Annotated in this window: 94 protein-coding genes and 2 pseudogenes (2 of these 96 cut by a window edge); 40 read left to right on the top strand and 56 right to left on the bottom strand. The window is 54.5% G+C overall.

All coding sequences use genetic code 11. The annotated features are described in order from the left end of the window. A protein-coding gene (locus Y71_RS11705) for a phosphoketolase family protein (RefSeq protein ID WP_007371790.1) crosses the window boundary here: on the top strand, positions 1 to 61 show its 3' portion. The gene continues 2,330 nt to the left of window position 1, outside the view; 61 of the gene's 2,391 nt are visible here — the last part of the coding sequence; its start codon lies off the left edge, out of view; it ends in the stop codon at positions 59 to 61. A gap of 36 nt (positions 62 to 97) precedes the next feature. Here the strand turns inward: Y71_RS11705 and Y71_RS11700 are convergent, their stop codons facing one another. Further along, positions 98 to 424: a four-helix bundle copper-binding protein gene (locus tag Y71_RS11700; RefSeq protein ID WP_035888551.1), complete on the bottom strand. Its 327-nt coding sequence runs from the start codon at positions 422 to 424 to the stop codon at positions 98 to 100. Between the two features lie 784 nt (positions 425 to 1,208). On the opposite strand from Y71_RS11700, the gene Y71_RS11690 reads away from it, so the two are divergent. From Y71_RS11690 to Y71_RS11660, 7 genes are all read left to right on the top strand, one after another. Next, positions 1,209 to 1,391, top strand: coding sequence for a con-10 family general stress protein (locus tag Y71_RS11690; RefSeq protein WP_035888553.1), 183 nt, complete (start codon positions 1,209 to 1,211; stop codon positions 1,389 to 1,391). 98 nt (positions 1,392 to 1,489) lie between these two features. Next, positions 1,490 to 1,984, top strand: a complete 495-nt coding sequence (locus tag Y71_RS11685; RefSeq protein WP_007371786.1) for a YciE/YciF ferroxidase family protein — start codon at positions 1,490 to 1,492, stop codon at positions 1,982 to 1,984. A 78-nt stretch (positions 1,985 to 2,062) separates the two neighbouring features. After that, on the top strand, positions 2,063 to 2,569 hold the full coding sequence (locus tag Y71_RS11680) for a ferritin-like domain-containing protein (RefSeq protein WP_007371785.1): 507 nt from the start codon (positions 2,063 to 2,065) through the stop codon (positions 2,567 to 2,569). Positions 2,570 to 2,590: 21 nt separating this feature from the next. Next, positions 2,591 to 3,466, top strand: a complete 876-nt coding sequence (locus Y71_RS11675; RefSeq protein WP_007371784.1) for a manganese catalase family protein — start codon at positions 2,591 to 2,593, stop codon at positions 3,464 to 3,466. Between the two features lie 68 nt (positions 3,467 to 3,534). Continuing rightward, positions 3,535 to 4,935 (top strand): cytochrome ubiquinol oxidase subunit I, encoded by a 1,401-nt coding sequence (locus tag Y71_RS11670; protein ID WP_007371783.1) that lies wholly within the window; start codon positions 3,535 to 3,537, stop codon positions 4,933 to 4,935. After that, complete coding sequence (cydB, locus tag Y71_RS11665; RefSeq protein ID WP_007371782.1) at positions 4,935 to 5,945, top strand: cytochrome d ubiquinol oxidase subunit II; 1,011 nt, start codon at positions 4,935 to 4,937, stop codon at positions 5,943 to 5,945. Before Y71_RS11670 ends, cydB begins: the two co-directional genes overlap by 1 nt. Beyond that, entirely contained in the window at positions 5,945 to 6,073 is a 129-nt protein-coding gene (locus Y71_RS11660; protein WP_007371781.1) for a DUF2474 family protein, read from the top strand. Before cydB ends, Y71_RS11660 begins: the two co-directional genes overlap by 1 nt. A 16-nt stretch (positions 6,074 to 6,089) precedes the next feature. Here Y71_RS11660 and Y71_RS11655 read toward each other — a convergent pair whose 3' ends face one another. From Y71_RS11655 to Y71_RS11625, 7 genes are all read right to left on the bottom strand, one after another. Then, a complete protein-coding gene (locus Y71_RS11655; protein WP_007371780.1) occupies positions 6,090 to 7,073 on the bottom strand; it encodes a cytochrome d ubiquinol oxidase subunit II in 984 nt (327 codons plus the stop codon). Beyond that, positions 7,070 to 8,461 (bottom strand): cytochrome ubiquinol oxidase subunit I, encoded by a 1,392-nt coding sequence (locus tag Y71_RS11650; protein WP_007371779.1) that lies wholly within the window; start codon positions 8,459 to 8,461, stop codon positions 7,070 to 7,072. Before Y71_RS11650 ends, Y71_RS11655 begins: the two co-directional genes overlap by 4 nt. After that, positions 8,454 to 8,933, bottom strand: coding sequence for a helical membrane plugin domain-containing protein (locus Y71_RS11645; protein WP_007371778.1), 480 nt, complete (start codon positions 8,931 to 8,933; stop codon positions 8,454 to 8,456). The genes Y71_RS11650 and Y71_RS11645 overlap by 8 nt, the downstream gene beginning before the upstream one ends. After that, positions 8,933 to 11,905 (bottom strand): formate dehydrogenase subunit alpha, encoded by a 2,973-nt coding sequence (gene fdhF, locus Y71_RS11640; protein WP_007371777.1) that lies wholly within the window; start codon positions 11,903 to 11,905, stop codon positions 8,933 to 8,935. The genes Y71_RS11645 and fdhF overlap by 1 nt, the downstream gene beginning before the upstream one ends. A 430-nt stretch (positions 11,906 to 12,335) precedes the next feature. Further along, positions 12,336 to 12,830 carry a 2-oxo-tetronate isomerase gene (locus tag Y71_RS11635; protein WP_051644036.1) on the bottom strand — a complete coding sequence of 165 codons (495 nt, stop codon included), beginning with the start codon at positions 12,828 to 12,830 and terminating at the stop codon, positions 12,336 to 12,338. 51 nt (positions 12,831 to 12,881) lie between these two features. After that, complete coding sequence (locus Y71_RS11630) at positions 12,882 to 14,075, bottom strand: zinc-dependent alcohol dehydrogenase (RefSeq protein WP_007371774.1); 1,194 nt, start codon at positions 14,073 to 14,075, stop codon at positions 12,882 to 12,884. 38 nt (positions 14,076 to 14,113) lie between these two features. After that, complete coding sequence (locus Y71_RS11625; protein WP_007371773.1) at positions 14,114 to 15,022, bottom strand: SDR family oxidoreductase; 909 nt, start codon at positions 15,020 to 15,022, stop codon at positions 14,114 to 14,116. Between the two features lie 196 nt (positions 15,023 to 15,218). Here Y71_RS11625 and Y71_RS11620 point away from each other — a divergent pair, with 196 nt between their 5' ends. The 4 genes from Y71_RS11620 (at position 15,219) to Y71_RS11605 (ending at position 21,103) form a co-directional block, all read left to right on the top strand. Continuing rightward, positions 15,219 to 16,544, top strand: a complete 1,326-nt coding sequence (locus Y71_RS11620; RefSeq protein ID WP_007371772.1) for a cation:proton antiporter — start codon at positions 15,219 to 15,221, stop codon at positions 16,542 to 16,544. 176 nt (positions 16,545 to 16,720) lie between these two features. Next, complete coding sequence (locus Y71_RS11615; RefSeq protein WP_007371771.1) at positions 16,721 to 17,797, top strand: alpha/beta fold hydrolase; 1,077 nt, start codon at positions 16,721 to 16,723, stop codon at positions 17,795 to 17,797. A gap of 106 nt (positions 17,798 to 17,903) precedes the next feature. Continuing rightward, on the top strand, positions 17,904 to 19,523 hold the full coding sequence (locus tag Y71_RS11610) for a methyl-accepting chemotaxis protein (protein ID WP_071920925.1): 1,620 nt from the start codon (positions 17,904 to 17,906) through the stop codon (positions 19,521 to 19,523). Positions 19,524 to 19,714: 191 nt separating this feature from the next. Next, positions 19,715 to 21,103, top strand: a complete 1,389-nt coding sequence (locus Y71_RS11605; protein WP_007371768.1) for a diguanylate cyclase — start codon at positions 19,715 to 19,717, stop codon at positions 21,101 to 21,103. Positions 21,104 to 21,128: 25 nt separating this feature from the next. On the opposite strand, the gene Y71_RS11600 is transcribed toward Y71_RS11605, so the two are convergent. Then, on the bottom strand, positions 21,129 to 21,908 hold the full coding sequence (locus Y71_RS11600) for an acetoin reductase (RefSeq protein WP_007371767.1): 780 nt from the start codon (positions 21,906 to 21,908) through the stop codon (positions 21,129 to 21,131). A 175-nt stretch (positions 21,909 to 22,083) separates the two neighbouring features. On the opposite strand from Y71_RS11600, the gene Y71_RS11595 reads away from it, so the two are divergent. Beyond that, on the top strand, positions 22,084 to 24,792 hold the full coding sequence (locus tag Y71_RS11595; protein ID WP_050998896.1) for a winged helix-turn-helix domain-containing protein: 2,709 nt from the start codon (positions 22,084 to 22,086) through the stop codon (positions 24,790 to 24,792). Here Y71_RS11595 and Y71_RS11590 read toward each other — a convergent pair whose 3' ends face one another. The 5 genes from Y71_RS11590 to Y71_RS11570 form a co-directional block, all read right to left on the bottom strand. Next, entirely contained in the window at positions 24,793 to 25,806 is a 1,014-nt protein-coding gene (locus Y71_RS11590) for an alpha/beta fold hydrolase (RefSeq protein WP_071531999.1), read from the bottom strand. Between the two features lie 74 nt (positions 25,807 to 25,880). After that, the gene (locus Y71_RS11585) at positions 25,881 to 27,116 is read right to left on the bottom strand and encodes an MFS transporter (protein WP_007371764.1); all 1,236 of its coding nucleotides are present in this window, start codon (positions 27,114 to 27,116) and stop codon (positions 25,881 to 25,883) included. Between the two features lie 158 nt (positions 27,117 to 27,274). Beyond that, positions 27,275 to 28,813, bottom strand: a complete 1,539-nt coding sequence (locus Y71_RS11580) for a DHA2 family efflux MFS transporter permease subunit (RefSeq protein ID WP_007371763.1) — start codon at positions 28,811 to 28,813, stop codon at positions 27,275 to 27,277. A gap of 10 nt (positions 28,814 to 28,823) precedes the next feature. After that, positions 28,824 to 30,002: an HlyD family secretion protein gene (locus tag Y71_RS11575; protein WP_007371762.1), complete on the bottom strand. Its 1,179-nt coding sequence runs from the start codon at positions 30,000 to 30,002 to the stop codon at positions 28,824 to 28,826. Between the two features lie 22 nt (positions 30,003 to 30,024). Next, positions 30,025 to 30,480 (bottom strand): MarR family transcriptional regulator, encoded by a 456-nt coding sequence (locus tag Y71_RS11570; RefSeq protein ID WP_007371761.1) that lies wholly within the window; start codon positions 30,478 to 30,480, stop codon positions 30,025 to 30,027. A gap of 538 nt (positions 30,481 to 31,018) precedes the next feature. Between Y71_RS11570 and tssB the strand changes: the two genes are divergently transcribed. The 18 genes from tssB (at position 31,019) to katG (ending at position 54,162) form a co-directional block, all read left to right on the top strand. Further along, entirely contained in the window at positions 31,019 to 31,501 is a 483-nt protein-coding gene (gene tssB, locus Y71_RS11565) for a type VI secretion system contractile sheath small subunit (RefSeq protein ID WP_007371760.1), read from the top strand. A 2-nt stretch (positions 31,502 to 31,503) separates the two neighbouring features. After that, complete coding sequence (tssC, locus tag Y71_RS11560; protein WP_007371759.1) at positions 31,504 to 32,985, top strand: type VI secretion system contractile sheath large subunit; 1,482 nt, start codon at positions 31,504 to 31,506, stop codon at positions 32,983 to 32,985. Between the two features lie 41 nt (positions 32,986 to 33,026). Continuing rightward, on the top strand, positions 33,027 to 33,509 hold the full coding sequence (locus Y71_RS11555) for an Hcp family type VI secretion system effector (RefSeq protein ID WP_007371758.1): 483 nt from the start codon (positions 33,027 to 33,029) through the stop codon (positions 33,507 to 33,509). A gap of 49 nt (positions 33,510 to 33,558) precedes the next feature. Then, complete coding sequence (locus tag Y71_RS11550; RefSeq protein ID WP_007371757.1) at positions 33,559 to 33,984, top strand: GPW/gp25 family protein; 426 nt, start codon at positions 33,559 to 33,561, stop codon at positions 33,982 to 33,984. Continuing rightward, on the top strand, positions 33,977 to 35,776 hold the full coding sequence (tssF, locus tag Y71_RS11545; protein WP_007371756.1) for a type VI secretion system baseplate subunit TssF: 1,800 nt from the start codon (positions 33,977 to 33,979) through the stop codon (positions 35,774 to 35,776). The genes Y71_RS11550 and tssF (Y71_RS11545) overlap by 8 nt, the downstream gene beginning before the upstream one ends. After that, positions 35,767 to 36,708, top strand: a complete 942-nt coding sequence (tssG, locus tag Y71_RS11540) for a type VI secretion system baseplate subunit TssG (protein ID WP_007371755.1) — start codon at positions 35,767 to 35,769, stop codon at positions 36,706 to 36,708. The genes tssF (Y71_RS11545) and tssG (Y71_RS11540) overlap by 10 nt, the downstream gene beginning before the upstream one ends. 14 nt (positions 36,709 to 36,722) lie before the next feature. Then, positions 36,723 to 38,861 (top strand): type VI secretion system Vgr family protein, encoded by a 2,139-nt coding sequence (locus Y71_RS11535; RefSeq protein WP_007371754.1) that lies wholly within the window; start codon positions 36,723 to 36,725, stop codon positions 38,859 to 38,861. A 10-nt stretch (positions 38,862 to 38,871) separates the two neighbouring features. Beyond that, positions 38,872 to 39,318, top strand: coding sequence for a DUF6931 family protein (locus tag Y71_RS11530; RefSeq protein ID WP_007371753.1), 447 nt, complete (start codon positions 38,872 to 38,874; stop codon positions 39,316 to 39,318). Continuing rightward, entirely contained in the window at positions 39,318 to 39,617 is a 300-nt protein-coding gene (locus Y71_RS11525; RefSeq protein ID WP_035888596.1) for a PAAR domain-containing protein, read from the top strand. The genes Y71_RS11530 and Y71_RS11525 overlap by 1 nt, the downstream gene beginning before the upstream one ends. A gap of 6 nt (positions 39,618 to 39,623) precedes the next feature. Beyond that, on the top strand, positions 39,624 to 40,676 hold the full coding sequence (gene tssA, locus Y71_RS11520; RefSeq protein ID WP_007371751.1) for a type VI secretion system protein TssA: 1,053 nt from the start codon (positions 39,624 to 39,626) through the stop codon (positions 40,674 to 40,676). After that, positions 40,676 to 41,305, top strand: a complete 630-nt coding sequence (gene tssJ / locus Y71_RS11515; RefSeq protein WP_007371750.1) for a type VI secretion system lipoprotein TssJ — start codon at positions 40,676 to 40,678, stop codon at positions 41,303 to 41,305. Before tssA ends, tssJ begins: the two co-directional genes overlap by 1 nt. Position 41,306: 1 nt before the next feature. Continuing rightward, the gene (tssK, locus tag Y71_RS11510; RefSeq protein WP_007371749.1) at positions 41,307 to 42,668 is read left to right on the top strand and encodes a type VI secretion system baseplate subunit TssK; all 1,362 of its coding nucleotides are present in this window, start codon (positions 41,307 to 41,309) and stop codon (positions 42,666 to 42,668) included. Next, positions 42,665 to 43,285: a DotU family type IV/VI secretion system protein gene (locus Y71_RS11505; protein WP_007371748.1), complete on the top strand. Its 621-nt coding sequence runs from the start codon at positions 42,665 to 42,667 to the stop codon at positions 43,283 to 43,285. The genes tssK and Y71_RS11505 overlap by 4 nt, the downstream gene beginning before the upstream one ends. 6 nt (positions 43,286 to 43,291) lie before the next feature. Continuing rightward, positions 43,292 to 46,720: a type VI secretion protein IcmF/TssM N-terminal domain-containing protein gene (locus Y71_RS11500; protein WP_007371747.1), complete on the top strand. Its 3,429-nt coding sequence runs from the start codon at positions 43,292 to 43,294 to the stop codon at positions 46,718 to 46,720. A gap of 19 nt (positions 46,721 to 46,739) precedes the next feature. Beyond that, positions 46,740 to 49,250 (top strand): type VI secretion system ATPase TssH, encoded by a 2,511-nt coding sequence (gene tssH, locus Y71_RS11495; RefSeq protein ID WP_007371746.1) that lies wholly within the window; start codon positions 46,740 to 46,742, stop codon positions 49,248 to 49,250. Between the two features lie 521 nt (positions 49,251 to 49,771). Continuing rightward, on the top strand, positions 49,772 to 50,326 hold the full coding sequence (locus tag Y71_RS11490) for a winged helix-turn-helix domain-containing protein (RefSeq protein ID WP_007371745.1): 555 nt from the start codon (positions 49,772 to 49,774) through the stop codon (positions 50,324 to 50,326). A 542-nt stretch (positions 50,327 to 50,868) separates the two neighbouring features. Beyond that, positions 50,869 to 51,657, top strand: a complete 789-nt coding sequence (locus Y71_RS30000) for a hypothetical protein (RefSeq protein ID WP_007371744.1) — start codon at positions 50,869 to 50,871, stop codon at positions 51,655 to 51,657. Positions 51,658 to 51,978: 321 nt separating this feature from the next. After that, entirely contained in the window at positions 51,979 to 54,162 is a 2,184-nt protein-coding gene (gene katG / locus Y71_RS11480; RefSeq protein WP_007371743.1) for a catalase/peroxidase HPI, read from the top strand. Positions 54,163 to 54,507: 345 nt separating this feature from the next. Here the strand turns inward: katG and Y71_RS11475 are convergent, their stop codons facing one another. Next, positions 54,508 to 54,717, bottom strand: a complete 210-nt coding sequence (locus Y71_RS11475) for a hypothetical protein (protein ID WP_007371742.1) — start codon at positions 54,715 to 54,717, stop codon at positions 54,508 to 54,510. Between the two features lie 177 nt (positions 54,718 to 54,894). On the opposite strand from Y71_RS11475, the gene Y71_RS11470 reads away from it, so the two are divergent. Next, on the top strand, positions 54,895 to 55,875 hold the full coding sequence (locus Y71_RS11470) for a GlxA family transcriptional regulator (RefSeq protein WP_007371741.1): 981 nt from the start codon (positions 54,895 to 54,897) through the stop codon (positions 55,873 to 55,875). 78 nt (positions 55,876 to 55,953) lie between these two features. Then, positions 55,954 to 56,964, top strand: coding sequence for a type I glyceraldehyde-3-phosphate dehydrogenase (gene gap, locus Y71_RS11465; protein ID WP_007371739.1), 1,011 nt, complete (start codon positions 55,954 to 55,956; stop codon positions 56,962 to 56,964). Positions 56,965 to 57,003: 39 nt separating this feature from the next. On the opposite strand, the gene Y71_RS11460 is transcribed toward gap, so the two are convergent. After that, entirely contained in the window at positions 57,004 to 57,357 is a 354-nt protein-coding gene (locus Y71_RS11460) for a MerR family transcriptional regulator (protein ID WP_007371738.1), read from the bottom strand. 83 nt (positions 57,358 to 57,440) lie between these two features. Here Y71_RS11460 and Y71_RS11455 point away from each other — a divergent pair, with 83 nt between their 5' ends. Further along, a complete protein-coding gene (locus Y71_RS11455; RefSeq protein WP_007371737.1) occupies positions 57,441 to 58,325 on the top strand; it encodes an alpha/beta fold hydrolase in 885 nt (294 codons plus the stop codon). Positions 58,326 to 58,366: 41 nt separating this feature from the next. Here the strand turns inward: Y71_RS11455 and adhP are convergent, their stop codons facing one another. Both adhP and exaC read right to left on the bottom strand, forming a co-directional pair. Then, positions 58,367 to 59,398 carry an alcohol dehydrogenase AdhP gene (gene adhP, locus Y71_RS11450; RefSeq protein ID WP_035942243.1) on the bottom strand — a complete coding sequence of 344 codons (1,032 nt, stop codon included), beginning with the start codon at positions 59,396 to 59,398 and terminating at the stop codon, positions 58,367 to 58,369. 27 nt (positions 59,399 to 59,425) lie between these two features. Next, the gene (gene exaC, locus Y71_RS11445; RefSeq protein WP_007371735.1) at positions 59,426 to 60,946 is read right to left on the bottom strand and encodes an acetaldehyde dehydrogenase ExaC; all 1,521 of its coding nucleotides are present in this window, start codon (positions 60,944 to 60,946) and stop codon (positions 59,426 to 59,428) included. A 273-nt stretch (positions 60,947 to 61,219) separates the two neighbouring features. Between exaC and Y71_RS11440 the strand changes: the two genes are divergently transcribed. Further along, the gene (locus Y71_RS11440; protein WP_007371734.1) at positions 61,220 to 62,956 is read left to right on the top strand and encodes a sigma-54-dependent Fis family transcriptional regulator; all 1,737 of its coding nucleotides are present in this window, start codon (positions 61,220 to 61,222) and stop codon (positions 62,954 to 62,956) included. A gap of 31 nt (positions 62,957 to 62,987) precedes the next feature. Here Y71_RS11440 and Y71_RS11435 read toward each other — a convergent pair whose 3' ends face one another. From Y71_RS11435 to Y71_RS11390, 11 genes are all read right to left on the bottom strand, one after another. Continuing rightward, positions 62,988 to 63,791, bottom strand: a complete 804-nt coding sequence (locus Y71_RS11435) for a S1 family peptidase (protein WP_158262945.1) — start codon at positions 63,789 to 63,791, stop codon at positions 62,988 to 62,990. 496 nt (positions 63,792 to 64,287) lie between these two features. Next, on the bottom strand, positions 64,288 to 64,368 hold the full coding sequence (locus Y71_RS30690; RefSeq protein WP_236946466.1) for a hypothetical protein: 81 nt from the start codon (positions 64,366 to 64,368) through the stop codon (positions 64,288 to 64,290). Then, a complete protein-coding gene (locus tag Y71_RS11430) occupies positions 64,331 to 65,881 on the bottom strand; it encodes a sigma-54 interaction domain-containing protein (RefSeq protein WP_007371732.1) in 1,551 nt (516 codons plus the stop codon). The genes Y71_RS30690 and Y71_RS11430 overlap by 38 nt, the downstream gene beginning before the upstream one ends. Before the next feature lie 180 nt (positions 65,882 to 66,061). Next, positions 66,062 to 66,673: a Fe-only nitrogenase accessory AnfO family protein gene (locus Y71_RS11425; protein WP_007371731.1), complete on the bottom strand. Its 612-nt coding sequence runs from the start codon at positions 66,671 to 66,673 to the stop codon at positions 66,062 to 66,064. A 12-nt stretch (positions 66,674 to 66,685) separates the two neighbouring features. After that, on the bottom strand, positions 66,686 to 67,180 hold the full coding sequence (locus Y71_RS11420; RefSeq protein ID WP_007371730.1) for a pyridoxamine 5'-phosphate oxidase family protein: 495 nt from the start codon (positions 67,178 to 67,180) through the stop codon (positions 66,686 to 66,688). Then, on the bottom strand, positions 67,177 to 67,599 hold the full coding sequence (locus tag Y71_RS11415; protein ID WP_007371729.1) for a hypothetical protein: 423 nt from the start codon (positions 67,597 to 67,599) through the stop codon (positions 67,177 to 67,179). Before Y71_RS11415 ends, Y71_RS11420 begins: the two co-directional genes overlap by 4 nt. Before the next feature lie 43 nt (positions 67,600 to 67,642). Beyond that, positions 67,643 to 69,031 carry a Fe-only nitrogenase subunit beta gene (anfK, locus tag Y71_RS11410; RefSeq protein ID WP_007371728.1) on the bottom strand — a complete coding sequence of 463 codons (1,389 nt, stop codon included), beginning with the start codon at positions 69,029 to 69,031 and terminating at the stop codon, positions 67,643 to 67,645. A gap of 11 nt (positions 69,032 to 69,042) precedes the next feature. Then, positions 69,043 to 69,387 carry a Fe-only nitrogenase subunit delta gene (gene anfG, locus Y71_RS11405; protein WP_007371727.1) on the bottom strand — a complete coding sequence of 115 codons (345 nt, stop codon included), beginning with the start codon at positions 69,385 to 69,387 and terminating at the stop codon, positions 69,043 to 69,045. Beyond that, positions 69,384 to 70,955, bottom strand: coding sequence for a nitrogenase iron-iron protein, alpha chain (anfD, locus tag Y71_RS11400; RefSeq protein ID WP_007371726.1), 1,572 nt, complete (start codon positions 70,953 to 70,955; stop codon positions 69,384 to 69,386). The genes anfG and anfD overlap by 4 nt, the downstream gene beginning before the upstream one ends. A gap of 44 nt (positions 70,956 to 70,999) precedes the next feature. Continuing rightward, complete coding sequence (gene nifH, locus Y71_RS11395; RefSeq protein ID WP_007371725.1) at positions 71,000 to 71,827, bottom strand: nitrogenase iron protein; 828 nt, start codon at positions 71,825 to 71,827, stop codon at positions 71,000 to 71,002. 227 nt (positions 71,828 to 72,054) lie between these two features. Further along, positions 72,055 to 72,753: a glutamine amidotransferase gene (locus Y71_RS11390; protein WP_007371723.1), complete on the bottom strand. Its 699-nt coding sequence runs from the start codon at positions 72,751 to 72,753 to the stop codon at positions 72,055 to 72,057. Positions 72,754 to 73,163: 410 nt separating this feature from the next. Between Y71_RS11390 and Y71_RS11385 the strand changes: the two are divergent. Beyond that, positions 73,164 to 74,513 (top strand): annotated as a pseudogene (locus Y71_RS11385) (MFS transporter). Between the two features lie 40 nt (positions 74,514 to 74,553). On the opposite strand, the gene mqo reads toward Y71_RS11385, so the two are convergent. Both mqo and Y71_RS11375 read right to left on the bottom strand, forming a co-directional pair. Further along, entirely contained in the window at positions 74,554 to 76,206 is a 1,653-nt protein-coding gene (gene mqo, locus Y71_RS11380; RefSeq protein ID WP_007371719.1) for a malate dehydrogenase (quinone), read from the bottom strand. Between the two features lie 281 nt (positions 76,207 to 76,487). After that, the gene (locus Y71_RS11375; protein WP_007371718.1) at positions 76,488 to 77,402 is read right to left on the bottom strand and encodes an N-acetylmuramic acid 6-phosphate etherase; all 915 of its coding nucleotides are present in this window, start codon (positions 77,400 to 77,402) and stop codon (positions 76,488 to 76,490) included. 176 nt (positions 77,403 to 77,578) lie between these two features. On the opposite strand from Y71_RS11375, the gene Y71_RS11370 reads away from it, so the two are divergent. Further along, positions 77,579 to 79,195 carry a sensor histidine kinase gene (locus Y71_RS11370; protein ID WP_035942242.1) on the top strand — a complete coding sequence of 539 codons (1,617 nt, stop codon included), beginning with the start codon at positions 77,579 to 77,581 and terminating at the stop codon, positions 79,193 to 79,195. After that, complete coding sequence (dcuR, locus tag Y71_RS11365) at positions 79,192 to 79,911, top strand: two-component system response regulator DcuR (RefSeq protein ID WP_007371716.1); 720 nt, start codon at positions 79,192 to 79,194, stop codon at positions 79,909 to 79,911. The genes Y71_RS11370 and dcuR overlap by 4 nt, the downstream gene beginning before the upstream one ends. On the opposite strand, the gene Y71_RS11360 is transcribed toward dcuR, so the two are convergent. Then, positions 79,892 to 80,854, bottom strand: a complete 963-nt coding sequence (locus Y71_RS11360) for an FAD:protein FMN transferase (protein WP_007371715.1) — start codon at positions 80,852 to 80,854, stop codon at positions 79,892 to 79,894. The two genes, dcuR and Y71_RS11360, sit on opposite strands and share 20 nt — an antisense overlap. Before the next feature lie 164 nt (positions 80,855 to 81,018). Beyond that, on the bottom strand, positions 81,019 to 83,796 hold the full coding sequence (locus Y71_RS11355; protein ID WP_081120747.1) for a flavocytochrome c: 2,778 nt from the start codon (positions 83,794 to 83,796) through the stop codon (positions 81,019 to 81,021). 637 nt (positions 83,797 to 84,433) lie between these two features. On the opposite strand from Y71_RS11355, the gene Y71_RS11350 reads away from it, so the two are divergent. Both Y71_RS11350 and fumA read left to right on the top strand, forming a co-directional pair. Next, the gene (locus Y71_RS11350; protein ID WP_007371713.1) at positions 84,434 to 85,945 is read left to right on the top strand and encodes an anion permease; all 1,512 of its coding nucleotides are present in this window, start codon (positions 84,434 to 84,436) and stop codon (positions 85,943 to 85,945) included. A gap of 51 nt (positions 85,946 to 85,996) precedes the next feature. After that, a complete protein-coding gene (gene fumA, locus Y71_RS11345; protein ID WP_007371712.1) occupies positions 85,997 to 87,646 on the top strand; it encodes a class I fumarate hydratase FumA in 1,650 nt (549 codons plus the stop codon). Positions 87,647 to 88,286: 640 nt separating this feature from the next. Here fumA and Y71_RS11340 read toward each other — a convergent pair. The 23 genes and pseudogenes from Y71_RS11340 to Y71_RS11230 form a co-directional block, all read right to left on the bottom strand. Beyond that, positions 88,287 to 88,466: a hypothetical protein gene (locus tag Y71_RS11340; RefSeq protein ID WP_007371710.1), complete on the bottom strand. Its 180-nt coding sequence runs from the start codon at positions 88,464 to 88,466 to the stop codon at positions 88,287 to 88,289. Between the two features lie 79 nt (positions 88,467 to 88,545). After that, a complete protein-coding gene (locus Y71_RS11335; RefSeq protein WP_081120744.1) occupies positions 88,546 to 88,848 on the bottom strand; it encodes a hypothetical protein in 303 nt (100 codons plus the stop codon). Positions 88,849 to 89,004: 156 nt separating this feature from the next. After that, positions 89,005 to 89,449 (bottom strand): annotated as a pseudogene (locus Y71_RS11330) (RHS repeat domain-containing protein); the annotation flags it as partial. 63 nt (positions 89,450 to 89,512) lie between these two features. Next, positions 89,513 to 89,851 carry a hypothetical protein gene (locus tag Y71_RS11325; protein ID WP_079517793.1) on the bottom strand — a complete coding sequence of 113 codons (339 nt, stop codon included), beginning with the start codon at positions 89,849 to 89,851 and terminating at the stop codon, positions 89,513 to 89,515. Positions 89,852 to 89,860: 9 nt separating this feature from the next. After that, on the bottom strand, positions 89,861 to 94,288 hold the full coding sequence (locus tag Y71_RS11320; protein ID WP_079517792.1) for an RHS repeat-associated core domain-containing protein: 4,428 nt from the start codon (positions 94,286 to 94,288) through the stop codon (positions 89,861 to 89,863). Positions 94,289 to 94,301: 13 nt separating this feature from the next. Further along, complete coding sequence (locus Y71_RS11315; RefSeq protein ID WP_007371706.1) at positions 94,302 to 94,730, bottom strand: DcrB-related protein; 429 nt, start codon at positions 94,728 to 94,730, stop codon at positions 94,302 to 94,304. Positions 94,731 to 94,840: 110 nt separating this feature from the next. Further along, positions 94,841 to 95,362 carry a hypothetical protein gene (locus tag Y71_RS11310; protein WP_007371705.1) on the bottom strand — a complete coding sequence of 174 codons (522 nt, stop codon included), beginning with the start codon at positions 95,360 to 95,362 and terminating at the stop codon, positions 94,841 to 94,843. Further along, entirely contained in the window at positions 95,352 to 97,931 is a 2,580-nt protein-coding gene (locus tag Y71_RS11305) for a type VI secretion system Vgr family protein (protein ID WP_081120742.1), read from the bottom strand. The genes Y71_RS11310 and Y71_RS11305 overlap by 11 nt, the downstream gene beginning before the upstream one ends. Before the next feature lie 94 nt (positions 97,932 to 98,025). After that, on the bottom strand, positions 98,026 to 98,418 hold the full coding sequence (locus Y71_RS11300) for a DUF4150 domain-containing protein (RefSeq protein WP_007371701.1): 393 nt from the start codon (positions 98,416 to 98,418) through the stop codon (positions 98,026 to 98,028). Positions 98,419 to 98,427: 9 nt separating this feature from the next. Further along, complete coding sequence (locus Y71_RS11295) at positions 98,428 to 99,033, bottom strand: DUF3540 domain-containing protein (protein ID WP_007371700.1); 606 nt, start codon at positions 99,031 to 99,033, stop codon at positions 98,428 to 98,430. After that, positions 99,030 to 100,115, bottom strand: coding sequence for a pentapeptide repeat-containing protein (locus Y71_RS11290; protein ID WP_081120741.1), 1,086 nt, complete (start codon positions 100,113 to 100,115; stop codon positions 99,030 to 99,032). The genes Y71_RS11295 and Y71_RS11290 overlap by 4 nt, the downstream gene beginning before the upstream one ends. Next, the gene (locus tag Y71_RS11285; RefSeq protein WP_081120739.1) at positions 100,112 to 102,652 is read right to left on the bottom strand and encodes a DUF2169 domain-containing protein; all 2,541 of its coding nucleotides are present in this window, start codon (positions 102,650 to 102,652) and stop codon (positions 100,112 to 100,114) included. Before Y71_RS11285 ends, Y71_RS11290 begins: the two co-directional genes overlap by 4 nt. Positions 102,653 to 102,875: 223 nt before the next feature. Further along, positions 102,876 to 103,274 (bottom strand): DUF3592 domain-containing protein, encoded by a 399-nt coding sequence (locus tag Y71_RS11280; RefSeq protein ID WP_236946457.1) that lies wholly within the window; start codon positions 103,272 to 103,274, stop codon positions 102,876 to 102,878. Between the two features lie 77 nt (positions 103,275 to 103,351). Then, positions 103,352 to 103,555 carry a hypothetical protein gene (locus Y71_RS11275; RefSeq protein ID WP_050998894.1) on the bottom strand — a complete coding sequence of 68 codons (204 nt, stop codon included), beginning with the start codon at positions 103,553 to 103,555 and terminating at the stop codon, positions 103,352 to 103,354. 451 nt (positions 103,556 to 104,006) lie between these two features. Beyond that, a complete protein-coding gene (locus tag Y71_RS11270) occupies positions 104,007 to 104,384 on the bottom strand; it encodes a hypothetical protein (RefSeq protein ID WP_007371695.1) in 378 nt (125 codons plus the stop codon). A 15-nt stretch (positions 104,385 to 104,399) separates the two neighbouring features. Further along, positions 104,400 to 106,655: a type VI secretion system Vgr family protein gene (locus Y71_RS11265; protein ID WP_081120738.1), complete on the bottom strand. Its 2,256-nt coding sequence runs from the start codon at positions 106,653 to 106,655 to the stop codon at positions 104,400 to 104,402. Between the two features lie 58 nt (positions 106,656 to 106,713). Next, a complete protein-coding gene (locus tag Y71_RS11260; RefSeq protein WP_035887397.1) occupies positions 106,714 to 107,094 on the bottom strand; it encodes a DcrB-related protein in 381 nt (126 codons plus the stop codon). Between the two features lie 149 nt (positions 107,095 to 107,243). Then, positions 107,244 to 108,680 (bottom strand): serine/threonine protein kinase, encoded by a 1,437-nt coding sequence (locus Y71_RS11255; protein ID WP_007371691.1) that lies wholly within the window; start codon positions 108,678 to 108,680, stop codon positions 107,244 to 107,246. 26 nt (positions 108,681 to 108,706) lie between these two features. Further along, positions 108,707 to 111,319, bottom strand: a complete 2,613-nt coding sequence (tssH, locus tag Y71_RS11250; protein WP_007371690.1) for a type VI secretion system ATPase TssH — start codon at positions 111,317 to 111,319, stop codon at positions 108,707 to 108,709. A 44-nt stretch (positions 111,320 to 111,363) separates the two neighbouring features. Next, the gene (gene tssG, locus Y71_RS11245) at positions 111,364 to 112,407 is read right to left on the bottom strand and encodes a type VI secretion system baseplate subunit TssG (RefSeq protein WP_007371689.1); all 1,044 of its coding nucleotides are present in this window, start codon (positions 112,405 to 112,407) and stop codon (positions 111,364 to 111,366) included. Next, the gene (gene tssF / locus Y71_RS11240) at positions 112,404 to 114,275 is read right to left on the bottom strand and encodes a type VI secretion system baseplate subunit TssF (protein ID WP_007371688.1); all 1,872 of its coding nucleotides are present in this window, start codon (positions 114,273 to 114,275) and stop codon (positions 112,404 to 112,406) included. Before tssF (Y71_RS11240) ends, tssG (Y71_RS11245) begins: the two co-directional genes overlap by 4 nt. 2 nt (positions 114,276 to 114,277) lie before the next feature. Next, positions 114,278 to 114,847: a type VI secretion system baseplate subunit TssE gene (gene tssE / locus Y71_RS11235; protein ID WP_007371687.1), complete on the bottom strand. Its 570-nt coding sequence runs from the start codon at positions 114,845 to 114,847 to the stop codon at positions 114,278 to 114,280. Continuing rightward, positions 114,840 to 115,343, bottom strand: the 3' portion of a protein-coding gene (locus Y71_RS11230; protein ID WP_007371686.1) for a type VI secretion system accessory protein TagJ. It continues 309 nt past the right edge of the window; the window shows 504 of its 813 coding nt (coding positions 310-813); the start codon falls outside the window, past its right edge; it ends in the stop codon at positions 114,840 to 114,842. Before Y71_RS11230 ends, tssE begins: the two co-directional genes overlap by 8 nt.

The raw sequence follows: 115,343 nt of genomic DNA, 5'->3' as shown, positions 1-115,343 counted from the left end.
GCCGGAAGTGCAAAACTGGAAATGGCCGTCACAGCAAGGCAGCGACGCTGCGCCGGAATAGTGATACCGGGGCAACGCCGCCGCGCTTATGCCCGCATCAGGCGGCCATTTGCAGGCAGGCTTGCGCGCAGGTTCGACACGCCTGCGCGCACTGCTGGCAGTGATCATGCGGGTGCTTGCTGCACTCTTCAGCGCAGGATTTGCAGACATCCACGCACACCCGGCACAGCGGCTGCAGGTAAGCATTCTCCAGCGCCATAAACTGCCCCACCAGCCGACAGAGCGCCGCGCACTGGAGATCCAGCTTGATGCAATCGCGCATCATTGCCATGTCCTCTTCATTGAGACAACTCGCGGCGCAATGCTCACAGGCAATGGCACATTGATAGCAGGCATCGCTACAGGTTTTATGTTCGGTTTGCATAAATTCCTCCTTCTGTTGTCGAAGGTATTAAGTGTGAACGAAGGCTGCATTTACGCGAATTATTAATTTATCTGTACAGAAAAATAGCATTCAGCGACAGCGGAAATATTTTCCGTCAGAAACATCAGGCACTAAAAATAAATAAAAAACATTTAAAATCAATTCATTAAAAATTAAACCAAATGATTATTCACGCTATGAAATAGTAACATTCATTGACGATACAACTTAACCAGGACTATTCTGAGGGCGCTTTTCTTAATTGTTAGCAGACTAATCCTGGTAGCGAATATGCATTTGCATGCCTTCAGGATCGGTCCGGATTTCCTGTTCCTGAAGGTTTTTTTATTGCTGCTAAAGGTTCAACTCTTCTTCCCGGCAGCAAAAGAAGTTAACTGCACCACACCTCACCGCTTCCTCTCTCTCCCCTGTAAGATTTGTCTTAAAATGATTAATAAAACTTATGTACCTGCATTTCAGGATAATGCAGATGAGTAAACAAAAGTCAGTATTTCGGCTATTTTTCCGTCATTTCAGGCATTTTGTAACTATGGTTATTATTCAATATCTATAAAAACAAGCTATAACTTCTTTATCTGCAAAGATATATGACCGATACAACAAATCTGGAATATAAACTCAGTGACTAATTTTTCAACAAAGCAATTTTTCCCGCTTCGGTTTGACTAATTATCGATAGCGACTAACTTTAATCACGAACACCGACGACATTGAGATGCAAAATATGTCGTTTTATTTTAACCAACGAAACTGGAGAAATAACATGGCTGAACATCGTGGCGGTTCTGGAAATTTCGCAGAAGATCGTGAAAAAGCATCCGAAGCAGGTCGTAAAGGTGGTCAACATAGCGGCGGTAATTTTAAAAATGATCCGCAGCGTGCATCTGAAGCCGGGAAAAAAGGCGGTCAAAATAGCCATGGCGGCGGCCGTAAATCTGGTGAGTGATTTTTTACCACCTCGCTTCAAGCAATTTAGTTATTAGTATTTTACGGCGAGTCAAAATGGCTCGCCATTATTTTCTCTTGCATGAAAGGTAATTCACTATGCAGATTAATTCCGTTACTGATCTATTTATTCATTCGCTCTCTGATATTTACAGCGCGGAAAAGCAACTGACCCGCGCACTCTCCAAACTGGCGCGCGAATCTTCAAGCAGCGAGCTGTCTGAAGCTTTCAAAAAGCACTATGAAGAAACCCAGGGGCAGATTGAGCGCCTCGATCAGTTGGTAGAAGCTGAGCCAAATATCAAGCTTAAGCGTATGAAATGTCACGCCATGGAAGGGTTGATCGATGAAGCTAATGAAGTCATTGAAGCCACGGAAAAAGGCAGCGTACGCGATGCCGGGCTGATTGCAGCAGCACAAAAAGTCGAACATTACGAAATTGCCTCTTACGGCACGCTTTGTACCCTCGCCAGTCAGTTAGGTCTGAAAAAGGCACAGCAATTACTTGCTGAAACCTTAGAAGAAGAAAAAACCACCGATACATTACTTACCAAAATAGCCACTTCAAATATTAATCAAAAAGCTGGAAGCTAATAACCGCCAGCAGATGTCATCCCTGATAATATTATTCTTCAGGGTCAATGAGACAGCCCCAAAAAAGAGGAATGTACTATGACGCCGCAAGAAAATTATCATGACTGGCTACGCGACGCGCACGCCATGGAAAAACAAGCGGAATCGATGCTTAGCGCAATGAGCAGCCGCATCGATAATTATCCCGACCTGCGTGCAAGAATTGATCAACACTTAACTGAAACTAAAGGGCAAATTAAACTTCTGGAAGAGGTTCTCGATCGCAACAATATTAATCGCTCATTAATGAAAGATGCCACCAGTAAAATGAGCGCGATGGGTCAGGCCGTTGGAGGCATGTTTGCTTCTGATGAAGTTGTCAAAGGCTCAATTAGCAGCTACGTATTCGAGCAATTTGAAATTGCCTGTTATACGTCATTAATTACGGCGGCAGAAAAAGTCGGTGATATTGCCAGCATCGATATTTTCAAACAAATTCTTGCCGAAGAGAAAGCGATGGCTGAATGGGCGTTTAATCATTTACCCGACGTTACCGAACAATTTTTACTTCGCGATACCGCTGCCGGTGTGGAAGCTAAAAAATAAACTAAAGCATCAGGAGAATTTATGTTTCGACACGTAAAACAACTACAGTACACCGTACGCGTCAGCGAGCCAAACCCAGGGCTGGCGAACCTCTTACTGGAACAGTTCGGCGGCCCGCAAGGCGAGCTGGCGGCCGCCTGCCGTTATTTCACTCAGGGTCTGGGTGATGACGATGTGGGCCGCAAAGAGATGTTGATGGATATTGCCACCGAAGAATTAAGCCATCTGGAAATTATTGGAACTCTGGTCGGCATGCTGAATAAAGGCGCGAAAGGCGAACTGGCCGAAGGGACAGAAAAAGAGGCGGAACTTTATCGCTCTTTAACCGCCAATGGCAATGACAGCCATATTACCTCACTGTTATATGGCGGCGGCCCTGCCCTGACGAATTCCGGCGGCGTGCCGTGGACGGCGGCTTATATTGATACCATTGGCGAAGTCACGGCGGATATGCGCTCCAATATTGCGGCGGAAGCACGCGCGAAAATTATTTACGAGCGGCTGATTAATGTCACGGACGATCCGGGTGTTAAAGATGCGCTGAGTTTCCTGATGACGCGAGAAGCGGCGCATCAGCTCTCCTTCGAGAAAGCGCTCTATTCCATCCGTAATAACTTTCCGCCAGGTAAATTGCCGCCCATCGAACAGTACAGCAATGTGTACTACAACATGTCCGAGGGCGACGATCCGCGCGGAAGCTGGAACAGCGACGAGAACTTCGACTACGTGGCCGATCCGCAACCTGCCGTGGATGGTGGCGATGGCCTCGCCACAGTACAACTTAACGATAAACAGCGCGCGCTGGTGAAAGCGATGGCGAAGCGTACGCAATCCGATCCCGGCGTTGATCCGCTGACCGGTGCAGAGCTGGGTAGCGGAGAGCCGCAAGAGAAATAATACTTACTGATAACCTGTCGTATTCACCCCTTAGCTTAGGGGTGTTTTTTTTTGTGGGGTAACCGGGCATGTTCGAATTCGATGCATTCCATCTGGCAAGGCTTCAGTTCGCCTTTACGGTCTCGTTTCACATTATTTTTCCTGCTATCACCATCGGGCTCGCCAGCTATCTGGTGGTGCTTGAAGGGTTATGGCTGAAAACCAAAAATCCCGACTGGCGCGCGATGTATCACTTCTGGTTGAAGATCTTCGCCGTCAACTTCGGCATGGGCGTGGTCTCCGGGCTGGTAATGGCTTATCAGTTTGGTACCAACTGGAGCGGCTTTTCCCAGTTTGCCGGCAGTATTACCGGGCCATTGCTCACCTATGAGGTGCTGACCGCCTTCTTCCTTGAGGCGGGTTTTCTCGGCGTCATGCTGTTTGGCTGGAATAAAGTGGGGCCGGGGCTGCACTTTTTCGCTACCTGCATGGTGGCGCTGGGCACGCTGATGTCCACGTTCTGGATCCTTGCATCTAATAGCTGGATGCATACGCCGCAAGGGTTTGCCATTGAAAATGGTCAGGTGATCCCTGTCGACTGGTTTGCGGTCATTTTTAACCCCTCGTTCCCGTACCGTTTACTGCATATGACCATTGCCGCGTTCCTCAGCACTGCCCTCTTCGTTGGCGCTTCCGCTGCCTGGCACTTGCTGCACCGCAATGACACACCGGCAATCCGCAAAATGTTGTCGATGGCGATGTGGATGGCGCTGGCCGTTGCGCCACTGCAGGCCTTTATTGGCGATATGCATGGCCTGAACACACTGAAGCATCAGCCCGCGAAGATCGCCGCCATTGAGGGGCACTGGGAAAATCCGCCCGGTGAAGCCACGCCGTTGTTGTTGTTTGGCTTGCCGGATATGGAACAAGAGCGCACCCGATACGCGGTAGAAATCCCTTCTCTCGGCAGCCTGATCCTCACCCACTCGCTGCATGAACAAGTGCCTGCGCTGAAAGATTTCCCGAAAGCGGATCGGCCCAACTCCACCATTGTCTTCTGGTCATTTCGTCTGATGGTCGGGATGGGGCTATTGATGATTGCGCTCGGCGTTGCCGCGTTGTGGTTACGTTTTCGCCAGCGGCTGTATGCATCGCGCCCCTTCCTGTACTTCGCGCTGTGCATGGGCCCGGCGGGGTTGATTGCCATTCTTGCCGGTTGGGTGACCACCGAAGTCGGTCGGCAACCCTGGGTCGTCTATGGGCTGCTGCGCACGGCGGATGCGGTTTCCCTGCATAGCACCTTACAGATGAGCCTGAGCCTGCTGGCCTTTATCGTGGTGTACACCTCAGTCTTCGGCGTCGGCTACAGCTATATGGTGCGGTTGATTAAGAAAGGACCGCAGCCCTGGGATGAACACGCAACCGACGGCAGACCGGCGCGCCCGCTCTCTGCGGCGGGTGAAAGTTTGCAGGCGGAGGAGAAAAAATAATGGGCATCGATTTATCGCTTATCTGGTTTGTCATCATCGTCTTTGCCACGCTGATGTATATCGTGATGGACGGCTTCGATCTGGGCATCGGTATTCTTTTCCCGGCGATTCAGGACGGCGGCGAACGGGACGTTATGGTGAACAGCGTCGCGCCGGTGTGGGATGGTAACGAAACCTGGCTGGTGCTCGGCGGCGCCGGGCTTTTTGGCGCGTTTCCTCTTGCTTATGCGGTGATCGCCGATGCGCTGGCTATTCCGCTGACATTAATGTTGATCGGTCTTATTTTTCGCGGCGTGGCGTTTGAGTTTCGTTTTAAAGCCACGCCGAATCACAAACCATTCTGGGATAAGTCCTTTCTCGCCGGATCGCTGCTGGCGACCTTTATGCAGGGCGTGGTGGTCGGCGCGGTGATCAACGGTTTTGCCGTCACCGGCCGCACCTTCAGCGGCAGTTCGCTCGACTGGCTGACGCCCTTTAACCTGTTCTGCGGCATTGGGCTGATCATCACTTATGGCCTGCTGGGCGCCAGCTGGCTGGTAATGAAAAGTGAAGGAAACCTGCAACAGAAAATGCGTGTTGTCGCCAGAACGCTGTTGCTGGCGCTGCTGGTGGCGATGGCCGCGATCAGCCTGTGGACGCCGCTTTCCCATGCGGCGATCGCCGAACGCTGGTTCAGCCAGCCGAATATCTGGTTTTTTGCCCCGGTTCCGCTGCTGGTGATCCTCTTCAGCGTCTGGTTATGGCATACGCTGAGCAACGTGCAATACCATATTTTGCCGTTCGTTTTGACGCTGGGGCTGGTTTTCCTCGGCTTTAGCGGGCTGGGCATCAGTATCTGGCCGCATATTATTCCACCGGATATCACGCTGTGGCAGGCCGCCGCGCCGCCGCAAAGCCAGGGCTTTATGCTGGTTGGTGCCCTGCTGATTATTCCGGTGATCCTGGTTTATACCTTCTGGAGCTACTACGTGTTTCGCGGAAAAATCCAGCATGGCGCGGGGTATCACTGATGTCATTTAAACGTAGCGCACCGAAAATCATGTGGTTTGTTGGGCTGTGGTTTGCCAGCGTGCTGGCCCTGTTTCTCGTCAGCTCTGTGCTCAGGCTGCTGATGTCAATGGCCGGGCTACGCGCGTAAGGCAACGCGGGAAGGTTTACTCAATCTTGCCGCTGAAAACGCGAAATCCCCAGCTGTTATAAAGCAGCGTAATGGGCGCCAGTAACGCAAAACTGATCAACAGAAATTTTTGCGTTTCTGGCGGCGCGGCCGCCTGGTGAATCATCACATTAACCGGAACGATAAACGGAAACAGGGTAAACACCAGCGCGCCCAACGCACAGCTCACCAGCACGAGGATCGCCGCCAGCGGCATAAACGCGTAGCGCCGCGCAAGGCTGAACCCTAACCCGGCGGCGGCGATTACCGCCACGCTGAGCATCGGCAGCCACAGCCACGGGTTCAGCAGATGGCGACGCCAGGTTTCCTGTAAGTGCCCCGTCCAGAAGAGTAATCCCGCCACCAGTAACGCGGCGAGCACGCCAAGCGGCAGGATCGCGCGCCTGCCCCACTGTTGCAATGCTCCAGTGCAGCGCCAGTTCAACCAGCCGGCCCCCATCAGGCAGTAACCGACCACCAGTGCCAGCGCACAATACAGAGGAAACGGGCTGAACCACTCGCCGCCGGTGCCGTTAAACTGCTGGCCGTCATTCGGAATACCCTCGATCAGACAGCCAACAATGGTGCCTTGCGCGAGGCTCGCCAGTAATGAGCCGCCCACCAGCATCGCATCGAACAGGCGCGGGACGTGGTGACGATACTCGATCGCCATCCCACGCACGACCAGCGCCAGCAGCATGGCAAAAACCGGGACATACAGCGCGCTGAGAATAATGGCGTACGCCAGCGGGAACAGCCCGAGCAGCCCGCCTGCCGCCAGCACCAGCCAGGTTTCGTTACCGTCCCACACCGGCAGCAATGAGAGATTAATCGTCTTACGGGAAGCGGCATCGCGCTGCAATCCACACAGCATACCGGTGCCGAGATCGGTGCCATCAAGCAGCACGTAGATCCACACGCTCAGCACCAGCGCCGCCGCCGACAGCGTTTGCAGCCAGGGTAAACCCAACACGTCACTCATTCATCGGTTCCTCTTCCCGTGCGTTGCGCCACTTCTGGCATTGCGCTCTCTTCGTCCGGCTGCGGCGGGTGCGCGAGCAAACGCAGCAGAAACCACAGCCCGAGGCTGAACAGCAGCAGATAAACGGTGACGGTCGTCGCCAGAGAACCCAGCAGTAAACCCGGGGCTATCGGCGATGCGCTTTCGTCGGTGCGCAGCAGGCCATATACCGTCCACGGCTGGCGTCCGGCTTCCGTCACCACCCAGCCCGCCAGCATGGCGATAAACCCGGCGGGTGCCATCAGCACCATCAGTTTATGCAGCCAGCGCGCGCGCCACAGACGGCCGCGCAGGCGCACCACCAGCCCGGCAATACCCGCCGTGGCCATCAACAGACCAAGGCCGACCATCAGGCGAAAAGACCAGAACACCAGCGGTACCCATGGTCGCTCGTCGGCGGGGTATTGATTGAGGCTATGAATGGTACCGCTCAGGTTATGGCGCAGATAGAGCGAACCGATATTGGGGATGGCGACTTCATAACGGTTACGCTGTTCGGCCATATCCGGCAGCGCAAACAGCCGCATCGGCTCGCCTTCGCCCGGCGGCGGCGGGTTCCAGCTCCCTTCCATCGCCGCCAGTTTTACCGGCTGGTGATCGCGGGTGTTTTCGCCATGCAGATCGCCGAGCACGATTTGCAGCGGTGCCATTACCACCAGCATCCACATGCCGAGAGAGAACATTTTGCGCGCCGCCGGATGACGCGCATCGCGCAGTAAATGCCATGCGCCGCTGGCCGCCACCAGGCAGGCGGTGCCGAGCAGCGCGGCCGCCACCATGTGCGCCATCCGCCACGGAAACGACGGGTTAAAAATGACTGCCCACCAGTCCACGGGACGAAAGCGTCCATCCGCGCCGATGGCAAAACCGTCCGGCGTTTGCATCCACGAATTCGCCGCGAGGATCCAGAAAGCACTGAAAAACGATCCCAGCGCCACAATGCAGGTCGCCATAAAATGGACCCACGGCCGCACCTTGCCCATGCCGAACAGCATCACGCCCATAAAACCGGCTTCAAGAAAGAACGCCACCAGCACTTCCATATAGAGCATCGGTCCGAGCACCGCGCCTGTCCGGCTCGCCAGCCCGCTCCAGTTGGTACCAAAAGCAAACTCCATCACCACGCCGGTCACCACGCCGACGGCAACATTAAGGGCGAAGATTTTGCTCCAGTAGCGCCACAGGCTGAGCCAGACCTGCTGCCTGCGCCAAAGCCACATCCCTTCCAGTAGCATCAGAAACTGCGCGAGGCCAATGGTGAACGCCGCCAGCACGATATGAAAGCCGATGGTAAAAGCAAATTGCGTACGCGCCAGCAGCAGGGCCGTTTCCGGGCTGATGTCAGGCATCGCTGGGCTTACCGGTAAAGGCGGATATCGGCTTGTCTACCGACTCCTCCATCCGCCGGGAAAACGCCGCCAGCCCATGGAGCAGCGGCCGTAACGCACGCCACAGATCGTCATCCTGCAACATCTTCCACGCCCCGTGTACGCCGGGCGCTTTTTCCTCATCATCCGCTTTTGGCTGGCTTATCACCTCTGCCAAATCACGCAGGCCAAAGGCCAGTTTATAGACGCGATCCGGCGGCAGTGAAGAGAGCGCCATCAGCATCAGCGAGATATTCTGGATGGCATTCAGCGTACCCTGGCGCTGCAAGCCGTTGACGAGGATCTGCGCGACTTCGTTGTTCGCCGCGACCAGATCGTTCAGTAACCGCAGCACGCCGTGCTGGTGCAGGGTTTCCAGCAGGCGATCCAGTTCTTCGTGGGCGTCCGGCCCGATTTTTGCCGGTTCCGGCTGATACTCAATCGATTTCGCCATTAAAATTTCTCCGGATGAGGTTCATGTTCCGGCGGCTCGCGGTAATCGTCGCGACGCCATTTCGCTTCCACCGGCACCCCGGTGATGGGGGTACGCTTACCGTGGCGGAAGTTATGTTCCGGTAAAGGATTGGGATGGGGCGTTCTGTCGAGCGCGTCGAGGCGGATAGCGATCTCTTTATAGGCTGGCGTATTCACCGCCGGATCGTGATGTTCACCAGTCAACTGATTGATGCCCTCTTTACCCTGGTGAATCGAGATAAACAGCACCTTGCCCTGCACCCGTTCGGTGACCACCACCGGAACCTCCAGCGCGCCACGGCGGGAACTCAGCCTGACCCAGTCGCCGGTGTTCAGGCTGCGGCCAGCCGCCAGTTCGGGGCTGATTTCAACATACCATTCGGGGGAAAGGCTGGTGGTGCGCCCGCCTCTGCCGCTCTGGTTGGTGGACTGAAAGTGCTCCAGCATGCGGCCATTATTCAGCAGCAGATCGTAGTCGGCATCCGCCTCTTCCGCCGGGGGCTGCCAGCTCACCGGATAGAGCGTGGCGCGGCCATCCGCGCTTTTGAATGTGTTGGTATAAAGCAGCGGCGTGCTGCTGCCATCCGCCTTCACCGGCCAGAGTTGCGATTTCCAGCCCTCCAGCCGCTCATAGCTGACACCCGCAAAACTCCCGGCGATGCTTGCCACCTCGGCCATAATTTGCCCTGGATGGGTATAGCCCCAGTCGAAGCCCATCCGCGCGGCAAGCTGAGTCAGGATCAGCCAGTCCGGGCGGCTGTCGCCGAGCGGTGGCATCACCGGGTAGAAACGCTGAATGCGCCGTTCAGTGTTAACAAACGAACCCTCTTTCTCCACGCTGGGACAGCCTGGCAGCACCACGTCAGCGAACTGCGCGGTGCGGCTGAGAAACAGATCCTGCACCACCAGAAAATCCAGCTCGCTAAATCCCTGGTGCACATTGGTGGTATCGGCATCGGAAAAGGCCGTCTCCTCGCCAATCACATACATCGCGCGAAGCTGGTCGCTTCTGGCGAGTTTGACCATCATGAAATTGTCTTCGCCCACCTCCAGCGAAAGCCGCTGCGGGTCTACGCCCCAGGCGCGTGCCCACTTTTCGCGCACTTGCGGATCGCTGACCGATTCATATCCCGGATAGAAATTTTTCAGACAGCCAAAATCGCTGGCTCCCTGCACATTGTTATGCCCGCGCATCGGATAACCGCCGGTGCCCGGCCGCCCGTAGTTGCCGGTCACCAGCAGCAGGTTGGAGAGCGCGGTGCTGGTATCTGCGCCGTGGCTGTGCTGGGTGATGCCCATCGCCCACATGATGCAGACGCTGCCCGCGCGGCCAATCCGCTCCGCCGCTGCGCGCAGATCCGCTTCCTGAATGCCGGTAATTTGCGCGGCATAATCGAGGGTGAAGGGCTCAAGCGAGCGGCGGTACGCCTCGACATTGTTAACGCGCTGCGAGAGAAACGCCTCGTCGGCGTAGCCATGGTCAAACATATAGCGGGACATTGCCGAGGCCCAGACCAGATCGGTACCGGGGTGAATACGCAGATGCTGATCGGCGCGTTCGGCCATTTCATGGCGGCGCGGATCGACCACCAGCCACTGTTGGCCGCGCTGTTTTTTCGCGGCCTTCAGCCGTGAAGCAATCACCGGATGGTTTTCTGCCGTATTGCTGCCGACAATCACCACCAGCTCCGCCTGCGCCAGATCCGCAATGGTGCCCGCATCGCCGCCATAACCCACGGTACGAAACAGCCCTTCGGTGGCCGGGTTCTGGCAGTAGCGCGAGGAGTTATCGACGCTATTGGTGCCGATAATCAGCCGGGCGATTTTTTGCGTCAGGTAGGCTTCTTCATTACTGCCTTTGCTGGAGCCAATAAAACCGATACTGTCCGGCCCGGTTTCATCGCGGATCGCCAGCAGCCGTCTGGCGACCAGATCCAGCGCCTCCTCCCAGGAAGCAGGCCGGAAGTGGTCGTTTTCGCGGATCAGCGGCGTGGTCAGCCGCTCCGGGCTGTTAATAAAATCCCAGGCGAATTTCCCCTTCACGCAGGTGGAGATGCCGTTGACGGGCGCGTCGGTGACGGGCTGGACTTTCAGCAGATGGCGATCGCGCGTCCACATCTCAAAGCTGCATCCCACGCCGCAGTAGGTGCAGACCGTTTTGGTGCGTTTAATCTCCTGCTGGCGCAGTTGGGTATCGATCACAGACACCCCGGAAACGATCTCCGCGCCGATGGTATTTTCCAGCGCCTTCACCACATTAATTAACGGGCGTTTCAGCGACTGGCGCATCGAGGTAAACGGCCCGGCATCAGGCTGCATGGTTTTTTCCAGCAGCGCGTTACAGGGGCAAACCGTGACGCAATGGCCGCAACTGACGCAACTGGAACCCGCAATCCGCGTGCCGCCATCCCACAAAACGCGCGGATGCTCCTGCGTGTAATCAATGCTCAGCGTTTCGTTCACTTCCACATTCTGGCAGGCTTCCACGCAGCGCCCGCACAGGATGCACTGATCGGGATCGTAGGTGTAAAACGGGTTGGATTCGTCCTTCACGTAGGGTTTACGCTGCCACGCATAGCGCTGGATCGGCAGATGCATGTCCACCATGGTGTTGTGCAACGTACAGTCGCCGGTGTTGTGTTCGCAGACCGTGCAGTAGAGCTCATGTTTCGCCAGCAGGCGATCCATTCCCTCTTCGCGGGCAGCGCTGGCGTGCGGGTTGGCGCTGTTGATCACCAGGCCTTCGTGGCTGCGTAGCGTACAGCCGCGCACCAGTTTCCCCGCCTGTTCCACCCAGCACACATCGCAGGTTTGCAGCGGCTCCAGCGCCGGGTGGTAGCAGACATGGGGTAAGGTCCTGTTGCAGGCATCGAGAAAATCGATCAGGGGGATGTCCGCCGGGCCAACAAGGGCCTGGCCGTCGTAAATTACGGTACATTTTTGCAGGCTCATTTTGCTTCCTCAGACCCATCCTCTACGCCCGTTCCCGTCTGCGGGGAAATGTTCACCTTCCGCGTGTGTACGCAGCGAGTTTTTTTACATGACGTATCGATGATGTTTAAAAATAGCCGCTACAACATGGCGGCCAAAATGTCAGGCGGTCATCGCCTTATCCAGAGATATTTAGGTATTTTCTTATGCCGTTAAAAAAGGCCACGCGTGTGGCCCTGTTCACGATTATTTTTTTGGCGGAACGGGTTTTTTATCGCCGGATTCCGGTGCTTCATGGGGATCGTCTTTTTCAACCTGTAACATTGTTACCTCCTCATTATTTACGCAGATTTTTCACTATAGCCAGGTACGGGAAAAAACAGCCAGGCGGCAGCAGGCAGATTATATTTCCCGCTGCGCTTGTTTTATTTCAGTATGCGCTCTTCAGCATTTAGTCCGATTCAGCTAATAAGCGAATTAATCGACCGAGGGCATAATTAGTGGCCTCTTTGATATTCGCTTCGCTGTCGCCGGTAAACTGTTTCACCCGGGTATGCACGCTGTTGTCGGCTAGCTGCCAGGCAAACCAGATCGTGCCCGCTGGCGTGCCATCTTCGCCACCGTCCGGCCCGGCGTAGCCGCTGACCGCAATGCCGATATGCGCCTGCGACTGGCGCACTGCGCCCGCCGCCATCTCGATAACGGCCTGTTCGCTTACCGCCGTGTGCGCGGTAAGGGTTTCGCGACTGACGCCAAGCATGATCATCTTGGCTTCGTCGGTAAAGGTCACAAACCCGCTGCCATAGAACGACGGGGTATTCTCCGCTGCGCACAACGACGAGGCGATCATCCCGCCGGTGCAGGACTCCGCCGTCGCCAGTTGCAGCTTCTTTTCCGTTAACAACCGCCCCAGTTCATTGGCAATAGATAACGAAGGTGTGGTCATCAAATCGCTCTCCAGAGTAAAGGCACAGACGCCGCAGCGCCTGCGCCTGGATCAGACGGTGGCTTTTTCCGCATTCATGCCGGGCACGAGGATCACTTTGCGGCACTCTTCCTGGCGTTTTTCGAAGATTTCATACCCGCGCGCCGCCTCTTCCAGTGGCATGTGGTGGGTAATAATCTCCTCCGGCTTCAGGTGTCCCTGTTCGACAAGCGCCAGCAATTCCGGCAGCCAGGCATGAACATGTGTCTGCCCCATTTTGAAGGTCAGCCCTTTATCGAAAGCGTCGCCGAACATAAAGCCGTGGATAAACCCGGCGTAGACGCCCGGCACGCTGACGACGCCGCCACGCCGCACTGCGGCGATACATTGCCGCAGCGCTTTCCCGCTGCTGCCCTCAATTTTGAGCGTACTCAGCACGGTTTCCGTGATGCTGCCTTTCGCTTCAAAGCCCACAGCATCTATCACCGCATCAACGCCCCGGTTACCCGGTGTATTTTCGATAATCCACGCTGCGGGATCGTCGTTTTTATCGAAATTAATCGGGATCGCGCCATAGCGTTGCCGGGCAAACTCCAGCCGGTAATCGTTGTGATCGACGATAAAAATCTGCTCAGCGCCTTTAAAGCGCGCGCAGGCCGCCGTCAGCAACCCCACCGGCCCGGCACCGTAAATGGCCACCCGCGAGCCCGGTTTCACTTCCGCATTGATCACCGCCTGCCAGGCCGTCGGCAGAATATCGGAGAGGAACAGCACCTTCTCATCCGGCAGAATGTCCGGGACTTTAAAAGGCCCGGTGTTGGCTTTCGGCACGCGGACATACTCCGCCTGCCCGCCCGGAACACCGCCGTACAGGCTGCTGTAGCCAAACAGCGCGGCGGGCGGCGTGATACTCTTGCGATTCAGCGCCGCGCCCTGCCCGCTGTTGGTGCTTTCACAGGCCGAATATTGCTGCAACCGACAGAAAAAACAGTCGCCGCAGGCGATCACAAACGGGATCACCACCCGATCGCCCTTGCTGACGTTTTTCACTTCCGGCCCGGCTTCGACAACCTCGCCCATAAATTCGTGGCCGAAGATATCGCCATGATGCGTACCCGGAATTTTGCCGCGGTACAGATGCAAATCGGAGCCACAAATCGCCGTCGCGGTCACGCGCAGAATGATGTCGTCCGGGGCGGCTAACCCCGGATCGTCGACGTTCTCGACTTTGACGCTATGAGGTCCGTGATACGTTAATGCTTTCACAGGCGATTCTCCTGACGTTGATAAAAGAGAGCTGCGCGTTACACGGTTCCAGTACCACCGTCAGAACACCAGACCTGTCCTGACGCATAGCTGTTTTCAGACGAAGCCAGGGTGACATACAGCGGTGCAATCTCTGCTGGCTGGCCTGGACGGCCGAGCGGCGCGGAGGCACCAAATTGCTCGATTTTTTCCTGCGGCTGCCCGCCGCAACACTGCAGTACCGTCCAGTATGGGCCTGGCGCAACGGCGTTCACGCGGATCCCTTTCGGCCCCAGTTGTTTGGCGAGGGATTTGGTAAACGTCGCAATAGCCGCTTTGGTCTGGGCGTAATCAAGCAGTATTTCGCTCGGTTCGTACGCCTGAACGGAGGTGGTATTAATAATTGCCGCCCCGCGCGACATCTTTTTCAGCGCGGCTTTCGTTATCCAGAACATGGCGTAGACGTTGGTTTTGAACGTGGCGTCAAACGCTTCAGTGGTGAGATCTTCTATCGATTCACAGAACTGCTGACGCCCGGCGTTATTCACCAGCAGATCCAGCCCACCTAACGCTTCGCTGGCCTGCTCCACTAATTGCTGGCAGAACGTTTCGTCGCGGATATCGCCAGGGATCGCCACCGCCTTGCGCCCGGCTTCTTTGATCAGGGCAATCACTTCCCGCGCATCGTCCTCTTCCGCTGGCAGATAGTTGATAGCCACATCGGCCCCTTCGCGGGCAAAGGCAATGGCAACAGCGCGACCAATACCGGAATCCCCGCCGGTGATCAGCGCCTTACGGCCATTCAGCCGACCGCTGCCCTGGTAACTTTTTTCACCGTGATCGGGACGCGGCTCCATTTTCCCGGCCAGGCCAGGGAACGGCTGTTTTTGATGTGGAAATGGCGGAACCGGGTAGTTTTCGGTATTAGTCTGATTTGTGGTGTGCTTCGGGTTATTTATGCTATCCATTCGCTTACCTCTCAATGTTTAATTACCACGAACATAAAGGGTAGAACAAAAATAGCGATGAATGAAAATAACGAAGCTGAAATAATATCTCACCGCTTACGGCACCTAATTTACCGCCTCGCTTTGCAATATTGTGGAATATAGTCTCTGCAGCGTCTATACCCTTTTAAATAGCTAAACGACACAGTGGAGAGATATGGGATATTTGGCGTGGACGGCAGCAACCGGCTGTTTATTATTATTGATGTCACTCTCTTATGGCTGGATAAACCGTGCACCGGTGTCGGTTTTTGGCCTTTATCTTTTGGTGGGTATTGCCTGCGGCCCCTGGGTATTTAATATTCTCAATATTGATATTGCCGCGCACGCCACGCTGACCAGCCGGGTTACGGAAATCGCCATGGCGGCTTCGCTGTTTATTACCGGGCTAAAAATTCGCCTGCCGCTGACGTCACCTTACTGGAAGATGGGGATCAAACTGGCGCTGCCCGGTATGTTGCTCACTATCGGCGGAATGATGCTGGCCGCCCATTTCATGACCGATCTCTCCTGGCCGCTGTCGCTGGCGCTTGCCGCGATCCTCGCCCCAACCGATCCGGTGCTGGCAAGCCTGGTCTCCATCAACGATGCCAGAGATGGCGACCAGCTGCGAATCGCCCTCTCCAGCGAAGCCGGGCTGAATGACGGCACCGCTCTGCCATTTTTGATGCTGGCGCTGATCTGGCATCGGGCAGGCGGCAGTATCAGCACCGATGAGTGGCTTAGCTGGCTGAGCATCGATCTGCTCTGGGCACTGGTGGGCGGGCTGGCTATCGGTTTTTTGCTGGGGCGCAGCATCGGGCTTATCGCCACCCGCTCCCGACATGCTCAGGGTGAAGTGGCCCCCAGCGATTTTGTCGCGCTATCGCTGATCTGTCTCAGTTTTTCCCTTGCCATGGCCGTCAGCGCCTCCGGTTTTCTTGCCGCGTTTGCCGCCGGGGTTGGGCTGCGTAGCGCCGAAGTTAGCGTGCAAAAAAAGCATCCGGATCAGAAAGAGGTTGAGCACGACTTACCGGCAGAAATGCAGGTCAATCCCCACGCGCGTCACGCGCTGGCAGAACATAACCCGATCAAATCGGTGGGGCTGGTGATTGGCGATGCGCTCTCCTTTGGCGATACGGTTGAGCGGATATTTGCGGCGGTGCTGGTGATTATTCTGGGCGTCACGCTGGCACAACACTGGGATATGCCCGCCCTGGTGCTGGCTTTCATGCTGTTCGTCATTATTCGACCGCTGTCGGTGCTGCTGCTGACCTGGCGTTCGGGAGAGTCGCTGTTTCACCGTCTGAGCCTCGGATGGCTGGGGATCCGCGGCATCGGCAGCCTGAATTATATTGCGTATGCGTATATGCACGGGCTGGACAGCGCCCGCGCGGGCGAACTGGCCGATATCGCCATTACGATAGTGACCTTCAGCGTACTGATCCATGGCATATCGGTCACCCCGTTACTGACGCTGCGCCGCAAACGGGAGCAGGATTAAGATATGAACCCGATGCATCTTACATAAGAGAAACTGTATTAAAAACGTCTCGTTAAAACGCAAAAAAGGAGGACAGAATATTATTTTCTGGTGATGTTTTTGATATTAATTGGGATTTATCTGAATTGAAATTACTATCGAATTCCCGGAACCTGCACATACTAAAGAGTTACTTTATGTTCTTTCGCATAATATCAGGAACGACACTCGCCATTCTGTTAGCTTTATCACCTTTATCTCACGCAGCAAATTCAGCACCCACTGTTCAGGAAGGCGACTGGGTCGCCAACGAATTTACCTTTAATAGCGGTGAAAAACTCAACGATCTGCGTATTCATTACTACACGCTCGGCGATCGCAGCAAACCTGCGGTATTACTCCTGCACGGAACGAACCAGCCGATTAAAGCGTTGCTGGCGCCAGGATTTGCCGGTGAGTTATTTGCCCCCGGCGCAGCGCTCGATAGCAGTAAATATTTCATCATCATCCCGGAAAGTATTGGCTCGGGGAAATCCTCCAAACCGTCAGATGGTTTGCGCATGAACTTTCCGCACTACGATTATGACGATATGGTGACCGCACAATATCGCTTAATTAAAGAAGGACTCGGTATTTCGCATTTGCGCCTGGTGATGGGTTATTCAATGGGCGGTATGCAGACCTGGCTGTGGGGAGAAAAATACCCGACGATGATGGATGCGCTGGTGCCGATGGCCTCGCAGCCTAACGAGCTTTCTGGCCGTAACTGGATGATGCGGCGCATGTTAATTGAGTCGATCAAAGCCGATCCGGCCTGGGCGCAGGGCAATTACCAGCAGCAACCGCCTGCGCTGAAGACCGCCAATATTATGTTCAGTATTGCCACCACCGGCGGCACGCTGAATTACCAGCATAAAGCGCCAACCCGCGCCCTGGCCGATAAACTGGTGGATGAGCGTCTGGCCGCACCGGTCACTGCGGATGCCAACGACTTTATTTATATCTGGGGCTCCTCGGCGAACTATAACGCTTTACCAGCGTTAAACCGTATTACCGCGCCGATGCTGATCATTAACTCCGCCGATGACGAGCGTAATCCGGTAGAAACCGGGATCCTCAGTGGCGAACTCCACAAAATAAAACAGGCTGAGCTTTTTCTTATTCCGGCCAGCGTGGAAACCAGCGGCCACGGCACCATGATGTTGGCAAAATTTTACCGCGACAAACTGCGCGCTTTTTTGGCCGCCACACCTCAACGGCAGGATAAAAAGTAATTTCTTTACCCAGGAAGTGACGCACGTTGCTTCCTGATTTTTCGCATAACAACGTTATTTTCACCCCTCTTTTCTTTCTTCATTAATCGGTAACAGGGAAAACGCTATGTTTCGTCGAATAAAGATCCGTACTGCTCTTAGCATGATGATATTTTCACTGACGGCCTTATTACTGTTCGTGGGTATTCTGGGATTGGTGGCGGTACAGTCCGGGAATAAATCCTTTGCCCGCGTCGATACGGAAGTCTTACCCGGTCTGGTTGCCTTAAATGAAAGTTCCGAGCTATTACTGCGTGGTCGTCTGGATTTACGCTTGTATGAATCGCTGGTCGGTAACGGCGAAACCGAGAAAGCCAACGTGGCGCTGGAACGCGCGCGCGGCAAAATTGATAGCGCCAGCGGCAAATGGCAGGAGTACCTGAAATATCCGCAATCGGCTGAAGAGCAAGTTATTGCCAATGAAATGGCCACCACCCGCGCCGCGCTGATGAATGAATTTATCGATCCGGCCTTTGCGGCGCTGAAAGCGGGCAAACTTGACGAATATCGCCAGCGCGCCGGGAAATCAACCGCGCTGTATGCGGCATTTGATAAGGCTTCCAAATCGCTGGTCGCGTTTAAAATTAAAAGCATTGACCACGCCTATGATGACTCCAACAACCGCGTTAAACGCATGGAGTTTGTTCTCTACTTCTCTATTGCCTGTGCGCTGGTACTGGCGGGCCTGGCCTGGTCGGTGATGACCAACCTGATTGTCAAACCGCTCAATAACGTGATTACCGTGTTTGACCGTATTGCCGAGGGCGATTTGCGCGCACGCATTGATGTTGCCGGGAAAAACGAAATCGCCCAACTCTTCGCCGCCGTACGGCGTATGCGTGATGGTCTGGAGAATATGGTACGCATGGTGCGTAACGGTACGGATGCCATCGGCTCCGGCGTGGAAGAGATTACTTCCGGCAATATCGATCTCTCCAGCCGTACCGAGCAACAGGCCGCCTCGCTGGATGAAACCGCCTCCAGCATGGAGCAGATTATGGCGACGGTAAAAAATAACGAAGACAACACGCGTAAAGCGAACGAACTGTCGCAAAAAGCCTCGAACACCGCTTCGCGTGGCGCAACCGTGGTTTCGGAAGTGGTTTCTACCATGAATGCTATCGAAAAAAGCTCTGCGCAAATTGGCGATATTGTCGGTGTGATTGATGGAATTGCCTTCCAGACCAACCTGCTGGCGCTGAACGCCGCCGTCGAAGCAGCCCGTGCCGGGGAAGCCGGACGCGGCTTCGCGGTGGTGGCATCGGAAGTGCGCGTGCTGGCACAGCGCAGCGCCACGGCAGCAAAAGAGATTGGCACGATGATCAGTGATTCGCTCAGCCGCATCGAACAGGGTTCCGGGCTGGTGAAAGAAGCTGGCGCGACAATGAACGAAGTGATGGTCGATGTGAAAAAAGTGGTCGAGATCATGGATGACGTGATGCTGGCTTCCGGCGAGCAGACGCGCGGTATTTCACAGATGAATATCGCCATTCATCAAATGGACGGCGTCACTCAGCAGAACGCCTCGCTGGTTTCCGAAGTCGCGACCGCGGCCAGTTCCCTGCAACAGCAGGTGGTGAATTTGCAGCAGTCTGTCACACGTTTCCTGGTCGATGACGCATCGCAGCAGTCAGGAAATGGCCGCCACGCCGGACCGCAGGGAATGGCGCTGGCTAACGCCAATTAAGGAAGTTTGCACGACAACATCCACGCTACGGCGTGGATGTTTTTCTCCCCGTCACCGCCCCCGCGCAAAAAACACAGCCCTCTTCCGCCAACAATCAGCGCGCCGCCGGACCGCTTTTTGCTTGACCTTGCCCCGGTGCCTGCCCGTACTATCAGCGCCATATATCATCAAAATTAATGGTTGGCGTACACATGGAACAGGTTGAACACGGTGATAATGCGTTGCTGCTGAGCGAGTGGCAGGATTTGCTGAACCAGACTTCGCCGCAGGTTCACGACATTTTGACTGCACTCAGTGATGAGGAAATCCGTCATCTGGTGACCGCTTTTTATGACTACATGCTTTCACATCCTGAAAGTGAACTGTTTTTAAATACCGATCAGGTCAGCTCGCGGCTTAGCCACAGTATGTTCCACTGGTTGCGCAGCGTGCTCGGCAGCGCCAGTGAAGATCTGCCGCAACTGTTAGAGAATCAGCGGGCAATTGGCATTGTGCATGCGCGCATTGGCTTACCGCTGGATCTGGTGGCGCGCGGCGCGCGCAAGCTCAAGAATGAGCTTTATCATCTGCTTCAGGCCAAAGCGACCATTCCCGCCTCGCTGCTCAGCGATACCCTCTGTTTCAGTAGCCTGGCGATGGATACCGCAATCGAAGCGATGACGGTCTCCTGGTCGCCGGGCTATCAAAACTCCATGCAGGCGCAGGAGCAGTATCGCCTGTTATCCATTTATGACGACGTGAACGTTGAGCGCGAACGACAGATTAACGCGCTGACCAGCTGGGAAAATCAGTTTATCTACAATATCGCTACTGGCTTACCGGCGGCGGACATTATCACTCTGTCGGCGTCGGAATTCGGTATGTGGCTGGCGCATAAGGGCCGTTATTTGCTGGGTAATCAGGAGATGCTGGCCAGCATTGATGAGCTGATTAAACAGGCGGACGATCGGCTGGTACGGATGCGGGCCAGCGAAGAGGTACTGACTGCGGAGTCGCGCCTGAGCCTGTTACAGGCCATCCGGCAGCTTACCGGGCAGATCCATCGTCTCCTTGCGGCGATGTTTGACGCACTGGTGGAGCTGGAGAACGGCAAAGATCCGCTGACGCAACTGTTTAACCGCCGCTTTATTCCGACCATTATGCGGCGGGAAATTTCGCTGGCGCTAAATGTGCGTAAACCGTTTGTGCTGGCGATGATCGACATTGATTATTTCAAGAAAATCAATGACAGCTTTGGCCACAATGCGGGCGATATTACGCTGAAAAGCGTGGCGACGGTGATTTTTGACCACTTCCGCAGCAGCGATTATGTGTTCCGCTATGGCGGCGAGGAGTTTATGGTGCTGCTGGTGGAATCGGATCTGTCGCAGGCGCGCATTATGCTGGAAACCTTACGCGCAAAAATCGCCGGGCTGGCGATTGAAGTCGCACCCGGTAAACCCATTTCCGTCACCGTCAGCATCGGCCTTGCGGAATTTGATTATCATCCGGATTACAAACGGTTAATTGAGAAAGCGGACCGCGCGCTGTACGCGGCTAAAAGCCACGGGCGCAACCGGCTGGAAACGAGCCGGAACTAAGTATCACCCGTTCCGGCTCTTTGACTTAACGGTAAACAATACCGCCATCAATCAGAATTGACTGCCCGGTGACATAATCGGAATCCGGGCCAGCCAGATAAGAGACCAGGCTTGCGACATCATCCGGTGTTTCGGCGCGGCCAAGTGCGATACCGCCAACGTATTTGTTCCAGGTTTCGCCAATCGCGGCGCCGGTGATTTCTGAGAAGCGTTTATCGATTTCTGTCCACATGCCCGTGCCGACAATCCCCGGGCAATAAGCATTTACCGTGATCCCACGGCTGGCGTACTCTTTCGCCGCCGTTTGCGTCAGCGCACGCACAGCAAATTTCGTTGCGGAGTAGATGCCGAGCAGGGCAAAGCCATCATGCCCGGCAATAGAACAGGCATTGATAATTTTCCCTTTCTGTTTGCGGTCGATAAATTTTTTCGCCGCCGCCTGGATGCCCCACAGCGTTCCCTGCACGTTGATCCGCATAATGCGATCGACCTCTTCCGGCGTCACATCGGCCAGTGCCTGCACCTGCGCGATACCGGCGTTGTTGACGATAATATCGAAGCCGCCAAGCTGGCTTTCCGCCTGGTTGACGGCCTCATACACCTGCTCGCGATCGGCGATATCAGCCACGAAAGTGGCAACCTGACGTCCCAGTGCTTTTACCTCTGCGGCAACCGCGTCCAGCCCTTCGCGTTTAACATCAACCAGCATCAGCGACGCACCATCCTTTGCCAGACGCAAAGCAATACCCCGGCCAATTCCCTGACCCGCGCCGGTGACCAGAGCAACTTTATTTTCGATAGCCATAATCTCTACTTACCTCATCCTGATTAACGGTTATTCTGCCCGCTGGCGCACAGTCTTTTGGGCAAAACAGCCTGACTATGCACCGACGGTGGATGGTGATTTACTCTATAGACACGAACAGAGATGGCCTACCCCCTCTGATGGGGGGGAAAGCACAGGGCGAGAGAGTGGCGACATGGCGTTTTTATCCTCAATCAGGGATGTACCCGCAGTGCAGACGCACGATGAACCGTTCCGTTTCGCCCGCGCGTTACCGCTGATCCTCACCAAGCTCACGCCGCCGCGCTCGCCGGGCGCATTAGTACACCGTGACCGGCTGTTACAGCAGCTTGACGGCGCCGCATCCCGTAACCTGACGCTGGTGTGCGCCGCCGCCGGGTTTGGCAAAACGACGCTGCTGGCGCAGTGGTATCATCACCGCCAACAACAGGGCGACAGCATCGCCTGGCTGAGCCTTGAAGAGGATGACAACTCGCCGCTGCTGTTTATGCGTTACTTGCAGGAGGCGTTACGCCCGCTCAGCCAGCAGGAAAAAAATCCATCATCGGCATTGTCCAGCGGCGAACTTGCGGGTGATTTTGCTCTCTTCTGCGCCACGCTGATTAACCTGTTGCACACGCACCCGCGCCCGCTGTACCTCATTCTTGATGATTACCAGAATATTCAACACCCGGAGATCCATGCCGGGATAAGCTGGCTGTTGGCGCATGCGCCCGCCTGCCTGCATCTGGTTTTAGGCAGCCGGAGTCCGCCGCCATGGGCGCTCAGCCGCCTGCAAATCGAGGATCAACTGCTGGAGATCGATGATGACGCGCTGCGCTTCACTCACGATGAAGCCCACACCTGGTTTTCCGCGACCACCGCGGCACCGGTAAAAAAAGAGAGGCTTCACCGGTTAATTTCGGTCACTGAAGGCTGGATTGCGGGCATGAAAATGGCCGCCCTTGCCCCGCACGGTCGCACCGATAACGAGGGGAGCCTGCGGGCCAGTTCCCGATCGGTTTCGCGCTATCTGGATGAGGTCGTCTTCGCCCCGCTACCGGCTGATGTGTTTGATTTTCTGCTGCGAACGTCCCTGCTCAATCGTCTCCATCCGGCATTGTGCGATGCCGTAACCGGTCTGCATAACGGCGAGGAGATGCTCGCCTGGATAGCCGGGCGCAACCTGTTTCTCTCCACGCTCGACGACGAAGGATTCTGGTTTCGTTACCACCCGCTGATGCGCGATGCATTATTAACGCGTTTACAGCGTCATGGGCAGGAAGCCGTGAGTTTGCTACATGAACGAGCCAGCACCTGGTTTGCCGCCCAACAGCTGTGGGCTGAAGCCATCCGCCATACGCTCGCCGCCGGTAAACCGATGACCAGCCATGCCGTTGCCGGGGCACAATCGCTGGCTGAAGAGGGCGATATCGATACCATGGTGCGCTGGATGCGCTATCTGCCTGCGGACGTGACGCCCGCGCGTATCGAACTGCAAATCAACCTCGCATGGGCGCTGGCGCACTATTTCCGGTTTGACGATGCGCGTCAACTGCTGGATGAGCTCGACGCGCTGGCGGCAAAAAACCCGGAGCTGGCACGCCCTGCCCGCATCAAACTACGCGTGGTGCGGGCGATTTGCGAAGCCTTCGCCGAAAATATTGCTGCCAGTCTCGCCATTGTGGAGCCGCTGTTGCAGGCGGTGCCCTGCGGCGATATCTGGGTAGATGGCCTGGTGTGCAATATTCTCAGCTACGGCTACCTTGTCGCCTCACGCCCGCAGCAGGCGCTGGCTGTTCATCAGCGTATCGCCATTGCGCAAGCGCCGCTGCGCAACCTGTTTGTGGAGGTTTATCGCGCTTTCGTGATGGCGCAAGCCTGCCTGCGCCAGGGGGATTTAACACAGGCTGAACAGCTGGCTTCCCGCGCGCTGAGTCATGCGGAACAGCATACCGGCGCAAATTCCAGCAGCAGCGCAACGCTGGCACCGGTGCTGGCAGAAATCGCCTGGGAACAGGGAAGCGATGAGCGTATCGAAGCGCTGTTGACCCTGCGGCTGCAAACCATTGATGACGTCTGCCCGCCGGACGGTCTGAGCAGTTGCTACCGTGTACTGGCACATCAAGCGCAGCAAAACAGTCAGCCCCACGAAGCGCAGGCGCTGTTACAGCATGCTGAACAGCTGGCTGAGCGACGCGGCTGGTTGCGCATCCGCGCTTTTTTGCTCGCTGAGCGGCTGGCGCTTTACCTGTTGGCGGGTCAACACGATGCAGCCGACAGTGCGCTGGCGCAGTTGCTGCAGATTCGCGCGGCGGATCCTCATCAACAAACGCTTATCGACAGGTACAGCGCCATCAGCCAGTGCCGGATGCAGATGGCGCGCGGCGAACCGCTGATAGCAGCAAGGTTACTGCACGCGCAGGTAGATGCGCTTGAGGAGTGCGGCGAATGGCTTAGCGCTGTGCGCTTGCGCTTGCTGGAAGCCATTGCCCTGTTCCGCGGCGGAGAAATCGCGCAGGCGGCTACGGTGGGCTTACCGGCACTGCAAAGCGCGGTGGGGAAAAATCTGCGTCGCAGCCTGCAAGACCTCGGCCCGGATCTTGCGCTGTGGCTGGCTCACTTGAATAAGCAGCCCGCGCGGGATGTTGTCATCCATACGCTGCTTAGCCAGTTGAGCGCGATGCTGCCCGCCTCCGCAACCGCAAGCCTGCGGTTAACGGAGCGCGAACAGCAAACGTTGTGCTTAATTGCCGACGGCCATTCCAACAAACAGATCGCCCGCTCGCTGGGGATTTCTGTGGAAACCGTCAAATGGCACCTGAAACAACTATATGAAAAGTTGCAGGTGAAGGGGCGCATTCAGGCGGTCAATCAGGCGCGTAAACAACAACTGTTACGCTGACTACTGGCGAAGGGCTTTCAGCAACGCCTGATTAAAACGCGTCGGTTCTTCCATCTGCGGCGCGTGGCCCAGCCCGGCAAACTCAATCAGCTTCGCGCCAGGAATCGCTTTCGCCGCTGCTTTACCCAGCTGTGCATAGTGGCCCAGCTTCGCTTTCACCGCCGGTGGCGCAATGTCGCTGCCTATTGCCGTGGTATCCGCCGTGCCGATCATTAACGTGGTTGGCGTTTGCAAATCCTTAAACTCGTAGAACACCGGCTGGGTAAAGATCATGTCGTAGATCAGCGCCGAGTTCCATGCCACCCGCTCATGCCCCGGCCCTTTATTCAGCCCTGCCAGCATCGTTACCCAGCGCTCGTATTCCGCTTTCCAGCGCCCGACGTAGTAAGTTTTCAGTTCATATTCGCGGATACTCGCCGCCGAGAGTTTCAGCTCCCGCTGGTACCATTGGTCCACCGTGCGATACGGCACGCCGAGCGCTTTCCAGTCTTCCAGACCGATCGGGTTCACCAGCACCAGTTGTTCAACGGCTTGCGGATACATCAGCGCATAGCGCGTCGCCAGCATTCCCCCGGTAGAATGGCCAACGATCACCGCACGGGAAATACCCAGTCTTTGCAGTAAAGCGTGGGTATTGTCGGCTAATTGCTGAAAAGTGTACTGATAATGCGCGGGTTTGCTGGAGGTGCAAAAACCGACCTGATCCGGCGCGATAACCCGGTAACCCTGCTGGCTCAACGCCGCAATCGTGCTCTCCCAGGTAGCGCCGCAGAAATTTTTGCCATGCAGCAGCACCACCGCCCTGCCGTTGCTTTTGCCGACCGGCGCAACATCCATATAGCCCATTTGCAGGTTCTCGCCCTGTGAGGTAAAAGCGAACGTTTGCTTAGGATACGGATAGGCAAAACCTTCCAGTTGCGCGCCGTACGACGGCGTGTCGTCCGCGCTGGCATACCCGGTATACAGCGCCGCGAGCAGCATCAGCGGCAAACATTTTTTCATTCCAGATGGCATGAGGGTTCCTCCTTGAATAGAGCGCAAAAAGAAAGCATAGCCTGCTTTCGCCCGGCGTGGGCAAATGCGCCCGGCTACGCTGCGTTGCTCTCCAGCCGCTGACGATGCCGCAGGCCGGGGAACATCTTCATCCATAGCGCCACCACCAACAGCGTGCCGATACCGCCCAACGCCGCAGCGGGCACAGCGCCGAGCCACGCGGCGAGCATCCCGGATTCAAATTCGCCAAGCTGGTTCGAGGTGTTGATAAAGATCGAGTTAACCGCATTGACCCGCCCGCGCATCTCATCCGGGGTATCCAGTTGCACCAGCGAACCGCGGATCACCATACTCACCATATCGCAGCCGCCGAGGGCGAACAGCGCCAGCAGCGACAGCCACATCAGGTTTGAAAACGCAAACACCAGCGTCGCCACGCCAAACCCGGCGACGCTCATAAACATGATCATGCCGACGTTGCGCGTAAGCGTTCGGTGGCTGAGCCAGAAGCCCACCAGCAGCGCCCCGACCGCAGGCGCACTGCGCAGCAAACCCAGCCCCAGCGGCCCGGTATGCAGGACATCGTGAGCGAAAATGGGCAGCAGCGCCGTCGCCCCGCCCAATAACACGGCAAACAGATCGAGGGAGATCACGCCCAGCACATCCGGGCGGTTGCGGATAAAATTCACCCCGGCGAACAGCGATGAAAGCGTGGCCGGGGTACGTTTCGGCTGCGCCTGTTCATAGCGCAGCGTGCTCACCAAAAGAAGCGACACCAGATATAGCCCCGCCGTGGCGGTATACACCACATCCGCGCCTGCCGCATAGAGAAAGCCGCCCAGCGCCGGGCCGACAATCTGCGCGGCCTGGCCGGAAACCGCATTGGCGGCGGTGGCGCGGGGTAAAATCGAGGCCGGAACCAGCGCCGGTAGCATCGAAATCATCGACGGTGATTCGACGGTTTTGGCGCAGGAGATAATAAAAATCAGCAGCAGAATCACCCAGACGCTGGCGTCGCCTTGCCACGTCAGCCAGGCCAGCGCCGCAATCGCCAGCCATTCGCAAATCTGCCCGATCAGCACCACGCGGCGCCGGTCAAACTGATCGGCGATATGCCCGGCAGGCAGCGCCAGCGTAACCGAAGGAACAAACTGCACCAGACCAATCATCCCCAGCCAGAAGGCGCTTTGCGTCTGGGAATAGATCTGCCAGCCGACAATGATGGACAACATCTGGAAACCAAAGCTGGAACTGGTTCGCGCCAGCCAGAACGCCACAAACGAACGGTGCTGCAATAAACGACCATCACTGCCGGGTAATACGGGTGCCATAGTTTATCTCATCTTATCCCCGCCATATTTCAAGTTGCATGTGCGTTGGCTTTCCTGTTCGGTGCATCCCTGAGCCTCCCCCCTTTCGGGGCCAGCGCTAGCGCTGTTCAATACGAAAAGCGTTTTGTCCTGCAACTCGAATTATTTTGGGTACTGTATTAATGCCCTGCCGCGGGTGGCGCGCCAGACGCGCCGGAACGCACAAACGGCGGGCGGGCAAACCAAATTAACACCATCAGCACCATGAACCCCCAGCCCAGTAGCCAGAAATAGTCGATGGTTGACATCATATAGGCCTGCTGCTCAATGGTGTTATCCACGGCCGCCAGGTGCTGCTGCGTCACACCGCCCATCTTATTCAGATAGTCCATTGCCGCCGGGTTATAGGTGGTGACACTCTCGGTGAGGTTAGCATGGTGATAAACCTCACGCCGCGACCAAATCCAGGTGGTGAGCGACGAGGCGAAGGAACCGCCGAGCACGCGGAAAAAGGTCGCCAGCCCGGAGCCTTCCGCCACTTCAACGCCGCTCAAATTCGACAGCACAATGGTGGTGATTGGCATAAAGAAAAAGGCCACGCCGATGCCCATAAACATCTGCACTTCGGCAATGGTGCGAAAATCGACGCTGGTATTGAACTGTGCGCGAAGCAAACACGATATGCCCATCGTCAGGAATGACAGCGTGGCGAGGAATCGCAGATCCACTTTGTGCGCATAGCGGCCGATAAATGGCGTCAGCAACAGCGGTAAAAAACCCATTGGCGCTGCGGCCAGCCCGGCCCAGATGGCGGTATAGCCCATCTGGGTTTGCAGCCACTGCGGCAGAATAATGTTGATGGCAAAAAACGCCGCATAGCCAAGCGTCAGCGTTGCCGTACCGATGGCGAAGTTACGATCCTTAAACAGCCGCAGGTTCACAATCGGGTGGCTTTCCCCCAGCTCCCAAATCACAAACGAGACCAGCGCAATCGCGGAGATAACCGACATGACGATGATTTCCGGCGCGTTGAACCAGTCAAGATCGTTGCCTTTGTCGAGCACCACCTGCAACAGCCCAACGCCGAGAACCAGCAACGCAATGCCAATGTAATCAATCGGCGCGGCGGTGGTGTTCTCTTCCCTCGTGCGGAGCTGGCTCCAGACGGTAATAGCGGCGAAAATGCCGATCGGCACGTTGATGTAAAAAATCCACGGCCACGAGTAGTTATCGGTTATCCAGCCACCGGTGATCGGGCCGACAATCGGTGCCACGACGGTCACCATCGACAGCAGCGCCAGCGCCATACTGCGTTTGCTGGTCGGGAAAATGACCAGCAATAGCGTCTGACACATTGGGAACATCGGCCCGGCGAAAAAGCCCTGCAGGGCGCGGAAAATAATCAGCTCGGTCATGCTGTGGGCAAAGCCACAGAGGAACGAGGTCAGAGTAAAGAGCGCCACCGAGCCGACAAACAGCTTAAGCTGGCCGAAGCGTCGGGTGAACCACCCGGTTAGCGGCAGCGCAATCGCGTTGCACACCGCAAACGAGGTGATCACCCAGGTGCCCTGATCCGAACTGACGCCGAGGTTACCGGCGATGGTCGGCAGCGCCACGTTGGCGATGGTGGTGTCCAGCACCTGCATAAACGTTGCCAGCGACAGCGCAATCGTCGCCAGCAGCAGGCTGGGAGGCGTAAACGCCGACTTATCTTGCATAACGTCTCTCTTAGCGGGCGCTGGATGCTACCGCCTGGCTGTTGTCATGAAGAATTTTCGCCACCAGTTGATCGGCATTTTGCAGCGCGTTCTGGTACACGTCGGTGGTAAAGCGCGGCACGGCAACGGTTTGCTGTGGCAACAGATGACCATCCGTATCACGGATATCCACGCGGGCAAACATCGACAACCCCACGCGCAGCGGGTGTTTCTGCATATCGTGCGGATCGAGCGTGATGCGCACCGGCAGACGCTGGACAATTTTGATCCAGTTACCGCTGGCGTTCTGCGCGGGCAACAGCGAGAAGGCGCTGCCAGTCCCAATGCCAAGGCTCTCAATCACACCGTGGTATTCAACGTTATCGCCATAGAGATCGGCGGTCAGCGTCACTTTCTGCCCCAGCCGCATCGTCTCCATCTGGCTCTCTTTAAAGTTGGCATCCACCCAGACCTGATCCAGCGGCACAATCGACATCAACGTGGTGCCGGAATCAACCCGCATGCCAAGCTGCACCGCACGTTTGGCAACAAAACCGCTCACCGGCGCGACAATGGTGCTACGGGCATTATCGAGGTAGCGCTGGCGCAGCGTGGCGACCGCACTTTTGATTTCCGGGTGGCTGTCGACCACCGTGTCATCGACCATCGCCAGATTGGTGGTTAACGCCTGTTGCGCTGCCGCCAAATCGCTTTTCGCGGTGGTCACCGCATCGCGATAATGCGCCAGATCTTCAGCGGCAATCGCTCCGCTGGCGAAGATCTTTTGCCGACGCGCATAGTCATTTTGCGCGGTTTGCAGCGCCACCTGTTTCGCTTCGACCTGTGCGCGATAGTTATCGGCGGTGCTGTAAAGCCCGCGCACCTGACGCACGGTGCTGGCAAGGTTGGCTTCCGCCTGTTGCAGGGCGATTTCCGTATCGCTCGGATCGAGCAGCACCAATGGTTGCCCTTTTTCTACGTAATCGCCTTCATCAACGGCAACTTGCGTGACGGTACCGGCGATTTGTGGCGTCAGCGTCACCAGGTTGGCGTTGACGTAGGCATCGTCGGTCGTTTCGTAATAGCGGGCATACAAAAAGTACCAGGCCAGACATCCTGCGGCGATCGCCAGCAGAATGAGAAACAGAATAGCGAAGTTGCGCTTACGTTTGCCCGGCGCGCGTTCGGCTTGTGCAGATGAAGTTTGCATCGTAAATACCTTGTTGGACAGCTTAGCGATGTGGGCGAGTTGCCTCGTCCGGCAACATTTTTATCAGTAAATCGACCAGCAACCGGGACTCTTCGGCTGTCAGGCGGCAGGTCAGCGAACGGAGAATCGAAGCCAGCGCCTCATTCTGGAAACGTTCGCAGATCTGCTGCCCTTTTTCGGTCAGGGCCAGGATCACCTGGCGTTTATCCTCCGGATTAGTGTTGCGCACGATCAGATCGCGTTTCACCATTCGTTCCAGCATGCGGCTCATTGCCCCGGCATCCATCAGCAAGTTTTTGCTCACTTCAACCGGGCTGTTAAAACCTTTGTAGATACTGATCAGCACCTTGAACTGAGCGGCAGTGATATCTGTCGACGAAAAATACTGACTAATGAGCTGGTCTTTAAACTGGTTCGCCAGATGAATCAGTAAAGCAAGATGCAGTTTGGGAATGGGGGTCTCTGTCGTGTTCGTCATGATATTTGCCTGGTCAGTAATTACAAATGAAACTACTGACCAGGCAACTAACTGTCAATGGATTGTCAAGATAAGCGCACATTTTGTCAGTCCGTCGGCGACGGACAACCTGCTGTGCCGAGGTTTTCACACTCATACCTCTGACATCGGCCAGGCAGTATCAAGCGTAATAACGGTTCAATTGCCAGGATGATTATTTCAACCTGTAATTGGAACGTTTATTTAAAGTTTTTCGCTGAATTACATATATTATGTTTCTCCATAAGCGAAATTAAAAACACTGCCAATCGCTCAATTTGTGATAATGTAATCCGCATGCTGCAAACAATAATAAGCTTCCGTCTCGCTGCATAAAAACATCTCAAATATTATTCAAAAAATGTATTCCTTGAATATTCCCATTCACTCTTAATTAAGAGCATAAATATAGCGGCAAACTACAACCTGAAGTAACTTATAAACGTATGTTTGAGCACAGCACCAGTGACAGCTTAATTGCATGGCCAATTAAGTTATACGTCATTATTTGGAGGACAACATGAGCAACACTCAACACAAATTAGATAAAGCCCGTCCACCACGGGTACAAATAACCTATGATGTCGAGATTGGTGATGCCCAGACGGCAAAAGAATTACCTTTAGTTCTTGGCGTTATGGGCGATTTTACCAATACCGAAACTGAACTGCGCGATCGTAAATTCCTGCACGTTGATAAAGATAATTTCAATGAAATCATGTCATCGATGAAACCGGTCGCTGAATTTTTAGTCGATAGCGCATTACCCGATCAGGAAGGGAAAATGGCCGTATCATTAACCTTCCAGAATATGGATGACTTTTCGCCAGATAATATTGTTCAACAAGTAGAACCGCTGCGCAAATTGATGGAACTGCGTGAACAATTATCAGATTTACGCAATCGCGCCGCCAGTAATGAACGTTTAAAAACACAGCTGGCAGAAATAGCAATGCAGCAGAACAAACAAACAGAGCAGACAGATAACCCGGCAGAGGAATAAAAATGGATAGTGAACTGGCTGTAGGCACTGTTGCTGAAACATCATTCAGTGATGATTTTCTCAATCAGGTAATCGATAATACAAAAGCAATTCGTCGTGAATCAGATCGCGACCGGATGAAAACACAGCTTAATAATTTTCTCGCTGAAGTAACGGCAGGAACAGTAATTGTCTCAAGCGATCTGATTGGCAGTATCGAACAGCGTATTTCAGCCATTGATGAACTGCTTTCCAGTCAGGTAAGTTTAATTATTCATGCCCCTGAATTTCAGAAAAAAGAGTCTTCATGGCGCGGCCTGCATAAACTGGTGCAGACCAGCGTAACGGAAAATACGCAAGTCCGGGTTCTGCAATGTACTAAACAAGAATTGATAAAAGATTTTAAATCGGCCAGCGATTTCGATCAGTCAATGTTGTTTAAATGCGTCTATGAAAGCGAATACGGTACTTTTGGCGGTACGCCATTTTCGTCCTTTATTGGCGATTTCGAATTTGATAACACGCCACAAGATATTAATTTGCTGGAACAGATTTCCCACGTCGCGGCAGCAGCCCACGCCCCTTTCCTGAGCGCTATTGCGCCGGGCATGCTGTCGATGCAGGATTTTTCCGAGCTGCCTCGCCCACGGGATATGGCGAAATTGTTTGAGACCACGGATTATGCGCGCTGGCGTTCATTCCGCCAGAACGATGATAGCCGTTATATTGGCCTCACCTTACCCCGCGTGCTGGGTCGCATGCCCTACGGCAGTAAAACCATCCCGGCGGAAACCTTTTGCTTCGAAGAACAGATCAATGAAAACGAAAGCGGCAGCGATTATCTGTGGATGAATTCCGCCTGGGAGCTGGCAGGCAAGATCGTTGAATCCTTTGAAGAGTATGGCTGGTGCGCCTCCATTCGCGGCGTCGAAGGGGGTGGACTGGTGCAATCATTGCCGGCGTATAACTACACCTCAATCAGCGGTGAAAGGACCATGCAATGCCCTACGCAGGTCGCTATTTCAGATCGCAGGGAAAAAGAGCTTTCCGATCTCGGTTTTATTCCGCTGGTGCATTGCAAAGGAACCGACTACGCGGCGTTTTTCGCCGTTCAGTCAGCCAACAAACCGCGTTTATATAACTCCGACCAGGCGAATGCGAATGCGCGCCTGTCGAGCCAGTTGCCCTATATTCTGGCCACGTCGCGGTTTGCTCATTATTTGAAATCCATCGTTCGCGATAAGGTCGGCAGCTTTATGTCGCGCAGCGAGTGCGAAGAGTATTTACAGAAGTGGATTATGCAATATGTCGTGGCCTCCGATAACGCAGGCCCGGAAACGAAAGCACGCTATCCCCTCCGCGAAGCCCAAATAGACGTTGTTGAAGTTCCTGGTTTCCCCGGGACTTATCGCGCAATTGCATGGTTAAAACCTCATTTTCAACTTGAGGGTTTGAGTATGTCTTTACGCCTTGTAGCCGATTTACCGTCTGCTGCCGGTGCGTAAATTTATTTTTTCATCGTTTCATTATTAATAAAGGATTAGATATGGCTAAACTCCAGGACTGTCAATTCATCGAAATTAAAATTGACAACAAACCCGTTAAAGGCGCATCGACGGAAGCGGCTTATAAAGACTGGATCGAAGGGTATGCTCCGATGGGTATCATCACGTATTCCGGCCCTGACGGTACCTATTTTGATTCAACTCACGTTTCCTTATTAGTGACGAAGGAAAGCAGTAACTTTTTTGAGCAGTATTTAAAACGCGGCTATAAAAATATTACTATCACGGTCGTACATCGTGGCTCCGACGAATACTCAGCGAACTATGAAATTCAGCGTATCACTTACACTGACTGTAAGATTCAGAGTCTTCGTTACGAAATGCGTGACAAGTTATTTATGGATATTACTTTCACCTTTGAAGGCGAAGTTGATCTCACCATTAACGTGCCGAATGCTGCAGAATCCGGCCTGGATAAAATTGGGCCGATCAAATACGACATCCCGACAAAAGCGCTTAAATAACAGCGTCTACCGGCTACCGCAGGTGGCCGGTTTTTTTCCAGGAAGCGCAATGATGATATATTCATTACTCTTAACGCTCAGTGATAATCACCCTCTTCGTGAAGAAGATGATTATCAGTGCGAAGCGCTTTCGCATCACCAATTACTGGCAGAGTTAAACATGTGTTTAAGCTCCCGCACGCGCTATCCCGGTATTGAGGAGATTCCTCTTATTAATACTTCGGTATTGAATTTTGGTATCGATGAGTCATTCCAGAAAACTAACGAACTGACTCCCCGGCGTAATATTATGGAACAGCGGCTGCAAACCACCATTGCCCGTTACGAGCCACGCCTGACGCAGGTTTCCATCATCAGCACCCAGGTCAACCCGGAACATATTAAATTCGAATTACAGGCAAATTATTTAAATAAGCCGTTAACCATCAGGCTTATCTGGAATGACGATACGGGAGTATTTTATTTCGATGAATAGTTTACTTTCTTATTATCAGAAAGAACTGAACTTCTTAAAAAAACATGGCCGAGTTTTCGCTGAACGCTTTCCGAAAATAGCTCGTCGGCTTGGCATGATCGAGGGGGAATCCGCCGATCCGCATGTCAGCCGATTGATTGAATCTTTTGCCTTATTAACGTCGCGCATTCATCAGCGGCTGGATGAAGATATGCCAGAAGTGGTCGAGGCGCTCATTGCTTCGCTGGCTCCCCAGTTCCTGCGTCCGCTGCCCTCAACCTGCATTGTTATGATGGAACCCGATCCCGCGCGCAGTGGCATCAGCGGCAAAAATATTCTTGCGCCGGGAACCGCGCTGTTTACTCGCAACACTGCCCCGCTGCCCTGCCAGTTTCAAACCATCTACCCGGTAACGCTACTGCCGCTCAGCATCGAGACGGCAAGTCTGCATTTTGACAGCGATATCCTGAACTGGAAGTTACGCTTGCAGTTTCGCGTCTGGCCGGGCGGCGCGATCGGTGCCGAAAAGATCCGCCTCTATCTGCACGGCCAGGACAATGCGGTCAACCTGCTTTATACGGTGCTTTGTTCTGAGCTTCAGAGTCTTGGCCTGTCGCAGGGGGATAACAGCATAGCGCTGTCCGCCACGGCGATCTCCCCCGTGGGTTTTGAGGTGGAAGATGCCCTGCTTACGCGCGATCCCAGCATTGCGCCGATCCATATCCTGTTGCTGGATTACTTCTATTTTCCGCAGAAATTCTCTTTTATTGACCTGCAATTGCCGGAAGGTTTTACCGCCAGCGGTAATGAAAGTTTTGAAATTCAGGCCGTTATCAGGCGCAACCGCTTGACGAAAAAACTGGAAAAAATGGCGGATATTGTCGATGCCAGTTTTTTCCGCCTGTTCTGTTCTCCCGCCGTTAATTTGTTTACGCAGCGTGCAGAGCCACTCACGCTCAACGACGCCACCGTCGAGCATCCGGTCATTCCGGACAACCGCTATCCGGGGCTGATTAGCGTCTGGTCAATCGATACCGTTACCGTGCAGCGTAAAACCGAAGGGCGCATTGATCACTGGCCGGTACGTTCACTGCTTGAAAGCCACCTGCACATGGACAAGACGGACAACGCCGGGCTGCGCTGGCAGAGCACTCACCGGGAAGTGCATGGCCCACGCGGCGTGGAGCCAACCTGTTTTATTACTTTCAGTAAAAGCCAGCCTGGTGCGGCTTCGCCGGATGCCGAGGTGGTGACCATTACCATGCGCTGTAGCAACCATACGTTGCCGCATCAGTTGTCGTATGGTCATCCTGACGGTGATTTTGATGCCGACGCCGCAGTTGCCGCGCTGAAGACGATTGCGCTGACCCATCCGACACGCCCGCTTAATCCCCCGGAAAAGAGCGCGCAACACTGGCGCTTTCTGGCACAACTCTCTCTCAATCATCAGTTGCTGACCGGCGAACGCGGCGCACAACAGCTGGCAGAGATGCTGTCGCTGTATAACCGCGACGTGCAGCCGGGGAAAACACCGTTATTCATGTTGATACAGTCGCTGGAGTGCCAGCCGGTTACTCGTCGGCTGGTAAAAAACGATCCGCACTCGCTGGCACGCGGCATCAATGTGCTGCTGACGTTTCGCCATCAGGCGCTGAATGAACCTGATTATTACCTGTTCTGCGCCCTGCTGGATCGCCTGCTGGCGCTGTATGCCCCGGTCAACAGTTTTATCCGGCTCGCCACCTGTATTGAGCAGGAAGCAGAAACGCTGCACCAGTGGCCGGTGCGCGCCGGGAGGCTGTCATGGCTTTGATCCCGCTTATCAGCAAATTCAATTTTTATCAGCAAATTCGCCTGTTGCTTCGCATGCTGCGGGATGGCGAAAAAACCGATGAAACATTACTGGATGAAGCGCTGCATCTGACATCAACCCTTTCGCTTAATGCGCCAGAGGGTGACGTGGAGTCGCTATCCCAGGCAGCGCCCGGTGAGCCGCTTACGGTGACGGCGTTTCACCACGGTCTGACCGGTGCAATGGGCGCGCTGCCTTCGGTGTATACCGAGTGGCTGATTGAGCGCCAGTACCGTTACAGCGACGGCAGCGCCAAAGCATTTTTCGATCTCTTTGGCCACCGGCTCTACTGCCTGGATTATCTCGCCTGGCAAAAAAACCATTTATACGCGCTCGCTGAATCTACAGGTTCCTCGCCGCTCAACATGGCCATCCTCGCGCTTACCGGCCTGACGAATGAAGCGCCCTTCCCGGCGATGGTGAACCACGCCGCGTTATTTGCCGCCCCCGTGCGTTCAATGGTCAACCTGGAGCGCTGGCTGAGTCAGCTGTTTGCTGTCCCGGCACAGGTGATCCCGTTTACCGGCGGCTGGCGCAGCGTGAGCGATGAGGAGCGCTGCCAGCTCGGCAATCCTCAACACAGGCTGGAAACCGCGCCAATGCTGGGTGCCGCACGTCGGGAGGTGCATGCGCATTTTGATGTCTTGCTCGGCCCGATGTCTGCGGAGTCTTCCCGCCGTTTTATTCCGCAGGGCGCAGCCTGGCAGGATCTCTGGGCGCGTATCCGCGATTACGTCGGCCCGGTAATGGACTTCTCCGTTTCCTTACTGATCAGCCGTTCCTCTCCCGGTTCCAGCCCGCTGGGAATGCGCGCTTTAGGGGTGGATTTTTGTCTTGGCAGCAGCGCGGGGACGTATCTGCATAAAGTGCAGAAGCCTGCCCCGGCCTTTTAAACAGGATTATTGGTATGTCGATTATTGAAAAAAGCAAAGAGCAACAACACCATTTTATCGGCTGGAACGGCGATCTCGCCGGTTCGCTGCTGCTCGTCTCACTTCGCGGGCAGGAATCACTCTCCTCGCCATATCAATACGAACTGCGTTCGCTGACAAAAATGAAGGAGGCAGATCTGGCACGCTGGCATGGCGAAGCGGTCTCCTGCCGCATCGGTGACGGCAGTCAGTCGCTGCCGCAGCGCCATCTGCACGGTGTCGTGACCCGCATTCGTTATGCGCAGCGCACCGGGGATGAGGCGGAATGTATTTTCACGCTCGAACCGACACTCTCGCTGCTGCACATGGGGCGCATGATGCGCATCTGGCAAAACACCAGCGTGCCGGATCTGGTCAGTACTCTGCTCAAAAATTACGGCATCAACGATGTCGAGGTGCAGTTGCATGGCACGTACCCGAAGCGAGAGTACTGTGTGCAGTATCGTGAGTCGGCATTGCGTTTTATCGAGCGAATTTTGCAGGAAGAAGGGATCTACTACTTTTTCCGCCACAGCGCAGCGGCTCATACCTTAGTGCTGGCCGATCATCCCGCCAGCCACGCCACCATTGGCGGAGAGAAACTCGCCTGGCACCATCAGGGTGAAATCATCACCGGCGGCACTATCGATAGCTGGGAAGCCAGCATGGCGTTGCTGCCTGCAAGCGTGGCGATTCAGGGCTTCAATATGCCGCAAACCGCCGCGATTGATGATCTGAAAAGCGCCCGCAGTGCTGATAAATCCATCTCATCAGTGACGTTCACCGATATCACGCCGCAGGGCGATCGCGAATTGATCACCCGCAAGGCCCAAACGGTGATGGCGGCGAAAGAAGCCAATATTCGCCACTTTGCCGCGACGGCGAATGCGCACTGGTTGAGTTGCGGCGAAATTTTCACGCTGAGCGGCCATCCTTCCGGTGACAAGGCATACAACATTCAGCGTCTGGATCTGGAAGCGGTTAATAACTTCGACGACAACAGCAGCGTCTGCTTTTGCCAGTTGCAGGCGATAAGTAACGATCAACCCTGGGTACCAGCCGATAGTCATCCACTGCCGGAGATCCCTGGCGTTCTGACGGCAACCGTCGTTGGACCTGCTTCAGAAGAGATCCACGCCGATGAATATGGCCGCATCAAAATCCAGTTTCCGTGGGACAAAGAAAACCCCAATGACGATACCTGCTCCTGCTGGGTGCAGGTGGTCCAGCCGTGGAGCGGTGCGAAGTTCGGCGCGCAATTTCTTCCGCGCGTCGGCTGTGAAGTGTTGGTCAGCTTTGTGCAGGGACATCCCGATTTCCCGGTGGTTATCGGCACGGTGCATAACGGTCAGAATAAGCCGCCATTCGCCCTTCCCGCCGGGAAAAACGAGAGCGGTTTTATGTCACGCAGCACGCCCAAAGGCAGCGTCGATGAGGGCCATCGCCTGAGTTTCAACGATAAAAAAGGCGAAGAGTTGCTGACCATCATTGCGCAAAAGGATCTCGCGCTGACGGTAAAAAATGATGCCACCAGCACCATCGCCGCCAACCGCAGCACCGAGTTGACCAAAGGCAACGATCTGTTGGTGCTGAAAGAAGGCGATATGAGCGTCACGCTGGAAAAAGGCAACTGGCAACAGCGCGTGACGGGCAATGCCAGCGCAGAGGTAAAGGACGGCAATTACACGCTCAGCGTTACCGGCAATGCCACCACTGAAGTGAAAGACGGCGAGTACAAGCTCAACGTCACCGGCAATACCACCACCGAAGTGAAAGACGGCGAGTACAAACTCAGCGTTGCCGGTAATACCACCACCGAAGTGAAAGACGGTAACTACAAGCTCAGCGTGGCGGGCAATAACACCACCGAGCTGAAGAGCGGCAATTACATGCTCAGCGTGAGCGGCGGCAGCGGCGGTATCAAAACGGATAAAGCGCTGACGTTCGAATCCACACAAGGCATCGAACTGAAAGTGGGCAGCAACAAAATCAGCCTTTCGCCCAGCGGCATTACGATTAACGGCACCCTGCTCACCCTTGAAGCGAAAGCTACGGCAGAGCTTAAAGGCGCAATGACCACGGTGTCCGGCAGCGGGATGACGCAGGTTTCAGGCGGCATTATTAACATCGGCTAAGGAGAGCACCATGGCATCCGTTGAATTATCCCACCACCAACAACTTGCCTGCGGCAACTGGGAAGAAGCCCTGCAACAGTGGCGCCAGCAGTATGACTTCAAAACGGTCGTCAGCCAATTGACCGCCCTGCTTCGGCGCTTTGCCAGCACGGATGCGCTGCCGCTGCTGGATGATATCGCCCGCTACGGCCGTCAACCCGACGAAACACTGCGCTGGCGCATCTTTGAACAGGCGAAGGAGCTGGGTTTTAACACGCCAGTTGGTGCCCTTGCTTTGTCGCTGTTCTGGTCGCAGGGAAGTATGAGCCCGCCGGATCTCGAACCGGTTTATCCCGATCCGCAACTGAGCCAGCAAATCCTGAATTGTGCGCTGGTGATGTCGGCCTGTCAGCTCTCTGAGTCTCCGACGGAGGGCGTACGCCTGCTGTTTTCCCACATTGCTGACGGGGGTCTGTGATGGCTCAACCTGCGGCCCGTGTCTCTGATATGCATACCTGCCCGATGGTGACACCCGGCGTTCCGCCAATCCCGCATGTCGGCGGCCCCATCATGCCACCTGGCGTCCCTACGGTGCTAATTGGCGGTCTTCCCGCCGCGACCGTCGGCTCAATGGCGACCTGCGTCGGGCCTGTCGACAGCATCGTAATGGGCAGTTTCAAAGTGCTGATCGGCAAAAAACCGGCCGCACGCATGGGAGATAGCTGCGCACATGGCGGCGTGATTGTCGCCGGATGCCCCAAAGTTCTGATCGGATAAGCGAACATGACCCTTGTTGCCGATATTGCGCCGCTGTTAGCGCCAATCAGCCCGGAAAATCCTGCCGGGGAAAATCTGGAATATGAACTGCTGTTTGACACCATCCGCAGCGCGCGTGAAAGCGATCCGGACTACTTGCCCGAAGGCGACTGGTCGGTGAGCGAACCCCGCAAAGCGGACTGGAATAAAGTGCGGATGCTGAGTGAAAAAGCCCTCATGGAGCAGAGCAAAGATCTGCAACTGGCGTGCTGGCTCGTGGAGTCGCGCTGCCATTTGCAGGGGCTTGCCGGGCTGTGCTCAGGCATCGATTTTCTTTGCGCCTTCCTGCAACAGTTCTGGTTTCAGTGCTGGCCTTCGCTTGAGGAAGATGGCGTTTTAGCGCGCCGTAGCCGACTGTCGCGCCTCGATCGCGACATCAGTATGCAGCTTTTTCGCCAGCCGTTGCTGGCGCAAGAGATGACCTCGCTGGCGACATGGCGGGAGATTCAGGCATTCGAACAAAAAATCACCGCTCACCCGGAAAGCCGCGAGGAGTTGATAGCGCAGAAAGGCGATCTGTCGATGAGCAGTTTCGATCGGCTGGCGACGCAATTTTCTGCCCATGACATCAGCCAGCAGCTTGCGCTTACGGAACAACTGACCGCTGCGCTGCGGCAATGCGAGGCATGTTATGCCTCGTTGAGTGAGGATCAGGAAGGCGATGTCTTTGTTCTGATCCGCCAGACGTTAGCGGAAGTGACCGACTATCTGCAACGCCTGGCGCAACGGGCAATGCCGTTGGCTACAGACGCTCCAGTTGACAGCGCAGAAGGCGCACCGCTCGCCACGACGTCGCCCTTCGCCACCTCACAGATGATGAACCGCGAGCTGGCCATCAGCCAGATGCTGGCTATCGGTGCCTGGTTTCGCCAGACCGAACCCTCAAGCCCGGTGCCCTTTCTGATGGATCGCGCCGCCCGCTGGGCAAACATGACGCTAACCGAATGGCTGGAAGAGATGCTTACCGACGATACCAGCCTGCATGCCATTCATAATGTATTAACAGGACAGAGCCAATAATGCCGGGAAAACATACCTTTATCATTGCTTTTTGCGCTGCGCTGCTCAGCGGGTGCGCGGAGGAAAACACGGCTCCCGCCACGAAACAGCAGGCCATTGACCAGGTTGCCGCGCCCTTTGCCCAGGGCGCCATCACGCTGGCTATTCAAACCGACCCGGATTTGAATGCGGTGCATGGTATTGCCAATAGCTGCACGTTACTGGTTATCCAGGCGCAACAAGCCAATACACTAAGCAAACTGCTCTCTAACCCTTTCGCGTTAAAGAACCTGTTCAGCGCCGCGGGCGCGCAGGATGAGATCTTAAAAGTTGACCGTTACGCCGCCATGCCGGGACAGCACACGACGCTGCATATCGATCGCAGCGAGAATACCCGTTACCTCGCGGTGGTTGCCGGTTATTACCCGTTCCCGCAAAAGCAGCATATGGCGCTCATCCGTATTCCCGTCGCCACTGAAAGCTCCGGCTGGTGGACGCCGCGCTGGCTGGCGCAACTGGCTCCGCTAACGCTTACCCTGCATCTCGGTAGCAACAGCATGACGCAGTTTACCGGCGCTGAACGCGAGCCGCTGCGCCTGCAAAATGCGGCGCCCGCACCGGCGCCATCCCCTGCCAGCCAAGGAAGCTGATATGTATCCGGAACTTCAGCAAATTTACTGGTATTCGGGTGTTTATCTACAGCCGCAACATTTGCAGTCTGTCGATCTGCATCATCACTACATGCTGTCGCGCCATCGCAAACTGGCGCAGCCGTGGAACGTTGGGCTGATTGAGTTGGTGTTTAACCCGGAAACGCTGGTTGATTTCACGCTAAAAATTGAACGCCTGAAGGCGCTGTTACCTTCCGGGGATTATCTGGAGTTTCCCGGCAACTGTAGCCTGCAACCGCGCCAGTTTCGCCAGGTATGGAAACAGCTGGAGAAACCGTTAACCCTGTGGCTGGCGCTGCGCCGTTTCGACCCAGGCCACGTGAATGTCGGCGAGTCGCCAAACAGCCGCTGGTTTAAAGCGCCGGAAGAAGGCGTGATGAAAGATGTCTACTTCGACGGGCCGGAGTGCAGCGTCTCGCGCATTCTTTATAATGTACAGATCCTCACCGACAGCGAGAAAGAGGCGGTGGTGGATTGTGAATTTATTTCCCTTCTGCGGCTGCGCTATGACACCGATCGGGTGATCCCTGACGCCAGTTTTTGTCCTCCGCTGGTCAGCCTTGGCAGCACGCCGGTACTGAAAAATCTGCTGGACGGTCTGTATGCCGAGCTGGCAAACCGCGCCTATAAACTCGAAGAGTACAAACGCCCGGAACAGAGCAATACCGCCCAGCGCGGCGATATGACGCAACTATTAGTGATGCGCTCGCTGAACCGGACGCTGCCGTTGCTGCACCACTACTGTCGCACGCCGGGCATGCATCCGTGGCCCGTCTACGGTCTGCTGGCGCAACTGATTGGTGAACTCTCCTGTTTCAGCGATCGCTGTTCATTTAATGGTGAATGGGCCGGTGAGACGATGCGCCTGTTGCCGTATGACCACGATGACCTTTATGCCTGTTTCGCCAGCGCGAAAACCCTTCTGCTGTCACTGCTGAATAACCTGGCGCTGGAAGATAACGTCTGGATCACCTTCATACCAACCAGCCAGCGCATCTTTATCGGCGATTTATCGTCACTCACCGGACAACAGGGCGACAGCGTGTTGCTGCGACTGCGTTCAGAGCAGCAACTTCCCGGCACAACCGAGAGCAGCAGTTTCAAAGTGGCGCCGGGCTCGGCGATCGGCAAGCTGATTCAACATGCGCTACCGGGGATTGCCGCTACGGCGCTGAACCCTGCGCCGCGTGGCGTGCCACAGAGCAAAAACGCGGTCTATTACCAACTGAACCAGCAGGACGATCTGTGGAAGAAGATCGGCCAGGAGCAGAGCCTGGCTTTTTACTGGGATGACGCGCCCGACGATCTACAAGTCCAGGCCGTCTTTATGGGGGTGTCATGAGCGAGCTTCTTGATGGCTATCTGCCAGTCTTCAGGCTGGTACTGGAGATGATTGCAGAACCAACATCGTTTACCGATTACGCCGAAGCGCGGCAAGAGTGTCTTGTCCGGCTGGAGCAGGCGATGCAGCGAGCCTGCCAACAGGATGCCAGCGAAGAGGAGAAAGCGGCCGCGCAGTTTGCGGTTATCGCCTGGATCGATGAAACGGTGCTCTGTTCATCCTTGCCGTGGCGCGAGCGCTGGCAGAGTGAATTATTGCAGCGTAAGTATCTGAATATCACCGTCGCCGGAGAGCGCTTTTTTACCTGTCTGGCGCAGCTTGAGCCTGCCTGGCATCAGGCGAGAAAGGTCTTTCTCTTCTGTCTGCAAAATGGTTTTCACGGTCAGTACAGCACGCCCGAGGATGACGAGCCATTGCAGGAGATCATTACAGAGCAGCGTGCGCTGTGTCTGCCGGCATCATGGTTAAGCTGGCCAAACGACAGCGCGATCACGCCCGCGACATGCGGACAAACCGTCGCTACACCGCTGTATAAACACCTGCTACTGCGAGCAACCGTGACCCTGTTGCTGCTGTACGGTTTTTTACTTTTGCTTCTTTATCACTACACAAACTGACCCCCTATGTTTAAGAAATTAGCCTGTTTTACTGGCTGGCTGGCGGTACTGTGCCTGTCGCTGATATTCAGTTTTATGCTCGGCCTGTGGCAAGGATGGAGCACCCCGGGGATCCTGTTGCTATGGCTGCTGGTGATGGTGCTTACCGCGCTGTTGTGGCACTCGCTTCCCGAGATATTGCTGCTTGTCAGAGGGAAAAAAGGCCGCCGCTGGTTCACCAAATACCGCTTATCGCGCCGGGAATATGTGCTGTTTAATCACTGGAAAGCGGGTGCCTCGGTCATCAAACGCATTCAACGTCGGCGTACGCATCTTCCGTGGTATTTGCTGGTCGGCGAACGTGGTGGCAAAAGTACGCTGCTTGCCAGCGCAGGGCTGCCCCGTTTTTATGGTGATAACGCCGACGGCACAACCGCCCCGACCCGCACGCTGCAGTGGTGGTTTTTTCGCGATCTGTGCGTGCTCGATCTGTCGAGCAATTTTTTAAACGGTGCTGCCACCTTCCGCCAGGCCTGGAGCAAACTTGCCCGCTGGTGCACGCGCATTCCCGCGCCTGGCGGCATCATTATTGCGTTGCCGATGAGCCAGTTAATGCGTGGCGATCTCAGCCAATTGCATGCGCTGGCCCGCCAGCAACGTAGCCTTGTCGAACCGCTGGTCAGGCACTATGGCGAACGTTTACCCCTCTATGTTTTAGTCACCCAGTGCGATAAGTTCCCCGGTTTTAGTTTGTGGCAGCATCAGCTCTCTGACGCCCAACGCCAGCAGGCATTGGGTTACACATGGAGCGTGCCGCCGCATATTGATGGCCAGGACGACACCACGCTGCAACCGCTATTCGCGCGTCTGCACGAAGGGTTTTCTCTCGTGCGTCTGAGTATGGCGCGCCCGGCCACGCTCAGCGCGCCTGAGTACAATACCCTGTTGGATTTCCCGGAAGCCTTCGCCCGTCTGGAACCCGCCCTGCGCTACACGCTGGCCGCCCTGTGCGAAGCCAACGCCTATTTCAGCCCGGCCACGCTGAAGAGCATCTGGTTTTGTTCCGCCGAACCGCAGGTGGAAAATCAGGGTCGCCGCACCAGCTATTTCATCCAGGATCTGCTGACCCGCCACCTTCCGGCATTGAGTTTAAAAAGAAGCGGACTGCGTTGGTATCAGCGTTCATTCGGCAAAACCTGCTGCTACGCCGCAATCGGTATCTGCGCCCTCTGGCTGGCGATAAGCGCCAGCATGAGCGCCATGCGCTTGCGATCCGGGCTGGCAGAATTAGCGCCGGATAAGCTGGCGGCGTTTGTTGCCGCAGACGAGCAACATGCAACGCTGGCGCTGCCCTGGCTGCCGTTTATGCCTTTATTCAACCAGCAACAACGCGAGGCTGAAACGTTGCTTGCCCGCATTCCAGTGACGGCGCGCCCTGCCCGGCAGACGCTGGAAGCGTATCAGCAACGCGCCCTTAGCGCGTCGCCCGCACAACAGCGACACGACATTCTGCAACTGGCGGCGGCGGTCACGCGCTGGCGACAAATGCAGCACGGCACGCCGCTGGATACGCTCGCCGAAGCCGCGCCGATTAGCGACGAGCTGATACAAAATGTCTATCCGCCGACGCTATCGCCGCTGACCCGGCTGGCGCTGGAGCGTTATTACATTCAGCGTCCCTATGGCGAACGCTGGTTGCAGAACGCACAACGGGTGCTGGAAAATCTGGTCAATCACGATCTGTCACTACGCTGGTTACAGGCTCCGGACGCCGCATTTCCGCCGCTGCACGCGGCAACGTTCTGGCCAGCCTTACCCGATTCACTTGCTCTTGACGGGAAATGGACACAGGCCGGTGAAGCCACCGTTAATCAATGGATGGCAGAGATTGAAGCCGCTGCCGATCGTACTGAACCGATTTTTCAGCCATTGCGTGAAAGCTGGCAGGAGGCGAGGCAGCAGGCATGGCGTCAGTATCTGATCGACGTGACGGCGCACCTTTCACCGGATGAAACCGGCACGGCGTCGCGCCGCCAGTTGATTGCTATCAGCCAGAATCAAAGCCCGGCGATGCGCTTTGCCGCCCGCATCGTTGACGAGCTTGAGGCCATTCCGCCGGAACACGCGCAGCCCTGGCTGACCACGCTGCGTGACGTTCAGACGCTCGCCCGTGCGGGCGATGGCGCCGCGCTGCTGCAACGCACCGAGCGGCTCAACAAACAACTGCGCCTGTCCCTTGCTGACTGGTTTCAGGGCAAAACTCAAACGGCCGCGGCCGCCACGGCGCAATCTGCCCAACAGGCATGGCTCGACTGGCAAAAGTCCCGTAACAGCGCCGTTAATGCGGCCGTAGCACAGGAAAAACCCGGCGATACGTTAACGCGTGGGCTTTTTACCCCCGGGCAACAAAAACCGGACACCAACCCGCTGGGCACTCTCCTGCCGGCACTTGCCACGTTGCAGGAACGCGTCTCGCCCGATGAGATCGATGCGGATGTGGCGGCGGTGTGGCGGCTGTATCAGGATGATGCCCGCGCGCTACTGGCGAACGCGATGGCCAGCAGCGCGTGTTGGTTGAATGCGCAATGGAAAAGCAGCGTGATCTGGCCGCTGGGGAAAAATGCCGAAAAACGCAGCTACGAAGAGCAACAAGAGCTTAGCCAGCAACTGGTGGGCAATTTTCTGCGCGGCCCGGCGAAGCCCATGCTGTCGGTGGACAATAATGGTCTTCGCGCCGCCGGTTTTGCCGGCATGACGTTGCCATTCACGGCGGAATTTAGCCAGTTTCTCCGTAACGCCTTCCCCGCGGATATTCTTCAGGATCTGCCGCAACGCACCACCACCAAAATCCAGGATCAGAAAGCAACGTTGCAGGCCAAAGTCGCGGCGCTTGAGTTGCAACAAAGCAAACTCGAAAAACAGGTTGTGAAAACAACGGTCACCAGCCTGCCAGCAACCATCGCCGAAGGCGCGCAGGTTATCCCAACCGGAACACAGCTATTACTGAACTGCCAGAAAGGCGACCAGCTACTCAGCAGTATGAATTTTGCCGACAAAGCCGATTTCACCTGGCAGCCGGGACAGTGCCACGGCGTCACGCTAAGCGTTATGTTCCCTGATTTTGTCGCCGTTGATCAGATTAATGGCGACGATGCCTGGCCGTGGTTTGTCAGCCTGTTCTCTTCAGGAGAAACGCTGATCGACAGCCATGATTTCGGTGACAGCGCAGAGTTGCTTAAGCGATTAGGCATCCAACAGATCCTCGTTCGTTTTGCCATGTCCAACACCCGCCCCCTTGAGGAGGCGTGGCAAAGCTGGAAAACGAACGCCGATGAAATCAGTTCCCTCACCCAACAAATCAGCGATCTCAACGAGCAGTCAGCGTATCCGCAACCTGACGAGTTAGCGGTGCACGCGCTCTCTGGTTTGCCCGACGAAATCACACAGTGTCAGTAACACCATTGAAGGTACTTTTATGAGCCATCATTTAAAACCAATAATTAATAAGCTTTCCGCTGAGGGACGAGCGGTACTTGACACCGCCGTCAGCCATGCGGTTTCTCTGCAACATACAGAAGTGACGCCAGAACATTTACTGATGGCAATACTGCGCCAGCAAAGCCCATTGATTGAGCAACTGGGATTACAGAGCGGGCTGCCGGTCAGCCGGTTGTTTGATGCATTACAGCAGGAGCTTCAGCACGAGCGGCCGCAACAAAACGCCGCGCCCCACTTTTCCCTCGCGCTGACCGAGTGGTTTATTGCGGGCTGGTTATTAGCAAGTAGCCACTGGGGACAAACCCAACTGACGCCCGCCGCCCTGCTGGGTGCGTTATTTGATGACGGCAATGCGTTACGGTTCGCCATCCCGGTGGAAAAAGCACTGCAATGCGACCGCCCCAAAGCGCTGGCGTTGCTACAAAGCATCTATGCGCCCGCGCCTGCTCGCGACGAACAGCCTGTGACCAGCACGTCTGCGCTGCAAAAATACACGCGCAATCTCAGTGAACTGGCACGTAAAGGCGAACTGGATCCAGTTCTGGGCCGCGAATCCGAGCTGCGCCAGATGGTGGATATTCTGTTACGCCGCCGCCAGAACAACCCAATTCTTACCGGCGAGCCAGGTGTCGGGAAAACGGCGCTTGCCGAAGCGCTGGCGATGCGCATTGTCGCAGGCACCTTTCCACAGATGCTGGAATCGACAGAGATTTTGACGCTGGATCTGGGCTTATTGCAGGCCGGAGCGAGCGTGAAAGGTGAGTTTGAAAACCGGCTTCAGCAGTTACTGAAGGAGGTCGCCCGCGCGCCCACGCCAATTATTTTATTTATTGATGAAGCGCACACGCTGATTGGCGCTGGGGGATCCGCCGGACAAAGCGATGCGGCTAACTTACTTAAACCCGCGCTGGCGCGCGGCGAGTTGCGAATTATTGCCGCCACAACCTGGGCGGAATATAAAAAATACTTCGAGAAAGATGCCGCGCTGGCGCGCCGCTTTCAGCTCATTAAAGTGGCGGAGCCGGATACAGATAAGGCAACGACGATGTTACGCGCGATGGCACCGGCCATGTCCCGACATCACGGGATCCCCATCCTCGAAAGCGCCATCCATGCCGCTATCTCCCTCTCCAGCCGTTACATTGCCGAACGGCAGCTTCCCGACAAATCTGTGAGTTTACTGGATACCGCCTGCGCCCGCGTGGCGATATCACAAACTCAGGAACCGAAAGAGATTGAGGCGATCTGTGTGCAACTGCGCGCCATTGAATGCGAGATAGCAGCACTGAAACGAGAAAACAGTGCGCCTGAGCGGCGGGAAAAACTTCGTCAGCAGGCCACGAACTTGCAGAGCGCTCTCGATTCATTGCGCCAGGAATGGGATCGGCAAACGCTGTTGGTACAACAGTTACAGCAGAGCCAGGATGCCGAAGAAATTACGCGGATGCGTGAAGCGCTGGCTGCATGTCACCAACAGCATGCAATGGTGTTTGAGTGCGTGGATGCCGCCTGCGTGGCGGACGTGGTTGCAGACTGGACCGGTATCCCGCTCGGACACATGCTGGAACAGGAGCACCAGCAACTGGACACCCTGTGCGAACGGCTTGAACAGCGGATTATTGGGCAAAGACATGCCCTCAAGCATATCACGCAACAAATTCGTATCAGCCGTGCCGGGCTTGCCGATCCGCAAAAACCCACCGGCGTTTACATGCTGGCCGGTCCCTCCGGAATCGGCAAAACCGAAACGTCGCTGGCGCTGGCAGAACTGCTGTATGGCGGGGAAAAGAGCATGGTGACCATTAATATGTCCGAGTACCAGGAAGCGCACTCCGTTTCCGGGCTGAAAGGTTCACCGCCGGGCTATGTGGGTTACGGTCAGGGTGGCGTCCTTACCGAAGCCGTCCGCCGTAATCCCTACTGTGTGGTACTGCTGGATGAAGTGGAAAAAGCGCATCCGGACGTCATGGAGCTGTTCTATCAAATTTTCGATAAGGGCATCATCGAAGATGCAGAAGGACAGATGATTAACTTCCGTAACACACTGATTATTATGACGTCGAATCTGGCCAGCGCGGCGCTGATTAGTGCCTGGGAAAAAGGCAAAACGTCGCCGGAGGCGTTGTGCAATATTATTCGCCCTGAGTTTGAGCGCGTTTTCAGCCCGGCGTTGATGGGACGCATGACGTTGATCCCTTACCTGCCCTTGCAGTCGCAGGAACTGGCACAGATCATCGAGTTGAAGCTTCAGCACCTGTGCCGCCGTTATCAAACCGCGACAGAAAGCGACTCACGCCCCGGCTGGACAAATAAAGTGGTTAACTGGGTGGCAAAACGCTGTCAGGTGCAGCAAAGTGGCGCGCGCGATATTGACCAGATATTGACGTCACATTTATTACCGGTTCTGGCTAACCATGCGTTAACCCCAGCGGCAAAAAATGAAGTGAAAATTGATATCCTCAAAGATCAGCTGGTGTTGAAAGTATAAAGACTAAAGTTAAATTTATTTCGCCCTGTAATGAGAGTCCAGCGTCAGGATCGTTTCGCTGAGGTTTTGTCGCTGGCTTTTGATTTATGGTTTATACTGATTCCATTCAGCAACTTTGCGTAACAACTTCATATAATAAAACATAAAAATCGTGAATGGATTGGAATATTATACATTTAATATTTTATCAAAAATAATTTAATTCTTTCAAACTTGGATAAGAAAAAACAAAAAACCAGACAAGGTATCATCATTAAAAACTCAGAATAATAAACAAATCATTCAACCAAAATAATCCAGAGTTAACATTCATACAATTTATATTATTCATACTGACATTGTGAAAAACACCTTACATAATAATACAAGTAATTGATTTATAGAATATTTATTTACACCAACATATAAATATGTGAGATAAGAATCTTATTAAGAGGAAATATTTTTAAATTTATTGCCCTTACAATGTATGCTTATGCTTGTCGAAAGTGAATTCAATAAATAACCAAAAGGGGAATTAAATGAACTCGCATATATATCGCATTAACAATGAAGTGGACTTTAATATAACTGAACGCACTCTGTGCCGATGCGATATGTACTTGCCACCAGCATTATTGACTAAACCTGCATCTAAATGCCTTGAGCTTTTAATAACAAAAAAGCCCGGGGAGATTGTCACGCATAATGAACTTTATGATTATGCGTGGGAAAAGCGCACCAAGGAGACATCACCCAACACCTTATATCAAACCATATTCCAAATCAGACGTATTATTGCCACGACATTTAACACTAAAGAGCAATTCATTCTGACGCTTCCACGAGAAGGATTTTACTTTAATCCAGCGGTGAAAATCGAACCGCTTGAATATAAAGTAACCCACACAGATAAATACATCTCCAGAAATTTGAAATTTGCGTTACATACAGCAAACCACGAATCTGAAATTCATGCTCAGCTTAACACGCTGCATCAGATTCTGCTGGATGTATGCGACAAGGTTAGCTTTATTGAAAAACTCACCCGCACGGAACATGAAAGCAAGGCGCCCACTGGCTACTTTTTAAAATGAACCGAAGGCCATCTGTGGAGATCGTTTAACTTCTTACTACAAAAAGGTTATCTATGAAAAACAGGACATAATTCGATCATTAAAAAAATAACAAACGCATCACTTATTCTAAATTAACTACATCTGTCTCACTTTTGAGTTTTTTCGCATGATGTGTACTCCTTTGTCGGTAATGTTGCGGAGCAGATCTCGCATTGCCGGCCAGTTACAGGTCATCACTGCCATTGAATCGCCTCAACGAGGAAAGCGATTTATCCGCAAAGCAGAGTATATTATTGAATCCTTCGGCTTATGCTAGCCTGTTATTACATTATTAAATCTTCCGCTATCAATTCCTGCCTTATGAATAAACCTTAGCACTTAATTAAGACAGATACTATGGCGTTCGATCATAAATATTCATAAACTACAACTACGATTAATAAACATTATTACGAATCAACTGAAAAACGGTGACTCGAGCAAGACACTGTTCATGCTGTGTTTCGCTTTCAGCGACTTACAGCGTTCTTCCTTTAACTCAAATAATTTTCGAGGCGCACATGCGAATATTAGGGAAAAAGATCAAATCCAATATATTTAATGATTCATATTTTGAGCTTGAAAGCTGGAAAAAGGTTTATCGAAAAACACTTTTAATACCGCAAACATCACCCTCAAGAAAAAATGCTCATCGCGACAATTTAGCTTTAATCCATACAATCCGTGATATAAAGGATGATAATTCACCATTTTTTAACGGCAGAGCAGAAGATATTATTGCCACATGGGATATAGTGAGCAGTTCGCTTATTCGTATGCAATCGTCCTGCTACGATCGTAGCCAATGGGCTGATGTGGGATTTATCCTTGCTGCTCCACCGCAAAATATCATTGGCACATTTCACAAAGATGTCTGGTTTCCCAACCATGCAGGAAATCAAAGTTGGGAAAATAAAAACTCCTACTCGCTCAGTGACAGATATTTTTTGGGCATCAATAAGAGCTACAATAATGCAAAGGTGAGGAAATATATAAAAAGCGCTATGCCTGACCAAACCTATGCCTCCATGATGAGCCCGGAAAGGCTGATTTCCGAATCTGACGGCGTATATCATAACGAAGTGCTGATTGTGGGTAAAAAAGATATCAATACCTATGCTGATTTTCCTCCCACCGACAGGGTGAAAGTTTGCGGTATCTATTTTTACTATGAAAGAGGCCAAAACCATAAACTTCCGCAGTATCAACAAAACAGAGAATTAATTGAAAAATTAAAACAGCACAACCCCGACCTGCCTGTCATCGAACATTCCGTCTGGGGGGGTGAGCTTTCCGCTTTTTCGTGGTAAAGGCGTTTATCCCACCTTTTCTCCTGGCCAGTGGCGGAGTCTCTCCGCCCTTTTCCCTCTCTTTCTCCCCCCGCCAACAGACGAAGATTTGCTCATCCGCCCCGCTTTTATGGGTACGATCAAACAAGGCACAAAAAAACCGGAACAAGCGTAGCGCGATTGCTAAGGTTGATGAGACAGCAATAAATTTATGTGACGTTTGTCGATTTTTTATGCATTAAAAGAAAGGTATTAGCTATCAAATCTGTAGATTTATTCAGGTACCTTTTACTGGAAGCAGTGTATATCGTAACGGCATTACACAAGCAAATGGAGCCAGATATGAGCACGTCAGACGAACAACCCCTCTCTTCAGCCGTCGAGAAATGCCCTTTCCATGATAAAGCCAGCAAGCAGAGCACTGCCGGCGCCACCAGCAACCGCGACTGGTGGCCGAATCAGTTGCGTGTCGATCTGCTGAACCAGCACTCTAACCGCTCCAATCCGCTGGGTGAGTCCTTTAACTACCGCGAAGAGTTTAAAAAACTCGACTACTCCGCACTGAAAGCTGATATCCGTAACGTGTTGACCGATTCACAATCCTGGTGGCCTGCCGACTGGGGCAGTTACATCGGGCTTTTCATTCGTATGGCCTGGCACAGTGCCGGAACGTACCGTACCGTTGATGGCCGTGGCGGTTCCGGACGCGGCCAGCAGCGCTTTGCACCGCTGAACTCCTGGCCAGATAACGTCAGCCTTGATAAAGCGCGCCGCCTGCTGTGGCCGGTAAAACAGAAATATGGCCAGAAAATCTCCTGGGCCGATTTGATCATTCTGGCGGGGAACGTGGCGCTGGAAAATGCCGGTTTCCGCACCTTCGGTTTTGGCGCGGGCCGCGAAGATGTCTGGGAACCGGATTTCGACGTCGACTGGGGTAACGAGAAAGAGTGGCTGAGCCATCGTCATCCGGAAAGCCTGGCGCAGGCAGCGATTGGTGCCACCGAAATGGGGCTGATTTACGTCAACCCGGAAGGCCCGAATGCCAGCGGTGAACCCGTTTCCGCAGCCTCGGCGATTCGCGCCACCTTCGGTAATATGGGGATGAACGATGAAGAGACCGTCGCGCTGATCGCCGGTGGTCATACGCTGGGTAAAACCCACGGTGCCGCAAAACCGGACGACTACGTAGGCCCGGAACCGGAAGCCGCGCCGCTGGAAGCGCAGGGCTTTGGCTGGATGAACAGCTATGGCAGCGGCGCAGGCGCTGATGCAATTACCTCCGGGCTGGAAGTGGCGTGGACACAAACGCCAACCCAGTGGAGCAACTACTTCTTCGAGAACCTGTTCAAATATGAGTGGGTACAGACCCGCAGCCCGGCTGGCGCGATCCAGTTTGAAGCCGTCGATGCGCCGGAAATCATCCCGGACCCGTTTGATCCGGCGAAAAAACGTAAACCCACCATGCTGGTTACCGACCTGACGCTGCGTTTTGATCCGGAATTCGAGAAAATTTCTCGCCGTTTCCTTAACGATCCGCAGGCATTTAACGAAGCCTTTGCCCGCGCATGGTTCAAACTGACGCACCGTGATATGGGGCCAAAATCCCGTTACATCGGACCTGAAGTTCCGCATGAAGATCTGATTTGGCAGGATCCGCTGCCGGCGGCCACTTATCATCCTGACGGCGCAGATATCGCCAACCTGAAAGCGGATATCGCCGCATCAGGCCTGTCGGTCAGCGATCTGGTTTCGGTGGCCTGGGCTTCCGCTTCCACCTTCCGTGGCGGCGATAAACGCGGCGGCGCTAACGGCGCACGTCTTGCGCTTGCCCCGCAAAACAGCTGGGAAGTGAATGCCCGCGCAGTGAAAGCCTTACCGGTACTGCAACGCATTCAGCAGGCGTCGGCAAAAGCCTCGCTGGCCGATATCATTGTGCTGGCCGGTGTGGTTGGCGTTGAGCAGGCGGCAGCATCGGCAGGTGTACAGGTGAATGTGCCGTTTACACCGGGACGCGTTGATGCACGTCAGGATCAAACGGATGTCGACTCCTTCAATCTGATGGAGCCGCTGGCCGATGGTTTCCGTAACTACCGCCGCGTGTGGGATGGTGTGAGCACCGAAACCCTGCTGATTGATAAAGCACAGCAACTGACGCTGACCGCCCCAGAACTGACAGCGCTTGTTGGCGGGCTGCGTGTTCTGGGTGCTAACTACGACGACAGCAAACACGGCGTCTTTACCGATCGCGTCGGGGTGCTGAGCACCGACTTCTTCGTCAACCTGCTGGATATGCGCACCGCGTGGAAAGCAACCGATGAAAAAGCGGAGCTGTTTGAAGGCCGCGATCGTCAGAGCGGAGAAGTACGCTACACGGCGACACGCGCCGATCTGGTCTTCGGCTCCAACTCGGTACTGCGCGCATTGGCAGAAGTCTACGCCAGCAGCGATGCGAAACAGAAATTCGTTATCGATTTCGTTGCCGCGTGGACGAAAGTGATGAATCTGGATCGCTTCGATCTGCAATAAACTGCACTGCGGCAAACAACACACCTGCGGGATCAAACCCGCAGGTTTTTTTATGTCTGTCGCCTATTTAGTGACAGTGTCACATGTGTCTGCAAGCAAAAAAATCCCGACGAGGCTGCCGGGAAACCGTTGATAACGAGTTTTGCTGACCGCGCTCCGCGATCGAAGAGTAACAACTGATGAAGCCAGACACCGCGAGAAGTACGCTTCGGGGCAGGCTTGCGCCATTAAACGGCAGGAATGTAACGCAGAGATGACGGCGGGATTTCAGGAAAAATAAGCACCATGGCGACATCATTATTCCTGTCGCCTGAAAACAGGTCTTCAAAAAATATAGTTTAAAAATCAGTCAGATGCTGAGGCCTCTTCTTGATCGAGCCTGAGCACAAAATGGTTATTATGGCGGGTGATTTTTGCGCCGCTGTCGCCATAATTCGCAGAAAGCATGAAGAAGGCATCGGCATCGACATCAAATGCCAGCTCCACCTCCGTCTGCTTACCAGAGGTAATCATTTGATATGCCTGCTTTAAGTTATACGCTTTTGCAATTGCCATGGATAAATCCTCGCGTGAGATGCGACCGATAAAAATCCTGTACTCTAGTTATAGTAGCGATTTGGAAATTCGTTTGCTTCTCATTAACGGCCTTTCAGATTTGGATCAGGTCAGCCCTTACGCTTAAAATTCTGTTCGCATCTTGACTTATAATGTGACAAGTGTACTTTTCAGGACATGAAGAGATTCCTGATTATCGTTCCCGATGGCGGCATGTTATTCGAAGCCGCCGGAATTGCCGACATTCTGATGCAGGCCAATCGCCTGCATGCTGATGAAACCCAACAGCCCCGTTACCGGGTGAGCATCGCCACCACGCAGCCGCACCAGGTGATCCACGGCCAGTCTGGCCTGAATCTGCTGGCCGATTTCCGTTTGCCGGAACTGGACCCACGCGAGCCATGGGATACCATCATGATCACCGGACGCGGAACCAATGAAGAAGAAGGCACCGCCGTCGTTGACTGGCTGCGTCTTGCCGCCCCCCATGCCGACAGAGTGGCTTCCATCTGCGGCGGCGCGATGCTGCTGGCAGAAACCGGGTTGCTTGATGGTCGGCGTGCCACCACCCACTGGCGGCTGCTCGAAACCATGCAGACGCGCTATCCACTGGTCAAAGTCGAAAGCGGCCCGCTCTATATTCAGGATGGGCCAATATGGACTTCCGGCGGCGTCAGCTCTGGTTTTGACCTGACGCTGGCGCTGGTCGAAGAGGATTATGGTTTCACCCTCGCGCGCGACGTCGCGCAGGATCTGGTGATGTATTTGCGCCGTCCCGGCGGCCAGTTACAGTTTAGCCGCTACCATCTGCAACAGGCAGAGAGTATCGGGCCGGTCAGCGAGTTGCAAAGCTGGATCCTGGAAAACCTGACCGGCGATCTCTCGGTCGAAAAGCTTGCCGAACGCGTGGCGATGAGTCCGCGCAATTTCACCCGCGTCTTTACCCGTGAAACCGGCATCCCTCCGGCGCGTTATGTTGCTGAAGCGCGGCTTGCCGCTGCCAGACACCGCCTGGAGCAAACCCGCGAAACGCTGGAGAGCGTGGCTGCCGCCACAGGTTTCGGCAACAGCATCAACTTACGCCGCATCTTTGAGCGTCAACTGCACCTTACCCCCGGCGAGTATCGCCAGCGCTTCCACTGCCGCAAAATGGCGTAAAGTGATCCTTATCCGTCCTTTACGCCAAAACGCTGCCGCCCTAAAGTGACTTCAGACACGAAAAAGAAGGAGTCAATCATGGTTAAGGTCGGCATTAACGGTTTTGGCAGGATCGGGCGCAATGTACTGCGCGCCGCGCTCGGTAACCCAGAGATTCAGATCGTCGCCATCAACGATCTGACGGACAGCAAAACCCTCGCCCATCTGCTGAAACACGATTCACTGCTCGGCACGTTGCCGGTTCCGGTTGAAGCAGGTGAAGGCCAGTTGTTTGTCGATGGCAACGCGGTGCGCGTTTTCAGTGAACGCGATCCGGCGAACATTCCGTGGCGCGACGTTGGCGTGGAAATTGTGATTGAAGCCACCGGATTCTTTACCGATCGCGAAAAAGCCGCGGTGCATATCAGCCACGGCGGCGCAAAACGGGTGATTATCTCCGCGCCGGGGAAAAATGATGACCTGACTATCGTGCTCGGCGTTAACGACACGCAGTACGATCCGGCGCGCCACTTCGTGGTCAGCAACGGCAGTTGCACCACTAACGGGCTGGCGCCTGCTGCCCAGGTACTGCACCAGAACTTTGGTATTGAACACGGGTTGATGAATACCACCCACGCCTACACCAACAGCCAGGCGCTGCACGACCAGCCGGAAAAAGATCTGCGCGGCGCGCGTGCCGCAGCGCTCTCCATCGTGCCTTACTCAAGCGGCGCGGCGAAAGCGCTCGGCAAAGTGATCCCGGAACTGGACGGACGGCTGACCGGTTATTCGCTACGCGTACCGGTACCGGTGGTGTCGATCGTCGACTTAACGGTAACGCTGAAACGCGATGTGACCGTGGAAGAAGTGAATGACGCTTTCCGCAAAGCCGCCGCAAACGGGCCGCTGAAAGGCATTCTCGGCTACAGCGATGAGCCGCTGGTGTCCAGTGATTATCAGGGCGATCCACGCTCTTCCATTATCGACGGCCTGTCGACGCTGGTGATTGGCGGCAATCTGGTGAAAATCCTCGCCTGGTACGATAACGAGTGGGGCTTCTCCAACCGGCTGGTGGATCTGACGAAACTGATGGCGCAGCGCGGTTTATAATCCGTCGCCCCCCAACAAACCACGCTACGGCGTGGTTTTTTATTGCTCGTCGCTGCCGCTCAGCGCGGCGAGCAGCTGTGCGCGGCGCTGCTCAAGGGTGGCGATTTGCGCTTCAATACGACCGAGGCGTTTACGCTGCAGTTCACGGGTTTGCGGGCAAAATGCGGCCCCTTCCGTGCTGCGCATGCATTCCGGAAAGGTGGCGATTTCCGCCAGACTAAACCCGGTAGCAATCAATTGTTGGATCTGACGCACCTGCCCGACCACCTGTGCAGAAAAATACCGATAGCCGTTACAGGCCCGCGTAGAACATAACAGACCATATCGATCATAGTGACGAATAGAGCGCACGCTGACGCCTGTTTGCCGGGCGAGTTCGCCAATCGATAGCATTTTTTCTCCTCGTTTGCTGCTTGACTGTGACACCAGTGTAAAGGTTGAGGATAGCCACGAATCGTTAACCGGAGGAACATTTTATGCTGTTATCGCGTGGTCGTAATCTTGCCTTCATCCTGCTGCTGTTTTGCGCCTCACTGTACGCGCAGGATAAACACTATACCGTTGTCTCGTCAGACGGGGTACCGCTGGCTGTACAGGAAACCGGCGCTGCGGACGGTCAGCCCATCATCTTTATTCATGGGCTTTTAGGCAGCCATCTTAACTGGGAGAAACAGTGGCAGGATCCCGCCCTGCAGCGCTTTCGCCTGATCAGTTTCGACCTGCGCGGCCATGGCTTATCGGGCAAACCGGAGCAAGCAACAGCTTATACGGAAAGCCGTCGCTGGGCGGATGATGTTGCAGCCGTTATCAAAGGCAGCGGCGCAAACAAGCCGCTTCTGGTGGGCTGGTCGCTGGGTGTCGCCGTAAATAGCCACTATCTGGCGGCCTACGGCGATAAACAGATTGCTGGCGTGTTGTATGTCGATGGCGTGGTCGAACTCACACCAGAGCAAATACCAGCTCACCCGCAGGTTTATCAGGATATGGTGTCAGCGGATCTGAAAACCCATCTGGCAGGTGAGCGTGATTTCCTGCGTCTGTGCTTCCATCAGCAACCCGACACCGCCACGTTTGAGCGTCTGCTGGCTAACGCTGCGCTGGCCTCGTGGACAATGCAACGCGCGGTGCCGCAAATGAAAGTGTCACTCGCGCAGGGGCTGGGCAAAGCAAAAGTACCGGTACTGTTTATTTACGGGGAAAAAGATCAACTGGTGAACCCACAAGCTTCACTGGCGCGGGCCAGAAGCGTAAATCCGCACATACGTACGCTGCTGTACGCCGATTCGGGACACGCGCCCTTTTTAGAAGAACCGCAGCGTTTCAACCGGGATCTGGCGGCATTTGCCGACTCACTCCAGTAACAAAACGGGGCATAGCGCCCCGTTTTTTTATCGCAACACTATCACAACGACATATCCACCACGATGCGGCCGGTGATTTTCCCGGCGCGCATCCGATCAAAGATGCTGTTGATATTCTCCAGCGGTTCAACGGCAATTTCCGCATGCACTTTATTGCGCCCGGCAAAATCCAGCGCCTCTTGCAGATCTTTGCGCGTTCCCACAATGGAGCCGCGCACGGTGATGCCATCCAGCACCATGTCGAAGATCGAGAGGTCGAATTTACCCGGCGGCAGCCCATTTAGCACCATCGTCCCGCCGCGGCGCATCATGGTGGTTGCCTGTTCAAACGCTTTTGGTGACACCGCCGTGACCAGCACGCCGTGCGCGCCGCCAAACTCGGCGTGGAAGCGCTTGCCGGGATCCTCTTCGCGCCCATTGACGACCACCGATGCGCCGAGCCGACGAGCAAATTCGAGCTTGTCGTTGTCAATGTCCACCGCCGCCACATTCATCCCCATCGCCACGGCATACTGGATCGCCAGATGACCCAGACCGCCGATCCCGGAGATCACCACCCATTCACCGGCGCGGGCTTCCGTCATCTTCAGCCCTTTGTAAACCGTTACCCCGGCACAGAGGATTGGCGCAATCGTGTGGAATTCGACGTTATCCGGCAGGATGCCGACATAGTTGGCGTCCGCCAGGCAATATTCGGCAAAAGTACCGTTTACCGAATAACCGGAGTTCTGTTGCCCGTGGCACAAGGTCTCCCAGCCGCTCAGGCAGTGTTCGCAGTGCCCGCAGGCAGAATAAAGCCACGGCACGCCAACCCGATCGCCCTCTTTCACATGCGTCACGCCCGGCCCCACCGCAACCACGTGACCAACGCCTTCGTGGCCGGGAATAAACGGCGGATTCGGTTTCACCGGCCAGTCGCCTTCTGCGGCATGCAAATCGGTATGGCAAACGCCGGTCGCCTCGATCTTGACCAGAATTTTGCCCGGCGCTACCGCAGGCACCATTACCTCTTCAATCACCAGCGGTTGCCCGAATGCTTTAACCACTGCCGCTTTCATCGTTTTCAATTGCATATCATTACCTCATCCTGATGAGATTGATTAATACAGACCCAGTGGCGTTCCGCTGTAGCTGACCAGCAGGTTTTTAATCTGCTGATAATGACTCAGCGCCAGCTTGTGCGTTTCGCGCCCAACGCCCGAATTTTTGTACCCGCCAAAAGCCGCATGTGCCGGATAGAGGTGGTAACAGTTAGTCCACACGCGCCCGGCTTTAATGCCGCGCCCCATGCGCCATGCGCGGTTGATATCCAGCGTCCACACCCCGGCGCCAAGACCGAATTCGGTATCGTTGGCAATACGCAGCGCTTCAGCCTCATCTTTGAAAGTGGTGATCCCGAGCACCGGCCCAAAAATTTCTTCCTGGAAACAGCGCATGCCGTTATGGCCTTTAATCAATGTCGGCTGAATGTAGAAGCCGTTTTGCAGGCTATCCCCGTGCTTGATCAGCTCGCCGCCGGTGATGATTTCGCCCCCTTCTTCACGGGCGATATTGATATAGGAAAGGATTTTGTCGTACTGCTCCTGCGAAGCCTGCGCGCCGATCATTGTCTCGGTGTCAAAGGGGTCGCCTTTGCGGATGTTTTCCATACGCGCCAGCACTTTTTCCACGAACTGCGGATAGATGGACTCCTGCACCAACACGCGGGACGGACAGGTACAGACTTCGCCCTGATTGAAGAAGCCAAGCACAACGCCTTCGACGGCTTTATCGATAAATTCAGCATCGCCATTCAGCACATCTTCAAAGTAAATATTGGGGGATTTACCACCCAGCTCGACGGTGCTGGGAATAATGTTTTCCGCCGCGCAGGAGAGGATGTGGCGACCTATCGGCGTCGAGCCGGTAAAAGCAATTTTCTCAATGCGTTTGCTGCGCGCCAGCGGTTCGCCCGCTTCCGTACCAAAGCCATGAACCACATTGAGCACGCCTTTTGGCAGCAGATCGCCAATCAGCTCCATCAGCACGCAGATACCGAGCGGCGTTTGCTCTGCGGGTTTCAGCACCACGCAGTTACCCGCCGCCAGCGCAGGCGCCAGTTTCCAGGCCGCCATTAAAATCGGGAAGTTCCACGGAATGATCTGCCCGACCACACCGAGCGGTTCATAGATATGATAAGCCACCGTATTGCTGTCGATTTCCGCGGCTGTGCCTTCCTGCGCCCGGATGCAACCGGCAAAGTAGCGGAAGTGATCAACCGCCAGCGGAATATCCGCCCCCATCGTTTCGCGGATAGGTTTCCCGTTGTCCCATGTTTCTGTTAACGCCAGCACTTCCAGATTGGCTTCAATGCGGTCTGCAATCGCCAGCAGCACATTCGAACGTTCCTGCACGCTGGTTTTTCCCCAGGCGTCGGCGGCAGCATGCGCTGCATCCAGAGCCTTCTCTATATCCACCGCGCCCGAACGCGGGAATTCGGCAATCACCTGTCCGGTTACCGGCGAGGTATTGGTAAACCAGCCGCCCTCTACCGGGTCTACAAATTTTCCGTCGATATAGTTGCCATAACGCTGTTTAAAAGAGACTTTTGCGCCATCAAGGCCAGGGTGAGCGTATTTCATCAGATGTTCCTCTTTTATTATCGGTACAGGTGAGGCGTCTCGCGCCAGGGCGGACAAAGGAACATAAGCACTTCTTATGCCAGATTGCTGCTGACATAAGGGTAAATGGATTTTCTCTTTGAGAAACAATGAATAACAGGCGGGTTTAAAGATTAATCGTACAAAACGGCAAAAAATGATGTGCAAGCGAGTACAGGAATTGTGTCGCACGTCGCTACACACGAGACACTCTTATGCTACACAAATGTAACATTGTAATTGCCGGAGAGTAACATGCCGACACGCGTAGACACTTTGCCAACAACCCGTTCCGGTCTGCCTTGCCAGTTGCAGGATTCCTGGCAACGTAGCCTTAACTATGGGCTGACACGGGATGATGACGCCCAGCCCTGGGTGGCTAACGCGATGCTGAAAGATGCGCGTGCGGAAAATGGCTGGGTGAAACACCTGGTTGCTCCTTTACTGGCGCGGCTGCGGCCGGAGCTGAACAAACACCCGTCGATTATGGTGATGTCCGACGCGACCGGGCTAGTGCTGGAAACGCACGGCAACAGCGATTTTCTGCACAAAGCGCAGCGCTATGCGTTGTCGCCCGGCAATCTGTGGGGTGAACATGCGCGCGGCACCAACGCTATCGGCACTGCGCTGGCGCTCCAGCAACATTGTGAAGTGGCTGGCGGCGAACACTATCTGAGCCGTAACGCCGGGTTGTTCTGCTCGGCCGCGCCGGTGTTTCGCCCCGACGGCCAGGTTGCCGGAGTGCTGGATCTCTCCACTCCGGCGATGACGCCGCGCCATGATGCCGCCGCATTGATCCGCCGCACGGTATGCCAGATAGAACACGCCTGGGCCACCAGCGCTCGGGGCGCTAATCGCTGGTTATTAAGCCTGCATCATGATGAAAAAATCCTCGGCACCGCGCAGGAGTTACTGCTGATTTTTGACGATCGCACGCTGCTCGGCGCCAATAAACTGGCGATGGATGCTTTCGCCCTGACCAGCGGTCATTTTGGCGCACTTGAGCTGGATGCGCTATTTCCCGGCCTTGAGCTACGCGCCGGTGAAACAGTGCTGGAAACCGGTAATCATCAACGTTTCTATGCCCGCCAGACGCTGCCAGCCCGCCGTTTTAGCGGACGCGGCAGCGCGCAGCAGACAGAACAGCACGGTATCGAAAAAGAGAAAGCGCTGCGCATTGTGAATGCCGGGATTGCGTTGTGCATTACCGGTGAAACCGGCTCTGGCAAAGAGTATCTGGCACGCGAGTTGTACAGCCGCAGCCAGTGGCATGCGGGCAATTTCGTCGCCATCAACTGTGCCGCGTTACCCGAACATCTGATTGAATCAGAGCTGTTCGGCTATGTTCCCGGCGCTTTTACCGGCGCCAGCCCGAAAGGCTATATCGGCAAATGCCGCGAAGCGGATGGCGGCGTGCTGTTTCTTGATGAAATCGGCGATATGCCGCTGGCGCTGCAAACCCGCCTGCTGCGCGTGTTGCAGGAGAAAAAAGTGACGCCGCTGGGTGCCAATAGCAGTTGGGATGTGAATTTTGCTTTGATCTGCGCAACACATCAGGATCTGGCCGCGCGGGTGCAGGCAGGCACGTTTCGCGAGGATCTGCTGTATCGCATTCAGGAGTTTCACCTGCGAATTCCGCCGCTGCGTGAATGGCAGCATAAAGAGGGGTTTATCCAGAAATTGTGGCGCGAACTGGGTGCCGCCAGCCGTGGGCTGACGTTAAGCGATGAGGTGGTGAACACGCTCGCGCACCGGCCGTGGCCGGGCAATGTGCGTCAGTTGTTGAGCCAGCTACGGGTATTAATGGCGCTGGCAGAAGATGGCGATCAGATTAGGCTTACCGATCTGCCCGGCGAAATCCACGCCGTGCCAGCGCCGCAACGGCCCAACGACGAACAGAGCGCCATTGCGCAAGCGCAGGGAAATATGAGCCTTGCGGCGAAAAAACTCGGTATTTCGCGCAGCACGCTGTATCGACGGCTGGCAAAATAGTATGGCCAAAATAGCCATACTATTCAGTTAGTTATTCTACCGCCGTCGCCTTGATCCACTCGGCAAATTTGCTCACGCGGGTGAACTGCTCAGCCGGGGCAATTAAGCTACGGGAAACCAGGCCCACGACATAGCGGTTGCCGTTGTAATCGGCATACAGCGGGCCGCCGGAATCACCGCCCGCCGTGCCGCTACCTGCGCAGACATGGAAAGCCGGATCCTGGTTGGTCGCCGGGTAGCCCGCCGGAACGTCGGTGCACATCTTATCCGGCAGAGCGACCAGCGTTTTTTTATTCAGCACATTCGGGCGCACGCCATTTGCGTTATCGCCAAAACCCACTGCCGTCAGCGGAATATTGGTCAGTGCAGCAGGCGGATCCTGCTCCGGGTTTAAACCGGCCAGCCTGGCGAAGTTGCTGCTGTTCGCCGCACGGGACAGCTTAATCAGCGCAAGATCGTTTTTCGCCGTACCGCCAAGCGTGGTCGTGTCATAGTCAGGATGAACAATCACTTTCTCGATGGAAACCTGGTCTTTCTTCACCAGCGGGGTGTAGCTTTCCATCCCGACCATGATACTCGCCGTGCTGGTATCAAAATGCGAAACACAGTGCGCCGCCGTAACCGCCCAGCGGGAGTTAACCAGCACGCCGCCGCAGACATGACCCGCTACCGTCGTACCTTTGCTGATGGTAATAAAATCAGGGAATTCACCGGCTATTGCCGTCGATCCGTTGACGATACGCGCAGCAGCCTCGCTGGCGGCAGCCGTTTGCATGGTCGCCATCGGCACGATAAACGCCGCCGCTAATGCAGCGGCAATCAGTTTTGCTTTCACTATTAAATCTCCAGGATAAAAAGCCGCGCCAGCTTCCGTAATTCCATCAGCGCGATCAATTGAAATCATTCAGTGTAAAATGCCTGCTTATTCCCGAATAAAAATAAACAAAGAAAAACACAGTCCGGGGAATATATAAATCAACAATCCTTCTGTAAATACAGACAGTTTTCTTATTTGCGGGAATATTCTCTAGCCAGAATATTTTTAGGCATTGTGCATGATGCACAGCTTAACAGAAAGAGACTTCGGACGTGTGGTTGTCGGCAGGATAAACCGGTATGTAATCAGTGGGATGAAAAGCAAAAAAAAGCCGTACTGACTGGATGAATAACGTCAGTACGGCAAGTTAAAAAATGCAGGTACTAAACTGTGCATATTCTCAAAGAGAAAGAGAAAGACAAAGATAGGCACGGGATGAAATATACTCAGTGACCAGTTAAAAGTAAATAAAGACATTTTTCCTTCTATCCTGGAATATTCCACATAGTTATTCTCAGGACTGTCCACGATAATGTTTATAATTGAGCTGATATTTTTCAAGACGTAATCCCAGCGCGCGCCGTGTCATATTCAGATAGCTGGCTGCGCGCGAGACATTGCCCTGAAATTTCACCAGCGAGATCGTATTCCACCCGCGCCAGGCGCGCTTCCAGCCCTTCCTGCTCCGTCAGATGGTCAATAATCGGTTGCAGATGAATGGGCAGATGATAACTGTGAATAAACCCCTCATCCGCCAGCAATACCGCCCGTTCCATCACATTTTCCAGCTCGCGCACATTGCCCGGCCACGTATAGTTGAGCAGCATATTCAACGCAGGGGTAGCGATGGTCGGCACGTCTACGCCCTGCTCGCTGGCAAAGCGGGCGTTAAAATGATCGGCAAGGATCAAAATGTCGCTGCCCCTTTCGCGCAACGGCGGAATGGTGACGGGAAAGACATTTAAGCGATAGTAGAGATCCTCACGAAAAGTGCCCTGCTCCACCATTTCACTCAAATCCCGGTGCGTTGCCGCAAGAATGCGCACATTGACGCTCAGGGTTTCATTGCTGCCTACCCGCTCGAAACTGCGCTCCTGAATCACCCGCAACAATTTGGATTGCGCAGATAACGATAACTCCCCCACTTCATCAAGAAACAACGTCCCGCCATCCGCTTCTTCAAACCGCCCGGCGCGCCGGGAGATGGCACCGGTAAATGCGCCCTTTTCGTGGCCGAATAGTTCGCTTTCAATCACACTCTCCGGCAGCGACGCGCAGTTAAAACGGATAAATGGCCCGCCCGCGCAGTGGCTGTTCTGGTGAATGGCGGTGGCAACACGTTCTTTACCGACGCCGCTTTCACCGAGGATCAACACGGTGGTGCGCGCATGGCTGACTTTCTCAATCAGCCGGTAAACCTGCTGCATGGTGCGGGAGTTGCCAATAATATTGGCCGGTTTGAATTTTTCTCCGCCGTGCAGCGCCGTATGCGTCTGCACTATTTTCTGCTGCGCGCGCTCAAGCAGATGCAGCTCCACGGCCTGCGCAATAATGGCGGCAATCACCCGTAACACTTCAAGATCGAGAAAACGGAGCTGCGCGTTGTGATAAACCCGCTCAATGCCGATGGTGCCCATCACTTTCAGCCCGCGAATAATTGGCACGCAGATAAAAGAGTGTTGTCCGTCACGCTGGCGATCCCAACTGCCGGTGCGGTTTAAAAACAGCGGATCGTCAGCAATGTGCGGCACGATAATCGGCTGACGTGTTTCAATCACTTTGCCGGTGATCCCCTCGCCCGGCGCATAAACGCCCTTTTCGGCCTCTTCCGGCGACAAACCATAACTTTCATGAATAAAAATTTGATCGCAACTGGCGTCATACAAGGTGATCATCGCCCGTTGCACCTGTAAATGTTTTTGCATCAACTCCAGCACCAGCTTTAGCGTGCTGGCTAAACTGCCGCCTGCGCTGACCACTTTGCTCACTTCAGAGAGCAGCGGCATCAGTTCAGAGCGGCACTCACCCAACCGGCAACTGAATGACAGCGCACCTGTCAGCACCGGCGACAACGTGTTTGCAGCAACAGCGTTTTTTTCATGGCGCATGATGCATCTCCCGGTAACTCCTCCTGAACAGGCCCGCAGGTAAACAGTGCAAAATCAACGCCAGCACAAGATGGTATAGTTCACATGCAATCTATTGATTATTCAGGCCAAAAAAAACACACATACCGCCATGCCGGCAAAAAGTGTTCCCCGGCGAACACTTTTGTCGCGTTACCGACATCAGGACGCCGTTTTTGTCACCACCACCCGTAGGTTGCCATCGTCCAGCGGCGTGCTGTGATACAGAAGGTGGTAGTCCGCAAGGCGAACAAACCATTTCGGCACATGGTCACACCGCAGTTCCAGCCGCGTGAACTCTGCGCGAGCGAGCAACGGTACCAGCAGCAACTTCGCAGTATGCGTGTCATCAGCTCCGGCCTGTCGCGCGGCGATCAGATCGACATAAAATTCGCCGGGTTCAGCGCCAGAACGGACAAACGCCTGCGGCGGCAGCGTCACCGCTTCCGGCTCCATGGGCTGCCGCGCAATGGTGTCCAGCGCCGGTTCCGGCGCGCCCGTACACTGCCACAAAGTCAACCCGAGCCCATCGAACCAGGCGCGCGGCGCACCCTGCACCTCGCGCGTGACGAAATGGCGGCAGGCAGGTAGCTGCGCCAGCATCGCCAGCGTCCGTTCACGAAAAGCTTCAAGCGATGTACAGGACGACAAATCGAACGCAATTTGTTGCGCAATCTGCCAGCGTCCGCAATCACGAGAAAACAGCGTCACTGTGCCAGGCGCGGTGAGCGGCGCCACCTGACCTTGCGGGTCGAGAAAAACCGCAATATTCATCTTTCCTCCGGACTAATAGCCGTGTTGTTTCCCCTTCATCGAAGTAATGTCAATGCGGATAACCTGGGTGGCTTTCAGATTGGCGGCGGAAAAGTGGAACGTTTTATCGCTGAAACGCGCCATCAGGCGGTGCAGCATGGTGACCTTTTCCGTCTCGTCGTCAACAAAATGGGTTTTACCGACGCCTATCACCGTGCGGTGACGCGCCTCAAAGTTGCAGGCCAGGTCATCTTCGATGATGCCGCCGTATTCAGACACCGCAAAGCAGATGTTGGCGTTTTGCCGCATGATGTCGATTTTGCTCCCGGCGCGTGCCGAGTGAAACCACAGCGCCGTGCCATCCCAGACATAAAACACCGGCAGTAGAAATGGCATATCCGCGCTGGCCAGCGCGATATACATCACCCTTCCAGCCTGCAAAATTGCATCCAGCGCCTTAGGTTCAGTCAGTTCACGCTCATCGCGACGCATCTCGCCGTGCGGGTGCATTAGTGTCTGCTGGCTCATGATTTTTCCTCCTGCAGGCGTCGTTGTTCACTGGCAATCAGCGCATCCAGCGACTGGCAAACGCTGAGAATGCGTTCTTTGTCGTGCTCATCCGGTGTCCCGTGGTGATAGTCATCCACCGAGCAGATGCCGAAAATGCTGTCCAGCGACAAAATGCCGTCGCGCAGGGAGTCGCTAAACACGCTCTTTTGCGCGGCGCTCGCCAGCAGACTGCGGTAGTTATGGTTAAAGGGCATATCGCCGTGCAAGGAGCAGAGCGCAATCAGATAGCACTCAACAGCAATGGCCGCGACGTTAAATACCAGGCTGGCGGAACGGTTTTGCGCCGCCAGCAGACTGGCGCGGCGATGGTAACCTTTCGCATAGTCGTAACAGCGGACAAAACGCTGTTTATCGGTCTCAAACAGGAGTTGCGCCATGGTTTTCTCCAGCCGGGGCAAACCCCGGCGTTCAGGTCAGGTATTACCAGACATTGAGGATCCACTCTTTATTTTTCTTGTATTCCATATCGGTAAACAGCGTGTTTGCCATCTGCTCCGCCAGCCAGATAGCACCAGCGTAACCCACCACCGGATGGCGATAGTGCCCGGCGCGGTCGTAGGTGGGAAAGCCCACGCGCACCATCGGAATCTGGTTATCAATGGCGGTAAAACGCCCTTTCGAGTGACCGAGAATCAGATCCAGCTCCAGCTCACCTTCAGTAATGCGTTTTTCCATCTCCCACAGGTCGGCGTTGGTGACAATCTCCATCTTGTACGTCACCTGTTGCTGCAACGCCTGAATGCGCGGGTCATCGGCATAGGTGGCGTTATCATCACCCAGCAACAGCAGCACCGGTTTCATCTCCAGATCGAGGCAAAATTCCGCCAGCCCCACCACCAGATCCGGGTTGCCGTAGATCGCCACCTTTTTATCGGCGAGGAACATATGAACCAGATCGGTCAGCGCATCGAGGGCAATGCCGCGTTCACGCACCAGTGATTCAGGGATAGGTTTACCGGTGAGCGTTTTCAGGTTGTGCAGGAAAGTATCGGTGTTGCGAATACCAATTGGCGTCGGGCCAATCAGCGCCGGGACGTCAAACTTCTCTTCCAGATAACGCGCCGCTTTCGCCCCTTCGTAGCGGTTAAGCGCAATCGTGGCGCTGGCGTTCGCCGTACCGGTAAGATCGGCAATGGTGGTGTTGCCGTGTGAAACGGTATTGCCGGACGGCATCAGCGGCGAGTCAAAGGCTTCGATTTCAAACAGCACCGTGGCATCAATCGACATCTCATCCAGCAGATGTTTTAACGCTGTCACGTCGCCGGGGTTCACCCAGCCGGTGATGAGGTTGATCTTGCCGTTCGGCTCGCTTTTACGGGCGAAATACTTAACGATATCGCGCACCGCCACGTCATAGCCGCTGATCATACTGCCGACAAAACTCGGCGTGTGAATCGGGATCAGATGCACTTCGCGCCCGGCGTATTTCTCTTGCAGCAGGCCATTGTTGAGCTTACGCACCACACCATCGACATCATCACCAATGACCTCTGTCGAACAGGTGGTGATAATCGGGATCACTTTGACATGCGGGTAACGCATCAGCAGCACATCTACCGCCTGTTCCACGCGATCCAGCGCGCCAAATACCGCGCCATCTTCATGCACCGAGGAAGAGGCAATCTCAAAGCTCTCTTTCAGATGCTGGGAGATCAGCAGACGCACGAACATCACGCATCCCTGCCCGCCATGCACAATACCAATACAATCTTTAATGCCGATGCTGACATACTGCGCCCCGGCGGGCTGGCAGGTAAAAATCGGGTTGATTACCCCGGTGCGATCTTTCGCTTTTAATTCACAAGACATGCTCACCCCCTTCAGTAACGCTGGTCGGTCAGTTCGGCATTCAGCGAACCGGTGATGGTCAGATAATCCAGCCGCTGGTGCAGCGCCTCAAGCAATGCGCCGATTTCCGCTGTCTTCATGCTTTGTAGCCAGCTAAAGCGGGTTCGGTACGCATCGGCCAGCACCACGGCGTCGGCCCAGTAACAACGGTCAGCAGGGTTTGCCAGCTCGACCTCCTCGCCACATAACAACTGGCGAGTTTTCCCCAGCACGCCCGCGTTCTGCTTCTCACGATCCCAGGTGCGGGAGTGAAACTGCCACAGACAGTGCTTCATGATGTAATCCACCATCAGCTCTACTTGTTCATCCTGCGTCATACGGCCTCCTGACGGCGGGCGGCATCGGCGGAAAAATCCGGGTATTCGCGCTGGCGCAACTTGCTGACGCTGTCGAAGCCACCGCTGTATTCGCGCAGTTCGCTGTTATTGCGTATCGCATCATCAAGCCCGGCATCCGACAGCATGCGGGCGGTGGCGAAGCCCTGGCCAACCGGAATCGCCTGCTGGCTGATATCGAGCTGCGCCAGTTGATGGATCGGTGAATAGATCGCGTTGTAAATATCGCGGGCGAAACGCACCCAGCCTTCAAAACCTTTGTACGGCCCGTTGTGATACGCATGGGCGTTGAGGTATGGCACGCGGATTTTTTTCGCCACTTCGCCGGGACGTTTACCGGTGAAAATGACATCCGGCTTCAGTTTGTACATCGCCTCCAGCGACTCCAGTTCATTGGGATCGTCAATAGCCAGCGCGCCGGGTTCGCAGCGGGCAATGCCTTTTTCCATGTCGCCCTGATGACCAAACTTGGTGTAGACCGACACCACTTCCACGCCCATCTCAGCGTGGATCACATGCGCCCAGTGCCAGAGTTTCGAGCCACCCGGCCACAGGCACACTTTCTTGCCTTTCAGGCGTTCTTTGTACCAGTCCAGTTCCGGTTTCCAGCGGGCAATCTCTTCATCAATAATCGCCTGCGCCCGATCTTCAATACCGAAAAACAAACCGATTTTGCGCAGTGATTCGGCGAGCGGCCCGAAGCCAAAACCGTCGATGTCGAGACGCGGAATGCCGTAACGCACCCGCAATTCGTTGCAGATGTATTCCGCCGAACGTGCGCACTCCAGCACATTCAGATGGGCTTTATGCATCGCCCGCAGGTCGTCATAGGAGCCGTTGCCGGTAAAAGTCGACAGCACCTGAATCCCCATACGTTTGAAATAATCGACCATCACTTCCTGGTCACCCTGAATGTTATATTCGCCAACATAGTTGATGACATAATCGCTGGTGATCGTCGGTTCGACCGTACCGACTTTTTGGTTTATCCATGCGATATTAATCTTATGGTGCCCGCCCGACTGGCTTGGGCCGGCAAATCCCGGCGAGTTACAGACGAAAATATCCACTTCCGGACGCTCATCCATCACTTCCTGCGCAATGGCGGCAATATCATCACCGATTAATGCCGAAGCGCAGGTTTGATAAATGGTCATCCGTTTAATATCTGGATGAGCGTCAAATGCTTCAATGATATTGTTCTTGAGGACTTTCTCAGCACCAAAAACAATATGCTTCTCTTTCATATCGGTCGCGAAGGTATATTTAAGCTGGAAGTTATCGTTATCGCTGATATAACGTTTTGTCTGCCAGGTGTCGTACGTACAACCGACCGGGCCGTGGCTAATATGAATCACGTCTTTCATCGGCGTGCCGATAACATGTTTGGCACCACAATAGGCGCAACCGCGTTCGGAAATCGTTCCCGGAATGGTATTTAAATACCCCAGCGGCAGTGCGGAGGTGATATCTTCATCCGCCCCTTTAACGACGGCATGCTGTTTACGCTCGGGAATGCATTTACTGCAATCAAACTCATGATACGGCATAGTTAATCCCCCTTCCGGGAATGACTGTAAAATAACCGGACGAATTAATCGCTCAGACCATATTTAACGACCATCTTTTCCAGCTGATCCATGGTCAGCGGATGGGGGATCACCAGGTCGGTATTTTCAATGATCTTGCGTCCCAGTTCGCGATACTCCTGCGCCTGGTTAGCTTCCGGGTCAAATTCGGTGACGGTTTTCTTGTTGAATTCCGCTTTCTGTACGATGTTGTCCCGCGGCACAAAGTGGATCATTTTTGTGCCGATCGCTGCGGTAAACTCTTCGAGAAACTCTTTTTCACCGTCCACATTACGGCTGTTACAGATAATGCCGCCGAGACGGACGCCGCTCTGTTTGGCATATTTCACCAGGCCTTTACAGATATTATTTGCCGCATAAATTGCCATCATTTCCCCGGAAGCAACGATATAAACTTCCTGTGCCTTACCGTCGCGGATGGGCATAGCGAAACCGCCACAAACCACATCGCCGAGTACATCAAAAAAGATAAAATCAAGATCGTCTGCGTAGGCTTTATTATCCTCCATCAGATCGATGGCAGTAATTACCCCACGGCCAGCGCATCCTACGCCTGGCTCCGGGCCACCGGATTCAACGCAGCAGATATTAAAGACGCCAGTTTTTACCACCATATCATTGGTTATTTTCTCGGCCCCCTGATCGCGCAGAACATCCATTAATGTCTCTTGCGGTTTACCGCCAAGAATAAGACGCGTGGAGTCGGCTTTCGGATCGCAGCCATGAATAAATACTTTTTTACCGTGGAACCAGGCCAGAGCCGCCGCCGTATTTTGCGTGGTGGTCGACTTGCCGATCCCGCCCTTGCCATAAATAGCCAGCTTACGTGTCATGATATTTCCTCTTGATGAACAACATTGCGAAAGTGTGTTTGCAAACAGGCAGGAGGAAATTGCAAAGCGGAGGCCAGATTATCGCCAGCGACAAAAAAATCGGGTTATTAACTGAAAGTATTACGCTTATTTATTTTTCGCCCGGGTGACGGGCGAAATATCGGCGGGAGAAAGTGTTCCGCTGTGAACTTTCCCGCCAGTAAAACGTTCGCGGAAGTGAAATTCAGCTAGCCTGCGAGCGGTGTTAACCAGCGGCTAATCACCTGCGAAAGCGCGCGGGCCAGCGCCGGGCTGTATTGCGCGGCTTGCTCGCGAAGCTGGCGCGGATCGATACCGGCATGACTCAGTTCACTGGCGTGCCCCACCAGCCAGCCTTCAAGCCCGATGGCGCTCACCTCCGGATGAAACTGCAACGCCAGCGCATGCGGCGCATAGAGAAAAGCCTGGTTATCGCAGACCGCGCTGCGTGCCAGGTGGCTCGCCCCTTGCGGGATGGCAAACCGGTCGCCGTGCCAGTGCAGTACCGGCAGATCCGCCAGCGGTGCCAGCAAATCGCTGTGCTCCCCGGGGGTGAGGGTCAGCGGCGAATAGCCAATTTCCGTTACGCCCATTGGCGCAACCTCCGCCTCCAGCGCACGCGCCATGAGTTGCGCGCCGAGACAAATACCGAGCACCGGTTTGCCGTGCGCCAGCCGCTCACGAATATGGCGCAGCTCTTCGCTGAGAAATGGATAAATCGCTTGCTGATACGCGCCGATCGGGCCACCCAGCACCACCAGCAGATCGGCGGCCTGGGGATCAAGATGAGCAAATGACTCAACCGGGGTGTCGATATAGCGGCATTCATAACCGAGAGAATGCAGCGTATCGGCCAGCGTGCCTAAATCTTCAAAGGGGACATGACGGAAAGCGACGGCCGTTTTCATTACAACTCCTTGCAGGTTAAAGGCGGGAAGAAAACCATCGTCAGCCGGAAGCACCAGGATTGTCAATGCGGATGGTGTTGCTATTGATGAAGGAAAAACGCAATAGCGGTCGCGTTTTTTATTTTTTATACGCTATTTTTTGTGATCAACTTCAAACAAAAAAACATATAACGTACAGAAACGCAAAAAGAATCGGCTTTGTTATGCAAATGCACATTGTCTGTCCCTGGTGATACTCCTAATCTTTGCCTGATGAATAATGATCGGTAAAAACATTGTCACACTGACGGAGTAAATAAATAGCATAAGACGTTTCTGCAATGTTAATAGTGAATGCACTTCAGTAACACCTGCTGGAATGAATTCATATTGACATTTTTAGATTTCATTTAAGTTTAAGGTGGTTTCTCATGAGTCAAGTTAATAATCTTGAGGGCGTCCTTCACGCCAAAAAAACGAATGTCAGATGGCATATCGTTATTATCCTCTTTATTATTACTGCAGTGAGCGTCGGTGACCGTTCGACGCTGGCGATTGCCGGTAAAGATATGTCTGCCGCGCTTGGCATTAACCCCGGCCAGATGGGTTGGGTATTCTCCGCGTTCGCCTGGGCCTACTGACTGGCGCAGATTCCTGGTGGCTGGCTGCTTGACCGTTTTGGGTCGAAAAAAGTTTATCTTTGCGGCCTTTGCATGTGGTCAATTTTCACGCTACTGCAAGGCTGTGTGGAGATTTTCCACGGCTTCGGCGCAATTATTTGCTTTACCATTTTGCTGTTTCTTGTCGGTTTGTTTGAAGCGCCGGTGATGCCAGGCAACAGCCGTTTTGTTGCGGCCTGGTTCCCGTCAAAGGAGCGCGCCACCGCCGCAGCAATATTTAACTCCGCGCAATATTTCGCCACGGCTATTTTCGCACCAATTATGGGCTGGCTGACGCTCAATTATGGCTGGCAATCTATTTTTATCTTTATGGGTACACTGGGGATCGTTATTACTTTTGCCGCGGCGAAAGTGGTACATAATCCATTAAATCATCCGCGTGCTAATAGCGAAGAAATTGAGTACATTCGCCAGGGCGGCGCGCTGGTGGATATGGATCAGAGCAAAGTTAAAACCGGCCCGACATTTGACTTTAGTGCATTTAAACAATTAATCACCAACCGCATGTTACTCGGCGTCTATCTGGGCCAGTACTGCATTAACGTATTAACCTTCTTCTTTATTACCTGGTTTCCGCTCTATCTGGCGATGGAAAAAGGGCTGGATATCAAAACCGTCGGCTTTATCGCCGCGATCCCGGCTATTTGCGGCTTCCTCGGCGGCCTGACCGGCGGCGTGATCTCTGACCGTATTCTGCGTATCACCAAATCACTGTCGATTGCCCGTAAAACGCCCATCGTGCTCGGCATGCTGCTCTCCATGGTGATGGTGTTCTGTAACTATGTGGACTCGATTTACCTGGTGGTTTTCTTTATGTCACTGGCTTTCCTCGGGAAAGGCATTGGCGCGTTGGGCTGGGCGGTGATGTCTGATACCGCGCCAAAAGAGATGGCTGGCGTGGCGGGCGGTTTCTTTAACCTGTGCGGTAACTTCGCCGGGATTATCTCGCCGGTGGTGATTGGCTACATCGTGAAAGCGACCGGCCATTTTGAGTGGGCGCTGGTGTTCGTGGCCGTCCATGCGCTGATTGCCATTTTTAGCTTCGTGGTGATTGTCGGTCCTATTAAGCGTATCGAACTGAACAACGCGAAAGCGCAGTAAGCTGCGCGAAAAAAAAGCCCCTCGCAAGGGGCTTTTTTATTTACAGCGCCATGTCGTGTTGCGGCGCGTTTTCCGTTTTTGGCGCGGCCGGTTTGGCTTGCGGCGTTGCGCTATCTGGCATCTGAATCACCGGCGGTTTCACCAGTTGCAGCGTTGCGGCAGTGTCATCCCATACTTTCTGCGTCAGCGCCACGTTGCCGTTCATCTCCTGGCCGTAGCTCGGAACGATTTCACGGATTTTGCTCTGCCATTCCGCTGAATTGAACTGCTGCGGGAACATCTTCTTGATGACGTTCAGCGTAATCGGCGCAGCGGTAGAAGCGCCCGGTGACGCGCCCAGCAGTGCAGAAATGGTTTTCTGCTGATCGACCACCACTTCAGTGCCCAGCTTCAGCACGCCGCCCTTCTCTTCATCTTTCTTGATGATCTGTACGCGCTGGCCAGCCTGAATCAGTTTCCAGTCCTCTTTACGCGCCTGCGGATAGTACTCTTTCAGCGCCGCAAAACGGTCGTCATCGCTCAGCATTACCTGACCGACCAGGTATTTCACCAGATCAAAGTTGTCGAGACCTACATGGGTCATCGGCATAAAGTTGCTGGTAGTGGTGGTGCTCAGCAGGTCGAAGAACGAACCGTTTTTCAGGAATTTGGTAGAGAAAGTCGCAAATGGCCCGAACAGCACCACGCGTTTGCCATCGATAAAGCGGGCATCAATATGCGGTACTGACATCGGCGGCGCGCCCACAGAAGCCTGGCCGTACACTTTTTGCAGATGCTGGCTGGTGATCGCCGGGTTTTCGGTCATCAGGAAGGAACCGCCGACCGGGAAACCTGCGTAGTTATCCGCTTCCGGAATACCGGTTTTTTGCAGCAATTTCAGCGCACCGCCGCCAGCACCGATAAAGACATATTTCGCATCAATGGTGTGCTCGTTGCCGCTTTTCACATCTTTGATGGTGACATGCCAGGAGTTGTCGGCATTACGTTTAAAGTCGGTAACCTCAGAGGAGGTTTGCAGGGAGAAATTGCTGCTCTTTTTCAGGCTGCTTACCAGTTGGCGAGTAATTTCGCCGTAGTTCACATCCGTACCCACTGGCGTCCAGGTGGCGGCCACTTTCTGATTCGGATCGCGCCCTTCCATCACCAGCGGTGCCCACTGTTTAATTTGCTGATGGTCGGTGGAGAATTTCATGCCCTGGAATAACGTGGTTTGCTGTAAAGCTGCATAACGTTTTGCCAGATAATCGACGTTATCGCCCCAGACAAAACTCATGTGCGGGGTGGAATTAATAAAGTTATGCGGGTTATTTAATACGCCGCGTTTAATCTGCGCTGACCAGAATTGGCGGGAAATCATAAACTGCTCGTTAATTTCCAGCGCTTTGCTGACATCAATAGAACCGTCCGCACGTTGCGGCGTATAGTTCAGTTCCATATTGGCGGAGTGACCCGTACCGGCGTTATTCCAGCCGTTCGACGACTCCAGTGCGACAGCGTCGAGTTTCTCGACCATCACCTGTTTCCACTCCGGCTGTAATTCCTGCAGCCAGGTTCCCAGAGAAGCGCTCATGATGCCGCCGCCAATCAGCAGGAAGTCAGTTTTCTGATTCTCTTCCGCCCAGGCACTGGTCGCGGAACTGACGAGCAGCGCAACGGCGCTCAGCGATATAATTGTCTTTTTAATTGCAGGCATATTGATTAGGTTACATAGCAAGTGTGATTTGTGAAAACGGATATTAACGCATCTTTACGTTATTTTAAAATATCATTCACAACTTTGTTAAATACCCGCATTAATAGCTAACTGGTTTTTTAAATTAAAAAAAGCAGTGGCATAAAGTGTGTGGAATTAATATTTCGAAGATTTATTTTAAAGCACAGAAATATCAAGCCGATTTTCGCCAGATAATAAATTGTGTTGTGAAAAATAAATGCGGAAAAACCCGCCAGCGCAGCGTCTGGCGGGCAGTAATATCAGGCTTCCGCCAGATGCGGTTTCGCCTCCTGCAGGGCAATGCGCAGGCTCTGGTGATTTTCCGCCAGTAAATCCCGCGCCTTCGCATTGTTCAGGCCGGTCAGTTGCATCAGGATCGCCGTACGGCAGTCATTATTGCAGGCAGCAAGCGCGCTCTTCGCCTGCTCGCGGTTACACTGCGTCGCCGCCATCACCAGCGCGATTTGCCGCTCGATCCAGTGCGTATTGTCGGGTTTAAGGTCAACGCGCAAATTGCTGTAGACTCGCCCGGTACGGATCGCCAGCCCGCTCGCCAGCATATTGAGGATCTGCTGCTGCGCCAGGCGCGCTTTCGGTTCGTTGAAACCGGCAATCACCTCAGCGCCCGTTTCCGGCGCTATCACGATATCCGCCATCTGCGCGGCTTCACTCTCGCGAACGTGGCTGAGCAGCGCAATGCACGCGCCAACCGACCAGGCATGGCGCAGCGCGCCCCACATCCACGGCGTTTTCCCGCTGACCGACAGCGCCACCAGCATATCCTGATGACCAAAGCGGATCGCCTGGAGATCGGCAACGCCCAGCGCGTAGTTCGCCGCCGCTTTTTCCTGATCCTGCCTTTTTGCCTCCGCGCCGCCCGCCATCAGCCCGATGAGCTGCGGGTGCACGTCTGGCGCGAAATCCGCAACCATCTGTAGCGCGGCGCGCCCGGACGCTCCTGCCCCCACAATCACCACCCGACCGCCGCGATTTAGCGTGGCGCTGGCGTTATCCACCAGCCGGGCGATCTCCGGTAAACAGGCCCCTGTTGCGTTGGCGACCGCCAGGTCTTCGCGGTTGATGAGCGCCAGCATATCCTGCGTTGCCAGCCTGTCGATATCGGCTGTCTCTGTGTGACGGCGTTCCATTACTGAACCGTTTGGCTTATTGCTCATACCCTGCTCCTTCTGAATGGTTCCACACACACTATAAGGTTATTTATTTGTTATACCTGCGAATGAGGTCACGCTTCCCGCCCCGGATTGGGTACTTTTCCTTTTTTCACACGGCTTTATGAAATCGTCGCCATCGGTGATAATAGGTTTCTTATTAAGAGAGAATCAGGTCTGGCATGAATGACTTAGCGTCTGCGGCGATAAAACCGCGCAAACGTCCAATGAAGCTCGGCACCACGGTGACATTAATGGTGTGCAGCGTCACCGGCTCCGTGCTGCTGCTGGCGTGTGCCCTGTGGTTTTGGCAAATCAGCAACGCCACGCGCGATGGGGTGAAAGAGACGGCGCTGGCAGTGGCCCGCACGCTGGCGGATGCGCCGGAGATCAAACGCGGTCTGCTGTTGCCGCCGAACAGTAACGTGATTCAGCCGATAGCTGCGGCGGTGACCACGCGCAATGATCTGCTTTACGCCATCGTCACGAATATGCAAGGGATTCGTTATTCGCATCCGAATGCCGCGATCATCGGGCAGAAGTTTATCGGCGATGATCTGCAGCCCGCGCTGCGCGGCAAAGAGAATGTGGCGATAAATCGCGGCACGTTGGGGCTGGCGCTGCGCGTATTTACACCGGTTTATGACAACCGCTATCAGCAAATTGGCGTGGTGGTGGTCGGCATTTCGCTCAGCAAAGTGCAGGATCAGGTAAACCGCAGCCGCTGGGCGGTGATGTGGACGCTGCTATTCAGCGCGCTGATTGGATCGCTCGGCATCTGGCAACTGGTGCGCGTGCTGAAACGCATTCTGCTGGGGCTGGAACCGTACGAAATCTCCGCGCAATTTAAGCAGCGACAGGCGATGTTACAGTCGCTTAAAGAAGGGGTGATTGCGGTAGATGCCGACGGTCGCGTCACGTTGCTTAATCACGCCGCGCGGCAGATGCTGTTGACCAATGCGGCCGATGGCGCTGCCGGGCACGGGCCTCTGCTGGCCGATCTGCTGGAGGTGTTGAAAACCGGAGTGCCGATTCAGGATCGCGAACTGGGCTGTAATGGCCTGCTGTTGCTGTGCAATACCGTGCCAGTGCGCAGCCAGAACACGATTATCGGTGCTATCAGCACGTTCCGTGATAAAACAGAAGTCAGCCAGTTGTTGCAAAGGCTGGATGGGATGGTGAACTATGTTGACGCCCTGCGCACCACTTCCCATGAATTTATGAATAAATTGCATGTGATCCTCGGCCTGCTGAATATGAAGCGTTATGACAAGCTGGAGGGTTATGTGTTGCAAACAGCGCAGAATCATCAGACTGATATTGGCGCCATTCAGCATCGAATAAAATCGCCTGTGGTCGCCGGTTTCCTGTTAGGTAAACTCAACCGGGCGAAAGAGCGCGGCGTGACCCTGACGCTGGCCGATGAAAGCCTGGTTCCTGATAATCCGAACGAAAAGCAGGTGACCGTGCTGGTAACGGTGCTCGGTAACCTGATAGAAAACGCGCTCGATGCGTTAAGCCAGCAAGCGGAGGGCGAAGTCAGCTTGCTGCTGCACTATCAGGATGGCTGGCTTGTCGGCGAGGTCAGCGACGATGGTCCTGGCATTGCGCCGGACAACATTGATGTTATTTTCCGCAAAGGTTTTTCGACCAAAGGCGATAACCGTGGCGTTGGGCTATTTCTTGCCAGTCAGCAGCTTACCGAGCTGGGCGGAACCCTGACCGTTGAATCCGAGCCCGGCGTATTTACCCAATTTTTTGTCCATCTCCCCTGGGATAGTGAAAGGAAGACAGCGTGATAAATGTATTAATTGTTGACGATGATGCCATGGTAGCAGAACTGAACCGCATGTATGTGACGCAGATTGCTGGCTTTCAGTGCTGCGGGACTGCGTCGTCGCTGCATCAGGCTGAGGAGATGATTAAAGATCCGCTGCGCGATATCGATCTGGTACTGCTGGACGTGTATATGCAACAGGATAGCGGGCTGGATCTGCTGCCGATTATTCGCGCCAGCGGGCGCGCTATCGACGTCATTATGATTACGTCGTCTGCCGATGCCGCTACCATTCAGACCTCACTGCACTACGGTGTGGTCGATTACTTAATTAAACCGTTCCAGTTCCCGCGTTTCGAAGAGGCGCTCACTACGTGGCGCGAAAAGCGCAAGCTGATGGATGCGCGTCCTTACTATGAGCAATCGGATGTGGATCGCCTGCTGCACGGCGGCGCACCGGAAGTGACTGACACTCGTCGTCTGCCAAAAGGGCTGACCGCGCAAACCCTGCGTACCATTTGTCAGTGGATTGACGCCCATCCGGGTATTGAATTTTCAACCGATGAACTGGCAAACGCAGTCAACATTTCTCGCGTCTCCTGCCGTAAGTATCTGATTTGGCTGGCGCAGATTAACATTCTCTACACCACCATTCACTATGGCGCCACCGGGCGACCGGTTTACCGCTATCAGTTAATTGCTGAACAGTACAGCCTGCTTAAGCAGTACAGTCAGTAAGCCGGTAGCTGGCATCGAGCGGCGTGAAGCGGAACTGACGCCGGGATGAGAGGGTAATTTCGCGGTTTTTGCTGACAAAAATCGCTTCAATATCCTGCCGCTGGCGCAGCAATGAGCAGCCCTTTTCAACACCCAGCCCAAACAGCAGCGTGGTCCAGATATCACCATCGAGGGAGTCGGTGGAAATCACGGTCACGCTGTCGAGCTCGTTATTCAGCGGATAGCCGCTGCGCGGATCGAGGATATGGTGCCATAGCTTGCCATCCTGCTCGAAATAGCGCTCATAAGTGCCGGATGTCACCACCGATTTGTTCACGACTTCAATCGAGCCCACCAGCGCATCGGCAGCGGCGAAGGGTTTTTTCACGCCGATGGTCCACCCGCCCTGTGGCGATCCCAGCGTTTGTACATTGCCGCCCAGGTTGATCAACCCGTCGCTGACGCCCTGTTGATGCAGGTAGTCGCGCACCCGGTCGGCGATAAATCCTTTAGCGATTGCCCCCAGATCGATCTCCATACCAGGCTGCGCCAGAAACACACTGGCGGCGGCATCATCAAGAATAACATCCTGCGGGCGCGTGATGCGCAGCCGCGCGGCAATCTCATCCGCGGGCGGAACGGAATCACCCTTAAAACCGATGCGCCACAGTTTCACCAGCGGGCCGATCGCCAGATTAAACGCGCTGTCGGGTAGTTGGCTGGCGGCTTTGGCGCATTTGATCAGTTCATACACCGGACGGCTGACGACAACCGGATGATGTCCGGCGGCGTGGTTGATGTCCATTACCTGCGAATCGGCACGGTTAACGGTAAAGAGATCTTCGTACTGTTTGATCAGCGAAAAAACGCGCGACGCGAGCGCTTCGTCGTGGGAGAAGAGTTTCAGCAGTATGGGCGAGCCCATCAGCACCGCAGAGTAGCTCCAGACACGGTTATCAGACATCGCACTCTCCTTCATTGACGGATACCTGCTTAACAGGCTTGCCAGCGGATTGAGTCCGGAAGATTTACGCAATCCATCTGCAACAAAGCCGCCACCCGGCAATAGTACCTGATGACGGCTCTGATTATCAGTGCTGTGAATAGCCGATTGCCCGGCTACAGCGTTTAACTACGTTTGGCGCGAACCGCCGCCTGATGTCCCGCCAGCGAACCGAAGATGATGATATCGGCAACCGCGTTACCGCCGATACGGTTACCGCCGTGGATACCGCCAACCACTTCACCCGCTGCATACGCGCCCGGAATGACCTGATGCGCGGTATTCAGCACTTCCGTTTCAGTGTTGATGGTCACGCCGCCCATGGTGTGGTGTACACCTGGCGCAATCTGAATGGCGTGGAACGGGCCTTCGTTAATCGGAGCACGCAGCGCGGTGGTACGACCGAAATCTTCATCGTGCTGTTTTTCCACAAAGCCATTGTAACGTTCAAGCGTGGCAAGGAACGCATGATAGTCAATGCCCAGTTTGTCCGCCAGTTCGCGCGGAGAGCTGGCGCTGGTCACCAGGCCTTTCGCAATGTACTCGTCAGCCGCTTTGTTTTTCGCTCTGACATGCTCATCAAACACGATGTAAGCGTAATGTTCCGGCAGCGCGATGATTGCCGCTGAGACTTTATCGCGGGTCGACATCTCATTGTAGAAGCGTTTGCCCTGCTGACTGACCAGAATTGCACCGCCGCCACGAATGGACTCAGAAACCAGATAGGAGGTTTTCTGCTCAACGGTCGGGTGGATCTGGATTTCGCCCATATCCACGGTTCCAGCACCCAGACGTTCCAGCAGTGCGATACCGCCGCCGGTTGCGCCTTTATGGTTGGTGGTGACGAAACCTTCCAGATCCGGACGGTATTTCACGACCATCGCGCTGTTGGCGCTGAAGCCGCCGGTCGCCACAATTACGCTTTTCGCCTGAACATTCAGGGTTTCCTGCTCGTCATTCAGCAGACGTACGCCGCGCACTTCACCCTCAGTGAACAGGATCTCTTCGACGGACGTATCCAGCATCACATCGATGCCGCGTTTAGTGACGTTACGCACCAGGCCGCTAATCAGGTAACCGCCGACGGCCGATCCGTCACGCGGACGGTGCGTACGGTCGATGCTCATGCCGCCAGTTGTGGTAATGTCGTTCAGCATGATGCCGCGACGCGCCAGCCATTCGATCGCTTCCGGCGCATTTTCCACAAAGCGGCGCAGCAGTTCCGGGTTGTTTTTGTTACCGCCGCCTTTCAGCGTTTCAGCGAAGAACAGCTCTTTGCTGTCCTGGATGCCTTTTACGCGCTGGAAGCGGGTTTCTGCCGCGTTCATCCCGGCAGAGGCTTTAATGGTGTTACCACCGATGGTCGGCATTTTCTCAACGATCAGCACGCTTGCGCCTTCGTCGTGCGCCTGAATGGCTGCCGCCAGGCCAGCGCCGCCGCTACCCACAACCACGACATCGTAATTTTTCACGGCCAGGACATCACCACCCTCTTCGGCCACGCGCGCTTTGCTGGATTTCAGCATCGCTTTCGACACCGCTTTTTTCACTGCTTCACTCTGGCTGGTTGCGCCGGAGATAGCATCGACATGCGGCGAATTGGCATCCAGGATGCGATCGCGGATCTCTTCAAAGCTGCTGGTGAACTCTACGCTTTGCGGCGCAGAGGCCAGTTCGATACCGGCAATACGGTCGGTTTCCAGGCTAACGTTAATCACCATTTCGCTGGTGTCGTCCTGTACCGTTTCAACGAACAGGCCCGGTTTAAATTTCGCTTCGCCCATGCTCATGTCGCGAATCATCGCTTCCACCAGCGAGAAGCGCCACAGCGGTTCCGGAATATTCAGCACTTCACGCTGGGTGCTGTCGATAAACAAATCGAGGTTTTCACCCTTAGCGATGCGTGCCGCCCAGTCCGGATAAGCGATGCAGGCACGGCCCACGGCGATCAGATCGTAACCGTGATCCAGCCCCTGCTCTGCGTCAGCCGCGTTAACCACGCCGCCCACCCCCATCACCGGAACCTGCGCCAGGACGTCAGAGCGCATTGCGCAATATTTATCAATCAACGGCGTCGGATCGCTGGTGTCATTAATGGAAGGACGCAGCGCCGCGCCAACAGAGAAGTGCAGGTAATCGACACCGCGCGCCGCCAGTTTTTCCAGCAGGAACATGGTGTCATCAAAGCGGATTCCAGGAACTTCCAGCTCTTCCGGCGAGAAGCGGTAACCAATAATAAAGGCATCATCCGCGTACTGACGCGCCATTTTGTGGGTGATATCCAACACCGCCAGCGGGAATTTTGCGCGGTTATCGCGGCTGCCGCCCCACTCGTCATCACGCTGGTTCGAGTTCGGTGAAAAGAATTGCTGGATCAGGTAAGTATTGGCGCCGTGGATTTCCACGCCGTCAAAACCGGCCTGAATGGCGCGGCGTACCGCTTCACCAAATTTCACCACCATCGCTTCAACTTCCGCTGTGGTCATCGCCACCGGCGTGGCTGCACTGTCACGCGGAGCGGCAATCGCGCTTGGCGCAATCGGCGTACGACCGCCAATCAGTTTTGGCTCGACCATGCGGCCGCCGTGGTAAATTTGCAGGATCGCTTTAGAGCCTTCAGCTTTGATGGCTTCGGCGATTTTTGCCAGACCGGCAATTTTTTCGTCGTTATCAATACCAATTGCGCCGGGGAATGCGAGACCCAGATCGTCAACAAAACAACACTCTACGATAATTGTCCCAATGCTACCGGCACGTACACGATAATATTCAACCAGTTCACTGGTGACAGTACCATCGTAATAACCGGTGCAGGTGGTCATCGGAGCCATTAACAAACGGTTTTTCAGTTCTACGCCGTTTGGTAATGTAAAGGGGCTGAGGATGCGCTCGTTGCTGGTCATATTTAACTCCAAATCTAAATTTATAAACTTTGAATTCGGTGACGGATTTATTTTTTATTTTCGTTTGGAAATCCATTTGTCGTGTATTTAATATACCTCTAATTCTATTTACAAAATTAATTACGTTAGTTAAAAAACTATTTAACCACCTTAATAACAGCACTACCTCTACTGTATTATCAATTTTAAATAATATATTCACATCATATTAATTACCGGTAACATTGCGATTACCTGTTCAACGTAGCAAAGGTTTTCCCAAAGCCAAATAAAAACAAAACTATCAATTAGTTAGCGAACAAAAAACGGCAAATGAGATTTATTATCAGCACCAATATTTAACAATTGAGATGTTTCTCACAGAATAACCACATACTGCTATGTGGGTATTAAAAAATATAAAAAAAACCTATAGTGCTTGCGTTTTTTTGATCTCAATCAAGAGCATTAGCGAGTGGAAGCGCAATATATAAAAACAGAAACTTTCTTAATTTAATGCAGATAAAGATGCGTTAGAAAAAACCCGGCAGAATATGAAAAGTCACAATAAAGAACTAAAGTAACTTATGTAAGTAAATAAAGTGACATTGAAATCTGCTACCGACCCCGAATTTTTAACTACTTGTAGATGCTCACTATGAAAGAGAAAACGACAACACCGCCGTCTGCCAGTGCAGCCAGTGCGAAAGGCGGAAATAAAAACCGCCTGATTATGATGGCGCTGCCGATTATCGTCGCAGTGCTCCTGCTATTTGTTCCGGTGCCGGAGGGCTTACCGCCTTTCGCGTGGCACTACTTCGCTATCTTTGTCGGCGTGATCGTAGGTTTGATCTTCGAACCGCTGCCGGGCGCCGTTATCGGTTTGACCGGCGTGGTGGTCATCGCGCTGTGCAGTCAGTGGCTGCTGTTTAGCCCTGAGCAGTTGGCCGATCCGAAATTCAAGCTCGCAGGCCAGTCCTTTAAATGGGCGGTGAGCGGTTTCGGTAACTCAACCGTCTGGCTGATCTTCGGCGCCTTTATGTTCGCCGCTGGTTACGATAAAACGCAGTTCGGTCGCCGCCTGGCGCTGATTCTGGTGAAATACCTTGGCCGCCGCAGCCTGACGCTCGGTTACGCTATCACCTTCGCCGATCTGCTGCTGGCACCGTTCACACCGTCTAACACCGCGCGCAGCGGGGGCACTATCTACCCGATTATTGCCAACCTGCCGCCGCTGTACGGTTCAAAACCGAACGATCCGAGCGCACGCCGCATTGGTTCCTACCTGATGTGGGTTGCCATCACCGCCGCCTGTATCACCAGTTCTATGTTCCTCTCCGCTCTTGCGCCGAACCTGCTGGCGCTGGCGCTGGTGAAAAGCACCGTCGGGATTAACATCTCCTGGGGGACCTGGTTTATCGCCTTCCTGCCGCTCGGCGTGCTGCTGATTCTGACTATGCCGCTGCTGGCTTACCTGTTCTACCCGCCAGAAGTAAAAGTGAATGATGAAGTGCCGCTGTGGGCGAGCCGCGAGCTGGAAAAACTGGGCAAAATGTCCCGTAACGAAATCCTGCTGCTGGTGTTTGTTTGCTGCGCGCTGCTGATGTGGATCTTCGCCGCCAACTTTATTGAACCGGCTCTGGCTGCGCTGTTGGTTGTAGTACTGATGCTGTGGACCGGCGTATTGACCTGGAACGACATTACCAGCAACAAACCGGCCTGGAACACCTTCGTGTGGTTCGCCACCCTGGTTGCGCTGGCCGATGGCCTCTCCTCCACCGGTTTCATTGCCTGGCTGGGTAAAGAAGGCGGCCTGCTGATGGCGGGTATCTCTCCGGGAATGGCAACCATTGCTCTGTTGCTGGCGTTCTACTTACTGCACTATCTGTTTGCCAGCACCACTGCGCACACCACTGCCCTGCTGCCGGCGATGCTGACCATTGCTGCCACGATCCCGGGCATCAATATGGAAGTGGTTGTGCTGGTTCTGTGTACCTCTCTGGGTGTGATGGGCATCATCACTCCGTACGGTACTGGCCCGAGCCCGATTTACTACGGTAGCGGCTACCTGCCGACCAAAGACTACTGGCGTCTGGGCACCATCTTCGGTGCAATCTTCCTCGCCGCCCTGCTGTTGATTGGTTATCCGTGGATTACCATGATGTTCTGATTCACAACCGCCGGGCTTTCCCGGCGGTTTATTTTTATGGAGTAATGAGCTATGTCGAACAAACCTTTTGTATATCAGGATCCGTTCCCGCTGGCGAAAGACAATACGGAATATTATCTGCTGAGCCGTGAACACGTTTCTGTCGCCGACTTTGACGGCCAGGAAGTCTTAAAAGTGGAACCCGAAGCGTTGACGCTGCTGGCACAACAAGCTTTCCACGATGCCTCTTTCCTGCTGCGCACTTCCCACCAGAAACAGGTTGCGGCCATTCTGACTGACCCGGAAGCGAGCGAAAACGACAAATACGTCGCGTTGCAGTTCCTGCGTAACTCCGAAATCGCCGCCAAGGGCGTGCTGCCGACCTGCCAGGACACCGGCACGGCCATCATTATGGGTAAAAAAGGCCAGCGCGTATGGACCGGAGGCGGCGATGAAGCGGCGCTGGCTCGCGGTGTGTATAACACTTACACCGAAGATAACCTGCGCTATTCACAGAACGCGCCGCTGGATATGTACAAAGAAGTGAATACCGGCACCAACCTGCCGGCACAGATCGATCTCTACAGCGTGGATGGCAATGAGTATAAGTTCCTTTGCATCGCCAAAGGCGGCGGCTCAGCGAACAAAACCTATCTCTACCAGGAAACCAAGGCGCTGATCACCCCGGCGAAACTGAAAAACTACCTGGTTGAGAAGATGCGCTCTCTCGGCACGGCAGCCTGCCCGCCGTACCACATTGCGTTTGTTATTGGCGGCACGTCCGCTGAATCCACGCTGAAAACCGTGAAGCTGGCATCGACCCGTTACTATGATGGTCTGCCGACCGAAGGTAACGAGCACGGCCAGGCGTTCCGCGATGTGCAACTGGAACAGGAACTGATGCAGGAAGCGCAGAATCTCGGTCTCGGCGCACAGTTTGGCGGTAAATACTTCGCCCACGACATCCGCGTGATCCGTCTGCCGCGTCACGGCGCATCCTGCCCGATCGGCATGGGTGTCTCCTGCTCCGCGGACCGTAATATCAAAGCGAAGATCAACCGCGAAGGTATCTGGATTGAGAAAATGGAGCACAATCCGGGGCAGTACATTCCGGAAGCGCTGCGCCAGCAGGGCGAAGGCGATGTGGCGAAAATCAATCTGAACCAGCCGATGAAAGATATCCTGGCACAGCTTTCTGCGTTCCCGGTATCGACTCGTCTGTCGCTGAACGGCACCATCATCGTGGCGCGTGACATTGCCCATGCAAAACTGAAAGAGCTGATCGACAACGGCGAAGAGCTGCCGCAGTACGTGAAAGATCACCCGATCTATTATGCAGGCCCGGCAAAAACGCCTGAAGGTTATGCTTCCGGTTCCCTCGGCCCAACCACCGCAGGGCGTATGGATTCCTACGTGGATCTGCTGCAATCCCACGGCGCGAGCATGATCATGCTGGCGAAAGGCAACCGCAGCCAGCAAGTGACCGATGCCTGTGCCAAACACGGCGGTTTCTATCTGGGAAGTATTGGCGGCCCGGCTGCAGTACTGGCGCAGCAGAGCATTAAGAGCCTCGAATGCGTGGCTTACCCGGAACTGGGTATGGAAGCGATCTGGAAGATTGAAGTGGAGAACTTCCCGGCGTTTATTCTGGTGGATGACAAAGGTAACGACTTCTTCCAGCAGATCCAGAACAAACAGTGCGCAGGCTGTAGCCAGCGTTAAGATGTGAAAACACCCGGCCGGGAAACCCGCCGGGTGTTTTTTTAGGAGATCGGCCCAGGGCTTTGCTCCGCATATCAAAAATCGGTGAATATCTCCCGCTCGCGAGATCTGATTTACATCCAGACATGAAAAACCAGCATATAAGCCAGTTTTTTATAAAAATAAGATAGTATAAATAAAAAGAGATATATCAACGCCAGAAACTTAAAGATAATACGTTGTAATTCATCATCAATCCCGGCCATTCTGCTTTTATGGATGGATATAACCTTGATGATGATTATTTGTCTGAAATGGTTAACGCACTATTTTAACGTCCGAAACTTCCCGATTCAAAAATGTACTCCAGTCTTTCCTGATGTTCTCAGCAAGTTTCTTTAAATATTCGACATCCTCTTTATGAGTAACTTCATCATCTGTTAATAAAAAGTCTTTACTAACATCAAAATGTGAATTTGGATAATAATTAGGTATTAATACTGAAAGTATCTATTTGTCAGCCGACCTGAGCAACTCAAAATCACCTCGTCGTGAACTGACAACAGATACTTTCATCTTAAACTTCCTTATTACGCCAGAAAACAATACCAAGTATCAGTTGTAAATATCGCATTGTCATTTAACCAGACGCGAAAAACCATCAGACAAGATCGTCAAATTCTTTTTTGCTTAATTCTCTTGATTGAAAAGAATTATAATTTGCGCGAATATTTTCAGAAATACTTTTAACGTAATCAACATCTAACGGTTTAACTATCTCATCAAACGAAAACAAAAAAAATCTCGCCACATCAACTTTATAGTCACCTTCGGTAAACATTACCTTTAAAATAAATTCGTCATCTTTTTTTTGATAAAGTGTAAAATCCCACGGGTTTACTGATATTTTTTTAGGTTAGTCATAATATTTCTCCTGTAACTATATCTTTAACTATAAAATCCCTACCGTTAATCATGCCTTCTGTATTAACAACAGCCTCTAAATCTCCCTTAGGTAGTTTTCCACCAGGTAACCACTCGCTATTCGCTCCCCACTCTTTTCCTGATGGCACTCGAGGAGAATATAGTTCCGTTGGTTTAAACTCAACCATTACCAGACTATCATTGCTTAATTGTTCCTCTGGTATACCTAGTTTAGAAGCAATAAGTTTTAGATCTCCATTAGCATCTCCGATGATTTTCGTTGCATTATCCTTAGTCAACACAATTTCCCTACGTTTACAGTCAATATAGTATTAATAGCAGAGTTGTCTGTGGTTGACTGTGAGTCAATAACCATTTCAGGAGCCCTCCTGGTAGATGCTGTTCAGGACCTTTAAAGTATTTATTACCTCTTGATGGGCTTCCTGGATTTAGCTCGCGAGGCCTGACGGATCGATCCCGGTAAGCGCATCCGGCGCCTTACTGATGCAGGTTTATCCCGCCCGCCAGCCCTATCGGGTCCTGCTGGGCAAAGCGTCCACAGTCCGGGTCGTAGTAGCGGAAAAGATTGTAGTGCAAGCCGGTTTCGCGATCCAGGTACTGCCCCTGCATGCGCAGGTTCTGGGCATATTCCGGTGTCTGGAGCGGCGTCTCACGCAACAGTTTGCCCCACGCGCTGTTTTGCGCTTCCCAGCGCAACTCCCCTTCGGCATCTGTCAGTCGCTCCGGCAAACCGTTTGGCTGATTGCGGAACCAGTAGATTTCCGGGTCGCTGATGCCATCGATTCGCGCCAGCGGATCGTAACTATCCTGATCGCTGTAGACATACGTCAGCGGTACATCGTCGTGAATTTCCTGCAGCAGACGCAAGCCATCCCAGACAATAGCCATCTTCCAGCAATGACATCACTGCCCGACATGTTTAAAAAGTTACTTCATAGTGATTCATTCGGTTATTTTCAGCCCTAACTTTTCAAAAAGACATACCGGACAAACTACAGCAAGATGATTTGATATTTTTCTAATAATCATTCTGTCATTCATTTTTTTATTTACTCTATCTCTATCATATAAAATAAAACCATCCTCAGTATGATTAATGCCCATTCCCGTTAATAATGCACTATCTATAATAATATGCTGCCTACGCATATTTTCATCGGGATGTACAATAATCAATTCTACGACATCTTTTACGGGCAAATTCTTTTCCAATGCCTCACTTATAGTCTTTGAAACGGTCACATCACGAGCGACTGAATGTATTGGGCAAAGTGAAAACATAACCACCTCTTACTTAAGTAATTTTAAAATATACTTCATTTGCGCCCCAGGCTCAGTAGGGATATCCACGCCCCCACTTCTTAAAACATCGCATACATGTGTAACACAGCTTTGTGTTTTAAGATCATAAAGTGGCCCTTCTTTCTCAAGTTTCCCTCCTAAATATCTAATTGCTTCATCAGCTTTAGGCAATTGCACTTCTTTCAATTTTGCAGCAGGAGGTAGATGTTCAAAACCACGAGAAGTGACCATTGTGATTTCGCCTGGTGCGCCAGCCTGATGGGTATGTAAACTCATTCCATTAATTTTCACTTCAACAGAATAATGTCCAAAAGTATTGGTAGGGGATCGATTATCGTGCCAATGAATTACAGCCGTACCTGGTTGGTTTGATATTTTCGGAGAGCCGTGTCCTTGCTTAGAACTAGTATTTGAGCATTTCCTCTGACTCAACCCCCACGGATCCACCCACCCCAGCGCATTCGGTGCATACTGGTACAGGTTTATCCCGCCCGCCAGACCTATTGGGTCCTGCTGGGTAAAGCGCCCGCAGTCCGGGTCGTAGTAGCGGAAAAGATTGTAGTGCAAGCCGGTTTCCCGATCCAGGTACTGCCCCTGCATGCGCAGGTTCTGGGCATATTCCGGTGCCTGGAGCGGCGTCTCACGCAACAATTTGCCCCAGGCGCTATTTTGCGCTTCCCAGCGCAACTCCCCTTCGGCATCCGTCAGTCGCTCCGGCAAACCGTTTGGCTGATTGTGGAACCAGTAGATTTCCGGATCGCTGATGCCATCGATTCGCGCCAGCGGATCGTAACTATCCTGATCGCTGTAGACATACGTCAGCGGTATATCGTCGTGGATTTCCTGCAATAAGCGCAAGCCATCCCAGACAAAACGCGTGGTAACGGTACGTCCACTGGGTTCGCCTGCGCGCAACTGGCGGCGCGTTTTACTGATGCGTCGTCCCAGCGGATCGTAGCGGAAACTGACCTGAACCTGCGGTTTATTGCGATCCCGCGGCTGGCTAATGACCTCCGTTAAACGATGTTCGCCATCGTAACGGTAATGCCAGCGCGTCTGCCCATTGTCTTTTTCCACGGTGCGGCCGTGGATGTCGTACTGCCAGCGGATACCGTTCAGTTGCGTTACACGGTTGTGGCGCACTGACTGCTGCAACGAATTATCCGTCGGATTCCCTGCCGCATCCCAGCGCCACTGCTCCTGGCCGGGCAACGTCCCGTCCTGCGTCATCAGGCGGCCTGCATCATCATATTTCCAGCGATACCAGTCGAAGGGATTGTCGTTGCGCTCTTCACGGATCAGGTTATTACGGTAGTCATAATCCCAGCGGCGCGACCAGCGGCGAGGCGCCGGACGTTGCGCATTGCCGGTAAAGACATCCCGGCGATGTAAACGCCCGAGCCGATCGTACTCACTGCGGCTGGTGAGCAGCCCCTGAGTGCGGCTCACTTCCCGGTGCAAGGTATCACGGGTGAAATCACTGATCGGCAGATTGTCGAGCGCGATGCTCAACAGATGTCCGCTACCGTAGTAAAGCTGTTTCAGTTCTCGGCCATCGGGCAGTTGCGTGGCTGTGCGGTTACCCAGCGCGTCGTAGCGCCAGCCAAGCGTGCCGTTTTCCCCCTGCTCTCCGGTCACTCTGCCCAGCGCGTCGAAGGTAAAGCAAAGCTCCTGCTCGGCCTCCGTACTCCAGCTATTTTCATCAAGCGGCGGATGCACGCTAATGCGTTCCGGGAAACCTGCCCTTGACCAGTGCCAGCGCGTCTGCCCTTCCGGTGTGATGCGCGCCAGTAGTTGCCCGGTGGTGCTCCAGCTAAAACGGTGGGTGATCGCTTCGGGATGCCCGGCGGCAAAAGTCCGCGATAGCGTACGCCCGCACGCATCGTAGGTGTAACGGCTGACCACACCGTCCAGCCCCTGCTCCTCCAGTAACAGTGAATCAGCGCCCCAGCGGAACTGATAAGCTTCACCGTTTTCATTGTGCAGAGCAATCAGTCGCCCACGGCTGTCCCAGCTTCGGCGTAGCGTTTCGCCCATGCTGTTGCGCGTGGTGACCAGCCGCCCGCTGTTGTCGTAATGGAACTCGCTGCAGCTACCGTCTGACGCTTCATGTTGTGCAGGCAAGCCCCGTTCGTTCCAGACCAGCGTTTCCTGCCAGCCTTCCGCCCGCTCAAGCTGGAGAGGTCGCCCGGCCGCATCGTAGTGATAACGTGTTTCTTCGCCATCCGCCGCCTGTACGGCCAGCAGCCAACCGAGCGGATGATAGTGATAACGCGTTATCTGCCCGGAACAGTCCGTCTCGCGGATCACCTGCCCGGCCTCGTTATACTCCTGACGACGGCTGTTCCCGGCAGCATCCACCTCTTCGATGATCTGACCGAACTCATCGCGTCGCCACAGTGTCGTATTGCCCAGCGCATCAACGGTACGCGCCAGACCAAAGTGTTCGTCGTAATAAAAGCGCGTCGCACTACCGCCAGACTCGGTGATTACCGCAGGCAATGCGCGGTTTTCCAGCCATTGCGTGGCGCGGGAATTGCCTTCGGCGTCGATCTCCTCTACGCGATTGCCCATGTCGTCATAGACAAAGGTCACCGCGTTGCCGAGCGGATCGATGCGGCGGATAAGCTGTTCGTCGTCATTCCATTCATAGCGCCAGTTTTCGCCGCGCTCATCGACGAAGCGGACAATCAGCCCCTGCACATTCCAGTAGTGCTGGCGAGTTTGCCCGTCATAGGTGGTTACGGTGGTCAGCCCGGCCGCAAGATCGTAGCTGAAGAGGCTGCCATCGCCGGTGTTGGTGCGGTTTTCCACAACCCGCCAGTGATCAAACATCGCCCAGCGGTATTCGCTTTCCAGCCCGCTGGCCGCACGGTGCCAGACCATCAGCCCATCGTCGTTGTAACGAAATTCACGCCGCACAAGATCGGTGGCATCGGCAACGCTGGCAAGCTGTCCATGCGCATCGTAAGCCCAGCGAGCCAGCGGCCAGTGACGTTCACCATCGAAATGGCTGGCCGACGTGGCGCGCTGCGGGAACCGGGCATCATCGTACGCCAGCGTCACATCGATGGCGCACGGCGCATCATGAATACGCACCAGTCTTCCCTGCTCATCCCAGCCGGTTTCCAGCGCATTACCATACTCATCACTGAGCGACGCAAGCCGCAATAGGGAAGGGTTAGTGCGAGTTGGCTTAAACAGCCGCCAGACCGCTCCATCATCGTCCGCAATAGCAACATCACCTTCCTCGTTGCGGCGGATAATCACCCCTTCGCTGATGCAGTACAGCGCGTGATCGACCGACGGCAAAGTGAAGCGCAGTTCGCGCCCGGTTTCATCAAACCAGGTGACCTCGTCGCTTTCCAGCGTCAGATAGCTGTCAAAAATCGTGGCCCAGCCGGGGCCGAACAACCCGGCCCGGGTGGTCAGGCTATTGTAACTACGCTGCAATTGCAGGGGAAAACGCCCCGGCAAAGCGAAATCCAGCTCGTTTTCATCGTTGAGCACCTTCACGCCGGTAGCCGCATGCACCGGGTGCGATGACCCGAATACGGCGTTCACCGCCATATCCGCCAGCATCCCGCCACCGGCTGCCGCCAGCGCACAGGGCATATTTTTGAGGATCTTTCCAGGTCGGCCACGGATCAGCGACAGGGCGATCATTGCCACTGCCAGCCCCGGCAACTTGCCGCTTTTAATATCGCGGACGGTCAGCGTCTCGCCGCCAATAATCACGTTTGGCGAAACATCGTCCGAGACAGTACCTTCGCAGGTGGTTTTGTCTTTTGCCCGCACCGCAGGCTGGTTATTGATAAAAACGCTTTTCGAACCCTGAGCGAGATACTGTGGCCCTGAATGTTTATCGCAGAGTACTTTGTCCTCTTCCAGTGGCGAAGTTCCGGCATCAGCCGAGCCGACGGTTGGTTGCCACATCTCGCTGCCAATGTGTTTTGCTCCGGCGAGCAACATGCCCGCATAGTCGGCAAAACTGCCTGGTGATTGAGGTTCTGCTGGCGGGGTATCGCCTGTGGCAATGGTGCCCGCGGCCCTTGCTGCCAGCTTGTCATTGGTCAGCACATTAACCGAACCGGTAACGATCACCCCGGCCGGTGACGGTGGGAAAATCGCATCGCCAAGAGTGTTGGCAGCATTGCTGATGTCGTCGGTAATACCGGCCACATTAGCGAGGATACCGCCGATAATACCGCTCAACAGGCAACTGGAGCCAACGGCCGCGACGCCAGCCGCCGCAGCTCCCACTCCCAGTAGCGGCGCGGCGGCGGTGGCAGCGAAAGCCACCGCCGAACCGATGGCGGCATAAGCAACGCCTTCCGCCACAATGCTGGTAATATCCGCGAAAATGCTGGAATGGATAATTTTGTCGCCCTCACGGGCCGCGTGTTTATCGCTCATGCCACCGGTTCCGTTATGCGTGCAGCGTCAGACTTTGCTTGATGGCGTTCCAGCGTTCTGCGTCTTCATCGTTGAATGCGCGTAAAGCAGAGAGGGTAAAAATCATCACCACCGCCCCGCCCGGGGCCGCTACGGCAAACTGCTTTTGCCATATTTGCTGACCATTGCGCGTAAAAACGGTTTCCACTTCTACCGCCCGGGTTTTCTGTTCTGTGCCGATAAGGATGCGGGAAAACTCACTCTGCGCGATGTCGCCCATTTGCGTGCGCAGCACATCCCACTGACGATAAAACTCTTGTTCGAAGTCGCTGCCGTCCGGGATCGCGCCACGACTGACAATCAGCGAAAGCCCGCTCTCTTCGTCACGTAACATGGTCATGCTGGTATCCTGCCAGTTGGCAGGAAAAAGAGAAAAAGAACCTTCCGGGAGGGTGTATTGCATAATAAAACCCCGATGCCGAGATATAAGAATAAATAGAAATAAAAGAGGAAATAATTAAAGAGTACCTACCGCCAGAAAAATAAACTGGCGGTAAGTACGCGGTGAAAAGATTAAGCGTCGTAGTGGGTCATGGTGATTGTTCTAAGGCATTCCCTGTTCAATGCAGGAAAACCGAATCCCCAGGCAAGCTTTTTTTCATCGAGCGTCGTCAGGTAACCAAACGTTGTTCCCGGCAATTTTGCCCGCGGCACAAAACGCAACGTGATATCAGGAAAATGTTGTTTAACTTCATCAAACGTGATGCATTCTTCGCCAACGGAAAAAGAGATTAATGCGACAGTTCCATCACCATTCGATTTGAGACGAACATCAAGTTCACTGATCGTAACTCCGTCACTCAGCGTAAAAGGCGCGGACGTGAAACGATCTTTCGCGGTAGATGTAAAAGGAACCAGTGGCTGGTCTAAAAAGGTACTGACAGCATCGACTTTTTTGCCCCACACCGTCTTTAATGCTTTTGTCATCTGCCACAGAGAGTCATGGTTCATATTTTTTTGTTCCGCATGCGTAGTGAATGTAAAAAAAGAAGAGAGTAAAAGTACCGACAGACTTTTCGTTATCCTATTGGTCATAATAGCTCCCGTAATAATCGTTATAGTTTTGATTGGTTCCAGAAGCGGTTTCATATTTGCCGATGACCTTACCAATGGATTGCGCGGCACTATTCCTGGAAATTTCGCCATTAATCATTTTGTCATACGTTTGATTATAGACGGCCTCCGTTGCATCACTCCCTGCGGCGATACCAATATCATTACCGCCATTGCCGAGGATTTCTCGCTGAATCTTAATATTATTCAGCGTGGCACCACCTTCATCCATCAACTGGCTATTAATATAATTCTTACGGCTGGAAAGATCTGGCGTAACCGGATACATCGCATGGCCAGCTTCGTGTGCCAACGTTTGTACCGTTTCATTGGCATCAGCCATATGCTCAGGATCAATGACGATAAGTTTATTCTCCCCGCTGGCGTAACTGCCTCCTCCTGCAGAACCCGGTTGGATCGCCCAGTCCTTCTGTTTTAACTCTTTCAGCTGCGCCTGAAGCGTTGGGGATTTATTGATTTGGTTAAGCGTGTTTTCATCGAAAGGCATTATTTGGGATGACGTTGGATCATTCTTATAAACATAATCCCCTTTCAATGGCGGCGGGGCTTGATATTTTGCGGTCGATTTTTGGGTGTATGCCGGTGCTGCCGCCACGGGTGCGGCACGTTTAACGCCGCCTTGTGGAGAAAATTTCGCCTGTACCGCAGCATCAATATCGCCTTTATGACCAGAACCTGGCGCAGTCGTCGGCGCTTTCGTGCCAGCCGCATTGAGATGCAGCTTACCGCCAGTGGTGATATGCCCATCTTCTTCCACGAAGAAATTGAAGGATTTACCGATCAGGTTGATTTTGCCATTGGCATTAAGCTCAATAGCGCTTTCGCCCGAGACCAGCCGCAACTGCGTGCCGGAAGCGAGGATATACTGCTCAACCACCGCATCCAGCTTGCCTTTTCCGGTCAGGATCTCCATTCCTCCTTTCACCGCCTGCGTCTGATTCGCTTCAACGCGATACAGTTCATTTTTGCGCACATAATGGCTGTGATTGCTACCAATCGAGCGCGAGGCATCATTTTTTACCTGCACATCCATATTACGTTCGGCCTGGATCCACACCTGCTCCTCCCCCGCTTTATCCTCAAAGCGCAGGGCGTTGGCATTATCCACTGAGCCATCTTTCGAGCGGCTGAGGAAGCCCATTTGCGTGGCGGCGGCGGGCAACGCCCACGGCGGCATGCTGGCTTCGTTGTAGACGCGACCGGTGATGATTGGCCTGTCCGGATCGCCGTTGATGAAGTCGATCACCACTTCGTCGCCGACGCGCGGGATTTGTACCCCGCCAAAACCCTGGCCCGCCCAGGCGCTGGAGACGCGCACCCAGCAGGAGCTGGTGTCATCCCCTTTTGCCAGACGGTCCCAGTGGAATTTCACCTTCACCCGGCCATATTTGTCCGTCCAGATGCTCTCCCCCTGCGGGCCGACCACTTTCGCCGTCTGCGGGCCGTAGGTGCGCGGCCACGCCGTCACCGCCGCCGGGCGGTACACCACCGACGACGGAATGACCGTAAAGTCGGTGCGGTGCTCCGTTTCCCCGTCGCTGCCGCTGGCGTAGCGGTTCTCTTCAAAAAAGTAGGTCGCGGCGGTGGTCAGGTAGTCGCCGTTATCGCTGAAAAACGGCGCGTTATACAGCGTGAAGGTGCTGCCCGGTGCCACGCCCACTGCCGTGGCCGTGCCCTGTATCTGCTGGTGCTCCACCTGCCAGCGCTCCTGGCGGATACGCGCGTAAAACTCGCCGTGGCCGTGCTCGACAAAACGCCCCGGCCAGTCATACACGTCAATGCTCCCCGGCTGCGGCGATGAAGGGTTCTGCCGCGCCTGGAACAGCCACGCATTCGGCTTGCGGAAATCATAGTCGTCGAGGCTGTAGATACCCGGCGTGACGCTGTCTTCCAGCGCCCACTGGCTGATGCCCTCTTCATCCGTACTGCCGCCGGAGGGCGTCTGGTGATACGGAATGGTTTCGTAGCCAGGGAAAGGGTTAAATCCGGAGGCGTCGTCGGTCAGCACCAGCGTGTGGCTGTCGGCCTCATGCCTGAAGTGGTAGGCAATCCCCTCCAGCTCCATCAGCCGGCTGATGAAGTCGAAGCTGCTCTCCTGGTACTGCACGCAGTAATCCCAGACGCGGTAACTGCCGGTCAGCCGGTCTTCCAGACTGACCTGGTATTCACCGAGCAGCGTTTTCACAATCTGCGGCACCGTCTGCCCCTGGAAGATGCGCAGGTTGCGGTCGCGTTTCATCGGCCACACATCCGGCTCGACGGTAAGCTGGTACACCGCATAGCGCGTGCCCGACAGCTCCGTCGCGCTCACCGCCACGCGGGTCACTTTCCCGTTGAAGTAACGCGTGCCTGTCTGCGTCGGGACCGTCACCGTCACCGGCTGGCCCAGCAATTTGCTGCGGTCGATACGCGCATCCGTCCCCAGGACCGTCAGCGCCAGCGTAAACGGCTCCGACAGCGCCTCGCGCCCGGAGAGTTTCCAGAAAAGCAGCCCCTCCACGGGCAGCCTGACCGATATTCTGTTCACCATAAACAATGAGTCCGTAAAAAGGCTGATACCTTAAATCGCACTTGCTGTGCGTTCGTTTTTTAAGTTGGAAATAGTGCGTGTCGTGCGATGTGCGTTACGGAGCCAACATCAGCACTTTGAACTGGCTGGGAACAATGCGCATACCAATGGCATTGGTCGAGTTTTGCAGACTCACGCTGGTTAAGCGTGTCGCTGGCGTGCCTTTAAGCAGCACGGTGAATGCGCCGGTCAGATGGCGCGATGGCCCCATTACCGTGCCGGACGCAACGCCGGTTGCCACACCGGGATTATCGCCATTCGTCAGCGGCGTTACCGTCGCCATATTGTGCGCGGGCATTCCCATAAACAGAATGTTAAGGGCGTTCGGAATAGCGGTCGGCCCCAGCGCAATATCCGGATAAGGAATCGGTGTGGGCGCAGGCATCGGGGTCAGGCAAACATCCGGGAACGCAAGATCGACCCCCATCAACTGGCAATTGGCAAACATATTCCCTCCTTACCCCATATGGATCTGTTCAGAATCGACTTTGGTGATCGCTTTCGAGGTGATCACGGTATTTTGCGCATGCAGGCGCAGATAATCTTCCGCTTTCATATCGAGTTGCCCGGCGCGGACATGCTCGGTCTGGCGCGTGTGGCGAAAAAGCTGCTGGCTGAGCTGCGTGACGGTCTGCCAGACCGACTCCGCGCGTTTCCCCACAATGCGCGACAGCGATACCCAGGCCGAGATTTTTTCGCCGCTGTAGTTCATCTCGCTGATATGGCAATCGCTTTGTAGCGCATTGATATTCAAGGCTTCGCTGCTCAGACTTAACGCGCCCTGGCTTGTGATATGCAAATCGCCCGGCACGCTAAGTTCAGCACTATTCGGGTTGAGCCGCTCCAGTACAGCAAGCAACCACATCTGGTTTTCGACCGCGCTAATCAGTACGGTATCGCCCGCCTGCGGCGCAATGACGCAGCTAACTGCCCGACGGCAGTGCCAGCCGCGCCCTTCACTTTCGACCATCAGGCTGCCGTCATCGAAGCAGTGGGTCACAAGCGCTGCGAATTGCCCGGCCGGGATCGCCGCCGTAAGCAGTTGATGGTTGATATTGTTCATAGGAGATCTCCGTAGATTTTGCTGTGGCGTTCGGCGCTCCAGGCTTCCGCCGCCAGTAACTCTTCGTCGTATTCGAGGATGCCTTTGCGATCGGCAAAGCGCGCATTGTCCTGCCGGGAGCGATGGAAGCGCGTGCGGGAGAACGCGGCGCCGCGAAAATCGGCTTCACGCACATCGGCAAAAGAAAAATCAGCGTAGGTAAAATCGCACAAGGTAAATTCCGTTCGCCGTGCTGCAATCTGTTGCAGGATGCTCTGGAAAAAGCGGCTCTGTTTAAAACTTGCCTGATTGAGTGTCGCACCGACAAAAATAGCCTGATCAAACACGCTGCTTTGGGCGTTCGCACCGCTCAGGTCAGCTTCCATAAACAGCGCCTGAGTCGCGTTGACACTGCACAGTTGCGCCTGCTTTAGCGATGCGCCTTTAAAGTTACATTGCGTAAGCTGCGCGCCGGTAAAATCCACGCCATCCAGTTGGTTATCGGTAAACTGGCAGCCGATAAACTGCTGCTGCACATAGCGTTTCCCGCGCTGGTCGCAGTTAAAAAAGACCGACCGCTCAAACTGGCTCCCCTGCATATCTGTCTCACGCAGATCGATAGAAAACCAGGTCGTCATCAGATTGCGGCAATTGGCCAGAGCTGCGCCATCAAGCGGGCTTTCATAAAAAGTGGAGCGTTCCAGCGCCGAGCCGGTGAGCAGGCTGTTGATCAGGGAACAGCGCATAAATTGACTGGCGTCACTGGTCGAGCTGGAAAAATCGCTGTTAACAAGATTGCACTCATTAAACACACAGTGCGTTAAGGTCGTACCGCTGGCGTTAATACCCGGCATTGCACACTGGTTAAAGATGGTTTCATCCAGTTTTGCCCCGGCTATGTTCGCACCGCGAAATTCACATTCGGTAAAGATGCTCTCCTTCAGGTTCGCGCCTTGCAGATTCGCACCCTGTAGCGAAACCTCCTGAAAGATACCGCCAGAGAGATCGCATCCCCGCAGGTCTATACCATTGAGGCTAAGTTCGATAATGGCTTCGCCGCCCTTCACTTTCTGCTGTAATTGCGCCGCAGTTAATGTGCTCATATCACCTCTCCATCACGCTTCGGCAGCGTTTTTACCCGTTTGGTATAAGCGCCGTGAAAGTGTGTTGCTTTACTGGTAATGGATTGCGATAAATCAGCACGAAACAGATTCGCATAGCTGAGATCGGCACCTTCAAGGCGGCTCTTTTGCAGCATGGCCCCCATCAGATTGGCCTCGTTAAAGCGCGCCTGGCGAAAATCGGTGCGCATAAACAGGCTGCCAGTGAGCGTCGCACCGCTGAAGTCGGCATTTTCACACTGTGCTTCGCTGAAATCGCTGTTATCCAGCGTTGCCCGCCGAAAATGCGCCCGCGTCAGTAGCGCCTGACGGAAGTTACTCTGTTTCAGATGCGCGCCACTGAAATCCGCCCCCGCCAGCGAGCCGCCCGATGCGACGGCGCAGGTAATCAGCGAGGCATGGGCAAAGTGAGCGTGTTCAAGCTGGCTCTCCACCCAGGAGCAGCTATCAAGCTGGGCATGAGCGAATGTCGCGCTGAGAAGTTCGCATTTGATAAAGCTGGTTTTTGTCATCGCCGCGTGGCTAAAGTCAGGTTGCGGCAGCACCAGTTCCATAAAGACACAGTTATCCAGCATTGCATGCTGAAACAGGCACTGGCTGAATCCCGTCTCTCGCAGCAGCACATTGCTGATGCGGGCATGGCTGAAATCACAGGCCTCGAACAGGGCGCCGCTCATTTCCGTCTCCGTAAATTGCGCCCCGTGAAAATCCGTCTGCTTGCACTGCGCCAGCGCGAGGCAGGCATGATCCAGTTGGCATCCGCGCAGCGATGCGTTTTGCAAATCAGCACGCGCCAGCATCGCCTGAGTCAGGTTCGCGCCCTCAAGCTGGCAACCGCTGAGATTGGCGCACTCGAGCAACGCCTTATGAAAGTTTGCGCCACGGAGATCCATTCCGGAAAAATCCGCCCCGGTCAGATCGAGTCCGCTGAAATCGCCACCCTGCGCCATGGTGCGTTCCGCACGCTGGCGGATAATCATCGCAATGTCGCCCGTCAGTTTGATGGCTGGCGGTTGCTGGGCTGCGGACATCAGATACATCTGGTGCAGCGCTTCCCGGCTTTCGGCCAGCTTCTTCTCACTCAGTTGGGAGGCGTTACGCGCCAGCAACTCCTGCATTCGGTGCATTGATTCCGGCCCGCGAACGGCGTTATTGCCGCCTGCGGCATCCGCGTAGCGTGCTTCCATCTCAGCTTTACGCGCTTCGGCCTGCTGCTGCATGTTGGCAGCTTTTCGCTCCATCTCTTCAATAAACTCAGGCAGTTCATCAAGCTTTGGCAGCGCAGGCTCGTCACTCTCTTTCAGGATGTCACTGACATCACTGCCCTGCGCTTCCATCCTCGCACGGTGCTGCTCGCGCAACTGCAGCGCACGAGCATTCTGGTTTTCACGCATCGGGCTGTGATTTTCCTGCACGTCGTTATCGATCCAGGCACAGATGACCTCTTCTGGCAGCAGATCTTTCTCGCGAAAGGCAAACAGCGCACCTTTTTCTTTGTCGAGGCGCTGATTGAGCACTTTGCGGTAGTGGTTAACAGAGCGTGTTGCGCCGTTTTTCTCCAGCGCGGGCATCAGATGCAGCACGTCAGCGGCATCGTCTTCATTTATTCGCTGATTGCCCTGCCAGATGAGCACCATCTGCTCCAGATGCGGGAAAAACCATACGGTGGTAGCGCGCAGGGCAATCTCTTCAAACAGGATCTCATCACCCCGCTGACGCTGGATAAAGCAGCGCGCCTGCCAGGGCGGTAATGTGCCTTCCTGCACAGGTTTTTGCGGATGCATATTCCAGATGCGCCAGGTGGCCTGCGGCGGCAGCGAATCGCGATCTTCCCACCACTGATCGGGGCTGGCGGCGTTAAATACGCGCCAGTCGATATCGGGAGCAAAACCGGGGAAATCATGCTGCAGCCAGCGAGCATCATAGTTTTTACCCATCCGGCGAAAACGGCGCGGCCACAGCAAATCCAGCGGGCCAAAGCTTGCTGGTTCAGGCTTTTCACGGGGTGAAACCATGCGCTGATGCAACGCTTCAATGTTGGGCAGGCGGCGATACTGCGTGCCGTTGTGCGTCTCCGTCACGGCCCCAACGCCGTGCGGATTTTCGTCATACCCTGCGCCGCCAAAAGCCCGGCTCCAGTCGAGGCGCATCTGTTCAAACGGCTGTGGCTCTGTCGGCCGCGAACCCGCCCAGTAGCGATCGCCGGTAACAGCCAGTGTTTTAACCAGTTTATCGACTTCGATGCGTACCGCGCAGGTCGTTTTGTCCTGATGATGCTGCGTGTAGGCGTATCCCGTGGCGAGGAATTCCGCACGTGCTTTCGGAATGGCCATATCCACTACTCCGCCGCTGGTTTGTAACTCGCTGGCGGCCAGTTGCCACAGTTCAACTTCGGGCCGCACTTGCGGCGAGGCACTCATATCGGCGAGCGCCATAACAGAAACACCCAGGTGATTTTGTCCCTGCAAACGAAATGGCCGATTTAATACGCTCAGTCGTAGCGGTTTAATAATCTTCATAAAACATCCTTTGGAAGATTAAGTATGGTGTTGGAGTGGTAAATTTTTTTATTTAGTACGTCTGGAAGATTGTGTCTGAATGGGGGCTTGCAGTGTTGCCTGTCTCTTAATTAATGTGCGTCGGCGGCGGCTCATGCAAACTGCTGGCGGTGCTATACAGTAAAAATGCCAGAGTGAATTGAGTCACTATTAACCGGCTCTCAATCCATACTGGCATCTTCGTTTATTGACCAAGTACTAGCGGCTTGTCGTAAATAGCGATTTTCTTCGGATCCTTCGGGTCATATTTTATTGTTGTGCCATTGCCTTCTTTAAACTGCTCAATTTCTTTAAAGGTCAAGGCCTTCATTGTTGTCGCTTCAACCACCTGGTGTTCTGCCGTCTTAAATCTGAGTGTTAATTTATACACCGGTTTATTACCGTCCCAACTGCTTGTTTGCTCGGTATAAATAATATCAGCGTTAACAGCAATCCCATTTTTTAATACGGCATCCTGCGAAAAACCGTCTTTGAGATAAGGATAAAGCGTGGTGTAAAGAAATCTCCCAATGGGAAAGACACCAAAGACAAGGGTAATAACGACCATTAATATGATAAAAACAGCATCCATTTCGATACTCATTCAAACATTTTATTGTCTTCCAGAGTTCTGGTTAACCTGGATAGTAAGTAGAAATAACTCACTTACATCCACTAACATCACTTATCAAAAACGAACATATAATTCTTATCATCTTTGTATATTATTTTAATATTTTTCCCCGGTTGAAGTTGAGGTACGTAAAAAGTGTCAATTTTTTCACAGCCTTTCAAGAGATGCCCTTCTATATCCAATACGTAAACAACCGTTGTATTTCCAGATTCGTCTGTATTTATTGGCCTGATATTAACAATTTTTGCCATTACAGGACCCCCTTCTTGTAACAGTTTATCTCTCTGTTTCGCCACATAAAAAGCATATGCAATGAAAAGGGGAAAAAAACCAGGAGGGCAATAATTAACTCAAGCATATATTATCTCTCGTCTTCATGGGGGAATCGTTAACACCGCAGGTAAGTTACGAAGGTTTCGAATGATAATCTCGTGCCATAAACATCACCTCAGGATCTTTCCTCTTCTTTAAACACATATTCCACAGAAGGAAAATCAAAAACAATGCCTACCCTATTAATTCTTAAATGCGTGACATTGAAAATGCCATTTTGCGCAAGTATATCAGGCGCGACTTTGGTAATTAACACCTCGGTATATATGGAGAACTAGTGTTACCTGCCTCTTAATTGATCTGCATTATATATTGAGACAATGTCTATTTTAAGATTAATATCTATGCATAACCACCTTTTATTTAGCATTAGTCATTGAAATCTATTCCTATAATTGCCATCTTTCCCTTCTTGCCTACTTTTACTTGTATGTTGAGCCCTTTTTTTATTAGGTGCATCTGCCCAGGAGCCACAAGTGCTTTCGATGTATTTATGTTTGGATCACCCGGCAGATAAAAAGTAATGTCATAAAAATAATCATTACCATATCTGGCATTCAGTTGTTGCCAGGATTCTATCTTCGAACTCACTACTTCCCCTTGCCAGCGATCCTTTGATAAATAAGTTTTAATCCCTACCACATCAGTCTTATCTTGTTTCTCCAGATAATAAAAAAATGCAGTTGCAGCGACTAACAAAACAATTCCGCCATACATAAAGTATTTCGAATAATCTTCAAGAGCCATTAACTAACCTCAATCTTAGGTAATTATAAATAATGAATTATTAGTAATATTAACTGTTCTGTTGCTTATGTTAGTTATTTCAAAGTTTATCACGGCACCATTTGATTCCTTTTTGAATACAGTCTTAGAGAACTCCTTGAGTTTGAAAGAATTTGACAATCCATTAATAGAATTTGTGACGCCTACGGCAGCAAGTGATGCAATAGTGCCTGATACCGAAGTTCCAACAAAGCTTTCACTAAATCCTGTAACTGAAAGGGTATGGAGTTTCGGTTTGAAAACAGCCTCAGGAGCTTCCATAACTATCTGTTGTTTACTACTGATTTTGATTAAATTAGGGCTACTAATTGTAATGGTTCCCGCATTCACATTTTGTGTCCAGTTACCGCTATTTACGTCAATCGTCACACCACCATCAATGGTCTCTTTCCTTCCCCCCGCAGCAATGGTTGTCTCCTGACCGCTATCATATTTTTCTGTTAGCTTGTCGGTGACATGGTGCAACTCAGTTCCTTCAATATTGGTCGTGCGTCCACCTTTTATTGTTACGGTATCACCACCGCTGGTGATATCCAGCGTGCGGCCATTCTTGATGGTTTCTGTCTGGCCATTATTGAACGTTGTGGTTTCTGCATCGTCCACCGTGGTGGTGCGTTTTGCGCGGTAGTAGAACGTGCCGTCACCGGTGACATCATCTTTCTGCTCTTTCAGGATCGTAGTGGTGCGGTTGCCATCGACATTCACCGTCTTATCATTCTCGACTGACACTTTCATGTCTTTTTCAGAATGGAGTTCAACGGATTCGCTGCCTGGACGATCCTCAAAGAACAAGTAGCTGGCGTTATCTTTATTGCCATCTTTACTGCGGGTCATAAATCCCATGCGGGTCGAGTCATCCGGCAGCGCCCACGGCGGCATGCTGGCCTCGTTGTAGACGCGACCGGTGATGATTGGCCGGTCCGGATCGCCGTTGATGAAGTCGATCACCACTTCGTCGCCGACGCGCGGGATTTGTACCCCGCCAAAGCCCTGGCCCGCCCAGGCGCTGGAGACCCGCACCCAGCAGGAACTGGTGTCATCCCCCTTCGCCAGACGGTCCCAGTGGAACTTCACCTTCACCCGGCCATATTTGTCCGTCCAGATGCTCTCCCCCTGCGGGCCGACCACTTTCGCCGTCTGCGGGCCGTAGGTGCGCGGCCACGCCGTCACCGCCGCCGGCCGGTACACCACCGACGACGGAATGACCGTAAAGTCGGTGCGGTGCTCCGTTTCCCCGTCGCTGCCGCTGGCGTAGCGGTTCTCTTCAAAAAAGTAGGTCGCGGCGGTGGTCAGGTAGTCGCCGTTATCGCTGAAAAACGGCGCGTTATACAGCGTGAAGGTGCTGCCCGGTGCCACGCCCACTGCCGTGGCCGTGCCCTGTATCTGCTGGTGCTCCACCTGCCAGCACTCCTGGCGGATACGCGCGTAAAACTCGCCGTGGCCGTGCTCGACAAAACGCCCCGGCCAGTCATACACGTCAATGCTCCCCGGCTGCGGCGATGAAGGGTTCTGCCGCGCCTGGAACAGCCACGCATTCGGCTTGCGGAAATCATAGTCGTCGAGGCTGTAGATGCCCGGCGTGACGCTGTCTTCCAGCGCCCACTGGCTGATGCCCTCTTCATCCGTACTGCCGCCGGACGGCGTCTGGTGATACGGAATGGTTTCGTAGCCGGGGAAGGGTTTGAATCCGGAGGCGTCGTCGGTCAGCACCAGCGTGTGTCTGTCGGCCTCATGCCTGAAGTGGTAGGCAATCCCCTCCAGCTCCATCAGCCGGCTGATGAAGTCGAAGCTGCTCTCCTGGTACTGCACGCAGTAATCCCAGACGCGGTAACTGCCGGTCAGCCGGTCTTCCAGACTGACCTGGTATTCACCGAGCAGGGTTTTGACAATCTGCGGGACCGTCTGCCCCTGGAAGATGCGCAGGTTGCGGTCGCGCTTCATCGGCCACACATCCGGCTCGACGGTAAGCTGGTACACCGCATAGCGCGTGCCCGACAGCTCCGTCGCGCTCACCGCCACGCGGGTCACTTTCCCGTTGAAGTAACGCGTGCCCGTCTGCGTCGGGACCGTCACCGTCACCGGCTGGCCCAGCAATTTACTGCGGTCGATACGCGCATCCGTCCCCAGGACCGTCAGCGCCAGCGTAAACGGCTCCGACAGCGCCTCGCGCCCGGAGAGTTTCCAGAAAAGCAGCCCCTCCACGGGCAGCCTGACCGATATTCTGTTCACCATAACGTTGCATCCGTAATTAAGTTTATCTCAGCGATAATAACTGCATCACTGATATGTTTTATTTTGCGCGATGAAATTTAATGCTCTGGATAATTTCCTGGTATTGTTTTTGATGATATTCACTGAATTCACCTGGACAGGTGCCTACATAGCTGACCATCTTTTTCCCGGAAACCGCATCATCCAGTAAAATTAGCGTCTGACGCTGATAAATAACGCGGTTATCATTTTTGAATTGATAAAAAAGTTCGACGGCGGGATAACCGTCCACTTCCAGCATTTGTGAAGATTCAAGATGAAAATCTGTGAGGGTTATTTCCAGCTCACGTGCTTTTTTTGCGGCGACGGTATGAACTTTATCATCGGGTTGAGCACTGGATCGAGACACGACAAACGTAAATTCACTGTCACCGTTGTTGCTGTGTGTTAATAAATTCATGGCTCTGTCTTTTTTAATATGTCGGGCAATACAACCGTAACGATCGAAACAGGACGACATCACATTATTTGTAATGCGAGAGAGATGTGGGGGAGATAATTCTCCCCGCGTTTTGCCGGGCACAATATTACCCGGCGAAATAGTGTTGGTTAAGGTTGTGGATTAATTAACCAGGTACCCGGTTTAGCAATAGTAATGGTCTGACTGCGGCTCTGACCATTCCCCTGCAGGAGCACTTCGTAACGACCGGGTTGCAGTTTCAGTGAGGCAAAACCATTGGTCGCCGGAGAAACCGACTGCGCTTCGCCATTAAGGCTCAGTTTTTCGCCCTCTTTCATGCGCACAAAAAGTTGCGCGACAGGCGTCTGGCTGACCACCGGCTCGGCGCTTTGCGCTGCGGTCTGCGCTGGCGGCGTCTGCACAGCAGGTGCTTCCCGCGCAGGCTGCTGTACCGGCTGTGCGGGTTGTTCTTCCGGCGTCACGCTGGCGGTCTGCGCCGCGTCTTCCGGCGCTGAACTGCCGCCAAACAACATTGCCCCGGCGATTATCCCGACAATCACACCTGCCGCCACCAGGCCTGGCAATTTGTAGCGTTGCCAGCCCGGTGCCGCCGGTTTTTCGTCTGCCTCTTCAACCGGTACCAGCATGGTGCCCGGCTGTTTAACGCTCATCACATCGCCAAGCCCGGCAACCGGCATCTCAATCAGCGCAGCGAATTCATCCACAGTCTGCGGACGATCTTCCATCTTCAACGCCAGCGCGCGATCCACCGCCTGCAACAGCGAAGGGGTGTACCCCGGCAGGTTGCGCTGTACCAGCGGCATATAGGTGTCCTGAATGCTGCGCACCACGCTGACCGGCGGCGGCGAGCCGATAATCAGCGTATGCAGCACCGCACCAAGGGCATAAATATCAGTCCACGGCCCCTGCTCGCTTTCGTTGTCGTCGGTGTATTGTTCGATCGGCGCATAGCCCGGACGCAGCATGGTTTCCGTTTCGTCCGAAACAGAACCAATACTGCGACGCGCGGAGCCGAAATCGAGCAGCACCGGCAAACCGTTATCCTGGATCTGAATGTTATCCAGCGAGATATCGCGATGCAGATACCCTTCGTCATGGATGGTTTTGATGGCACCCAGCAGCATCGGCAGCATGCGGCGGATCCAGGCTTCGTTAATCAGCGTTGGGTTTTTCTCGCGCAGGCGGGAAAGCGTGGTGCCGCTGTAGAACACCGTGCCCATATAAGCGGTATCGTTCTGCACCCAAAAACGCAGCACGTGCAGCAGGTTCGGGTGGTTAAAACGTGCCAGCAGACGTGCTTCCTGGATAAAACTGTTAAGCCCGGCGGTAAAAGCTTTGCTAAAACGCTCGCTGCGCAGCACCAGCGTCATGTCGTCGTTGCGTACAGCCAGTGAAGAGGGCATAAACTCTTTAATCGCGATGGTACGTTCAAGCTGATGATCCCAGGCGCGATAGACGATGCCAAAACCACCACCGCCAATCACTTCTTTAATTTCGAACTCGTTGAAGCGATATCCTGGCGGCAGTGCATTCGGTACACTCCGGTTGTTATCGTGATCCGTCATAGTGGAAAACTCTCTTGATAATGGCTTTACGCCGCAAACTGACAGTGAAACTCACCCTGCTCGAGCGTGACACGTAAGCGCTTATATTGCTCGTCCCGCGCACTGGCGTCGAGTAATAGCTGGCTCATCATTGGCAGCAGAGTGTTCGTAAGGATGGCGTCCACCATACGGCCGCCTGATTCAACTTCGGTACAGCGTGCCACAATCTGCCCGACCACGCTGTCATCGATTTCCGAGACAATACCGTGGTTCTCCTCCAGACGGCGCTGAATACGCTTAAGCTGCAAACGCACAATCTGCGCCAGCATCTCGTCGCTGAGCGGGAAATAAGGCACCACCAGCAATCGCCCAAGCAACGCGGGCGGGAAAACCTGCAGCAGCGGCGGACGCAGTGCATCACGCAGCGCGTCCGGTTCCGGCATCAGTTCCGGATCGGCGCACATGCCGGTAATCAACTCGGTGCCAACATTCGAGGTCAGAATGATGATGGTATTGCGAAAATCGATATGGCGGCCTTCGCCATCTTCCATCCAGCCTTTATCAAACACCTGGAAGAAGATTTCATGCACGTCCGGATGCGCTTTTTCGATCTCATCCAGCAGTACCACGCTGTAAGGGCGACGGCGCACGGCTTCGGTTAACACGCCGCCTTCGCCATAACCGACGTAGCCCGGAGGTGCGCCTTTCAGCGTCGAGACGGTATGCGCTTCCTGGAACTCGCTCATATTGATGGTGATAACGTTCTGCTCGCCGCCATACAGCGATTCCGCCAGCGCCAGCGCAGTTTCGGTTTTGCCTACGCCGGAAGGACCGCAGAGCATAAACACGCCGACCGGTTTGTTCGGATCGTCGAGGCGGGCGCGCGAGGTGCGCACGCGTTTGGCGATCAACTCCAGACCGTGGCGCTGGCCGATCACGCGTTCATTCAGCGTATCCGCCAGTTTCAGCACCGCATCGATTTCATTTTTCACCATCCGTCCCAGCGGAATGCCGGTCCAGTCGGAGACCACCGCGGCTACCACGTTGGCATCAACCGAAGTGAACAGCAGCGGCGCGTCGCCCTGCAATGTTTTAAGCGCCTGTTGCTGCTGCGCCAGCGAATCACGTAAAGCGGTCAGTTCCTCTTCCGCTGCGGTATGCAACTGTGCGCGCAGCGCAATGATGGCATCAACCAGCGCCTGCTCCTGCTGCCAACGCTGCGTCAGCTCATTGCGCAGTTGTTCCTGCTGTTGACGCGCGGCGGTTAATTTCTCTACCCGCCCGCTGTCGCCAGCCGCCATTTTCGCTTCGCGGTTGGCAATCTCAATCTCCACCTCCAGCGCAGCAATGCGGTGCAGGCAATCCTCCAGTTGCGGCGGCGGCGCACTCTGGCTGACGGCGACGCGAGCGCAGGCCGTATCAAGCAGCGCCACGGCTTTATCCGGCAATTGACGCGCCGGAATGTAGCGGTGAGAGAGCTTCACGGCGGCGACAACCGCTTCATCAAGCAGCAACACGCGATGGTGCTTCTCCAGCGCGGAAACCGTGCTGCGCAGCATTAATACCGCTTTCTCTTCATCCGGCTCGGCAACCTGCACGGTCTGGAAGCGACGGGTTAATGCCGGATCTTTCTCAATGTATTTCTTATATTCCGCCCAGGTGGTCGCGCCGATGGTGCGCAACTGTCCGCGCGCCAGCGCCGGTTTCAGCAGGTTGGCGGCATCGCCAGTGCCCTGCTGGCCGCCAGCGCCAATCAGGGTGTGAATTTCGTCGATAAACAGAATGATCGGCGTCGGGCTGGATTGCACTTCGTTGATCAGCGCTTGCAGCCGCGCTTCGAACTCGCCTTTCATGCCCGCGCCCGCCTGCAACATGCCAATATCCAGCAACCACAGTTGCACGTTCGCCAGCGGTTCCGGCACATCGCCTGCGGCAATGCGCAGCGCTAACCCTTCCACTACCGCCGTTTTTCCGACCCCGGCTTCGCCGGTTAACAGTGGGTTGTTCTGGCGGCGACGCATCAAAATATCGACCATCTGGCGGATCTCTTCGTCGCGGCCCACCACCGGATCGATTTTGCCGTCGCGCGCTCTGGCCGTCAGATCCTGTCCGTATTGCGCCAGCGTGCCCTGCTGTTGCGGCGCGGCGGCGGTATCGCCAACGGCGGTTGCCGTCTGCTGCGTCTCTTTACTGTTGGCGAAAATCGCCTCGAAGTTGTCGAGCAGCGCATCGGCACTCACCCGCTCAAACTGTGACGAAATGCCTTTCAGCACGGTCGCCAGGCTCCAGGTTTTCAGGATCCCCGCCAGCAGATGGCCGCCGCGAATGCGCGTGACGCCAAATTTCAGCGAACCGTAAACCCACGCCCGCTCAACGGCGGTATCGATATGTTCCGAGAGATCGGAGACTGAACTTGCACCGCGCGGCAGTTTATCGAGCGCGGCGACGATATCCCGCGTCAGCGCCTCTTCATTCAGCGAAAAGTGGCGGATCACCTGTTGCAGGTCGCCCTCTGACTGTTGCATCAGTTGGTGCAGCCAGTGAACCAGCTCGACGTAGGGGTTGCCACGCAGTTTGCAAAACGCAGTGGCGCTTTCCAGCGAGGTAAATAACAGCGTATCGAGTTTGCCGAACAGGACGGCGCGGCTAATTTCCGACATTGTAAATTCCGTTAGTTGTCACGTCAGATGAATAAGACGAAAGGTTATCCTTCCGGGCTGAATACCAAATCTCCGCGCGGCTGCGGCTGCGGCTGAGCGCCAAGCCAGGCGCTGTAACCAAGACGACCCGTGCCGCCAAGCGTGGCGCCAGCGACATCTTCATGGCGCAGGATCACGCGCAGCGCCCACTCATATTCGATGCCAAGATACTGGCGCACCCAGTCGCGCATCTCGGTCACGGCTTTTTCGCCGGGCAAGAAACGCCGGTAACTATCGGCGGACAGCGGGCCAATTTCGATGCGAAACTTATGGCTCACATCGCGCACGGCTTTACCCAAAAAGGCCGACTGCCCAAGGCGTGGCGCATGGCGACCGCCCTGCAAACGCGCACGTTCACGTTCGCTTAGTGGCATCCACTGCGGCACGTTTTCGACAATGGACACCGGCACATTGAAATAGCAGCGCAGGATCTTCTCCAGCCCTTCTGGATCGCGTCCATTGCGCGTCAGATGCCCGGCCAGCGCAAAACGCGCATGCGGGCTGAGGCTGCCTTTTTCCAGTTGCCCCGGTAGGCCCATGCCGATTAGCGAGGCGATGTACTGTTCAAAGCGTTTGTTGTCGCCCCGGTCGAGCGATACCGTCGGCTGCGCATCGGCCCATGCGCGATAAAACAGTAGCGACAGCCGGTGGTGAAACAGATCGGCAAAGGCGCTGAGGCTATCGTCCTGGTGGTGATCGATGCGTTCGCGGGCATATTCCGTCAGATGGATCGGCAGCGGACCGTTCGGGCCGAACAGCCCGAAGCTGAGAATGGAGATATCGTACAGCGGCGAACCGTCGCGCTTACGCACGTCGGCAAGGGTCGACGGCGCAAAGCCCAGCGACGGTTTTTGCCCGATGCGCACCGATTCAAAACGCGGCAGCGGCGCGCGCCCGAGCGGGTAACGTTCCCCGCCACGGGCGTCAATACGCCGCAGCAGGCTGAACAGATCGTAGCGCCACGGCGTGGCCATCACGTTCTGCCAGAATGTCTCCGGCAGCGAACTGGCACGGACAATCTGCGGCGCGCTGGTCAGGGCTTCGCTCATATCAGCGCCCTCTTGCCCATGCGCGGCGGCCAGTAGCCGATTTCACCGCGCTGCTGGCTTTTCAGGGTGAACTCGGTAAAGCTGTTCATACCCACCAGCCGGGCGAAAACGCGCTCCAGCACGCTGCCGAACAGCCACGGGCTGAAGCCGGAAAACGCCTGCTCATCGACCGTCAGCGTAATGCCAATACCGCGAGCAAAGACGATCGGCCCCGGCTCCGGCACCCGACGATGCACCGGCTCCAGCACGCAGTGGCGCACGCCGTCGATCTGGCGCGCTACCGGCGCTTCCGCCAGTCGCGTGTACAGGCCCAGAAGCTGGCGCAACGCGGCCGCGCCTTCACCATCATCACCGTCCATCAGGCTGAGATAGTTCATCTGCAACTGGCTGATCAACCGCCAGGTACTTAGCCCCTCCGCCAGCGCCGGGCGCGGCGGCGTCGGGCCTTTACGCAGGTGCAGGGATTTCACCGGCAGCGAATCCGGCATCACGAACTGCCCCATATCCTGCTGCAACATCAACGGTAAGTCGCGGCTGGTACACAGCACTTCAGCGGTGATATAGCGTAAATCTTCGCGCCACGGCGCATGTTGCTCATCGACCAGCGAAGCAAACACTTCGGAACCGATATAACCGGTACGGGTACCGTAGCGCTGCGCATGTTCCGATAACGCACGCTGCTCGCGGCGCACGGAGAAGTAAGCGCCGTAGTTGCCTTCATCCTGGCTCCAGCTACTCCAGAACGGGCGAAACGTCTGCTCATCGCGCTGACCATCGACGCTGGCGTGGATTTTGCGCACCGCGTAGATTTCGTAATCGAGCGGGCGAATGTTATCCACCACCAGGTGGTATTCGTGCTGGTTTTCGCTCAACTTTTGCCTTTCGGCCACTTTCGGGAACAGGTTAATCACCGGCGTGCAGTGCAGCGCAAGGTGGTTTTTATCCACTACCCGCTCCAGTTGCCCATCGGCTTTATCCAGCAGAATGATGATATCGAACGAGGTGGCATCGCCGCTTTGCGCCACCATTGAACGCAGCCCCTGAAGGCTGATAAACAGGAAGCGTTGCGGGAAGGCGAAATACTCCTGCAACAGACGGTAGCCATCGAAGTTGCGCAGATCGTCCGGCAGCAACGACTGGCTGGCGGCAAAACCTTCCTGCTGCAATGCGTCATCGGCCAGCACCTGCAACGGCGCACCGGCGCTATTGGACTGGCAAACAATGCCCACCTGGTGGCCCATCAGCAGTTCCAGCAGTTTCAGCGCCTGCATATCCGGGCCGCTGAGGAACAGTTCCAGGCGATCGAAATCGAGATGGCCGAGGTTGACCGGGCCATCGCAGCTCACACGAATACGCAGCGCGCTTTGCGCCCCGCGCTGGCTCAGGCCAACTTTCGCCAGCGGCAGATCGGCAGGTACGCCGCCCAGTTCCACCTGGCTGATTTTCAGCGGTAACAGCGTGACATCATGCGCGGTGGTATAGCTACAGGTAACGCCATTCTTCTTCATCACCTGGCTGTCCATCATGGTACCGCGCGGCACCACAAAGCCATTGCTCAGATCCCCTTTCGCGCTGTCCGGCGTCAGCTCCGCAATCGCCATCGACGGCGTCGGCGCGAGATAGTTGGGCGCCACCATCTCCAGCAGACGCTGGGAGAAGCGGGGAAATTCGGCGTCCATTTTCAGTTGTACGCGGGAGGTCAGGAAGGCAAAGCCCTCCATCAGGCGTTCGACATACGGATCGGCAACGTCCATGCCGCGCATACCGAGGCGTCCGGCCACTTTCGGATAGCGCCCGGCAAACTCCTGGCCCATTTCGCGCAGCCAGGCCAGTTCGCGGTTGTAGTACTCCAGTAATTTGCTGTCCATGATTACCCCGCGTCTTTCAGCTCGAAATGCCCGTTTTCCAGATCCACATCCGTGCGGAACAGAAACTCCAGCGGATACGGCACACACCACAAACGCCCTTTGATCTCAATCGACAACACGTTGTGCAGATCCAGCGACTGGGTATCGGAAATGCAGCGAACCTGTAAGCCCTGCGGCAAAATGCGCGGTTCAAAATGCAAAATCGCGTTGGTCAGCTTGCGCTGGATATCCTGCCATTCGATGTCCGACATCCGCTTGCCCGCCAGCGGCGACACGCCAAAATTGATGACCGAGCGGCGCACTTCGTCAAAGCCGCTCAGATCCTGCTGCGCTTCGTTGTTGATGGTGTTGAACAACCACTGCAGATCACGCAGTACGTGGCGTCGCAGCGTGGCATGGGAGACCAGATTACTGTTCAGCGGCTCCTGAACTTTGTCCGGCGCGTCATCGGTAAGGCGATCGAGTAGCGACGGCTGCATTTTGTCGCGTGCGCCGACGGTCTCTTTGCCGCGTCGCGAGCGCCAGCCGCTGCGCAGCAGATCGCTCTCTTCATCGTGGGCGGAATTACTCATCTGCAACGGCCGTATCGAAACTCAGCGTGACCAGATCGAGCAGCGAGAACTCGGCGCTGTCGTTGAGCCAGACTTTTTGCCCGTGGCCCAGGAAGTGCGGCGCATCGCCCGGTAACGCCTGCCACTCGGTAACGCGGGCGAGTTTAAAGCGGTCTTCGGCTTCGCTATCCAGCGGATAACGCGCCGGGATCTGGCACACCTGTTCGCTGCCATCCTGCAAACGCACCAGCGTATGGCGCCACACCAGGTCGGTGACGCTGGCCGGCGGCTGAAACTGCATAGAGGCAATCGCGCTGAACGGCAGCCAGAAATAGCGGCCATTGACGATCGCTTCGCAGACCGGACCAAAGCGGCAATCACCGTCCATCAGCCAGTCGAAAGTGTGCGTTTCGCCATCCTGAGTTGTCAGCTGGCCGGGGTTCGCCTCGGCGTTCTCCAGTGCGGCTTCACGGTGCGCGGCAGGTTCGGTGGATTCCGGGTCCAGCGCGCTGACCAT

The organism is Kosakonia radicincitans DSM 16656 (genome assembly GCF_000280495.2).
In the GTDB taxonomy this organism is placed as follows: Bacteria; Pseudomonadota; Gammaproteobacteria; order Enterobacterales; family Enterobacteriaceae; genus Kosakonia; species Kosakonia radicincitans.
This window is presented reverse-complemented; position numbering and strand designations above follow the sequence as displayed.

What these genes read in the sequence shown, in the direction of transcription:
- Y71_RS11370 (WP_035942242.1), top strand. Translation starts at nt 77,579, where the DNA reads ATGAATGACTTAGCGTCTGCGGCGATAAAACCGCGCAAACGTCCAATG.
- fdhF (WP_007371777.1), bottom strand. Translation starts at nt 11,905, where the DNA reads ATGAGCCTGCAAAAATGTACCGTAATTTACGACGGCCAGGCCCTTGTT.
- Y71_RS11670 (WP_007371783.1), top strand. Translation starts at nt 3,535, where the DNA reads ATGTTCGAATTCGATGCATTCCATCTGGCAAGGCTTCAGTTCGCCTTT.
- Y71_RS11475 (WP_007371742.1), bottom strand. Translation starts at nt 54,717, where the DNA reads ATGGCAATTGCAAAAGCGTATAACTTAAAGCAGGCATATCAAATGATT.
- Y71_RS11505 (WP_007371748.1), top strand. Translation starts at nt 42,665, where the DNA reads ATGAGCGAGCTTCTTGATGGCTATCTGCCAGTCTTCAGGCTGGTACTG.
- katG (WP_007371743.1), top strand. Translation starts at nt 51,979, where the DNA reads ATGAGCACGTCAGACGAACAACCCCTCTCTTCAGCCGTCGAGAAATGC.
- Y71_RS11580 (WP_007371763.1), bottom strand. Translation starts at nt 28,813, where the DNA reads ATGCAAGATAAGTCGGCGTTTACGCCTCCCAGCCTGCTGCTGGCGACG.
- Y71_RS11660 (WP_007371781.1), top strand. Translation starts at nt 5,945, where the DNA reads ATGTCATTTAAACGTAGCGCACCGAAAATCATGTGGTTTGTTGGGCTG.
- Y71_RS11375 (WP_007371718.1), bottom strand. Translation starts at nt 77,402, where the DNA reads ATGAGCAATAAGCCAAACGGTTCAGTAATGGAACGCCGTCACACAGAG.
- Y71_RS11600 (WP_007371767.1), bottom strand. Translation starts at nt 21,908, where the DNA reads ATGGCTATCGAAAATAAAGTTGCTCTGGTCACCGGCGCGGGTCAGGGA.
- Y71_RS11550 (WP_007371757.1), top strand. Translation starts at nt 33,559, where the DNA reads ATGATGATATATTCATTACTCTTAACGCTCAGTGATAATCACCCTCTT.
- Y71_RS11390 (WP_007371723.1), bottom strand. Translation starts at nt 72,753, where the DNA reads ATGAAAACGGCCGTCGCTTTCCGTCATGTCCCCTTTGAAGATTTAGGC.
- tssG (WP_007371689.1), bottom strand. Translation starts at nt 112,407, where the DNA reads ATGAGCGAAGCCCTGACCAGCGCGCCGCAGATTGTCCGTGCCAGTTCG.
- Y71_RS11415 (WP_007371729.1), bottom strand. Translation starts at nt 67,599, where the DNA reads ATGGCGCAACTCCTGTTTGAGACCGATAAACAGCGTTTTGTCCGCTGT.
- tssH (WP_007371746.1), top strand. Translation starts at nt 46,740, where the DNA reads ATGAGCCATCATTTAAAACCAATAATTAATAAGCTTTCCGCTGAGGGA.
- tssK (WP_007371749.1), top strand. Translation starts at nt 41,307, where the DNA reads ATGTATCCGGAACTTCAGCAAATTTACTGGTATTCGGGTGTTTATCTA.
- Y71_RS11440 (WP_007371734.1), top strand. Translation starts at nt 61,220, where the DNA reads ATGCCGACACGCGTAGACACTTTGCCAACAACCCGTTCCGGTCTGCCT.
- Y71_RS11615 (WP_007371771.1), top strand. Translation starts at nt 16,721, where the DNA reads ATGTTCTTTCGCATAATATCAGGAACGACACTCGCCATTCTGTTAGCT.
- Y71_RS11305 (WP_081120742.1), bottom strand. Translation starts at nt 97,931, where the DNA reads ATGGTGAACAGAATATCGGTCAGGCTGCCCGTGGAGGGGCTGCTTTTC.
- Y71_RS11575 (WP_007371762.1), bottom strand. Translation starts at nt 30,002, where the DNA reads ATGCAAACTTCATCTGCACAAGCCGAACGCGCGCCGGGCAAACGTAAG.
- Y71_RS11675 (WP_007371784.1), top strand. Translation starts at nt 2,591, where the DNA reads ATGTTTCGACACGTAAAACAACTACAGTACACCGTACGCGTCAGCGAG.
- Y71_RS11325 (WP_079517793.1), bottom strand. Translation starts at nt 89,851, where the DNA reads ATGTTTTCACTTTGCCCAATACATTCAGTCGCTCGTGATGTGACCGTT.
- Y71_RS11655 (WP_007371780.1), bottom strand. Translation starts at nt 7,073, where the DNA reads ATGAGTGACGTGTTGGGTTTACCCTGGCTGCAAACGCTGTCGGCGGCG.
- Y71_RS11320 (WP_079517792.1), bottom strand. Translation starts at nt 94,288, where the DNA reads ATGAGCGATAAACACGCGGCCCGTGAGGGCGACAAAATTATCCATTCC.
- Y71_RS11610 (WP_071920925.1), top strand. Translation starts at nt 17,904, where the DNA reads ATGTTTCGTCGAATAAAGATCCGTACTGCTCTTAGCATGATGATATTT.
- Y71_RS11340 (WP_007371710.1), bottom strand. Translation starts at nt 88,466, where the DNA reads ATGTTTACCGAAGGTGACTATAAAGTTGATGTGGCGAGATTTTTTTTG.
- fumA (WP_007371712.1), top strand. Translation starts at nt 85,997, where the DNA reads ATGTCGAACAAACCTTTTGTATATCAGGATCCGTTCCCGCTGGCGAAA.
- adhP (WP_035942243.1), bottom strand. Translation starts at nt 59,398, where the DNA reads ATGCAATTGAAAACGATGAAAGCGGCAGTGGTTAAAGCATTCGGGCAA.
- Y71_RS11685 (WP_007371786.1), top strand. Translation starts at nt 1,490, where the DNA reads ATGCAGATTAATTCCGTTACTGATCTATTTATTCATTCGCTCTCTGAT.
- Y71_RS11585 (WP_007371764.1), bottom strand. Translation starts at nt 27,116, where the DNA reads ATGGCACCCGTATTACCCGGCAGTGATGGTCGTTTATTGCAGCACCGT.
- tssH (WP_007371690.1), bottom strand. Translation starts at nt 111,319, where the DNA reads ATGTCGGAAATTAGCCGCGCCGTCCTGTTCGGCAAACTCGATACGCTG.
- Y71_RS11270 (WP_007371695.1), bottom strand. Translation starts at nt 104,384, where the DNA reads ATGGCTCTTGAAGATTATTCGAAATACTTTATGTATGGCGGAATTGTT.
- Y71_RS11590 (WP_071531999.1), bottom strand. Translation starts at nt 25,806, where the DNA reads ATGCCATCTGGAATGAAAAAATGTTTGCCGCTGATGCTGCTCGCGGCG.
- Y71_RS11700 (WP_035888551.1), bottom strand. Translation starts at nt 424, where the DNA reads ATGCAAACCGAACATAAAACCTGTAGCGATGCCTGCTATCAATGTGCC.
- Y71_RS11595 (WP_050998896.1), top strand. Translation starts at nt 22,084, where the DNA reads ATGGCGTTTTTATCCTCAATCAGGGATGTACCCGCAGTGCAGACGCAC.
- tssC (WP_007371759.1), top strand. Translation starts at nt 31,504, where the DNA reads ATGGATAGTGAACTGGCTGTAGGCACTGTTGCTGAAACATCATTCAGT.
- Y71_RS11360 (WP_007371715.1), bottom strand. Translation starts at nt 80,854, where the DNA reads ATGTCTGATAACCGTGTCTGGAGCTACTCTGCGGTGCTGATGGGCTCG.
- Y71_RS11535 (WP_007371754.1), top strand. Translation starts at nt 36,723, where the DNA reads ATGTCGATTATTGAAAAAAGCAAAGAGCAACAACACCATTTTATCGGC.
- Y71_RS11420 (WP_007371730.1), bottom strand. Translation starts at nt 67,180, where the DNA reads ATGAGCCAGCAGACACTAATGCACCCGCACGGCGAGATGCGTCGCGAT.
- Y71_RS11690 (WP_035888553.1), top strand. Translation starts at nt 1,209, where the DNA reads ATGGCTGAACATCGTGGCGGTTCTGGAAATTTCGCAGAAGATCGTGAA.
- Y71_RS11260 (WP_035887397.1), bottom strand. Translation starts at nt 107,094, where the DNA reads ATGAATTTATTAACACACAGCAACAACGGTGACAGTGAATTTACGTTT.
- Y71_RS11490 (WP_007371745.1), top strand. Translation starts at nt 49,772, where the DNA reads ATGAACTCGCATATATATCGCATTAACAATGAAGTGGACTTTAATATA.
- Y71_RS11530 (WP_007371753.1), top strand. Translation starts at nt 38,872, where the DNA reads ATGGCATCCGTTGAATTATCCCACCACCAACAACTTGCCTGCGGCAAC.
- Y71_RS11645 (WP_007371778.1), bottom strand. Translation starts at nt 8,933, where the DNA reads ATGGCGAAATCGATTGAGTATCAGCCGGAACCGGCAAAAATCGGGCCG.
- Y71_RS30000 (WP_007371744.1), top strand. Translation starts at nt 50,869, where the DNA reads ATGCGAATATTAGGGAAAAAGATCAAATCCAATATATTTAATGATTCA.
- Y71_RS11285 (WP_081120739.1), bottom strand. Translation starts at nt 102,652, where the DNA reads ATGAAGATTATTAAACCGCTACGACTGAGCGTATTAAATCGGCCATTT.
- tssF (WP_007371756.1), top strand. Translation starts at nt 33,977, where the DNA reads ATGAATAGTTTACTTTCTTATTATCAGAAAGAACTGAACTTCTTAAAA.
- Y71_RS11620 (WP_007371772.1), top strand. Translation starts at nt 15,219, where the DNA reads ATGGGATATTTGGCGTGGACGGCAGCAACCGGCTGTTTATTATTATTG.
- Y71_RS11310 (WP_007371705.1), bottom strand. Translation starts at nt 95,362, where the DNA reads ATGACCAATAGGATAACGAAAAGTCTGTCGGTACTTTTACTCTCTTCT.
- Y71_RS11265 (WP_081120738.1), bottom strand. Translation starts at nt 106,655, where the DNA reads ATGGTGAACAGAATATCGGTCAGGCTGCCCGTGGAGGGGCTGCTTTTC.
- mqo (WP_007371719.1), bottom strand. Translation starts at nt 76,206, where the DNA reads ATGCCTGCAATTAAAAAGACAATTATATCGCTGAGCGCCGTTGCGCTG.
- Y71_RS11650 (WP_007371779.1), bottom strand. Translation starts at nt 8,461, where the DNA reads ATGCCTGACATCAGCCCGGAAACGGCCCTGCTGCTGGCGCGTACGCAA.
- nifH (WP_007371725.1), bottom strand. Translation starts at nt 71,827, where the DNA reads ATGACACGTAAGCTGGCTATTTATGGCAAGGGCGGGATCGGCAAGTCG.
- cydB (WP_007371782.1), top strand. Translation starts at nt 4,935, where the DNA reads ATGGGCATCGATTTATCGCTTATCTGGTTTGTCATCATCGTCTTTGCC.
- Y71_RS11275 (WP_050998894.1), bottom strand. Translation starts at nt 103,555, where the DNA reads ATGGCAAAAATTGTTAATATCAGGCCAATAAATACAGACGAATCTGGA.
- exaC (WP_007371735.1), bottom strand. Translation starts at nt 60,946, where the DNA reads ATGAAATACGCTCACCCTGGCCTTGATGGCGCAAAAGTCTCTTTTAAA.
- Y71_RS11625 (WP_007371773.1), bottom strand. Translation starts at nt 15,022, where the DNA reads ATGGATAGCATAAATAACCCGAAGCACACCACAAATCAGACTAATACC.
- anfD (WP_007371726.1), bottom strand. Translation starts at nt 70,955, where the DNA reads ATGCCGTATCATGAGTTTGATTGCAGTAAATGCATTCCCGAGCGTAAA.
- Y71_RS11570 (WP_007371761.1), bottom strand. Translation starts at nt 30,480, where the DNA reads ATGACGAACACGACAGAGACCCCCATTCCCAAACTGCATCTTGCTTTA.
- Y71_RS11500 (WP_007371747.1), top strand. Translation starts at nt 43,292, where the DNA reads ATGTTTAAGAAATTAGCCTGTTTTACTGGCTGGCTGGCGGTACTGTGC.
- Y71_RS11300 (WP_007371701.1), bottom strand. Translation starts at nt 98,418, where the DNA reads ATGTTTGCCAATTGCCAGTTGATGGGGGTCGATCTTGCGTTCCCGGAT.
- Y71_RS11280 (WP_236946457.1), bottom strand. Translation starts at nt 103,274, where the DNA reads ATGAGTATCGAAATGGATGCTGTTTTTATCATATTAATGGTCGTTATT.
- Y71_RS11470 (WP_007371741.1), top strand. Translation starts at nt 54,895, where the DNA reads ATGAAGAGATTCCTGATTATCGTTCCCGATGGCGGCATGTTATTCGAA.
- Y71_RS11635 (WP_051644036.1), bottom strand. Translation starts at nt 12,830, where the DNA reads ATGACCACACCTTCGTTATCTATTGCCAATGAACTGGGGCGGTTGTTA.
- Y71_RS11425 (WP_007371731.1), bottom strand. Translation starts at nt 66,673, where the DNA reads ATGAATATTGCGGTTTTTCTCGACCCGCAAGGTCAGGTGGCGCCGCTC.
- Y71_RS11430 (WP_007371732.1), bottom strand. Translation starts at nt 65,881, where the DNA reads ATGCGCCATGAAAAAAACGCTGTTGCTGCAAACACGTTGTCGCCGGTG.
- anfK (WP_007371728.1), bottom strand. Translation starts at nt 69,031, where the DNA reads ATGTCTTGTGAATTAAAAGCGAAAGATCGCACCGGGGTAATCAACCCG.
- Y71_RS11605 (WP_007371768.1), top strand. Translation starts at nt 19,715, where the DNA reads ATGGAACAGGTTGAACACGGTGATAATGCGTTGCTGCTGAGCGAGTGG.
- Y71_RS11255 (WP_007371691.1), bottom strand. Translation starts at nt 108,680, where the DNA reads ATGACGGATCACGATAACAACCGGAGTGTACCGAATGCACTGCCGCCA.
- Y71_RS11355 (WP_081120747.1), bottom strand. Translation starts at nt 83,796, where the DNA reads ATGACCAGCAACGAGCGCATCCTCAGCCCCTTTACATTACCAAACGGC.
- gap (WP_007371739.1), top strand. Translation starts at nt 55,954, where the DNA reads ATGGTTAAGGTCGGCATTAACGGTTTTGGCAGGATCGGGCGCAATGTA.
- tssF (WP_007371688.1), bottom strand. Translation starts at nt 114,275, where the DNA reads ATGGACAGCAAATTACTGGAGTACTACAACCGCGAACTGGCCTGGCTG.
- Y71_RS11460 (WP_007371738.1), bottom strand. Translation starts at nt 57,357, where the DNA reads ATGCTATCGATTGGCGAACTCGCCCGGCAAACAGGCGTCAGCGTGCGC.
- Y71_RS11680 (WP_007371785.1), top strand. Translation starts at nt 2,063, where the DNA reads ATGACGCCGCAAGAAAATTATCATGACTGGCTACGCGACGCGCACGCC.
- tssG (WP_007371755.1), top strand. Translation starts at nt 35,767, where the DNA reads ATGGCTTTGATCCCGCTTATCAGCAAATTCAATTTTTATCAGCAAATT.
- Y71_RS11350 (WP_007371713.1), top strand. Translation starts at nt 84,434, where the DNA reads ATGAAAGAGAAAACGACAACACCGCCGTCTGCCAGTGCAGCCAGTGCG.
- tssA (WP_007371751.1), top strand. Translation starts at nt 39,624, where the DNA reads ATGACCCTTGTTGCCGATATTGCGCCGCTGTTAGCGCCAATCAGCCCG.
- tssJ (WP_007371750.1), top strand. Translation starts at nt 40,676, where the DNA reads ATGCCGGGAAAACATACCTTTATCATTGCTTTTTGCGCTGCGCTGCTC.
- tssE (WP_007371687.1), bottom strand. Translation starts at nt 114,847, where the DNA reads ATGAGTAATTCCGCCCACGATGAAGAGAGCGATCTGCTGCGCAGCGGC.
- Y71_RS11290 (WP_081120741.1), bottom strand. Translation starts at nt 100,115, where the DNA reads ATGAGCACATTAACTGCGGCGCAATTACAGCAGAAAGTGAAGGGCGGC.
- Y71_RS11525 (WP_035888596.1), top strand. Translation starts at nt 39,318, where the DNA reads ATGGCTCAACCTGCGGCCCGTGTCTCTGATATGCATACCTGCCCGATG.
- Y71_RS11295 (WP_007371700.1), bottom strand. Translation starts at nt 99,033, where the DNA reads ATGAACAATATCAACCATCAACTGCTTACGGCGGCGATCCCGGCCGGG.
- anfG (WP_007371727.1), bottom strand. Translation starts at nt 69,387, where the DNA reads ATGACGCAGGATGAACAAGTAGAGCTGATGGTGGATTACATCATGAAG.
- tssB (WP_007371760.1), top strand. Translation starts at nt 31,019, where the DNA reads ATGAGCAACACTCAACACAAATTAGATAAAGCCCGTCCACCACGGGTA.
- Y71_RS11315 (WP_007371706.1), bottom strand. Translation starts at nt 94,730, where the DNA reads ATGCAATACACCCTCCCGGAAGGTTCTTTTTCTCTTTTTCCTGCCAAC.
- Y71_RS11555 (WP_007371758.1), top strand. Translation starts at nt 33,027, where the DNA reads ATGGCTAAACTCCAGGACTGTCAATTCATCGAAATTAAAATTGACAAC.
- Y71_RS11455 (WP_007371737.1), top strand. Translation starts at nt 57,441, where the DNA reads ATGCTGTTATCGCGTGGTCGTAATCTTGCCTTCATCCTGCTGCTGTTT.